Source organism: Candidatus Binatia bacterium (assembly GCA_023150935.1).
GTDB lineage: Bacteria > Desulfobacterota > Binatia > HRBIN30 > HRBIN30 > JAKLJW01.
Window position 1 is genome coordinate 173,015 of the sequence record JAKLJW010000001.1, and the last position, 93,552, is coordinate 266,566.

The 93,552-nt window shown below is 66.6% G+C and carries 78 protein-coding genes, 1 tRNA gene and 3 pseudogenes (1 of these 82 running past the window's edge); 44 read left to right on the forward strand and 38 right to left on the reverse strand.

The annotated features are described in order from the left end of the window. The 3 genes from L6Q96_00735 to L6Q96_00745 form a co-directional block, all read right to left on the reverse strand. Positions 1 to 363 carry the 5' portion of a universal stress protein gene (locus L6Q96_00735; protein ID MCK6553104.1) on the reverse strand. It extends 486 nt beyond the left edge of the window, so the window shows 363 of its 849 coding nt (coding positions 1–363); the start codon lies at positions 361 to 363; its stop codon lies beyond the left edge, outside the window. A gap of 112 nt (positions 364 to 475) precedes the next feature. Then, entirely contained in the window at positions 476 to 844 is a 369-nt protein-coding gene (locus L6Q96_00740) for a hypothetical protein (GenBank protein ID MCK6553105.1), read from the reverse strand. Continuing rightward, positions 841 to 1,944, reverse strand: coding sequence for an acyl-CoA dehydrogenase family protein (locus L6Q96_00745; GenBank protein MCK6553106.1), 1,104 nt, complete (start codon positions 1,942 to 1,944; stop codon positions 841 to 843). Before L6Q96_00745 ends, L6Q96_00740 begins: the two co-directional genes overlap by 4 nt. A 195-nt stretch (positions 1,945 to 2,139) precedes the next feature. Here L6Q96_00745 and L6Q96_00750 point away from each other — a divergent pair, with 195 nt between their 5' ends. The 4 genes from L6Q96_00750 (at position 2,140) to L6Q96_00765 (ending at position 5,307) form a co-directional block, all read left to right on the forward strand. After that, complete coding sequence (locus L6Q96_00750) at positions 2,140 to 3,024, forward strand: LysR family transcriptional regulator (GenBank protein ID MCK6553107.1); 885 nt, start codon at positions 2,140 to 2,142, stop codon at positions 3,022 to 3,024. Positions 3,025 to 3,253: 229 nt separating this feature from the next. After that, positions 3,254 to 3,805, forward strand: a complete 552-nt coding sequence (locus L6Q96_00755) for an FMN-binding protein (protein ID MCK6553108.1) — start codon at positions 3,254 to 3,256, stop codon at positions 3,803 to 3,805. Positions 3,806 to 3,808: 3 nt separating this feature from the next. Continuing rightward, positions 3,809 to 4,333, forward strand: a complete 525-nt coding sequence (locus L6Q96_00760; GenBank protein MCK6553109.1) for a hypothetical protein — start codon at positions 3,809 to 3,811, stop codon at positions 4,331 to 4,333. Positions 4,334 to 4,422: 89 nt separating this feature from the next. After that, a complete protein-coding gene (locus L6Q96_00765) occupies positions 4,423 to 5,307 on the forward strand; it encodes an FAD:protein FMN transferase (GenBank protein ID MCK6553110.1) in 885 nt (294 codons plus the stop codon). A gap of 6 nt (positions 5,308 to 5,313) precedes the next feature. Here L6Q96_00765 and L6Q96_00770 read toward each other — a convergent pair whose 3' ends face one another. Both L6Q96_00770 and L6Q96_00775 read right to left on the reverse strand, forming a co-directional pair. Then, the gene (locus L6Q96_00770) at positions 5,314 to 6,774 is read right to left on the reverse strand and encodes a hypothetical protein (GenBank protein ID MCK6553111.1); all 1,461 of its coding nucleotides are present in this window, start codon (positions 6,772 to 6,774) and stop codon (positions 5,314 to 5,316) included. Positions 6,775 to 6,962: 188 nt separating this feature from the next. Further along, the gene (locus L6Q96_00775; protein ID MCK6553112.1) at positions 6,963 to 7,937 is read right to left on the reverse strand and encodes a creatininase family protein; all 975 of its coding nucleotides are present in this window, start codon (positions 7,935 to 7,937) and stop codon (positions 6,963 to 6,965) included. 167 nt (positions 7,938 to 8,104) lie between these two features. On the opposite strand from L6Q96_00775, the gene mscL reads away from it, so the two are divergent. Further along, a complete protein-coding gene (mscL, locus tag L6Q96_00780; protein ID MCK6553113.1) occupies positions 8,105 to 8,509 on the forward strand; it encodes a large-conductance mechanosensitive channel protein MscL in 405 nt (134 codons plus the stop codon). A gap of 27 nt (positions 8,510 to 8,536) precedes the next feature. Here the strand turns inward: mscL and L6Q96_00785 are convergent, their stop codons facing one another. The 3 genes from L6Q96_00785 to L6Q96_00795 are packed head-to-tail and all read right to left on the reverse strand — an operon-like array spanning position 8,537 to position 11,698. Beyond that, the gene (locus L6Q96_00785) at positions 8,537 to 9,160 is read right to left on the reverse strand and encodes a hypothetical protein (GenBank protein MCK6553114.1); all 624 of its coding nucleotides are present in this window, start codon (positions 9,158 to 9,160) and stop codon (positions 8,537 to 8,539) included. Positions 9,161 to 9,218: 58 nt separating this feature from the next. Beyond that, positions 9,219 to 11,384: a ferrous iron transport protein B gene (gene feoB / locus L6Q96_00790; protein ID MCK6553115.1), complete on the reverse strand. Its 2,166-nt coding sequence runs from the start codon at positions 11,382 to 11,384 to the stop codon at positions 9,219 to 9,221. After that, entirely contained in the window at positions 11,381 to 11,698 is a 318-nt protein-coding gene (locus tag L6Q96_00795) for a ferrous iron transport protein A (protein MCK6553116.1), read from the reverse strand. Before L6Q96_00795 ends, feoB begins: the two co-directional genes overlap by 4 nt. 478 nt (positions 11,699 to 12,176) lie before the next feature. Here L6Q96_00795 and L6Q96_00800 point away from each other — a divergent pair, with 478 nt between their 5' ends. Further along, on the forward strand, positions 12,177 to 12,365 hold the full coding sequence (locus tag L6Q96_00800) for a (2Fe-2S)-binding protein (protein MCK6553117.1): 189 nt from the start codon (positions 12,177 to 12,179) through the stop codon (positions 12,363 to 12,365). An 85-nt stretch (positions 12,366 to 12,450) separates the two neighbouring features. After that, the gene (bfr, locus tag L6Q96_00805) at positions 12,451 to 12,921 is read left to right on the forward strand and encodes a bacterioferritin (protein ID MCK6553118.1); all 471 of its coding nucleotides are present in this window, start codon (positions 12,451 to 12,453) and stop codon (positions 12,919 to 12,921) included. A gap of 72 nt (positions 12,922 to 12,993) precedes the next feature. Here the strand turns inward: bfr and L6Q96_00810 are convergent, their stop codons facing one another. Then, positions 12,994 to 13,917: an ABC transporter permease gene (locus L6Q96_00810; protein ID MCK6553119.1), complete on the reverse strand. Its 924-nt coding sequence runs from the start codon at positions 13,915 to 13,917 to the stop codon at positions 12,994 to 12,996. An 87-nt stretch (positions 13,918 to 14,004) separates the two neighbouring features. Here L6Q96_00810 and L6Q96_00815 point away from each other — a divergent pair, with 87 nt between their 5' ends. Next, on the forward strand, positions 14,005 to 15,810 hold the full coding sequence (locus L6Q96_00815) for a DUF4838 domain-containing protein (GenBank protein MCK6553120.1): 1,806 nt from the start codon (positions 14,005 to 14,007) through the stop codon (positions 15,808 to 15,810). A gap of 51 nt (positions 15,811 to 15,861) precedes the next feature. Next, positions 15,862 to 17,568, forward strand: coding sequence for a signal peptide peptidase SppA (sppA, locus tag L6Q96_00820; GenBank protein ID MCK6553121.1), 1,707 nt, complete (start codon positions 15,862 to 15,864; stop codon positions 17,566 to 17,568). Between the two features lie 39 nt (positions 17,569 to 17,607). Here sppA and L6Q96_00825 read toward each other — a convergent pair whose 3' ends face one another. The 5 genes from L6Q96_00825 to thiS all read right to left on the reverse strand — a co-directional run bounded on the left by L6Q96_00825 (position 17,608) and on the right by thiS (position 22,127). Then, on the reverse strand, positions 17,608 to 18,444 hold the full coding sequence (locus tag L6Q96_00825) for an SDR family oxidoreductase (protein ID MCK6553122.1): 837 nt from the start codon (positions 18,442 to 18,444) through the stop codon (positions 17,608 to 17,610). Positions 18,445 to 18,502: 58 nt separating this feature from the next. Continuing rightward, entirely contained in the window at positions 18,503 to 20,317 is a 1,815-nt protein-coding gene (locus tag L6Q96_00830; protein ID MCK6553123.1) for a tetratricopeptide repeat protein, read from the reverse strand. 183 nt (positions 20,318 to 20,500) lie between these two features. Continuing rightward, complete coding sequence (thiE, locus tag L6Q96_00835) at positions 20,501 to 21,127, reverse strand: thiamine phosphate synthase (GenBank protein MCK6553124.1); 627 nt, start codon at positions 21,125 to 21,127, stop codon at positions 20,501 to 20,503. A gap of 21 nt (positions 21,128 to 21,148) precedes the next feature. Continuing rightward, a complete protein-coding gene (locus L6Q96_00840; protein MCK6553125.1) occupies positions 21,149 to 21,922 on the reverse strand; it encodes a thiazole synthase in 774 nt (257 codons plus the stop codon). A gap of 4 nt (positions 21,923 to 21,926) precedes the next feature. After that, on the reverse strand, positions 21,927 to 22,127 hold the full coding sequence (gene thiS / locus L6Q96_00845) for a sulfur carrier protein ThiS (GenBank protein MCK6553126.1): 201 nt from the start codon (positions 22,125 to 22,127) through the stop codon (positions 21,927 to 21,929). 202 nt (positions 22,128 to 22,329) lie between these two features. Here thiS and purH point away from each other — a divergent pair, with 202 nt between their 5' ends. The 7 genes from purH to L6Q96_00880 all read left to right on the forward strand — a co-directional run bounded on the left by purH (position 22,330) and on the right by L6Q96_00880 (position 31,719). Continuing rightward, positions 22,330 to 23,886: a bifunctional phosphoribosylaminoimidazolecarboxamide formyltransferase/IMP cyclohydrolase gene (gene purH / locus L6Q96_00850; GenBank protein MCK6553127.1), complete on the forward strand. Its 1,557-nt coding sequence runs from the start codon at positions 22,330 to 22,332 to the stop codon at positions 23,884 to 23,886. Between the two features lie 118 nt (positions 23,887 to 24,004). Continuing rightward, the gene (gene purD / locus L6Q96_00855; protein ID MCK6553128.1) at positions 24,005 to 25,282 is read left to right on the forward strand and encodes a phosphoribosylamine--glycine ligase; all 1,278 of its coding nucleotides are present in this window, start codon (positions 24,005 to 24,007) and stop codon (positions 25,280 to 25,282) included. After that, complete coding sequence (gene purE / locus L6Q96_00860) at positions 25,279 to 25,794, forward strand: 5-(carboxyamino)imidazole ribonucleotide mutase (GenBank protein ID MCK6553129.1); 516 nt, start codon at positions 25,279 to 25,281, stop codon at positions 25,792 to 25,794. Before purD ends, purE begins: the two co-directional genes overlap by 4 nt. Next, positions 25,760 to 26,446, forward strand: coding sequence for a threonylcarbamoyl-AMP synthase (locus L6Q96_00865; GenBank protein MCK6553130.1), 687 nt, complete (start codon positions 25,760 to 25,762; stop codon positions 26,444 to 26,446). The genes purE and L6Q96_00865 overlap by 35 nt, the downstream gene beginning before the upstream one ends. An 8-nt stretch (positions 26,447 to 26,454) precedes the next feature. Beyond that, positions 26,455 to 27,729 (forward strand): DUF1015 domain-containing protein, encoded by a 1,275-nt coding sequence (locus L6Q96_00870; GenBank protein ID MCK6553131.1) that lies wholly within the window; start codon positions 26,455 to 26,457, stop codon positions 27,727 to 27,729. 614 nt (positions 27,730 to 28,343) lie between these two features. Beyond that, positions 28,344 to 31,181, forward strand: a complete 2,838-nt coding sequence (locus tag L6Q96_00875; GenBank protein ID MCK6553132.1) for a Cys-Gln thioester bond-forming surface protein — start codon at positions 28,344 to 28,346, stop codon at positions 31,179 to 31,181. A 136-nt stretch (positions 31,182 to 31,317) separates the two neighbouring features. After that, positions 31,318 to 31,719, forward strand: a complete 402-nt coding sequence (locus tag L6Q96_00880; GenBank protein MCK6553133.1) for a hypothetical protein — start codon at positions 31,318 to 31,320, stop codon at positions 31,717 to 31,719. Here L6Q96_00880 and L6Q96_00885 read toward each other — a convergent pair. Both L6Q96_00885 and L6Q96_00890 read right to left on the reverse strand, forming a co-directional pair. Continuing rightward, on the reverse strand, positions 31,716 to 32,045 hold the full coding sequence (locus tag L6Q96_00885; protein ID MCK6553134.1) for a hypothetical protein: 330 nt from the start codon (positions 32,043 to 32,045) through the stop codon (positions 31,716 to 31,718). The genes L6Q96_00880 and L6Q96_00885 overlap by 4 nt on opposite strands. Before the next feature lie 10 nt (positions 32,046 to 32,055). Further along, entirely contained in the window at positions 32,056 to 33,249 is a 1,194-nt protein-coding gene (locus tag L6Q96_00890; GenBank protein ID MCK6553135.1) for an alpha/beta fold hydrolase, read from the reverse strand. 127 nt (positions 33,250 to 33,376) lie between these two features. Between L6Q96_00890 and L6Q96_00895 the strand changes: the two genes are divergently transcribed. Together L6Q96_00895 and L6Q96_00900 are read left to right on the forward strand one after the other, a co-directional pair. Beyond that, on the forward strand, positions 33,377 to 34,312 hold the full coding sequence (locus L6Q96_00895; GenBank protein ID MCK6553136.1) for an LLM class F420-dependent oxidoreductase: 936 nt from the start codon (positions 33,377 to 33,379) through the stop codon (positions 34,310 to 34,312). A 46-nt stretch (positions 34,313 to 34,358) separates the two neighbouring features. Next, the gene (locus L6Q96_00900) at positions 34,359 to 35,282 is read left to right on the forward strand and encodes a phosphatase PAP2 family protein (protein ID MCK6553137.1); all 924 of its coding nucleotides are present in this window, start codon (positions 34,359 to 34,361) and stop codon (positions 35,280 to 35,282) included. Positions 35,283 to 35,356: 74 nt separating this feature from the next. Here the strand turns inward: L6Q96_00900 and L6Q96_00905 are convergent, their stop codons facing one another. From L6Q96_00905 to L6Q96_00930, 6 genes and pseudogenes are all read right to left on the reverse strand, one after another. Next, positions 35,357 to 36,163, reverse strand: coding sequence for an N-acyl homoserine lactonase family protein (locus L6Q96_00905; protein ID MCK6553138.1), 807 nt, complete (start codon positions 36,161 to 36,163; stop codon positions 35,357 to 35,359). A 70-nt stretch (positions 36,164 to 36,233) separates the two neighbouring features. Beyond that, positions 36,234 to 36,318, reverse strand: a tRNA-Ser gene (locus tag L6Q96_00910). A gap of 85 nt (positions 36,319 to 36,403) precedes the next feature. Further along, a complete protein-coding gene (locus L6Q96_00915; protein ID MCK6553139.1) occupies positions 36,404 to 37,246 on the reverse strand; it encodes a FecR family protein in 843 nt (280 codons plus the stop codon). 4 nt (positions 37,247 to 37,250) lie between these two features. Then, positions 37,251 to 38,762: a tetratricopeptide repeat protein gene (locus L6Q96_00920; protein ID MCK6553140.1), complete on the reverse strand. Its 1,512-nt coding sequence runs from the start codon at positions 38,760 to 38,762 to the stop codon at positions 37,251 to 37,253. Positions 38,763 to 38,775: 13 nt separating this feature from the next. Next, positions 38,776 to 39,507: pseudogene (locus L6Q96_00925) on the reverse strand (hypothetical protein). A gap of 676 nt (positions 39,508 to 40,183) precedes the next feature. Beyond that, positions 40,184 to 40,840: a hypothetical protein gene (locus L6Q96_00930; GenBank protein MCK6553141.1), complete on the reverse strand. Its 657-nt coding sequence runs from the start codon at positions 40,838 to 40,840 to the stop codon at positions 40,184 to 40,186. 290 nt (positions 40,841 to 41,130) lie between these two features. Between L6Q96_00930 and L6Q96_00935 the strand changes: the two genes are divergently transcribed. Next, positions 41,131 to 42,816, forward strand: a complete 1,686-nt coding sequence (locus L6Q96_00935) for a beta-propeller fold lactonase family protein (protein MCK6553142.1) — start codon at positions 41,131 to 41,133, stop codon at positions 42,814 to 42,816. A gap of 9 nt (positions 42,817 to 42,825) precedes the next feature. After that, positions 42,826 to 45,681 carry a CHAT domain-containing protein gene (locus L6Q96_00940; protein ID MCK6553143.1) on the forward strand — a complete coding sequence of 952 codons (2,856 nt, stop codon included), beginning with the start codon at positions 42,826 to 42,828 and terminating at the stop codon, positions 45,679 to 45,681. A gap of 23 nt (positions 45,682 to 45,704) precedes the next feature. Here the strand turns inward: L6Q96_00940 and L6Q96_00945 are convergent, their stop codons facing one another. From L6Q96_00945 to tssK, 3 genes are all read right to left on the reverse strand, one after another. Further along, positions 45,705 to 49,097 (reverse strand): hypothetical protein, encoded by a 3,393-nt coding sequence (locus tag L6Q96_00945; protein ID MCK6553144.1) that lies wholly within the window; start codon positions 49,095 to 49,097, stop codon positions 45,705 to 45,707. 74 nt (positions 49,098 to 49,171) lie between these two features. Next, positions 49,172 to 50,515 carry a DotU/TssL family secretion system protein gene (locus L6Q96_00950; protein ID MCK6553145.1) on the reverse strand — a complete coding sequence of 448 codons (1,344 nt, stop codon included), beginning with the start codon at positions 50,513 to 50,515 and terminating at the stop codon, positions 49,172 to 49,174. A 9-nt stretch (positions 50,516 to 50,524) separates the two neighbouring features. Next, positions 50,525 to 51,952, reverse strand: a complete 1,428-nt coding sequence (gene tssK, locus L6Q96_00955) for a type VI secretion system baseplate subunit TssK (protein MCK6553146.1) — start codon at positions 51,950 to 51,952, stop codon at positions 50,525 to 50,527. Between the two features lie 218 nt (positions 51,953 to 52,170). On the opposite strand from tssK, the gene tssC reads away from it, so the two are divergent. The 5 genes and pseudogenes from tssC (at position 52,171) to L6Q96_00980 (ending at position 57,301) form a co-directional block, all read left to right on the forward strand. Continuing rightward, positions 52,171 to 54,045, forward strand: a complete 1,875-nt coding sequence (gene tssC, locus L6Q96_00960) for a type VI secretion system contractile sheath large subunit (GenBank protein MCK6553147.1) — start codon at positions 52,171 to 52,173, stop codon at positions 54,043 to 54,045. Between the two features lie 271 nt (positions 54,046 to 54,316). Beyond that, on the forward strand, positions 54,317 to 54,640 hold the full coding sequence (locus tag L6Q96_00965; GenBank protein ID MCK6553148.1) for a hypothetical protein: 324 nt from the start codon (positions 54,317 to 54,319) through the stop codon (positions 54,638 to 54,640). Continuing rightward, positions 54,630 to 55,412, forward strand: a pseudogene (gene istB, locus L6Q96_00970) (IS21-like element helper ATPase IstB). Before L6Q96_00965 ends, istB begins: the two are co-directional and overlap by 11 nt. A gap of 561 nt (positions 55,413 to 55,973) precedes the next feature. After that, positions 55,974 to 56,519 (forward strand): hypothetical protein, encoded by a 546-nt coding sequence (locus L6Q96_00975; protein ID MCK6553149.1) that lies wholly within the window; start codon positions 55,974 to 55,976, stop codon positions 56,517 to 56,519. A gap of 341 nt (positions 56,520 to 56,860) precedes the next feature. Further along, complete coding sequence (locus tag L6Q96_00980; GenBank protein MCK6553150.1) at positions 56,861 to 57,301, forward strand: PIN domain-containing protein; 441 nt, start codon at positions 56,861 to 56,863, stop codon at positions 57,299 to 57,301. 334 nt (positions 57,302 to 57,635) lie between these two features. On the opposite strand, the gene L6Q96_00985 is transcribed toward L6Q96_00980, so the two are convergent. Both L6Q96_00985 and L6Q96_00990 read right to left on the reverse strand, forming a co-directional pair. Next, entirely contained in the window at positions 57,636 to 58,070 is a 435-nt protein-coding gene (locus tag L6Q96_00985; GenBank protein ID MCK6553151.1) for a PIN domain-containing protein, read from the reverse strand. Next, positions 58,067 to 58,321, reverse strand: coding sequence for a hypothetical protein (locus tag L6Q96_00990; protein ID MCK6553152.1), 255 nt, complete (start codon positions 58,319 to 58,321; stop codon positions 58,067 to 58,069). Before L6Q96_00990 ends, L6Q96_00985 begins: the two co-directional genes overlap by 4 nt. A 912-nt stretch (positions 58,322 to 59,233) precedes the next feature. On the opposite strand from L6Q96_00990, the gene L6Q96_00995 reads away from it, so the two are divergent. Beyond that, the gene (locus tag L6Q96_00995; GenBank protein MCK6553153.1) at positions 59,234 to 59,797 is read left to right on the forward strand and encodes a nucleotidyltransferase family protein; all 564 of its coding nucleotides are present in this window, start codon (positions 59,234 to 59,236) and stop codon (positions 59,795 to 59,797) included. A gap of 578 nt (positions 59,798 to 60,375) precedes the next feature. Here L6Q96_00995 and L6Q96_01000 read toward each other — a convergent pair. The 5 genes and pseudogenes from L6Q96_01000 to L6Q96_01020 all read right to left on the reverse strand — a co-directional run bounded on the left by L6Q96_01000 (position 60,376) and on the right by L6Q96_01020 (position 64,070). Beyond that, on the reverse strand, positions 60,376 to 60,621 hold the full coding sequence (locus L6Q96_01000; GenBank protein MCK6553154.1) for a hypothetical protein: 246 nt from the start codon (positions 60,619 to 60,621) through the stop codon (positions 60,376 to 60,378). Then, a pseudogene (locus L6Q96_01005) lies at positions 60,613 to 60,786 on the reverse strand (FAD-dependent oxidoreductase). The gene L6Q96_01000 and the pseudogene L6Q96_01005 overlap by 9 nt, the downstream one beginning before the upstream one ends. 163 nt (positions 60,787 to 60,949) lie before the next feature. Beyond that, the gene (locus tag L6Q96_01010; protein MCK6553155.1) at positions 60,950 to 62,089 is read right to left on the reverse strand and encodes an ATP-binding protein; all 1,140 of its coding nucleotides are present in this window, start codon (positions 62,087 to 62,089) and stop codon (positions 60,950 to 60,952) included. Between the two features lie 320 nt (positions 62,090 to 62,409). Further along, a complete protein-coding gene (locus tag L6Q96_01015) occupies positions 62,410 to 62,988 on the reverse strand; it encodes a hypothetical protein (GenBank protein MCK6553156.1) in 579 nt (192 codons plus the stop codon). A gap of 17 nt (positions 62,989 to 63,005) precedes the next feature. Continuing rightward, positions 63,006 to 64,070 (reverse strand): hypothetical protein, encoded by a 1,065-nt coding sequence (locus tag L6Q96_01020; GenBank protein ID MCK6553157.1) that lies wholly within the window; start codon positions 64,068 to 64,070, stop codon positions 63,006 to 63,008. 143 nt (positions 64,071 to 64,213) lie between these two features. Between L6Q96_01020 and L6Q96_01025 the strand changes: the two genes are divergently transcribed. Genes L6Q96_01025 through L6Q96_01045 form a run of 5 tightly spaced genes read left to right on the forward strand, consistent with a single transcriptional unit; the run spans position 64,214 to position 67,905 of the window. Beyond that, positions 64,214 to 64,789: a DUF4123 domain-containing protein gene (locus L6Q96_01025; GenBank protein ID MCK6553158.1), complete on the forward strand. Its 576-nt coding sequence runs from the start codon at positions 64,214 to 64,216 to the stop codon at positions 64,787 to 64,789. Positions 64,790 to 64,818: 29 nt separating this feature from the next. Further along, a complete protein-coding gene (locus L6Q96_01030; protein MCK6553159.1) occupies positions 64,819 to 65,208 on the forward strand; it encodes a hypothetical protein in 390 nt (129 codons plus the stop codon). Between the two features lie 14 nt (positions 65,209 to 65,222). Beyond that, positions 65,223 to 67,043, forward strand: a complete 1,821-nt coding sequence (locus L6Q96_01035; protein MCK6553160.1) for a hypothetical protein — start codon at positions 65,223 to 65,225, stop codon at positions 67,041 to 67,043. Between the two features lie 31 nt (positions 67,044 to 67,074). Beyond that, positions 67,075 to 67,374, forward strand: coding sequence for a PAAR domain-containing protein (locus tag L6Q96_01040; protein ID MCK6553161.1), 300 nt, complete (start codon positions 67,075 to 67,077; stop codon positions 67,372 to 67,374). 12 nt (positions 67,375 to 67,386) lie between these two features. After that, positions 67,387 to 67,905 (forward strand): hypothetical protein, encoded by a 519-nt coding sequence (locus L6Q96_01045; GenBank protein ID MCK6553162.1) that lies wholly within the window; start codon positions 67,387 to 67,389, stop codon positions 67,903 to 67,905. 83 nt (positions 67,906 to 67,988) lie between these two features. On the opposite strand, the gene L6Q96_01050 is transcribed toward L6Q96_01045, so the two are convergent. From L6Q96_01050 to L6Q96_01060, 3 genes are all read right to left on the reverse strand, one after another. After that, entirely contained in the window at positions 67,989 to 68,621 is a 633-nt protein-coding gene (locus L6Q96_01050) for an OmpA family protein (protein ID MCK6553163.1), read from the reverse strand. Positions 68,622 to 68,777: 156 nt separating this feature from the next. Then, complete coding sequence (locus L6Q96_01055) at positions 68,778 to 70,433, reverse strand: lactonase family protein (GenBank protein ID MCK6553164.1); 1,656 nt, start codon at positions 70,431 to 70,433, stop codon at positions 68,778 to 68,780. Between the two features lie 318 nt (positions 70,434 to 70,751). Then, positions 70,752 to 71,963, reverse strand: a complete 1,212-nt coding sequence (locus L6Q96_01060) for a PEP-CTERM sorting domain-containing protein (protein ID MCK6553165.1) — start codon at positions 71,961 to 71,963, stop codon at positions 70,752 to 70,754. A 572-nt stretch (positions 71,964 to 72,535) separates the two neighbouring features. On the opposite strand from L6Q96_01060, the gene L6Q96_01065 reads away from it, so the two are divergent. The 6 genes from L6Q96_01065 to L6Q96_01090 all read left to right on the forward strand — a co-directional run bounded on the left by L6Q96_01065 (position 72,536) and on the right by L6Q96_01090 (position 79,315). After that, positions 72,536 to 73,543 (forward strand): hypothetical protein, encoded by a 1,008-nt coding sequence (locus L6Q96_01065; GenBank protein ID MCK6553166.1) that lies wholly within the window; start codon positions 72,536 to 72,538, stop codon positions 73,541 to 73,543. After that, on the forward strand, positions 73,540 to 74,574 hold the full coding sequence (locus L6Q96_01070; protein MCK6553167.1) for a methionine synthase: 1,035 nt from the start codon (positions 73,540 to 73,542) through the stop codon (positions 74,572 to 74,574). Before L6Q96_01065 ends, L6Q96_01070 begins: the two co-directional genes overlap by 4 nt. An 86-nt stretch (positions 74,575 to 74,660) precedes the next feature. After that, positions 74,661 to 76,070, forward strand: coding sequence for a GMC family oxidoreductase (locus L6Q96_01075; protein ID MCK6553168.1), 1,410 nt, complete (start codon positions 74,661 to 74,663; stop codon positions 76,068 to 76,070). Next, on the forward strand, positions 76,067 to 76,480 hold the full coding sequence (locus L6Q96_01080) for a hypothetical protein (protein MCK6553169.1): 414 nt from the start codon (positions 76,067 to 76,069) through the stop codon (positions 76,478 to 76,480). Before L6Q96_01075 ends, L6Q96_01080 begins: the two co-directional genes overlap by 4 nt. Position 76,481: 1 nt before the next feature. Beyond that, positions 76,482 to 78,017: an aldehyde dehydrogenase family protein gene (locus L6Q96_01085; protein MCK6553170.1), complete on the forward strand. Its 1,536-nt coding sequence runs from the start codon at positions 76,482 to 76,484 to the stop codon at positions 78,015 to 78,017. Positions 78,018 to 78,034: 17 nt separating this feature from the next. Beyond that, positions 78,035 to 79,315 (forward strand): 6-phosphofructokinase, encoded by a 1,281-nt coding sequence (locus L6Q96_01090; GenBank protein MCK6553171.1) that lies wholly within the window; start codon positions 78,035 to 78,037, stop codon positions 79,313 to 79,315. Between the two features lie 50 nt (positions 79,316 to 79,365). Here L6Q96_01090 and L6Q96_01095 read toward each other — a convergent pair whose 3' ends face one another. Genes L6Q96_01095 through L6Q96_01105 form a run of 3 tightly spaced genes read right to left on the reverse strand, consistent with a single transcriptional unit; the run spans position 79,366 to position 83,374 of the window. Beyond that, positions 79,366 to 80,841 carry a M20 family peptidase gene (locus tag L6Q96_01095; GenBank protein MCK6553172.1) on the reverse strand — a complete coding sequence of 492 codons (1,476 nt, stop codon included), beginning with the start codon at positions 80,839 to 80,841 and terminating at the stop codon, positions 79,366 to 79,368. 23 nt (positions 80,842 to 80,864) lie between these two features. Further along, positions 80,865 to 81,659 (reverse strand): orotidine-5'-phosphate decarboxylase, encoded by a 795-nt coding sequence (gene pyrF, locus L6Q96_01100; GenBank protein ID MCK6553173.1) that lies wholly within the window; start codon positions 81,657 to 81,659, stop codon positions 80,865 to 80,867. After that, the gene (locus tag L6Q96_01105) at positions 81,656 to 83,374 is read right to left on the reverse strand and encodes a proline--tRNA ligase (protein MCK6553174.1); all 1,719 of its coding nucleotides are present in this window, start codon (positions 83,372 to 83,374) and stop codon (positions 81,656 to 81,658) included. Before L6Q96_01105 ends, pyrF begins: the two co-directional genes overlap by 4 nt. Before the next feature lie 141 nt (positions 83,375 to 83,515). Here L6Q96_01105 and kdsB point away from each other — a divergent pair, with 141 nt between their 5' ends. From kdsB to L6Q96_01140, 7 genes are all read left to right on the forward strand, one after another. Next, the gene (kdsB, locus tag L6Q96_01110) at positions 83,516 to 84,247 is read left to right on the forward strand and encodes a 3-deoxy-manno-octulosonate cytidylyltransferase (protein MCK6553175.1); all 732 of its coding nucleotides are present in this window, start codon (positions 83,516 to 83,518) and stop codon (positions 84,245 to 84,247) included. Positions 84,248 to 84,264: 17 nt separating this feature from the next. Then, complete coding sequence (locus L6Q96_01115) at positions 84,265 to 85,917, forward strand: CTP synthase (protein MCK6553176.1); 1,653 nt, start codon at positions 84,265 to 84,267, stop codon at positions 85,915 to 85,917. A gap of 4 nt (positions 85,918 to 85,921) precedes the next feature. Next, positions 85,922 to 86,752, forward strand: a complete 831-nt coding sequence (gene kdsA, locus L6Q96_01120; protein ID MCK6553177.1) for a 3-deoxy-8-phosphooctulonate synthase — start codon at positions 85,922 to 85,924, stop codon at positions 86,750 to 86,752. Between the two features lie 13 nt (positions 86,753 to 86,765). Further along, a complete protein-coding gene (locus L6Q96_01125; protein MCK6553178.1) occupies positions 86,766 to 87,749 on the forward strand; it encodes a KpsF/GutQ family sugar-phosphate isomerase in 984 nt (327 codons plus the stop codon). Between the two features lie 4 nt (positions 87,750 to 87,753). Further along, complete coding sequence (locus tag L6Q96_01130; protein MCK6553179.1) at positions 87,754 to 88,731, forward strand: lipid A biosynthesis acyltransferase; 978 nt, start codon at positions 87,754 to 87,756, stop codon at positions 88,729 to 88,731. Positions 88,732 to 88,911: 180 nt separating this feature from the next. Then, on the forward strand, positions 88,912 to 89,901 hold the full coding sequence (locus L6Q96_01135) for a lysophospholipid acyltransferase family protein (protein ID MCK6553180.1): 990 nt from the start codon (positions 88,912 to 88,914) through the stop codon (positions 89,899 to 89,901). Positions 89,902 to 90,319: 418 nt separating this feature from the next. Further along, positions 90,320 to 93,445 carry a PAS domain S-box protein gene (locus tag L6Q96_01140; GenBank protein ID MCK6553181.1) on the forward strand — a complete coding sequence of 1,042 codons (3,126 nt, stop codon included), beginning with the start codon at positions 90,320 to 90,322 and terminating at the stop codon, positions 93,443 to 93,445. The last annotated feature ends 107 nt before the right edge of the window (positions 93,446 to 93,552 follow it).

Consider the following 93,552-nt stretch of genomic DNA (forward strand, 5'->3'; position numbering starts at 1 on the left):
CTCCTCGGTGCTCCACCCGTGACTGCCAAGGACGACGAGGTCGGCGGGAAGTTGTTCGGCGAGAAGCAGCAGGACCGGGGCAACCGAGCCACTGCTGATCTTGGCTTCTGCCTGGACGCTGGCCGGCAGGGTCGCGAGCACGCCTTCGAGGCGCTTGAAGGCGTCACCTTCGGAGGGGGCGTGCCCCTGGTGCACTTCGGACCATTCCCAGGCCTTGCTGAATCCGACCCCGGTGATCATGACGTTGTGGTGCAGGACGAGCTTCGATCCGAACGCTTCGCAAACCTGGACCGCGAGGTCGAGCTCGCGTGCGGCGAGATTCGAGAAATCGATTGGACACAGTACCTTCTTCAGCTCCAGCATGGCGATCCTCCCGCCCTATCGGGCGGACGTCTCTATACTCCTACCGCGCGCCGAGTGCTAATGGGGGGCGACATGCGGCCGGTACAGCGTCATCGGTCCGGCGGGGGAAGCTTCAGGCCGGTCTTCGAGGGGTAACTCGCGGACGCCGATCGGCGTTGCGCGCCGTCTCGACGAAGTTGCCGATGCGTTTCAAGCGGCGTTCGTAGTAACCGAGAGCCCGCAGAGAAAACGGTTCCGACTCGATCCGTTCCCACGGTCCGTCGCCGGTGGCGGTGGCGTAGCCCACCTCGACCCCGCCGTCGGCGGAGCGCCGAAACAACAGGCGTGCGCGGACACCCGGGGTCGCGCGCAGTTCGTACGCCGGGCCGACCAGGGCCCCGTCGGGTGCCCGTTGCAGAGCGGCGTCGACGCCGAGGCGGCGCAGAGCCTGCATGGCTTTGGCGGAGAGATCGCTGCGGTGGCGCACGGTGTCGAACTTCAACGGATGGCGTCCTCGCCGGTGATGTCGCGGCCGACGATCAGGGTGTGCATGTCGTAGGTGCCCTCGTAGGTGTTAACGGTTTCGAGATTCAGCATGTGCCGTATCACCGGGTAGTCGTTGACGATACCGTTTGCGCCGAGGATGTCACGGGCAAGACGTGCAATCTTGAGGGCTTCGCCGACGTTGTTGCGTTTAGCGAGGGAGATCTGTTGCGGCCGGACCTTGCCCTGATCCTTGAGTTGGCCGAGCCGGAGCGCAAGCAACTGCCCCTTGGTGATCTCGGTGAGCATGTACACGAGCTTCTGCTGCACGAGTTGGTAGCCGGCGAGGGGGCGGTCGAACTGGCGGCGGCTTCGCGCGTACTCGAGCGCCGTGGTGTAGCAGGTCATAGCCGCACCCAGAGCGCCCCAGACAATACCGTAGCGCGCCTGATTCAGGCACGAGAACGGGCCGCGCAAACCCTCTACGTGCGGGAGCATGGCGGTAGCCGGGACGCGCACGTCTTCGAGGATCAGCTCGGAGGTGACCGAGGCGCGTAACGAGAACTTGCCCTTGATGTCGCGCGTCGAGAATCCGGTAGTTCCTTTCTCGACGAGGAAGCCGCGAATGCCATCGGCGGTTCTGGCCCAGACGATGGCGACGTCGGCGAGGCTGCCGTTGGTGATCCACCGCTTGACGCCGGACAACACGTAGCCCGAGCCGTCGCGGACGGCGCGCGTTTCCATACTCCCGGGGTCCGAGCCGTGATCCGGTTCGGTCAGGCCGAAGCAGCCGATGGCGCGGCCCGCGGCCATGGGCGGTAGCCAGCGCTGCTTCTGTTCTTCGGAGCCGAAGGCGTGGATGGGGTGCATGCACAGCGATCCTTGCACGGACACCATCGAACGCAGGCCGCTGTCGCCCCGTTCCATCTCCTGGCAGATCAGTCCGTAGGCAATGTTGTTCAGGCCGGCGCACCCGTAGCCCTTTAGATTGGCGCCGAAAAGGCCGATCTCGCCGATTCGCGAGATAAGATGATGCGGGAAGCTCTCGCGGCTGTGGTGGTCTTCGATGATCGGGAGGGCTTCGCGGTCGACGAAGTCACGCACGGTCTTGCGGATCATGCGTTCCTCGTCGCTCAGGACGTCAATCGACACCGGCGAACGGGTTCATTGAAGTACCTCCTCGGACCGGTCGGATCGTATCGTGGGTGTTCGGCGAGCGGCAAGGGCGGCACCGTGGCCTCGATTAGGTCGCTTGGCGCTGAGTTGACACATCGATGAGACTGGCTAACTATTAGCCCGGTGCATATAGAAACGTTGAAAGTCTTCTGCGACGTGGTCGAGACCGGCAGTTTCTCGCTGGCGGCGTCGCAGAACTTCATCACCCAGTCGGCGGTCAGCCAGCAGTTGCGGACACTGGAGTCGAAGTACAGGTGCAAGCTGCTGGAGCGTGGGCGTTCCGGGGCCAAGCCGACCCCGGCGGGCGAGATCCTGTATCAGGCCAGTCGCGAGATATTGGACCGATATCGGGAGATCGAGACTCGCCTGCAGGAAACCGGAGACACGATCTGCGGAACACTGCGGGTGGCGATCGTTTACAGCGTCGGATTGCACGAGTTGCCGCCGTATCTGAAGGAGTATTTGCGCAACTTCCCGCAGGTTAACGTGCACGTGGAGTACGCGCGACCGAATCGGATCTACGACGACACGATCGGCGGGCGCATCGACCTGGGCATCGTAGCCTATCCGTCGAAGCACCCGCAGATCGCCATCGTACCTTTCCGGGAGGACCGTCTGGTGCTGGCGTGCCCGCCTTCTCATCCGCTCGCCGCGGCGCGCAAGGTGCCGCTGGCACGGCTCGACGGGGAGGCATTCGTGGCCTACGAGCGGGACATCCCGACGCGCAAGGCAACGGATCAGTTGTTCAGGGATCGTGGCATCATGGTGCGCCTTGCCGGCGAATACGACAACATCGAGACGATCAAGCGCGCCGTGGAGATTGGTCAGGGGGTGGCGATTGTGCCCGAGGCGGCGGTGCAACCGGAACTGGGGTACGGAACGCTGCGCGTGGTGCATTTGTCCGACGAGACGCTGCGGCGACCGCTCGGGATCATTCACAAGCGCGGTCGGCACCTGTCTCCCGCGGCCGTCAAGTTCATAGAGATCCTGCAGCGCGAAGACCTGCGCACGCTCCCGGCGTAGCGACCCGTTTGGCGACCGCTGCGAGTGCTGAGATGGGAGCCCGGTGCCCGGACGCCACGTGGGCTCCTGAAGCGCAGGAGCGGAGGTGGCCGCTCCGGATCGTAAGGCGGCCGCAGTTGACATAGACCGGCGACGGGTCTAGTTGAAAACGGTTTTCAAAATGATCCGTTGCGGCGACAGGAGAGGTGCAGTGGGCGGGATCGGCCGGCGCGGGGCCCACGTTGGACGTATGGTCGGCCGGTGGCTGCTGAGTAGCGCGCTGCTGCTCGGCTGGGTGGCGGTTTATGCCCCGATCGGCGTTCATGCGAAGGTTTTCCACGCGCGCGACGAGGCGCTCGCGCTGGCATTTCCGGGGGTCGATAGCGTCGAGCGGCGGAATTTCTTCCTGACCGGGGCGCAGCGCGAGCGCATCGAGCAATTGGCACGGGCGCCGCTCGAATCCGACATGGTGACGATCTATGTGGGCATGCGGGGCGGGGAAGTGGCCGGGTATGCGATTTTCGATACGCATCTGGTGCGCACGCTGCCGGAGACGTTTCTCGTCGTCTTGAGTCCCGATGGGGCGGTGGTCGGTACGCATCTCCTGGCCTTCTACGAGCCGCTCGATTACATGCCGGGTGACAGGTGGTTGCGGCAGTTCGACGGGCGTCGATTGGACGACGATCTGGCGATCGGTCGAGGCGTGGCGGCGATAACCGGGTCGACTCTCACCTCGCGGGCGGTTGCCGGCGGTGTGCGGCGAGCACTGGCGCTATACGCGGTGCTGCTGGGAGAGAAGTGACGCGTGCGTTTCGTGGTCAGCGGAGAGTGGACGCGCCATCGTCTGCTCAAGACGATCGTCTGGTGCTTCCTGCTGTACACGTTCATCCTCTGGGTGACGAATGCCGGCCTGTACTTCTCGAAGATGAGTCTGAGGCCGGCGTCGGTGGTGGAGTACTACCTTGGCAACCCGGACCGCTTCATGGAGCCGCGCTCGCTGCGGGGGTTGCTCGAAACGCTACACTTCCACAGCTTCGCGATGGGAATCCTGCTGCTCACGCTGACCCATCTGCTCTTGTTCGTGCCGATCTCGCTGCGGATGAAGGCATGGGGGATAGCGACGGCTTTCGGGGCGGGATTGGGCGGGGAACTCAGCGGCTGGGGGGTGCGTTTCGTCCACCCGGCGTTTGCGGTACTGAAGGTGGCCAGTTTCCTCGCCCTCGAAGGGGTGTTGCTCTGGCTGATGATTCTGGTGGCGCGCGCTCTCTTGTTGGAGCAGCCGAGCGCTTACACGCAGGGGGACGAGCGGCTGCGGGTTCCCGTTCCCTGACGCGGCGATTAGTCGGTCTGGCGGTTTGCGGCCTCTTCGGCTGCGCGCCGGCGCCGGCCGCCGAGACGGCGCGCGTCGGTCAGCCGGTAATGGGAACTATTCTCGATGTTACGGTGGTCGCTGCCCGAGCGGAGGATGCGCGTGCGCTTGCCAACGCCGCGGTTGACGAGGCGCGGCGGTGGGACGGTGTCCTGACGACCTGGAGGGCGGACGGCGAGCTGGCGCGGCTGAACGACCGTGCCGGCCAGGGCGCGGTGTCGGTGAGTTCGGAACTGGCCGGTGCGTTGCGAACGATGCTGGCGTTACGGGCGGCTACGGGTGGCGCGTTCGACCCGCTGCTGGGCTCGCGGGTGCGGGCCTGGCGGGCGCCGGGCGGGGATAAGGCTGCGGCTCTGCTGCTTCCGCCGGTGAGCGGCGAAGCCCTGCGGATTGGCGAACGATCGGCGACCCTGGCGCCGCAGATCGAGATCGATGCCGGGGGGATTGGAAAAGGAGTCGCACTGGACGCGATAGTGCGGCGACTGCGTGTTGGCGGGGCCGCGGCGGCATTCTTGAATTTCGGTGGTTCCAGTCAGACGGCCTTCGGAAATCCTCCGGACGAACCGCGCGGCTGGCCCGTCATGGTGGCAGCCGCGGCGGACGGGGTCGCGCACGGGATCGTCTGGCTCAAGGACGCTTCGCTGTCGACTTCCCGGGCGTCGGGTCCCGGAGACGAAGCCGGCCCAATCGTCGATCCCGTGCTGGGCCAACCGGTCCCGGGTCCGCGGGTGGCCACCGTACTGGCGCGGGATGCGACCAGTGCGGACGCCTGGTCGACGGCGCTCGTGGTGCTGGGGCGCAAAGGATTGGACCGTGCGCAGGCGCAGGGCATTGCCGCGCTCGTCGACGACGGCGCGGCGGTGGCGACGACTCCAGCTTTTCCGCTGGTGCCGGGGCCGAGCGCGGACGGCTCGGCCCCGCCTGCCATAAGGTGATTTCGATCAGAAGATGAAACCGCCGCCGAGACGCAGGACGTCCGGTGCGGTACCGCTGGCGCGGTCCTGAATGTGGTAGTCGGCCTTGAGGACGACTTCGGGGATGGGTTTGTATTGCAGTCCGAACTCGTAGAAGTCCTGGCGCTGCCGGAGATCGGGCGAGTAACCGGAGGGCACGTTGTTCTGGGTGTCGAGCCACGAGTAGCGGAACCAGGGAGCGAGGTAATGCGTGGTGTCGGGCAGAATCAGCGGCATAACGTCGTACGCAAGCTCGATGTAAGCGCCCAGCATGTCCTTGGCGATCGGCTCGCCGCCGGTGGCTTTGGAGATCTGGGCGTCCTGGCTGAGCCGGAGGGCATCGTCGATGTGCACGGCGGTGCCGAGGGCGCGCAGGTGAACGCCGTGCGACTGGAACTGGGCGTGAACCTCGTAGAGCTGCGTGAAGGCGCCGATGCCTTCGAACCCGATGGTGTCGTTGCCGAAGTCCTGGTCCTGGCCGGCGTTACCGAGGAACATCGATCCGCCGACGACGGTGCTGGGTATCGGATCGTAGTCGAGGCGCCCGACGAAGGCCCAGTCGTCGGCGAGGTCGCGGTTACCCTGCTGGCGGGCATTGCGGAGGCCGGTGTTCCGGTAACCCTTGGCGTTGAAACTGACGACGCCGTACATCTGGTAATCGAGGTCGGGCAGGATGTTGCCGTAGAGGCCGAAGCCGGGTTCCCGCCACGTGGTCGGGATGATGGCGATTTCGACGGGCGGTCGGGTGTTGCCGAAATAGAAGGGAGGTTCGTGAACGAGGTTGACGAAGCCGACCGGCATAAGGATCAAACCGCCGCGGGCGTTGGCGTGTTCGTGCAGCAGGAAATCGAGGGTTGCGAACTCGAGGGATACCGAGCCGCCGCCCGAGGAGACCGTTGAGCTGGTGGTGGCGTGTTCGAACTCGATTTCCGAGTTCAGAACGATCCAGTCATTGTACTTGTATCCGACGTACATCACGAAGCGGACGAAATCGAACTCGTTCTTCTCCCCGTCGCCGTCCTTGACGACCAGTTTGAAGTTCGTCTCGCCGTAGCCGCCGATGGAAAGCCCGCGCTTGATGCCGTAGACGCGCGAGGCCGCGGGGGCGAGACCGTAATACTGCTTCAGTTCTCCGGTTTCCGGCAGCACGAGAAGTTCGCGGAGCCGATCGACCTCAGAGGCGAGAATGCTCTGACGGCGCTCGACCTCCTCGACACGTTCGCCTTCCTGGGTCGGGGCCGGAGCGGCGGTGGGTTGCGATCCGTCGGGGGGGATGTCGAGTTGGCGGCGCAGTTGCTGCAGTTCCCGGTTGAACTGCTGCTGCTGTCGTTCGAGTTCCTCGACGCGCCTGCGTGCGGCATCGTTGTCGGCGACGGCTTGTCCGGCAGGGGTTGCGAGCAGAATCGCCGCGCACACGAGCGCCAGTGCGCGGTAACCGGTGACGTTCATATCGGGCCTCCGTTCCTAGATGAATATGATTCTCATTTTCATAGGCGATGAACGGAGTCAAGGGCGGCGGGCGAGTTGTCTGGCGCGGCGGCGCGCGTCGGGCGGTCCGGTGCGGCCCGCGCCGCGGCGTCGCGCCGGCCGGGTCGAGGGTGGTTGCAAGCGCTGCGCGGGGGGGGGGCGAAAGTCGCTCAGGCCACGCCGTCGGGGATGTGCAGCAATCGGTTGAACAACCGCACCATCAACCGGTTGGTGAACAGGAAGCGCCGCGGCCACAGCGGCGAGTGCCACCGGTCGGGCGGCAGCGTGCCGTCGAGGATTTCGGTCACGGCGCGCGCGGCCTCCGACGCGAGGCGGTCCAGGATCTGCTCGCCGATTTGCGGCGAGGCGGCAGCAGGGGCGCCGGCATAGGTCTCGGCGCGGAGAAAGCGCAGACCGCTGCGGAAGGCCCGGATCATTGCCAACAGGCCCGCCGGCCTGCCACGCTCGAGGGCCGGCGCAATTTCCCCCCGCTCGGCGAGCCAGATGTTGACCGTTCGCCGCGGCAGCTCGACATAGTCCTTTTCCACCCACTCCGGATGCAACGCGAGGAGCTGGGCCGTTTCCACGAGACCGGCGTGGGTGTCGCCGACCAGGTCCTCACGGCGAACGCCGGGGATATTGCCGAGAACGTCGTACAGCTCGGAACTACCGCCGGTCAGGCGGCTGACGAGGATCGAAAAGAGCGAAGCCATCTTGACGCCTCGCTCGCGAGTTACGCGGGCGCACGCTCTCTCCATAGCCAGGAAGTGGCGCGGACTGCCGTGAAAACTCGACACCAGGAGGTTGCCGAATCCCTGCGCTGCCAGCGACCTTCCCAGGTCGGTCAGCACCGCCATGGTAGTCGACGGTTGGAAGAATATGGACCCGGGATGCGGCAGCGTGTCGGTGGCGGCGTAGATGTAGGGCAAGAGCAAGAACGTCCGGTCCCGATGCTCGGCGGGGAGATAGCGGAGCATGCGGACCGCGAGGCCCTGGCCTTCGAGTGCGTCCGTACCCAGCGGGAGGTGCGGACCGTGCACTTCGAGCGGAGAACAGCTCACCAGCACCACGGCACGGCCGCGGTCGATTTGGTCGAAACGGCGCTTGGTGATCGCCTCCCAGCGCAGGAGGGTCGGTTCCGTCATCGCGTTGCCTTCCACTTCAGGTTGGTCGCGCCGCTGCATGTATCGGGGCGGCGGCCGGAAGGCAACCGCAGGCCGCCGGCGAGTTGTAGACTGGCGCGCGCCGTCGTATACGTCATGCGTCAACGACAAACCGAGGGCGCCGCGGGCAGCGTCGAACAGGAGGCGCAATGAGTTCGTTGCTCAAGGAGTTCCGAGACTTCGCCATGCGCGGCAATGCGGTCGACATGGCGATCGGCATCGTTATCGGAGCGGCGTTCGGCAAGATCGTCGACGCCCTCGTAAACCAGATCCTGATGCCCCCGATCGGTCTGCTGATCGGCGGGATGGACTTTTCCGAGCTGGCCATTCAGCTCAAGGCGAAGACCGACGCCGAACCGGCCGTCGTCCTCGGATATGGGGTGTTCATCAACACGGTCATAAACTTCGTCATCATCGCCTGGGCGTTGTTTATGGTCATGAAGGCGATGAACGCGGCGCTCCGGAAGCAGGCAGCGGCGCCGCCTCCGCCGCCGGCGCCGAGCAAGACCGAGGTCTTGCTGACGGAAATTCGCGATGCGCTGAAGGCCCGGTGACCGCTGCCGTCCGAGTGGTTGCACGGGTCAGGGCCGGCGCGGCCGCTCGGCGGACCGCCGTGCCCTGGCGGCGGCCCGAGAGCGCTTCAGTCTCGTGAGTTGCTGCTCGATGCAGCGGTCCGCCTGCGCGAGCAGCGAGCGGCTGTCGGTGTACTTCTCTATCATGTAGCTCAGGTCGCCGAGATCGTGGATGAGAAGCTGGACCGCACGTTCCCGCTCGCGTTCGCCCCGCACCGCACTGAGCAGGTCCAGCACCAGATCCTCGAGTTCGGAACCCTCGACCATGAGCGCGATCTGAAAAGCTCGCGCCAGGCTGATTCCGCTGTGCGCTTCGGCCTCGGCGTCGGACAGGAGTTTGCGGGACTGGCGTACGTGCTCCGTGGTTACCGCCCGCAGCGGCGGCAGCAATCTCGGTGGCGTGCTATCGAGCAGACCCGCCACCAGGGCGAGGGCGCCGAAATGGCGGGATTCGTGCTGTGCCATATCGAACCAGAACGCCCGAACTTCTTCCGGTTCCGGAAAGAGGCTTTCGAGCCGGCAGTAAAGCACCATGGTGCGTCTTTCGAGCTCCATGGCCACGTCGACGAGACGCCGCAGGCGCGCCGGGGCGGGTGGGGTTCTATGCCTCCGGGGATTTCGTGCCTTGGTCATGGACGCTTGTTAGCACGGTTGCGCCGACCCCTGCCACGGCGCGGCCGTCCGGGGTCGGTTAGAGACCGAGCAGCCGCCCTCCCTGGTAGACGACAAAGCTGCTGACCCAGGCGAGGGCCGTCATGTAGGCGAACATGAAGACCGGCCACCTCCAGCTTCTGGTTTCGCGGCGGGTGACCGCCAGCGTGCTCATGCACTGGCAGGCGAGGGCGAAAAACACCATGAGCGAAAGGCCGACCAGCGGTGTGTACACCGGCGTACCGTCGGCCCGGCGCTCGGCGCGAATCCGCTCCCGCAGCGGCGTGGGATCGTCGTCGGAATCGCCGACGCCGTAAATAATACCCATGGTGGAGACGAAGACCTCCCGCGCCGCAAACGCCCCGACGAGGCCGACTCCGATCTTCCAGTCGAAGCCGAGCGGTGCGAGCGCCGGCTCCAGGGCGTGGCCCAACCTCCCGCCCCAGCTGTTCGCCAGCCGTGCCTGTTCCGGAGCCATCCCGGCGGCTCCATCGCTCGTTGCCGGCGGAGTCGAACGCGGAAACGTCAACAGGCCCCAGAGCACGACCGTGCAGACGAGGATGACCGTGCCGGCTTCGCGCAGAAAGATCCCGGCACGTCCCACCATGGCCCGCAAAATGGTGCGCATGGCCGGCAGACGGTACGGGGGCAGTTCTAGTATGAGCGGCGTCCGCGAACCCGAGACCACGGTGCGGCTCAAGACGGCCGCGGCGGCCAGCGTCGTGGCGATCGAGAAGACGTACATGCCCACCATCAACGTGCCCTGCACCGGCCAGCGTGCGTCATCTTGCGGGAATAACGCGGCGATGATCAGGGTGTAGACGGGTAGGCGGGCCGAACACGTCATCAGCGGGATAACGAGCATGGTCAGCAGGCGATCGCGATGACGTTCCATTGTGCGGGTCGCCAAAATCGCGGGGACGGCACAGGCGAGGCCCGAGAGCATGGGGACAAACGCCCGGCCGTGCAGACCGAGGGCGCGCATGATGCGATCGATCAAGAAGGCGACCCGCGCCATGTATCCGGAATCCTCCAGGAGGCCGATGAAAAAGAACAGGAGGAGGATTTGGGGGAGGAAGACGACGACGTTGCCGACGCCGCCGATGATGCCGTCGGTCAGCAGATCGGTGACGACGCCCGCTGGAAGGCCGGCGGCCAGCCAGCCTCTCGCCTGGCCGGTTGCTTCCTCGATCAGCCCGATGGCGGGATCCGCCCAGGAAAAGAGGGCCTGAAAGACGACGAACATGAGGGCGATTAACGCCGCAAAGCCATACGCGGGATGCAGCAGGATGCGATCCACGCGCTCCGAAAGCGGGTGCTTCGGGGGGTGTTCGTCGGCCCGATCGAGCAGGCCCGGCACGTGCCGATCGAGGAAAGCGTAGCGCGTCGCAATCACTTCCTGATCGATGTCGCGGTCGCCGGCAGCGCGGTGCACGGCGAGGCAGCGCTCCCGCAAGTTGGCGTCAATGCCTCGCAACTCGTCCCGCCGCTCGATGCTCGTGAGCGCCCAGAGGGCGAGGGCGCGGTCACGTCGCGGCGACGAGCGCCAGGCTGATGGCAGCGCCGCGACGATCTGTTCGGCATCGGCGAGCAGCGCGGGCGGGTAGGGGAGGTCGAGTTCGGGGTCCGGCGGCGCGTCGAGCGCCCCGGCGATGGTCGCCTTCAGTGCGGTCACGCCGATGCCCTTACGGGCGTTGGTTGCCACCACCGGTACGTCGAAGAGATGAGATAGTCCGGCCGGAGACGGGGGATTATCCTCGACCTCGTCGATCATGTTGAGCACGACAATCATCGGCACTTCGAGCTCGGCGAGCTGCAAGACGAGGTAAAGGTTGCGAGTCAGTTGTCCGGCGTCGACGACGACCACCACGAGCGCCGGCCGCGGGTTGTTGCCAAGACCGAGGACGGCGTTGATGGCGATCTGTTCTTCCGCCGATCTCGCCGTCAGGGAGTATGCCCCGGGGACGTCGACGACTTCGATTGTCCGAGGCGCGTGGGTGGGGCTGGTCGGCGGGAGTTCGACGAAACCCGGAAGGCGCTCGACGGTGACGCCCGGATAGTTACCGACCCGGGCGTTCTGGCCGGTAAGACGGTTGAACAGGGTCGTCTTTCCGGTGTTCGGATTGCCGACCAGGACGACGAGCGGCCGCGCCCCTCCGGCTTGCGGTTGAGGCCGGCGGCGACCGGTATCGGCAGTCGTCGTCACGCGGAACCGGGGGTGGCGCAGGCGTCGCCGTGGGCGCAACTCGCCGGACATGCCCGCGCGGGCGCGGCATTCGAGCGAGCGGTCGCCGGGGCGCCCGGGACGACGGTTACGCACAGCGCCTCGCCCCGGCGGATTGAGAGGCTGCACCCGCGAACGAGCAGTTCGATCGGATCGCCCAGGGGTGCCCGCCCGACGACTTCGACACGCGTTCCGGGCACGAGTCCCAACTCCATGAGTCGTCGGCGAAACGCGCGGTCCCCGCCCACGTATTGTACGATGACGAGAAAGCCGCGGCTCACGTGTGCGAGGGTCATAAAGAGAACTCCTGCTCCAGATTGGCAGAGGTGAAAATGATTTTCAACTTCAGGCTGCGAAAAACTCTCCACCGGTCGGTCCGGGGGGCGCGAGGCCGCCGCGTCGCCGGCGCAAGCTCCCTCCCCACGTCCCCCAATGCCGGACGGTCGGGGAAATCCGCGCCACGCACGCGACTCGTCCATGGGCGTGCGGCCAAGCCCGGTGGCTGCCGAGACAAGCAAGCAGCAGAACGCTCTTGATAATGATTCTCAACCTCAGTATATCCGGAGTGTGGCGGCGAGGCAGGAGGCTGCAGACAAACCAGCGGACGGATGACGGGGCGGCCTGCGAAAGGGCCAGAGGTTTCGGCCCGAAAGGGCTGCGGCCGGGAATCGCAGCCAGTTTGCGCCGGTTGTGCGCGGCCGCCCTCCGGATCGCGGTTTCTGATGGGTCGTCCCCCAAACCTCTTGCCGCCAGAGATTGCTGAGGGTGCGCGACATGATCGTTTGCCATTGCACGGGCGTGACGGATTGCACGATTCGGATGCTGATCGACAGTGGTGCCTCGACCGTCGAGCAGATAACCAACCTTTGCGGGGCGGGGGCCTGCTGCGAACCGTGCCGCGAAGAGATCACCGCCCTGCTTTACTCGGCAGCGCGGCCGACGCATACTCCGATCGAACGTTAGTCTCTAACTGCAGACGGTCGAGAGGGGTGCAGTCCACCGCACGAGGGGACGACTGCCCGCTCGGCACTGCCGGAGGTCGGGCCGCATGAAGGGTAACCCAAAAGTCGTCGAGATTTTGAACGAGGTGCTCACTGCCGAGCTGACCGGCATAAACCAGTACTTTGTGCACGCGAAGATGTGCCAGAATTGGGGATATAGACGCCTTGCCGCGATGGTAAAGCAGGAATCGATCGGCGAAATGAAGCATGCCGACGAGGTGATCGAACGTATCCTGTTTCTTGAGGGGGTTCCAAACATGCAGCGCCTTGGCAAGGTGCGCGTCGGCGAGACGGTCGCCGAACAGTTCCGGCTCGACTACGGCCTCGAGATAGACGCGATTGGCCGCCTCAACGCCGGTGTCGCGGTAGCAAGGGAAGTTGGCGACAACGGCACCAGGGAACTCCTGGAGAAAATCCTGGTGTCAGAAGAAGAGCATGCCGACTGGCTCGAGGCGCAGCTCGAATTGATCAAGCAGGTGGGGGAGCAGAACTACCTCGCGCAGCAGATCAACGACTGAGTCGATCTTGAACCGCGGCACTGACGGCGTGCCGCCGCAGCGCTCCGGCAGTCTCCCAGTTCCCGGGCAAGCTCAACCTTCGTCGCCGCCGGCGCCCAGGGCGGCGGGACCCCGGGCCGCAGCGCCCCCGGCCGCCAGGGCTAGCAACGTCAGCACGTAGGGGAGGGCCAGTAGGGCCTGATACGGGATCGGAAGGCCGAGCGCTTGGACGTGGAACTGCAAAGCAGTGGCAAAGCCGAACAAGAGCGACGCGAGCAGGATCCCGGAGGCGGACCAGCGCCCAAAGATCACGATGGCCAGAGCGATAAAGCCGCGGCCCGCTGACATGCCTTCGACAAACGTATGCGCGTACGCCACGGAAAGGTACGCCCCCCCGATTGCGGCTAACGCGCCGCAGCCGAGGATGGCAAGGAACCGCACGCGGCCCACTTGCACTCCCTGGGCGGCTGCGGCCACGGGGTCTTCTCCCACCATGCGCAGTCGCACCCCGGTAACGGTCCGGTACATCCCCCACGCCAGCAACGGCACGATGGCGAACGCGACGTACCCGATCCAGGTTTGGGCGAAAAACGCCGGTCCGATTACAGGGAGCCCCGATAGGCCGGGCAGCGGCCACCTCGCCACGGGGGCCACGGTGAGCGCTGCACCCGTCACACCGAAGAGGGCTCGGTAGGCGACGCCGGTGAGACCCAGCGCCAGGAGATTGAGTGCGATGCCGGCCACCACCTGGTTCGCTCCCGCAACCGCGACCGCCCAGGCGAAGCCGCCGGCCAGTAGCATCCCGGTAACCAGGGCGGCGCTTACACCGGCGAGCGGCGATGCCGTCGCGTATGTAACCGCCATGGCCGCGAACGCCCCGACGAGCAGCATCCCTTCCAGCCCGACGTTGATGACGCCGGCTCTCTCCACGAGCAACTCCCCTTCGGCCGCCAACAATAAGGGTACCGCCATTGCCACGGTGGATTCCAGAATGCCGCTGGCGAGACTCGCATCCATATCCACCCACAAGCTATGTGAAGAACCTCACGGTGGGCAAGATGCGGTGGCGTGCCATGCATTGGATGCCCGCGGCGGTGGTAGGGCATGACGATCAGGCAATCCGCGCGGGCTGGTGAACTCGATCTGACCGTCCACGTACCCGAGAACGCTCGGCCGGTCGTGGCGTTCGCCGGCTCCGAACTGGCGGGCTACATATCCCGCATCTCCGGAGCGCGAACGGTGGTGCGCTCGGCGGCGGCACTGTCCGGCCTCGATGCGCTGGTGCTCGGCTCCGTCACCGGTGCGCCCGTGCAGAACCTGGGGGGAGAGAAGGCCGGTTTTCGCGTCCGGTCCGATCGTCGCTGCGTCGTCCTGAGCGGCGCCAACCCACGGGCCGTGCTCGACGCGGTCTACGCGCTGCTGGCCTCGTGGGGATGCCGATGGTCGCCCCACGGTGCCGGTGAAGAGCAGTTGCCGCACCTTTCGACTTTCCCACCGCCGGCCGTATCGATTTCGGCGAGGCCGCGTTTCGCGGCGACGGGCTACGCGGCCGACCTGATGACGTGGCATGCTTCGGAGCCGGCGCTGTACCGCGAGCGCCTCGTGGAGGACGCAGCGCTGATCGATTGGATGGGAAAGACGGGGGCAAGCCGCTTCCTCTACATAAGACACCCCGCCGACGAACTACTCACCGTTCCCGAACTGCAGGACGATCTGAATCGGCGCGGCATCGCGGTGGAGTTGGGCGGACACGTAATTCCCGCTCTGGTGCCGCGCGACCTGTTTGCCGTCCATCCCGAGTACTTCCCCTGCGGCCCCGACGGTGTGCGCAACAGCAATGGCAACATCTGTACGGCTCAACCGGCGGCACTCGATACGGCGCGGCGGAATGCCGTGGACTGGGCCCGCGCACATCCGGGCGTTGCGGGCTTCCACATCTGGGGCGCCGATCTCTGGCAGGGAGGGTGGTGTCTGTGCGCCGAATGCAGTGGGGTGAGCGTCCAGGATCAGAGCCTGGCTCTCTGCAATGCCGTGGCTCGCGGTCTGAGGGATGCGGGTATCGCCTGCCCGGTGTACTATCTTGCCTATCACGACACGATCGAGCCGATCGGTAAGCTGGTACCGGATTCGACCGTGTGGGTCGAGTTTGCGCCGCGCGAGCGTTGCTACGGACACCGACTCGACGACCCGCAGTGTCGGACCAACCGCCGGTACGCGATGGCTCTCGAGGAATATGCCAAGCGATTCGACGGGCGGGTACGGGTATTCGAGTACTACGCCGATGCCATCTTGTTCTGTGGGTGCGCGGTGCCCCTGACCGCCGTCATCGAAGGAGACCTCGCGTATTACGCGCGTTTGGGCGTGCCGGAAATAACCATGCTGCAGTTCGGCGCTGTTAGTCGCCTGGCGTACCCGACCAACTTCGTTGCCTTTGCGGCTGCGGCCGCGGCCGGGGGCGAAACCGGGGCGGCAATGACCGGCTATTGCCGGCGGTTCGGCGCCGCGGCGCCGGCTCTCGGGACGGCGCTTGCGGAGGTGGAGGCGGCTATGGGGCAGGTGGTGCGCTACGGCGACGTCCGGCGTCCGCCGCGAGCGCCGGACGCGGCGGAGCGCGTGCGCAGTCGTGCCGCAGCCGCCGTCGCTGTCATGGATCGTATTGTGACGAGGCTCGCGACGGCGGGCGGAAGCCCGGCCGACGAGGTGAGAGAGATCCTTCGCTACACCCGCGAAGTGCTGGCCGGCGTGGAGGCCCGGTGCGACGGTCCCGACGGTGCGGCCCGGGCAAACGCCCACTACCTCAAGGCGGCGGAACGGGCCCGGCGGTGGAGCCGCGATGCGGCCGGTGTGTGGGGCACGGTCGACCTGCCGCGATTGCACGAGTTCTATGAGGTCGTCTTTCCGCAACTCTGACTTCCGGCGGCCGAGTCGCTTCGTGCCGGCGGTTGAACACGGAGGAAAGCCATGCGCAGAAGGACCCGATATCTACTCCTTGTTGCCTTGCTGATCGCCATAACTGCGGTCGCCATCCGTGTGCGGTTTCGCGGGCCGGCGGTGGCGGACGGCAGTTACCTGGTACTCGACTTCGGCGGAGAATACGCCGAGGGACCACCGCAGGATCTCCTCGGCACCCTGCTGTACCGGCGCGAGCCGACCATGGTCGATGTCCTGACTCTGATTCGCGGAGCTCAGGTGGACAGCCGGATCAAGGGAATCATCGCTCGCATTACGAACCTCGACGTCGGCTGGGCCAAGGTGCAGGACTTCCGCGATGCGCTGATCGCTTTTCGGGAGTCCGGTAAGACGCTGGTGGCGCTGCTCGAACAGGAGGTGCGTAGCGCTAACCGCGAGTATTATCTGGCGACTGCGGCGAATCGCATCTACGTGTCTCCCAACGGTACCGCGCCTTTGAACGGTCTTGCCGCCCAGTTCCTCTTCCTCGGCGGCGTGTGGGAAAAACTAGACGTGGAAATGACCGTGGAAAAGATCGGCGAGTACAAGAGCATGGGGGACATGCTGGCCAATCGCCGCATGACCGCCGCCCACAGGGAGATGGCGAACGCGCTGCTGGACAGCGTTTCCGGGCAGCTCGTTGCCGGCATCGCTGCCGGCCGGGACTTGCAGCCGGAACGCGTTCGCGCACTTATCGATTCGTGTCCCGTATCGGCGGCAGAGTTCGCTGCGGCAGGGTTGGCCGACGGGAGCAAGTACCTCGACGAGATTCGGGTCGATCTCGGAGGACCCGACGCTCCGCTGGTGACGATGGAGGATTACGCGCGGGTGCCGGCGACGGCGCTCGGGCTCGGCAAGGGTCCCCAGATCGGGGTGGTCTTCGGTGTCGGCATGGTCGCCATGGGGGAAAGCGGCACCGGCGTCAATGGGCAGGTGCTCGGCGCCGCAACGGTAAGTAAAGCCATTGCGGAGGCGGCCGCCGACGACGGGATTCGCGCCATCCTGCTTCGTATCGATAGCCCCGGCGGATCGGCCCTCGCCTCGGACCTGATCTGGCGTGCCACGCAGGATGCGCGACAGAAAAAGCCGATCGTCGTGTCGATGTCGGACATCGCCGGTTCGGGGGGATACTACATCGCTGCCGGGGCGAATCGCATCGTGGCGCAGCCGGCAACCCTGACGGGTTCGATCGGCGTGGTCGTGGCGCGGCCGAATATCGAGGGGCTCCTCGGTCGGTTGGGGATCAATACGGAGACCATTTCGCGCGGCCGGGTCGCCGACCTCGATATCCTCACGACACCGCTCAGTGTCGCGGGCCGGGCGAGGTTGGTCGAGGAAACGCGGGTCGTGTACGACGTGTTCGTCGACCGCGTGGCGAGCGGTCGCAATCTGTCCAGGGAGCGGGTCGACGAGATCGGACGCGGGCGTGTCTGGACCGGAGCGCAGGCGAAGGAGGTCGGCCTGGTGGACGAACTGGGCGGATTGCATGCGGCGATCGAGGCGACGCGGACGGCGGCCGGTATCGACAGCCTGCAGGAAGTAGAGCTCGTCTACTACCCGCGACGAAAGAGCGTTGTCGAGCGCCTCGGTGACCTGGTCAGCGCGCACACCGCCGGCCGGCTGCCGCAGGAGATTAGACTCGCACTCGGTACCCTCGCGGTGCCCTTCGCCGACGGCACTTTGCTTGCCGTGATGCCTGCGGGCATCGACATCAGGTGACCGGAGCCCGCCGGCGCCGACCGCGGGCAGAGGGTGGCACTACAGTCCGGCGGGCATCCCGCCCGCGATCGGCAAGGCGACGCCGGTCAGGTACCCGGCCGCCGGCGTGCAGAGGAACAGCACGACGTCGGCAACCTCTTCGGGGCGACACTGCCGCCGCAGCGCGATTTTCTCGGCCGCCCGCCGGCGCGCTTCCTCGACGGTGATCTCTTCCATCATAGAGATGAACTCGTACTCGTCCTTACCCATGTCGGTGTCGACCATGCCGGGACATATGGCGTTGCAGCGTATCCCCAGCGGGCCGAACTCGGCGGCGATCGACTTCGTGAACCCGACCACCGCGAACTTCGAGGTGTTGTACCCGGCCATCAACGGGCCCGCTCCGAGTCCAGCGGTCGATGCGGTGTTGACAATGACGCCGCCACCGCGATCGATCATGGCGGGAACCGCCAGTTGGCAGAAGTGAAACATGCCGGTCACGTTGACGGCCAGGCTGAGCTCCCATTGCTGTGCGGTCATGTTGAGGAGTGGGCCCACGCCCACTGCCGTGCCGGCGTTGTTGAACAGGATGTCCACGCCGCCGAAGACGCGCAGTGTGTCGGCTACGCACTTCTCGATGTCGGGGCGCCGAGTAACGTCGACCTGACAGGCGTGACCGCGTGCGCCGAGCGCTTCGATCTCGCCGACCAGCTCGTCGAGTTGCGCACGATCGTCGCCCACGCCGTAGAACGCGAGGTCCCCTTCGTAGCGGCGACAGATGTCGGTCACCACGACGTTGCAGCCGGCCGCGGCTAGCCGCAGAGCCGAGGCGCGTCCGATGCCGTGCGGGCGCCCGGCGCCGGTGACGATGGCAACTTTCCCTGCCAGTGACTTCATGAGGTAGGTTCCTTTCTTTCCGGTGCCCGCGTCTCTGTCCCCGGAGCGGCCGGTACGGTTACGGGGAAAGGCGCTGCAGGTATTCGCGGGTCGTCTGTGCGATGGGTCCTGTCGGTTCGAGCCGGAGCGCTGCCTCCAGCTCGCGGCGAGCGCCGTCACGGTCCCCCAGTGCGAGCAACACCTGCCCGAGCAGGCTGTGCGTCTTGGCCATGCTCCAGTCGGCGTAACGTTCCGTCGCTCCCGGCAACCTTGCGAAGCTCAACGCGCGTTCGAAAGCCGCCCGTGCACCGTTGACGCTGGCGGCGGCGCGCACCGAATCGCCCTGACGGCTGGCCACCTCCGCGCGTTGCATGAGGGTCATGCCGAGGTTGTGGTAAGTCGTCGGGTGGGGGGCGATCGCCAGGGCCGCCTCGAATGACTCGATAGCTTCATCGTATCGTTTCATCCGGCGGTAGACGTTGCCGAGGTTGTTGTGGGTCATGACTCGACCCTCGGGGTCGGACTTGCCGGTCAGGGCGAGCCGCAGTTCCTTCTCGGCACCCGGAACGTCGCCGCGGTCCAGCAGGGCCGCCGCCAATTCGCGATGCGGCATGCCATGTCCCGGAGCGGATTCTGCGGCGACGCTCCAGAACGCGTAGTTGTCGCGCCATACCCGTCCGTACGCCACGGTCTGGGCGCCAAAGGCTATACCCAGCGCCCCGATCGCCACCGCCCCTGCCCAGGGCGGCGCCGCGCGCCAGCGGCGCATCAGTACGACGACTCCCCAGGCGATCAACACGCACGAGGCAACGCTTGGAACGTACAGATAACGGTCGGCGATGGCAGCGGAGGCGCTGCGGCGGACGATCACCGTCAGCGACGGTGCCAGCATGATAAAGAACCACGCCACGAGAAATGTGACGCCCCACTGACGCCGCCGCCATGCCGTAACGGCCAGAGCTACGCTACCGAGCACCGCGAGCGCGGCGATCGCCCCGTACACCGGCTCGCCGGGGACCTCGGGGACGTAAGGGGAAAGGTCGAGTGGGAGTAGACTGCGCTCGACATACACACCCAGGGCTTGCAACAGGGAGGCGGCGATTTCCATCGCTCCGGCACCCGACGCGCTGCCGCCCACCGGTGTGCCGATCGCGTGGTTTCGCATTGCTATGTAAATCGCGGTGGCGAGGCCGAGAGGGACGTACTGAATCCAACGCAGGCGGTGCTGTTCCAGGAGGTCAATGATCGGCACGAGGACCAGGACGGCTACCGCCAGCTCCTTGGAGAGCAGGGCCAGGAAATACGTTCCCGCGCCGAGCCACGGAGCCCGGGTGTGCCGGCGATCGAGAAAGAGCAGGATCGTGAGGAGGATGAAGGTGCAAGCGACGACGTCTGACCGGCCGGCCATCCAGGCGACGGATTCGACATGGGTCGGGAACACGGCGAACAACAGCGCGCCGCAACTGGCGACGAGATCGTCGCGATCGAACAGGCGCCGGGCAACCAGGAATACCAGGAAGGTGTTTAGGGCGTGGGCGCCGACCACGGAAGCGTGAAACCAGAACGGCGACTCCCCGGCGAACGAGCGGTCGATCAGGTAAGTGATGAAGATCACCGGACGATAGTAGAATTTCGGAATACTCGGCGGCAGCGCGATCAGGTCGGCGACCGAATCGATGTCGCGCAGTTGTGCGAGCACGAGCGGATCGTCCCACACGAAGCCGTTGCGCAAGGTGGGCGCATAGACGGCGATCGCAACGGCTACGGGCAGTAAGGCGGCGGCCAGAAGTGGCAGCCGGACCCGCGCCGAAGGCGCGGCGTTGGTGCCTGCCGGCTGCGGCGGCGGTAGCGGCGACGGGCGGCCCGGCCCGCGCGGCGCGCGGCGGTGTTGCATGGCATCACGCACTGGCTCGCCCGTCGGCCCGCGTCACTGTGGGCCTGCCGCTTGTAGAACAGCAAGGCTCGTTTGTCGCGGCCATCGTGAGGGATGCTGACGACATGACGATTGTAACCCTTCACCCCACCCTGCGACCGTTTCCGCGCGACGCCGGACTGTATGCGAGCCCTGTTCGCAGTGTCAAGGTGAGGCGATCCGCAGTGCCTGCGCGAACGCGCGCACCGCGTTGGCGGGGTCTGCTTCGCCGAGCACCGCGGCAATTGCGGCGACGCCGTACGCCCCCGTCCCACGCACACCGGCAACGCGCTCCGGGGTCATACCGCCGATTGCGTACACGGGCACGCCCACGGCCTCCACCACCGCACGCAAGCAGTGGAGTCCCAACGGCGGCCCGTAGCGGCGCTTCGACGGCGTGTCGAAGACGGGACCGAACACGACGAAGTCGACCCCGGCGGCGGCTGCCGCGCGCGCTTCGTCAAGCGAATGCGCGGAGACACCTATCAGCCGCTGCGTTCCGAGCAGGCGCCGTGCATCGGCCGGGGAGAAAGATGCGGTGGGAAGGTGGACGCCGGCGGCGTCGACCGCGAGTGCGATGTCGACGCGATCATTGATCAGCACGGGTGACCCGGCAGCCGAACAGACGCTCCGGATCTCCCGGGCCAACGCATACAGGGTCCGGACAGGGAGGTCCTTTTCTCGCAATTGAACGAGACACTCGCCGGCTGCGGTGGCAGCCGCAATCGCGCTGCAAAGATCGTGGCCCCTGGTCCGGGTGCGATCGCTGACGACGTACAGACGCGGCAACATCGAGCCAGCCGGCCGGGTTCCTCAGCTCAAGAGACCCTCGATGGGGCTGGAGGCGCTGGCGTAGAGTTTCCTCGGTATCCGGCCCGCCAGAAACGCTTTGCGGCCGGCCTCCACTCCGAGCCGCATGGCTTCGGCCATCAGCAGCGGGTCGTCCGCACCGGCGATGGCCGTGTTCATCAACACGGCGTCGCAGCCGAGTTCCATGGCTAACGCGGCATCGGAGGCGGTACCAACCCCGGCGTCGACGATTACGGGAACCCGCGCTTGCTCGAGGATAATCTTGATGTTGTAGGGGTTTCTGATGCCGAGCCCGGAACCGATGGGCGCCGCCAGCGGCATCACGGCCACGCAGCCGATTTCCTGAAGCACACGGGCCGCGATCGGATCGTCGTTGACGTACGGCAGCACCGCGAATTCTTCGCGCACGAGCACGCGGGCCGCCTCTATTGTGGCCGGAACGTCGGGGAAAAGGGTTTGCTGATCGCCGATTACTTCCAGTTTGACGAGGTCGCCGACGCCTGCAGCGCGCGCCAGCCGGGCCGTTCGCACGGCGTCGTCCGCCGTGTAACATCCGGCGGTGTTCGGAAGAATCGTGATGCGGCGCAGATCGAGGTAGTCGAGCAGATTCTCAGTGCTCGTATCGGTGATGTTGACGCGCCGCACCGCGACCGTGACGATCTCCGCCCCCGCAGCCTCAACCGCCGCGCGCGTCTGCGCGAAATCGCGGTACTTACCGGTGCCAACAATGAGTCGGGATCGGTAGTCCTTACCAGCCAACGTTAACAGATCGCTCATGTCCTCACCCGCCGCCGACGAAGTGCACGATCTCGACCTCGTCCCCGGCCACGAGCCGGTGCGCTCCGTACTGGTCGCGGCGTAGAATCACACGGTTAACTTCGACGACGATGCGGCGCTCCTGCAGACCCAGTTCGGCGACGAGATGCGCCACACTGAGGCCTTCGGGGAATTCTCCGGGCTCGCCGTTCACGGTCAAGCGCACCGGCGGAACATAGTGGCGCGCCCCAACCTTTACAACCACCAGGCCTTTTGGTAACTCCCGCGCACTCACCGGTCCGACGCCGCCGATACATCCAGAACACCTGGCGACGATGGGTAGCGGGACCATCCGGTGTGGCGCGTTGCCGACGCCGGAAGTCGCCTGCGGGACGGTTGCGTTATGCCCGACCGGTGGGGGAGACGGCATGGCCAGAATTACACGCGCCCTCGTCAGCGTTAGCGACAAGACCGGTCTCGTCGAGTTCGCTCGTGGACTCCGCGAGTTCGGCGTCGAAATCCTCTCGACCGGCGGTACTGCCCGGCTGCTCGGCGATGCGGGCATCCCGGTGGTTCCGGTCAGCGCTTATACCGGGTCGCCCGAGATCCTCGACGGACGCGTGAAGACCCTGCATCCCAGGATCCACGGTGGACTGCTGGGGCGCCGAGACGATCCCACCCATCGGGAGCAGATGGCCGCCAACGCTATCGCGCCCATCGACATGGTGGTGGTCAATCTGTACCCGTTCGAGTCCACCGTGGCGCGCCCGGATTGCTCGCTTGCCGACGCCATCGAGAACATCGATATCGGCGGACCGTCCATGTTGCGCTCGGCGGCCAAGAATCACCGGGACGTCAGCGTGCTGGCCGATCCCGCGGACTACACTGCGGTCCTCGAAGAGATGCGCGGCAGCGGTGGCGGGGTGTCAACGGAGACGAACGCCCGCCTGGCGCGCAAGGCCTTCCAGATGACCGCCCGGTACGACGGAGCGATTGCCGACTACCTCGGGAGCCTCCAGGCAGGGGAGCGGATCGAGTTCGGCGAAACCATCCACATCGGCCTGCGCAAGGCGCAGGACCTGCGTTACGGCGAGAACCCGCACCAGGCGGCGGCGCTGTACGGCGACTTCTTCGCCGGCGTCGAGCAGCTCCACGGCAAGGAGCTGTCGTACAACAACATCGTCGACATCAACGCGGCCATCTTCCTCATGCTCGAGTTCGCCGCCGACCGCGATGCGACAGTCGCCATCCTGAAGCACAATACGCCATGTGGGGTCGGCAGCGGTCCCACCGTGGTCGAAGCATATCGGCGCGCGTATCGGACCGATCCGGAGTCGCCCTTCGGCGGTATCGTCATCAGTAGCCGGGTGTGGGATCGCGAGCTGGCGCGTGAGGTGGACGAGATATTCACCGAGGTGTTGGTTGCGCCGGCGTTTACCGCTGACGCTCTGGAGGTGCTTCGCGAGAAGAAGAACCGGAGACTGATGCGCTGGAACCCCGAAGTCGTCGCGGACCGGTACAGACGCGAGCTGCGCGGGGTGTTTGGCGGTGTGCTGGTGCAGGATGCCGACCGGGGGACCGAAGATCCCAGCGGCGCGCGGGTGGTGACTCGACGGTCGCCCACGGCGCGGGAAGTGGCGGCAATGGCCTTCGGGCTCAAGGTGGTGAAGCACGTCAAGTCGAACGCCATCGCCTTCGTAGCCAATGACCGCACTCTGGCGCTCGGCGGCGGAGCGACTTCGCGCGTCGATCCGGTTCACGCGGCCCGTGACAAGGCCGCCCGAGTCGGTGTCTCGCTTGCCGGGTCAGTGCTCGCCAGTGACGCTTTCTTCCCCTTCCCGGACGGTGTCGAGGTGGCCGCGGAGGCCGGTGCGGTGGCTATCGTTCAGCCCGGGGGCAGCGTGCGCGACGTCGAGGTGATCGCCGCGGCCGACCGCCTCGGCCTGGCGATGGTGTTTACCGGGGTTCGGCATTTTCGGCATTAAGTTCGCGCGGCCGGACGAACGGTATACGCAGACGAGACGAGCGGCCGTGGACGAACAACGAACGACTACGAACTGACGCCGTGCGGCCAACCCCCAACCATCGATCATCAGGCTCAGTATGAACATTCTTGTCATCGGAAGCGGTGGGCGGGAACACGCACTGGCGTGGCGGATCCGTCAATCGCCGCGGGTTCAGCGCGTTTACGCGGCACCCGGCAATGCGGGCATAGCCGAGGTCGCCGACCTGGTGCCGCTGGCTGTCGACGATATCGCCGGGCTGGTGCGCTTCGCGTTCGACGCCCGCATCGACCTGACCGTGGTCGGGCCCGAACTGCCGTTGACCCTGGGCATCGTCGACGAATTCGAGCGCCATGGTCTGCGCATCTTCGGGCCGCGGCGCGCTGCCGCTCAGCTGGAAGGGAGTAAGGCGTTCACCAAGGAGTTACTGCGCCGGCACGGCGTCCCCACCGGTTATTTCGGTGTCTTCGACGATCCGGACGACGCCGTGCGGTATATCCGCGAGGTCGGTGCGCCGATTGTCGTCAAGGCGGACGGGCTCGCCGCCGGCAAGGGTGTGCTGCTCTGCCAGACGTTGGGGGAGGCCGAAGAGGCGATTAACGAGCTGATGCGGACCAGGCTGTTCGGTGACGCGGGCAAGCGGGTTGTTGTCGAGGAACTCCTCGAGGGCGAGGAGGTGTCCTTCATGGCTGTGACCGACGGCAGTACGGTACTGCCACTGGCAACGTCGCAGGACCACAAGCGGGCTTACGACGGCGACACCGGACCGAATACAGGCGGCATGGGCGCGTATTCCCCGGCGCCGATCGTCACGCCGGAACTGCAGGCGCGCATCCTGCGCGAAATCATGGAGCCGGTGGTCCACGCCCTGCGAGCCGGCGGGGTCGAGTACAAGGGTGTGCTCTACGCCGGTTTGATGATTGGTGCCGCGGGGCCCAAAGTCCTGGAATTCAATGTGCGGCTCGGGGATCCGGAGTGCCAGCCCTTGATGCTGCGCCTGCGGAGCGATCTGGTGGATCTGATGGAAGCCTGCATCGACGGGCGTCTTGCCGGTCACGAGGTCGATTGGGATCCCCGCGCCGCCGTATGCGTGGTGCTCGCTGCCGGAGGGTACCCGGGGACGATCGACCGGGGGCGGGTAATTCACGGGCTGGAGGCCGCGGGTGCCTGGCGCAACGGGGTGGTTTTTCACAGCGGCACGGCGCGCTACGACGGGGAGGTGGTCACCAGCGGTGGTCGTGTGCTGGGCGTGACTGCCCTCGGAGATACGGTCAAAGCGGCGGTTGACGAGGCTTATGCCATGGTAAGTCGAATCCGCTGGGACGGCATGCACTATCGGCGCGATATCGCGCACCGGGCACTGGAGGCGGAAGGATGACGGACGGCGCCGCAATAGTTGGCATCTTGATGGGCAGCGACAGCGACTGGGCGGTAATGTCCGCGGCCGCGGAGCGGTTGCGGGCACTCGATGTCCCGCACGAGGTCATGGTGCTGTCGGCGCATCGTTCGCCCCAGCGCACCGCCGAGTACGCAACCGGCGCCCGGGCGCGTGGTCTACGGGTGATCATTGCCGGCGCCGGCATGGCCGCACACCTTGCGGGCGTGGTTGCAGCGCATACGACGCTGCCGGTCATCGGCGTGCCGCTTGACGCCGGCAGCCTCGCGGGGCTCGACGCATTACTGGCGACCGTGCAGATGCCTCCCGGTATTCCCGTCGCGACGGTTGCAATCGGAAAAGCCGGCGCGGACAACGCCGCTATTCTGGCCGCGCAGATCCTCGCGCTCTCGGATGCGGCTCTGGCGGCGCGTCTCGAGGCGCTCAAACTCACTCTGGCGCAACAGGTGGAAGAGAAGGATGCGCGCCTGCAGCAAGAGCGTGCGGGCCGCTGACGGGGACGGTGTCAGGACCGCGGTGCGCGTACTGGCGGAGGGCGGGCTGGTCGTGTACCCCACGGAAACCCTGTACGGATTGGGCGTCGACGCGACCAATGCCAACGCCGTCGACCGCCTGGTCGCGCTGAAGGGGCGCGAAACGGGCAAGCCGATCGCCTTGCTGGTGGCGGACCGTCCGATGGCCGAATCGGTGGTGCGCGCGATAACGCCGATCGCGGATGTGCTGATGCGGAGATTCTGGCCGGGCCCCCTGACGATCGTCCTCGATGCCGATCCGGCGCTGCCCCGGCCGCTAAGTGCGGGGACGGGAACGATCGGCTTGCGGGTGTCGAGCCACCCGACGGCAACTGCCCTCGTACGGGAGCTGGCACGGCCCGTCACCGCATCGAGCGCCAACCCCGCCGGCTGCGGTCCGCCAACTTGTGTCTCGGAGGCCATGGGATATTTTGCGGAAGCCGTGGAACTGTACCTCGACGGCGGGCGGGTGCCCGGACAGCCGCCGTCGACGGTCGTCGATGTCCGCGGGGACACGTTACGTATCTTGCGTCCGGGCGCGGTGTCTGCGGACGCACTCCACGCCGCGGTCGGTGCGCGTTCGGCGGTGCTGCCGGCGCCGAGAAACCGGAGACGGATGTCCCCGAGAAAGTAGATGTGGTCGTGGCAATCCTTCGCCCCTTTCGTCCCTTGCGTTACAACCCGGCGCTCGTGCCCAATCTGGCCGCGGTGGTGGCGCCGCCCTACGACGTCATCACCCCGACGCAGCGCGACGCTCTGTACGAACGCGACCCTCACAACGTTGTGCGGCTCATCCTGAATCGCAGCGACGATCCGTACGCGGCGGCGGCGGCCAACCTCGAAGACTGGCGCCGCGAGAAGATCCTGATCCAGGACGACGAGCCGGCCATCGGCTACCATGTCGAGCACTTCACCCTGCCCGATGGCGAACGGCGCACCCGCACGGGCATTCTCGCTGCGGTTCGGCTGGAGGACTTCGATAGCGGCGTCGTCCGGCCGCACGAGCGCACATTCGCCAGACCGAAGGAAGACCGGCTGCGACTGATCAGGGCGTGCCGAACCAATCTGAGCGCCGTCTTCGGCATGGTTGGCGGCAACGCCGATGCCCTCGAACCGCTGCGCGGCGAGGCGATGCGTCGCCACCCCGATGTCGAGGTGCACGACGACCTTGGTGTCGGACACCGGCTATGGTTCGTCCGCCAGACCGACGCGATCGCGGCGGTGACGACCGCTCTGGCGGAAGCGACAGTGTTTATCGCCGACGGCCATCATCGCTACGAGACGGCTCTCGCGTACCGCGACCTGCGCCGCGCCGAAGGGGTGACCGGCCCGGGAGCGCCGAGCAACTTCGTGCTCATGTACCTCGCCTGTACGGCCGATCCGGGACTGGTAATCCTGCCAACTCATCGGGTGTTGGGCGGGCCGGCGGCGCCGCCGGCGGCGGTCATACTCGAACGCCTGCAGGCGCATTTCTCGCTCGAGCGGGTCCCGCAAGCGGCCATGAGCCAGCGACTGGCCGAAGGGGCGCGGGGGAAGCAATTCGGGGTTGTGCTGGCCGAGCAGGGCGACGGCCTGGTGGCGTCCGTTCGCGACGAAGCGCGCGTGAGCCGATACCTGGACGATCTTCATTCCTCGGTGCGGTCGCTCGACGTGGCCATTCTCGATAGCGCGGTCTTGCGCGGACTGCTCGGCATCGACTGCGCGGCCGCGGCGCAGCAGGGGTGGCTGACCTACACCCACGACGCCGGGGCGGCCATCGCGGCGGTCGCCGGCGGCGCGACGGCGGCGTTCCTGATGAGTGCGCCCCGGGTAGAGGACGTGGTTACGGTGTGTATGGCCGGGCAGACCATGCCGCAGAAGTCGACTTACTTCCACCCAAAGCTCCTCACCGGGCTGATGTTCCACGTCCTCGATTGAATCCGTCAGGTCGGTTGCGGCTCGGAGAAACACGTTGGCAGTCGGCCGAGGCACAGGCCGAACGATCAGGTGTGCCTCCCAGCCTGTTGGCGGCGGGCGAGTTCTTTCATTGACAAAGGGAGTCCAGCGAGGGTACACAGTCCTGCAAAAGGGAGTAGGGGTGCAACGGCGGCCGGAAGCGACTGCGTGGGACAGGGGGAAAGGGCCGTGTTCCGACGCGGGATCGGAGTGGCGCAAAGGTTACGGTTGGAGGCTTTGCGACGATTGAAGGAAGTTCAGGGGAATCTGACTTCGGGAGCGGACACGAGGGGGGGACATGACTGGACGAATTGGGCGTGGAGAGAAGCCGAGCGGCCGCGGCTGTATCGCAGCGGGTGTCGTGCTGTATGTGGCTTTGCTGTTGTTTGGGGGCCAATCGGCGTCGGCCGTGGTCAATCCGACACCGACGCCGGCAGTGCGACCGCGGGTGGAAACCGAACGACTCGCACCGGCAAAGGGCGCGTCTCGATTTTCCGCATCCCTTGCAGATGCTTCGCCGGCGTTGGGACGGCGAGGGGACGATAACTCATTAAACGCTGGGGGCGTCGCTGCCCGGAGTCGCTGAGGAGGAATCGATGACGCAAGTTGTTCGAACTGCTCTCGTTGCTGCTGGCGTCACCATCTCGCTCGCCGTCATGTCCGGGCGGACGATGGCGACATGTTCAGGGGGCGCGACCGGCGAGTTGACCGGCACAGGTCGCGGCGAAGGCGTGAGCGGTACCCTTAACGGAAGCCCACACTCCGCCGGCTTTGCGGGGGTCATTCGAGCTACGATCAATGGAGTTCCGAACGTACCGACTTTCTGCATCAACCTGCTGAATCCGATTTCCGTCGGCGACTGCTTCAACGCTGGAGGACCGACGTCGCCGCATGTCACCTGGCTGCTGAATCACGGGTATGGACCGGACGATAACGTGCCGGGCACCACGGCGGAGAAGAACGCCGAGAACGCCGCGCGGCAAGCCGCCGTGTGGTACTTCTCCGACGGGTTCATCACCACCGACTCGCACCAGACACGGGTGCAGGCGATCATCAACGGCGTGCCGGCAAACCCCGATCCACAGGCGGACGTGCCGCAGATGAATCTCGGCCCGGCGTCGTCCGTCCTCGCCCTCCCGGACGACACCGTACAGGCTCTCATCGTTAACGTCACACTCGGAGGCCAGCCGCTGGTGGGCCAGGTCGTCAATCTGAGCGCGACCTTCGGTACGTTGAGTTCGGGTACCGTGACCACTGACGGGTCAGGTGCCGCGAGCTTCACGCTTACAAATACGGCCGGCACGCCCGGCACGGCTACCGTTACGGCCACCTTTACCGGCGCGTTGCCGGCGGGAACCATCTTCGAGCCGGTTGTGTCGGGTAAGCAGCGATTGGTGCTCGCCACGTCGGCGAACGCGGTCGTGGTCGCGGATGCGACGGTTCAGTGGGTTAACGGCGGCACGATCGTTGCCCACAAATTCCTGGACGCTGACGCCGATGGCACGCAGGATCCCGACGAGCCGAACCTCGCCAGCTGGACCATGCGCCTGTATGCCTGCGACCCGGCCTGCGACGGGTTGGGTTGCAGTCTGCTCACCTCCTTGACAACCGACTCCAACGGCAACGCCAACTTCGGTAGCCGTCCGGCCGGTTGTTACCGGGTGGACGAGGTCTTCCCTGCACCTGCACCGGGACACCACAACTGGCGCAACGTAACCGATGCGTCACAGCTCTTCACGTTGGCGAGCAATCAGGGCGTGCAGGTCGTTTTCGGCAACATCATCGATTCGGTGATCGTGGTGCAGAAGTTCAACGACCTCGACGGCGACGGAATGCAGGATGGCAACGAGCTGTTCCACAACGGCTGGCTCATGATGCTGCACCGTCTGGTGAACGGTAGCTGGATTCCGCTGCGCCAGGGTTTGACGGTCGACGGTCAGGTTGTATTCTCGGATCTCCCGGGGGGACACTACCGGATCGAGGAGGAGCAGCGTTCCGGGTGGTGGAACACCACGCCGGGTAATCCGTACGAGCTGGACCTTGCCCCGGATAGCATCGTGACAGTTACGTTCGGCAATATGCCAGACTGCGACGACAACAACGCTTGCACGGATGACAGCTACGATCAGGGCGTGCAGGCTTGTGTGCACACGCCGCTTTCCGGGCCGGCGTGCGACGACGGCACTGCCTGCACCCAGACCGACACCTGTCAGAACGGCACCTGTGTCGGTAGCAATCCTGTTGTCTGCACGGCCCTCGATCAGTGCCATGTCGCCGGTACGTGCGCTCCGAACACCGGGCTGTGCAGCAATCCGACTGCACCCGAAAACACCCCCTGCAACGATGGCAGCCCGGTCACCGAGCAGGATCGATGCGTGAGTGGTGTCTGTGTGGGAACGCCACCCTGCGACGATAATAACGCCTGCAATGGCATCGAGACCCCGAACGGACTGGGCGGCTGCCTGCCCGGCGTACCGCTCCTCTGCGATGACGGCGATGCCTGCAACGGCGTCGAGACCTGCAACCCCTCCAGCGGGTGTCAGGCAGGGACGCCGCCAACGTGCGACGACGGCGACGTGTGCAACGGCACCGAAACCTGCGACGCGCAGCTCGGCTGCCGGAACGGTGCGCCGCTCGTGTGCTCCGACGGTATAGCGTGCAACGGCATCGAGACCTGCGACGCCACTGCAGGCTGCCTCCCGGGGACGCCGGTGGATTGCTCCGCGTTTGTCGATACGTGCCACGATGCCGCCTGTGGCGAGCCGGATGGTGCGTGCGTGGTGACCCAGAAGATAGACGGGTTCGCTTGTGACGACGACGACGTCTGCACGTTGAACGATCGCTGCATTGCCGGCGTGTGCACGGGTGCGACCACCGGCGATACCGACGGTGACGGTTATTGCGACCTGCAGGAACAACAGGCGCAGTGCAACATCACCGATCCGCGAGAGATCCCTCCGCAACCGACGACTTACGCGGGAGGACGGGTGGCCGGCCCCGGCGAGATTCTGCTTACCTTCCACGCGCCGCTTGACCGTGACGTCCCGGTGGCTACGGACCCCAGTTGCGCGACCGTCGGGGTCTGCAACGCAACGAGCGGGTTCTGTACGGCGGGACGCATCTCCGATCCTTGCGATGTCGACGCCGACTGCAACTTGCCGAGTGGGACCTGCCGGGTGGTGGTCAACTACGCCTCGACACCCAGCCCGGTTCCCGATCTGGCGCTTATCGACGTCCAGCTCGTCGGTCGAGTGAGGTTGCCGAAAGAGTCGATCCTCGCTCTGTTCCAGCCGGTAACTCCCGGTTGCACACGCAAGGTCGACGTTCCCGTAGGCGCGCCCGGCTTCAAGAAGACGGGAGTTCTGTTCAAGGCACAGGGCACAACCGGCGGCAAGCTACGCAAGGACAGGGACCTGATACGCTATAAGGAATAGCGACGGGTCCACCCGTCGCGGGCCGAATCGGATGGGTGTCGGTGGAACCGTCGTCGGCAATCGCGGGGGGGGGGGCGGTGGGATGACCGATGCGGTGGGAGAATGTAACGCTTGCGGGGCGTGCTGTCGGGTCTTGATGCTCCAACGCTCCCCGGACGAGATCCGCGCGATGGCGGCGGTGACGTCTGTCCTCGGCATCCCCTCCGATATGACTTTCGCGGCCGCGCACTGGCGCCTGCTCAGCCGCGAGGAGGCAGAGCACCGTAATCCGTTCTACGTGAACCGCCTGCCAGCCGAGGTGTTCTTCTATTCCTGCGACCGGGTGGGCGCCGATGGCAAATGTCAGGCATACGAGGATCGCCCACTCGTCTGCCGCGGTTACCCGTGGTACGACCAGCCGGTGCGTAACCTGCCCCTCCCGCATCCGGAGTGCGGCTACCAGATCGACATCCAGGCCGCGTGCGGTGGTTGCGCGACCGGGAGAAAGAATCTCCCGCCCGCGGGTGACCCGGAGGCTGGGGCCGATCGCGCGGGTTAGCGTCGCCCGGGGCGGTGCCGGCGGCGCGGTCCCTGGCGCGATCGCTGCGGGTCGTGCCCGAGCGCGGCAATGCTCGAGACGACGTCGCTCGCCGCGTGTATCGATACCCGCATGGTCGGCCCGTAGTGCAACACAAAGGCGTTGAGCGCTTCCACGCTGTCCGCCTCGATGACTGCGATACCGCGAAACGGTGGATCGCGGTCTTGCCAGACGTACTCTCCGACCAGCCGGAAACCCTCGGGCTGCGCGGTGTCCCATTCGATGCGCCTGGCGATGACAGGCTCGAGGTTCTCCCAGGTGAAGTCGTACTCGGCGATGAACAGCATGTGGACTCCTTCACGCCACCGAGGCGGCAACGTGTCGCGGCCCGACGGTGTCGACCCCACGCGGAGCGCGCCGCGCTCGCCGGGGAGTTTCGGCAAGACGCTCCCCGGCGGCCGACTGTCGGTCGGCGTGCGAACGCACGGCCAGCCAGCGTGCCGCCGGACCCCAGACGTGCCGCGGTGCGGTCGCGCCTGCGAACACACCCATGTGACCGCCCGGCGCCAACCGAAACGTCTTGTCGCGCGAGCCGACGGCGTCCATAACCGCCTGCACCGCCGGCACCGGCGCCACCTCGTCGGTGCGCCCGGCGAAGGCCAGCAGCGAGGCTTCCACCGTCCACAGGTTCGCCGACTTGCGGCCGAACTTGAGATCGCCGGTAACCAGTTTGTTCTCGCGCACCACCTCGTGGAAGAACTGGACGAAGGCCGCCTGCGGGTACTCGATGAACTGCGACACCCACTGATTCATGGCGTCGAAGCCGTTGACGTACTCCTTGTCCCACAGGTTCATTACCAGATCGGCGTAACGCGTGACGTTCTTGACCGGCGTCAACATCCGGAACACCGTGCTCGAAAGGCCGCCGGGAACGTTGCCGATACGCCGTGCGATGAACTCCAACTGATCGCCCCCGTACTTCACTATCCAGGCAAAGAGCCCCGTCTTCGCCGTATCTATCGGGGCTCCGATACTTACGATGTTGCGCACCGAGCGGTCGCGGTTGGCCGCCGCGTGCATCAAGGCGAAGATCCCGCCCATGCAGTAGCCGAGCATCGATAGCTCGGAACTGCCGGCGTCGCGCCTGGTCGCGCGGGCCGCCGCCGGCATCCAGTCGAGCACGTAGTCGTCGATCCGCACATAGGAGTCCGTATGGTCCGGCTCGCCGAAGTCCACGAGGTACACGCGAAAACCCTGCCGCAACAGGAATGCAACCAGGCTCCGGTTGGCATAGAGATCGAAGATGAACGGCTTCACCATCAATGGCGGGACGAGCAGGACGGGGAGATCGTGGCGCGGCGCGACGCCGTCCAGACGGTAGCGTCGGACCTGGAGCTTGTCGCGGCGATAAACGATGTCGTACGGTGTCCGCCCGACAACGATCATCGGATCGCGCACCAACCAGTCGATGCCGTTAACGAAACGCAGCGCCGTCCGATGCGCCTCGATGCGCGCCAGACGCTCGGCCTGCTGCAAGACGTTCTCGAACATGAGCCCCACCGTAAAGGACGGAGGGGAGCCTTTCAATCGGAGCCGGGTGGCTTGCGTAACCGGTGACGGGTGGCGCACTGTAGCGAACGACCGGGAAGGAACGAGGACAGGAAAGGCCGGAGGGACCATGCGCATAGGATTGATGTTGGGCGACAATACGGCACCGCGCGATAGCCTCGAACGGCACATCGCGCGGGTGCAGGAGGCGGAGCGGGACGGGTTTGCGACGGCCTGGTTCGCACAAACGTTCGGTATGGATGCCATGACGTTCGCCGCGGTGGTCGGCCGCGTCACGACGCGCATCGAGCTTGGGACCGCGGTCGTGCCGACGTACCCGCGCCACCCGGTCGCGATGGCGCAGCAGGCCCTGACGGCGCAGATCATGACCGGCGGTCGTTTCGCGCTCGGTATCGGGCTGTCCCATCAGGTGGTCATCGAGACGATGTACGGCCTGTCGTTCGCGAAGCCGTACTCGCACATGAAGGAGTACCTCGCCGTGCTGGCGCCGCTGATTCGCAGCGGCAGCGTTTCGTTTGCCGGCCGCGAGTACACTGTGAATGCACCGCTCACGATTACCGGGGCGACGCCGTGTCCGATTCTTCTGGCGGCACTTGCGCCCAGGATGCTCGCGCTTGCGGGATCGATCGGCGACGGAACCATTACGTGGATGACCGGTTTCAGGACCCTGCGCGAGCACACGATCCCGCGCTTGACCGCCGCGGCGACCGAGGCCGGGCGGCCGGCGCCGCGCGTGGTCGTAGGGCTGCCAGTCGCGGTGACGAACGACGTCAAAGGGGCGCGGGAAAGCGCGACCAAGGCTTTCCAGGTTTACGGGTCGCTGCCGTCGTACCGTGCGATGCTGGATCGCGAGGGTGCAGAGGGGCCGGCGGATGTGGCGATCGTTGGCGACGAGGCGGAGGTTGGTGCGCGTCTGGAGGAGCTGGCGGCGCTCGGTGTAACCGATTTCCTGGGTGGGCTCTTTGGCATGCGCGCGGAGCCGGACGCGATGGTCGAGCGCACGTGGGCTTTCCTTGCCGAGCGCGCACGCCGCGCAGCGGCCTGACGGCCGGGCCTTGCGACACGCCGCCACGGAGGCTCCAACCGGGCCGATGACCTCAGTCTGGCACGATCTCCACTGGGTACTGCCGCTGCGCTCCGAGGCGATGACGGCGGTGATGAATGGCTTCACGGCGCTCGGTTACGTTCCGTTCTTCCTCGCCTGCCTGCCGCTCGGGTACTGGCTCTGGGACAAGGGCCTGTTTACGCGTCTCGCGGTACTCGTCGTCATGACCGCCTTGCTCAATGCGTTCCTCAAGGACGCCTTCCATGACCCCCGCCCCGATCCGGCCTTCGCTCTCGACGCTCGCGTGGGCGACTCCTACGGAATGCCCAGCGGGCATGCGCAGGTGGCGGCCGCCATGTGGCTCTGGCTCGCCTACGAACTGCGTCGCGCATGGGTGTGGGTCGCGGCGCTCGCGATCGTGGCCGGAGTCTCATTCAGCCGCCTCTATCTGGGCGTGCACGACGTCGAGGACGTGGTCATCGGTCTCGCCGCGGGCTTCGCCAGTCTGGCGATCTTCCGCTTACTGCTCTCGGACCGTTTTCGGCATTGGCACGATCTGCATCCCCTGGCGCAGCTTGCGTTGCTGGTCGCCGTGCAACCGATCGTCTGGTTGGCGTGGCCTGGGCCGGACGGCCCGGGCGGAGCGAGCGCCATCCTTGCCTTTCTGCTCGGCTGGTGGGCCGGCGTGCTCTACGACCGCCATCGAATCGGTTTTCGCCGCCACCAGAGCTGGACGGTGGCGCTGGTGGCGGCCACGCTCGGGATCGCCTTCCTCTTCGCTTTTCTCGACCCACTGCAGCGGGGGCTGGTCGCCGCCGGTATCGGGAAAACAGCGGCCATCTGGATTCAGATGCTGCTGGTTGCCCTCTACGTCACCGTTATTGCCCCCGCCTTGTTCCGTGCCGCCGGTGCCGTCCTTCCCGAGCCGATGAGTCGGGATACATTCCCCTCCGAGCGGAGAGGTCTGTGAGCGTCCGCCTGCCGCCGACGCAGTGCGTGGTCGTCTCGCCGCGGCGGCCGGGTTAGCCTACCCGTACGCGGCGGTCATGTCTCGGTCGGTCCCGATATCCCGGTCGAGAGTAGGGGCGCGGGCGCGTGGGCTATCGATCGCCACATTTCCGGATCGTGTCCGGTGACGATGAAAGCTCCTCGGTCGCGAAGTGCGCGTAAACGTCGGAGCGCGGCTACCATTTGTTCGCGATCGAAGACGGCCGTGGGGAGATGGAGGTTGTCGAGCGTGCGCCGCAGGTAACAGGCGTCTGCCGCGAGTACCAGGTCGTCTCCGCCGACGCGTATCCGGAGAGATTGGTGCCCCGGCGTGTGCCCGTGGGTCGGCAGGCATACCACCGATCCGTCTCCGAAGACGTCGTGCTCGCCGTCGATCAGGCGCAAACGATGGCCGTGATCGTAGTCCTGCGGGTCGTAGTACACCCGCTCGACGAGATCGGCGTCGTGGGCGGCCTCCCATTCCCGTCGTTGCACAAGCAGGGTGGCGTTCGGGAGTTGCGCGTTGCCGCCGCAGTGATCGAAGTGCAGGTGGGAGTTGATGACGAGATCGACCCGCTCCGGCGCGCAGTCGACCTGCGCAAGGCGGGTGCCGATTTCCTCGCCGGGGTCGAAATGCACGGTGTGGAACGGCGCGAGCCGACCCAGCCGGGTGTTGGCATCGGTCTGGGCATCGACGTGAAGCCCGGTATCGAAGAGGGCGCGGCCCTTAGGATGATCGATCAGGAAGGCGGGGACGGGGACGGTGAGGTGGCCGGATTCGCCATCGAGCAGCAGGGCGGTGGGTACCGTAAGCGAACCGCAGGTGAAGGCGTACACGCGCAGTGACGGTGCATCGGTCGGCATTCTGGGACTCCTCGACATGGAACGTGGAGAGTACGGTTGGGTGCAGCGCGGTACGGTACGGGAGTCACAGCGGAGGGGGAGGGATTCGAACCCCCGAGCCCTTGCGGGCTGCCGGTTTTCAAGACCGGTGGTTTCAACCACTCACCCACCCCTCCGCAGGCGACCTCTGACGTAGCGGAAGTCGGGGGTGGGGTCTATGGCGGGGGGGACTTGAGGGTCTGAGGGCGTGGGGGCGCGGGGTTAGAAGCGGACGTTGAGGCTGCCGCGCTGAATGGCGTCTGGGGGTTGCATCGGCGGGTCGGCGGGCACCCAGCAGGTTCCCCCCCAGCACGTCTTGACGTCTGGCTTTTGAGGCTGGCTGACCCCGGGGGGACCCTTGAATGCGCCCGCTCGGTCAGCTTGCGGGACGGTGCCCGCGGTGCCCATACGTGCCGCGGCCATTGCAGGTAGGGTGCTGGGGACAATCTCCAGGTCTTCAATGTACTGCCGGAAGCTGGCATCGGCGATGCGCGTCGGCCGCGATGGGGCCGCGCCGCGCCTGATCGTACTGACCTCTTGCGCGGTGACCGCCACCCCGCGCCGCGTCGGCCAGCGATTGCTATGCACCTGCACAGTCCCTGCGACACCGACGACGTCGCTGACCTCGGCTACGGGGTCGTACGTCATGACGAACTCCGTCCCGGTCACCGCGGCAATCGCCACCGGTGTGACGACCTCGAACCGCGACCGCGCTGCTCGCTGGTCACTGACAACGGTGCGCAGCGAACCGCGCTCCAGCTTCACCTTCGACGTCGATTCTGCCACGTCGGCAGGTGCCAGACGTTCGAGGAGGACCTCAGAGTCCTCCCCAATGTTTAAGGCTTCGTCGCCCAGGCTCAGCAACACCCGCCCTGATGGACCCGTGCGCAGAGCGTCGCCGGCGTGGACCTCGGCTCCGAGGGCCGCCGGTGTCCATGCTCCCTCGCGGCCTACCTCGGCGGTGCCGTCGAGCGCCGCAATCGTCCCCACGGTTTGCGCTGTCGCCGTCACGGGCGCCAGCAGGAACGCAACCGACAGGGCGAATCTGTGGAACCTGGACCACATGACTTCAGTACCTGGCCGTGACCGCGAGCGAAACGATGTTGCGGTCATACGTATAGACTCCCTGATTGGAATCGTTGAACAAGCCGAAGTAGGCGAGCGTGAGATCGAGATAACTGGTCAATGACTTGTTCGCCGAGCAGAGTATCCGGTACTGGTTATCTTTACGGCCGTCGCTGGCCGGATCGTAATCCTCGTAACGGTAGTCGAACTCCAGCTGTGCGCCGATGCCCAGCGGGAATCCCCACCCACCGCCTACCTGCACCTCGTTGCCGTTATAGCCGAACTCGTCTCCGGAGGTCCTGGTCGGGACCTGAGTGTCGAAGCGGTAACCGAGAAAGGCGTAACGGTCCGGCGCGCCAAAGTAGCCGTACTGGCGTACACCCGGCGAGTAGTTGTTGCCGTCGAGCACCTCGACGTCCGGTTCGAGGAAATCCCAGTACCTGTACCTGAAGTAGATCTCCGTGCGGCCGAAGTCGCCCTCCGGTACCGACAGCCACGGCAGGGCCGTGGCCTGGGACAAGTAGCTGCTCGTCTGCCGCACGTAGTAGTCGTACTGACCGAGCAATCCCAAGCGGACCGGCCCGGCATCGTAGATGAACTGCACTGCGGGCCGATTGTCCATGAGGTTGTTACTGTTGAGGCTGAAATGCAGTGTTTGCGAGAAGTCGTAGCCGAGCGTTAAGGTGGCACGATCGGTCAGCCGTGCGGCATAGACGCCGCCGGCTAGCAATACCACGCGTCCATCTGCCTGCCTGCCGAATCCGTACTGATTCTGCAGCGGCTCGTCCGACGGGGCGAGAACTACGTTGCTGTCGTACTGCAATCCGAGCGAGGCATACAGCGTGTACGGTCGTGCCAGGGGTGCCGCGCCCTCCGTCAACTTGTCCAGAAAGGCCTGCGACTCCTTCGCCATCGCGGAGTCGGGATTGGTGGCGATGACACTGTCGAAGTACGTCTGAGCGGCGGCCCAGTCCTGAGCCTGATAAGAAGTGACGCCAAGGTAGTACTTGCTCGGAACATCCAGTTTCGCGTCGCTTGTGCCGGCGCGTGCGAAGTTGGTCCGCGCTCCGGCAAGGTCGCCCGTGCGCAGTTGCGCGAGGCCGAGGGAGAACGACGCATCGGCAGCCAGCGCCGGCACGCCCTGCGCCTTTTCGAGCCACGGGATGGCGTCGTCGTACTGCCCGGTCTGCACCAGAGCGTCGCCGAGCTCGAGCCAGCCCTGTTGCAGATCCGGCTTGGCCGCGAGGGCAGCCTTGAGGTCGTCCACGGCCGCGGCGTTGTTACCGAGGCGCGCCTGCGTGATGCCGCGATAGTACCGCGCGAAGGTGTCGGCCGGATCGGCGGCGACCGCCTCGTCGAACTTCTGCAACGCTGCCTGATACTTTCCGGCATGAAAGTCCACGAGGCCGCGGGAGTAAAGAAGTTCCGAGCGCTCGGACGCTAACGCCGTGGCGGACAGGAACAGACACAGCGCAGCGACCTGTGCCCACGTCCTTCCCTGCGGCCGCACCCGCACCGTTGGCCGCTCCCTATCTGATCTCAATGAAGCCATCGGTGCATTCCGGGGTCCGTTGCGTCGGTACCCCATCGACCAGGGTGGTGTACTCGGCATCTCCGCGCGGGCATTCGAGAGGCGCCCGACCGCTCGCCGTAGGACTTACGGTCACCGCGCAGGTGTACAGGATTGCCGACGGGATCTGAATCGGCTCCGGCACAAAGGGATCGCCGACGATCGCCCGGACCGCATTGCAATCCAACCCGGGCTCGCACCCCAACGGCAGGAACGCGGTTGTCAGTGGGACCCCGAGGGCGCCGTTCACACTGCAGTCCGGTACGGGCGTGCCCCCCGGTGTTTGCGTCGGTTGCGGGTTGATCTGAATCAGCGCCGGATCGAACGATACGTGGTTCTGGGTCGCGATCACCAGTTGATCGGAAGCGTCAATGCTGACCGCGAAGGACGTGGTCCCACCCGGGGCAGCGCTACCCGAGCCGACGCGAATGACGACCACGCTGGCCGTCGGCGTTGGTGTCGGCGTCGGGGTGTCTGTCGGCGTTGTCGTTGCCGTGTCGGTGGGTGTCGGCGTCGCCGTGGGGGTGTGCGTGTCCGTGCTCGTGGGGGTCGGCGTCGGGGTGTTCGTCGGCGTGTTCGTGAAGATCGGGGTCGACGTGTGCGTCGGCGAGGATGTCGGTGTCGATGTCGCGGTTGCCGTCGAGGTTGCCGTCGACGTCGGTGTCGCGGTCGGTGTCTGTGTCGGCGTTGGCGTGAGCGTACCCAGCCGCTTGACACAGACCACCCCCGAATCGGTTTGCGGCTCGATCTTCCTGCCGACGTCTCCGCTGTCGTAGTTCGGTCCAACCGCTTGATCGGGAGCGGCGCAGTCGACACCGAGATTCGCCGGGTCGGTCGGGCAGCGCCCGGATATACCGGCGGGAGCGGGTACGACGTCCGACGGGAAACCGGCGATCGAAAATATCGCCTCTCCCCGCCGCAGATCTACGATCTTGAGTTGCCGGGCGCGGAAGGTCGGATCGCCGCGCGGGATCGCCGTACAGCAACTAGCAGTGCCTTCGCCGCTTACTTCGTTCGAGCTGAACACGATCCGAATGGCTTCGACGTCACGCGGTATCTCGGTTTCGGCGCTGAAACCGTCGCACTCGTCGCCGGCCTGGCTTCCCGCCCGCGGCCAGGCGGCGCGGAACGCGAGCGAACCGGAACCGCCTTCCGACGACGTTCCGGCATCGCAACCAGCCAGGGCCACGAGCAGCAACGCCGCGCCCGTCAAGGCTGAGATCGACCGCTGTGAGAAGCCTGACGACAAACCACTTCCCCCTCTGCCCCCCCTGGGGCCCGCAACACAAGATGTACGGCCCCGATACCGCGACTGCCTCGCCCTTGTCAACCCGAAAACCGGGGATTGTCGCAACTTGACGGCTGCCTCACGGTGTCACCGTCACCGCGCCGCCGCGGCAGATAGCGGCGAGGCCTCTTGGAATGCCTTCGACGATGACCCCGACGGTTGTGGTCTCGGCACAACTCACGGGGAGTCGGCCTGGCTGGGTGCCCGCTGCGACACGCACCGCGCACACATACAACGGTTGGCCGGCAGGGATCGGGGAGGCGCGGCCGCCCCGGCTCACGATCATCGCACGCACGCATTCGGAGGTCGGGCACTCGGGGCCGCTGAATTTCGTGAAGACCCCGGCGAGATCGCCGGTGGCCGGACGGCACTCGCCTGCGAGCTCGAGTTCGGGCGGAATTGCCAGGGAGTTCTGCGTTCCGTAAACCGACTGCGAGAATGCGGCGTCGAGGCTGACCGGCAAGTCTCCCACGGCACCGGCCGCCACGCTTACCGTCCCAACGGTTATGCCCGGGGCAGCGTCGCAACCTTGCAGGGCATCGCCGACCGCCGCCACGATGGTGTCGATCTCGACCGTCTCGCCGATGCCCGGACAGGCCTGCACCGGGGCGTTGCCGATGGCGATGTTAACCAGGAGGACTATCTCGTCGACGGTTATCGTCCCGTCGCCGTCGCAGTCGCCGATGCAAGATCGGGCCGCCGCCACTCCGGGCGCGGTCCAGGCGAACAGTGCCAACAGACCCGCGAACACGAGTCGGAGAGGGAGATTTGCGCTGGGCCGCCTTCTTGACCCGGTTGCGCCTCGCCCCCCGCGATCTGGGGTGGCGCCGGAGAAACCGCAACAGAAAACGGTCTTTACATCCATGCCGGTGCCGTGCTTATGGAATGACTACAGCACCGGTAGCGCCTGCGTGTTCGGTTTGTCAACAACGAGGCGGCCAGGTGGGGCTTGTCCGGGGGCGGGCGCGACAGTGCTGTGGTCCGGGTTGCCGGTTGGTCGGTTTTGAGCACTGGGGGCGCAATCATATGAGCTACCGGGGTGGAATCCGATGGGCTCGCGGCGCACTGCGCGGCGCGGGCTTCACGCTGGCGCTGGGGGCGGCGCTGGCTTTAGGCGAGGTGTTGACGGGGCCGCCCGCCGCCAACGCGGCCCCCTGTGTGGGCGATTGCAACTGGGATCCTCGGCAGGCGCCGGAGCCGGAGTTCCCGGTCGGGGTAAGCGAAGGTTTTCTTTGCGTGAAGATGGCAAACCGTGTCGAGCCCCGTGTGCCGGCCAGCATGTGTGTCGCGTGCGACATGAACGGCGACGGCCAGGTGGTTTTCGAAGAGGGATTGACGGCGTGGTTCAACGTGCTTTCGGATAGCAGGTCCTGCATCAGGATGCCGACTCATACGCCGACCGCGACGCCCAGCGCGACGCCCACCTTCACCCCGACGGCCGTCGCCACGCCGACGGCGACCGATACGGCGACGCGGACGCTTACCTCAACCCCTACACACACACCCACAAACACGGCCACGGCGACGCCCACGCATAGCGCAACCGGTACGGCTACGGCGACGGCGACGCTGTCGGTCACTCCCATCCCGACGCATACGCCGACTAATTCGGCAACGGCTACTCCGACGCACACGGCAACCTCGGGCCCGACGCTGTCGGCGACGATCACGCCTACGGCGACGCAGACACCGAGACGCTTCTTCGCCTACGTCGCCAACTCGCTGGACAACACCGTGTCGGTCATCGACACGGCGCTGCGGCGGGTCATTGCGACCGTCCCGGTCGGCACCCAGCCGGAGAACGTCGTCGCCAGCCCGGAGGGTGACGTCGTCTACGTTGCCAGCTTCGGTCAGACCGGTTTGTCGGGGTCTGTTTCGGTCATATCCGTTGCGAGCAACCGGGTGGTGCCGCCCACGATCGTTCCGGTCGATACGGGAAAGGGGACGCGCGGCGTCGCCTTCGTGGTTCCAGTCACGGGCCCCATTCGGGATGTCCTCGTGACCCAGGCCGGGACCAGTAACGCTCTCTTCCGCATCGACAAGGCGACCCAGCGGACCTCCGCAAGCATTTCGGGCGGGAGTTTCGCCGACCCGTACGACATCGTGATCGACAACGAACGCGACACCGCGTTCGTCAGCAATAGCGCCACCGTGGGGCGCGTCGGCGAGGTGAACTCGGTGACGATCCTGCGGATATCCGACCTGACGCCGCTCAGAAAACTCTCGGTGGGTACCAACCCGCGAGGCATGGCCTTCTCCCGGGCGCTCGGTGTCGTGTTGGTCGCCAATTTCGAGAGTGACAACATGTCGATCGTTGCCTCGCGCGAAGGCAGCGCGCCGCCCGACGTCACCCGGATTCTGGCGACCGTAAGCGTGGGTGACGGTCCCCAGGACATCGATCTTACCCCCGACGAGCAGTACGCTCTGGTTGCCAACGTCAACGGGCGGAGTGTTTCGATCGTCGATGTGGAGCAGGCACTGACGTTGCCCACTTCGGCGGTTGTGGCCACGGTTCCGATCGGCGAGTTGGTCCGCGGCGTTGCCGTTACGCCCGACGGACGCTTCGCTTACGTAACGGATGGTCCCGGGGGCGAGGTTACGGTCTTCGATATCGGGGTCGCCCTGGTCGACCCACCCGGATCGATCGTGGCGCGGATCCCGGTCGGTCGTGCCCCGCGCGGGATCGACATGGTCCCGCCGGCCGACGACTGAGGGGAAGGCGTGGAAGGCTTTCGGACGGACCCGGTGGCCTTCGAAACGACGCGAGACCGGGGCGGCGGTACCGCGGCCGGAGTCGAACGGTGGGCCCGGCGCTGGCCGCTGGTCGCCGTCGTGGCTCTTGTGACGATTGCCTCGGCCCTGTGCCGGCAGGCGGTTGCAGACGAATCTGCAGGTCAGTTGCGGGCGCGCGCGAGGGATGAAATTCGCGCGGAGAAGTTCGACGCCGCGCTGCAAACTGCCCAGCATGCCGTCGAGCTGGACGAACGGCTCCACGGACCTGACGATCCGGAAACCGCCGCCTCCCTGAACGTGCTCTCGGCAGCTTACCTCGGCCTCGGCCAGTACGTGCGCGCGCAGGAAACGGCCGAGCGCGCCCTCGCCATCCGCGAGACGACGCGCGGCCCGGACGACCCGGAAACCGCCGAATCGTTGAACGACCTCGGTGTCGTCTTCCTCTACCTGAAACAACCCGAACGCGCCGCCGCTCCCATTCGACGCGCGCTCGCGATCCGGAAAAAAAGGTTGCCCGCCGCCGATCCTCTGATCGCGGAATCCGAAGGCAACCTGGCCGCCGTTCTCGCCGGCCGCGGCACGACCTTGGACGCAAAAGGCGACCGGCAGGAGGCTGCAGCAGCTCTGACCGAGGCCGCCGAAGGCTTCGAACGCGCCCTCAAGATCAAGGAAACCGCACTCGGCGCCGGCCACCCTTCCACCTGCGCAACCCGCTCCAACCTGGCGGCAACGTATTTGCGATTGTCCAAACTCGGGTCCGGCGCCGATCAAACCCGCCTGCACGCTCGGGCGCAGGAACTGTCGGCGCAGGCTAAGTCGTGCACGGCCGCCGCCGAACCCGGACTGGCGGCGGCCGCCGCACAGATCAACCAGGGCTGGGCCCTCTGGCGCCAGAACGTCGCCGCCAACGCCCGCAGCGTCGTCGTGCTCGATCAGATGCGCGATCTCTTCAAGCAGGCCGCGACCGCGCGCGAACAGGTGCTCGGCGCCGATCACCCCGAGACCGCAAACGCGCTCGTCATGCTGGCAACGACCGCGCAGGCCGTCGGCAATTATCGGCAGGCCCTCGAACTGTTCCGCCGGGCCCTGGCCGCCGAGGATCGCATCCTTGCCGACTTCGTCGCCGCGGGCGACGAGCAACAGCGGCTCAATCTCCTGCGGCAGGCGCAGGGACACTACTGGGCGGCGCTCTCGATGATTCAGCGGCGGCTGCCGAAGGATCCGGACGCGGTCCGCCTCGGGCTGGAGCTGGTGCTGCGGCGCAAGGGCATGATCCTCGACGTGCAGACCCGCGTGCGTGACGCGCTATCGCGGCGCCTCGACGGTGCGGCGGCCGCCGCCTGGCAGCGCCTCGGCGAGCGCCGGGCAGAGCTGTCCGCTCTGTTGGTGAAGGGCCCCGACCCCGCCGACCCGACGAGCTACCGCAATCGCATCGATACATTGCGCCGCGAGATCGAACAGGACGAGCGAACCCTCGGCAAACAGAGTGCCATCGTCGCCGAGGAGTTGGCGCAACGCGACGTCACCGCCGCCGCGGTCGCGGCGCGTCTGCCGAAGGACTCCGTGCTCGTCGAGTACGTTCGCATCCGCGATTGGGACGACCAGAGGCTGGAGTGGATGCCGGCGCAGCGATACCTGGCGTTTGTGCTGACCCCGGACAGCACGGTGCGGCTCGTCGATCTGGGCGATGCCACGGCAATCGACAAGGCGCTGCGGGCCGGCTTCGCGGCCATCGAGGATCCGAAGGCGTTTACGGACCCGGTCGCCAACCAGAAGAAGACCGATGCCGCCCTGAGCGCCGTGTACCGCGCCATTGTCGAACCTCTGGGCGAGGAAGCGCGCGGCCGCCGCGTGTGGATCGTCAGTCCCGACGGCGAGATCAACAAGGCGCCGTTCCCGGCACTGCGGAGTGAGGCGGGTACGTACATGGTGGAAGACCGGCTGGTGACCCTGGTGAGCAGCGGTCGCGATCTGCTTCGGACCCAGCCTGGTGACCAGCCTCCGCTCGCCATGCTGATGGTGGCGAACCCGAAATTCGACAGCGCCGACACAACCGTGACCACCGACACCCGGCGGCGCCGTCGCCGCCGCGAGGCAGCGCCGGCGGCCGAGCAGAGTCGCGGCCAGTTCCGCTACCAGTTCGGCGCACTGCCCGGCACTGCCGCCGAGGCCGCGGCGATCCGGCCGCTCGTGCGCGGCCGCGCCGAGTTCCTCGAGGACGCCGATGCCACCGAGCCGGCGGTCTGGGACGTCATCCTCGACCGCCCGCCGCGGATCCTCCACTTCGCGACGCACGGGTTGTTCGAAGCGTCTGCTCCGAACGAGCCGCCCGATCCCACGGGGCGGATGGGTGGCGGTGCGGGGGCCGGCCGGCCCGACGACGTTCTGTTGCGATCGTTCCTGGCCCTGGCCGGGGTCAACCGGGTGCGCGACGTGCTCCCCAACGCCGACGACGGGGTCCTGTATGCCGCCGAAGTCGCCGACATGGACCTGCACGGCACCGAACTGGTCGTGCTGTCCGCCTGTCAGACCGCTCTAGGCGACGTGCAGACCGGGGAAGGAGTGTATGGGCTGCGACGGGCCTTTGTGCTCGCCGGCGCGCGCAATCTGGTGATGAGTCTGTGGCCGGTCGACGACGAGGAGACGCGCAACCTGATGGAGCAGTTCTATCGCGCGTATGGGGAGGGGATGTCGGCACCCGAGGCACTGCGCCAGGCCCAGCTCGTGACCTTGCGCCGGCTTCGCGACGCCAACCAGCGCGGCGAGGCGGCGCAGCCGGTTGCGCCGGTCGCCCTGTGGGCGCCGTTCGTCATCCAGCAAAGCGGTGCAGCGCCGGCGCAGTAGGGAGGGCTCCCGGTGCGGCACCGCTATGGCTCCACGATGTCGGTGGGAAGCGGGGCCTCGCGGAGCGCGGCGAGAACCTTGCCGAGTGCCGGCGGGGCGTCGACCTGGTACGCGACGGTGACCGACTGCACGCCGCTGCGCAGCGATTCCGGATCGCCGGACAACTCGTCGAGGGCGAATCGATGTGTGCCCGAGGCGAAGTCATCGAGGAAGGCGAGGAAGCCGACGCCCGGATCGTATGACTTCGACAGTTCGAGTCGCCTGGTCGTCACCTTCTCTTCGTCGCTAATCGGGCCGAGGCCGGGATAGAAATAGATCGTTATTGTTGCCGGCCCGCAGGTCTGCACCGACCACGGGACGACAGTGGTGGCTTCGGCCGGATCGTCGGGTCGATTGGTGATGCGGTAGGCCTTGTTGGCGCAGGTCATCGAGAACACTGTCTGCTCGCCGCGAAAGGCGCGGTGCGCCTCGAAGCGCGTCGGGCCCGCCTCGACGGTCACCGGATACGGTCCACCCGATCCGTCGAGCACCGGCCCTAATTCGGCTCGCCGCGCCCGCAGGGTCTCGAAACCCGGCGCCAGCGGTAGACGCTTGCCGGCCTGCGCCAGTTCCGCGGGGTCTTTGCCGCCCAGAGCGGGTTTGACCTCGGCCTCGATAAACGCGTCGAGTTTGCCGCCCGGTGCATAGAGCTGCACGAGCTGCGCCGACGGGGACAGCGGACGCAGTGGATCGACGACCTGCTCGGTCCAGTGTTTCTGCAGTTCGGTGCCCACATCGTGCAGGGCGACATCCCACACCAGGGCGAGTGGGTTAACCAGCAGGGGTGTCAGCACTGCCGCCGCGGCGGGATCTTTTTCCGTCTGTTGCGCGCTCCAAACGGCCTGATTGAATGGTGCCGTGGATTCCGCCGACGGTTCGCCTTCGGCGAATACGCTTTGCGTCAGTTCCGCGCAGCTCTCTCCGGAGCGGCACTTATCGAGCTGCGCTTTGACCTTGATCGACGCTGCGGCGTAGGCGCGGCGGTCCTCCGACCCGGCCCATTGCTGCAAGGCGGCTGTCCACTGCGGTCCCGAAGCCGGGTCGGCCCGGGCGGGAAGCCACGGTGGGAGGTTGGCGACGGCGTCGTCGATCACCCGATGGAATGGGGAGTCGGGCGTGAGTAGCTGCCCAGCCAGCGTGGCCTCCTGACCGGCGCCGCGCCAGCGCGCCATGCCCTCGGGGAAGGCCGACAGGAACGCCTGCCACTCGCTGAGGCAGGTCCGCCGATAGTCCTCGCGGAAGGCCTGCAGCGCGGGAGCGACGCTCGGCACGGCATCCTGAAGTTGTTGCAAGAAGGGTGCGACGACCTCGTCCCAGGTGGCTTTCGTGCACGCGGCATTCACCCTGGGCTCGTCGTGCGTGATCGGTGCGGGAAGCTTCCAGTAGGCTTCGAGCGTCAGCGGCGGCGCCTGTCGGTTAACCAGCGGGAGGAGGGTATCGAGGCTGAAATTTCGGGTGGAGAGCCATTGCTGCAGCCGCTTCTCGTCGCCAGCCAGGGTGCCCCGCAAAACCTCGCGCGGGGGCGCCTGCCAGAGGACGTAGGCTGCGTACGTCCGCGCCAGGGTCGTCTCGGCGTCCGGCGGCGCGCGACGATCCGCAGCCAGGCCGAGCAGGGTGCGGTGGTCGCTGTCGACGGCGGCCAGCTGGCGGTCCGTGCAGCCGGAGACCGACACGCAGCGGCGATGGAGCTGCACCCGACGGGCAACCAGCAGCATCAGCGGAAGCGGATCCTTTTGCTCGGCGAAAGCGCGTTCGAGAGCGGCATTCAGCGGTTCGACAACGTCGCTGTTAAAGCGACTGACGTAACGGGTTCGCAGGGCGGCCTCGAGGTCGGCGCCGCGGGCGAACCACTGCTTACCCCATGCGGAGCGCGCGGCGTTCTGGCCGGCAAGCTCTTCGATCGCCTGGCGGCAGCGCTCGACCCGGGTCAGGTCGGGCGGGGAGGCGGTCGCCGGGCCGCCGTCCTCGGGGCAGGCACCGGCGTCCACCGACGCCACGATTTGCCGGTCGATCAGGTACTCGCGACCGACAACGCCCGCGACCGCGAGGCAGATGCCGGCCGCAATGACCACGCTCATCCCGCGCACGAGGCCCCGGCGGCGATGCGCTTCGGGCGTTACCGCGACCAGATTGCGGTCGCGCGGGAGGGTGTGTGCGAACAGATCGGTGAGGAAGTGCGGCTTGCGAGCCTCGACGCCACGGTGCGGTGTCGGATCCGCGCCGAGGTGGCGGCGCAGCAGCGACACGCGCTCGGGGCTTTGCAAGGCACTGGCGAAGAAGATCCCGCGGAAAAGCGGCGTGTGATACTTAACGGCCTCGTTGAGCAGCGGCTCGGCGAAGGCAACCACGGCAGGCGCCAGCGCCCGAAACTCCTCGGGGAAGCAGAAGATCGGCGGGCGCAGAGCCTCGGGCACGTTGCTGTCCAGCAACGCCGCCCGTGCCGTGTGCAGGCGGCGGTAGATCGCGTCCATCGCGTCGCGCAGGCGTTGCAAGGCGGGACCGCCGCGCCCCTTGTCGTGCGGGGTGGTCGCACCTTGCTCGTCGACGTAGCCGACACACTGGTCGGCCATCGCCGGCGGTAGCTTGGCGAGGAACTCGCCGAAACCCTCGATCAGGTCGCACCGGGTGACCAGCACGTATACCGGGAAGTCGGCACCGAGCTTCTGAATGGCTTCTTCGATGCGGTCGCGCACGGTGCTGGCCGCGGCGCGGACGGCGTCTTCGGGTTGCGTGGCCAGCCAGTCGGCGCCGACGGCGACGACCAGGCCGGTAATCGGCTGGCGGTCGCGATACTGGCGCAGCAGCATCAACAGGCGGTACCACTCGGCACGGTCCTGCTCGACATTGCTCTGCGTGGTGTAACGCCCGGCGGTGTCCAGCACGAGTGCAGTCTTGGCCACCCACCAGTCGTAGTTGACCGTGGGGGTGGCTTCCGCGGCAGGGGTGAACAGCGGCGTGAACAGGCCCGAGCCGCGCACCGCAGCGGTCTTGCCGCTGCCGCCGTGGCCGATCAAGAGGTACCAGGGCAGGGCGTAGACGGGGTCGCCCCGGCCTTTCATTTGAGGAAGGGCGGCGAGCGCCTGCACCGCGCCGGTGAAACGGGCACGAAATTCCTCCGGCCGTTCGCCGCTGCCGATGACCTGTGTGGCGCCTTCCTGCTGCAGAAACCGCCGTTCGCGAAGCCGGGGCAGACCCCAGTAAATGCCCGCGAAGACGCCGATCGCCACCGCAAACGTCAGAATCGCGAGCAGCCACGGCACGCTCAGCCAGCCGAGCCACCACGACGCCCCGAGCGCGCCGACCGCCGCGATGCCGGCTGCCACCCACACGGCCGCCGCCGAGCGCACCATGGCCTTGACGTCGTCGAGCACCGCCACGGATTACCTCCACCGCCCCCGCATTCGCGTCCCGGTCGTCCGTAGCCTGCGCAGCCTGCCACGCAACCCGGTCATCAGTCCTTGCCTTCCGTCGAGATGAAGCAGTAGGCGGCGCCGACCTCCGTGCTCGTGCCGTCGCTGGGCAGCACCGCGCGCAGGGAATCGAGGTACACGCCGGCCCGTTCGGTCGGCGGCCGGGTCCCGAGGATGGGTTTCGGACTGCTGATCGCCGTCACGAGCTCGGTGCCGAAAGGCGGCTCGACCTGCCATTTCGTCGCGCTGTCCGGACCGCCGACGGTCAATGTCGTGCCCGTCAGCCCCGCCTCCCCTTCGCCCGCACCGGGATAGAGATGCCCCACGGTTTCGCGGTCGGCGACGTAGTAGTCGAGATACACGTATTGCAGCGGGCGCTTCGCGCTGACCTCGAACACCAGACTGTCGCCGAGGCGATAGACGGTGTTGCAGCCCTTCGGAAGGGTGACGGCCAATGCCGTGCCGGCCTGTTGCGCACGCACCCGTAACGGCTCGAGCAGTTCGACGACCTCGCAGAACGGGCGCGGCATCAGCGACAAGTTATCGCGCACATTGCGCACCTCGGGAACCGCTCGCGCGGTTGCCGTGACCTGCGCTCGCTGCGTCTCGCTTTCGACCCGGCCGGCCAACGTCGCTGTCGCGGTGGCATCGTCGAAGCCCGCCGTTATCGCACTGCACTCGAAGCCGCGCACTCGCGTCTGGAGATCCGCGAGAATTTCCGGCGGTGTCCTGGGGGCCGGTCCGCGGGGTAGCAGGAAAAACACCAGCGCCGCGAGCGCGGCAGAGGCCAGAGTCGCCCAGACCAGCGCGAGCGAGCGTGCCGGGCGGCGCGGTGGGGGCTCGGGGACCTCGTAGGGTTGCGGTGTCAGGCGGAGGCCGCTGCGCTCCAATTCCAGCAGATCGGGGATCGGATCGGGCAGGTGCTGCGCCAGCTCGCGGCGAACCTGGATGAGCTTGTGCTCCTGCGATTCGTCGTAATAACGGCCGCGGAAACCGAGACACAGACAGAGATGATAGATCTCGCGCACCGCGTGGTCCGTGACCGGCACCTCCGCGAGCCGCTCGAAGAACTCCTCGCCGGCGTTGGTGGTCCCGTAAAACCGCTTCTGCAGCGGTGCGCGCTTCCAGTTCTGCGCCAGGTCGCGGTTGATGTCATGAGCATGTCCGACAATGGCTTCGTCGGCCCAGGCCACGACGGCGAATCGCGCGCGGTCGTAATCGGCGGCCGGTATCTCGTGCCGTTTGACCAGCCGTTCCTGTTCGGCAAACAACCGGTCCAAGTCCTCCTGCAGCCTGGCGAACGACCGGTCGGTGCCGGTCGAGCGCGTGAAGAGCAACACGTAGGAAATGACCGGCGTGAAGAGATCGCGCAGGCTGGTGCTCATATTGCCCGCCTACTTGCCGTACACGATCACCAGTCGGATCTCGGTGTCGGTGGGCAACTCCGGACAGTAGACCGCCATGGTCCGGCGTTCTTGAATCTTGCCCCAATGCTCGTTGCGCCGGTCGATGAGGAAGTACCGGTAGTGGGCGCGCATCAGCAGCTCTTCCGGGGGCGACTCCAGCACTTCGAGCCGCAGCCCGGTCAGGTACGACTTCTCGAGCTTCGGCATGTCTTCGAGGGCCGTGATCTTCCCCTTGTCCTGAAGCAGGTCCAGCAGAGCGTTCGGCGCGAGATCGCTGCGGATCGCAAGGTAGTAGCGGTTGTCGCCGGCGAAGAGCTGCTCGTCGATGGCCGCCGCGGAAAAGTACTCGCCGTCGTAGCGGAGCTGGACGTCGGTTACCGGTCCGGTCGTCATCTCGGTGAGCAGCATGCCGATACGTCGTGACGCGAGATCGAAACACGGGAAAAGCTGGTCGTGCCGGTACGGCGGTAGCGCGTCCTCCTGACCGGTGGCGCCGAGGACCGAGACGCTCCCCGAGTAAGTCGAGAGCTCGCCGACGAGCTGGCGCAGCCGCGCGTAGACCACGTGCGGCGGGGTATCGCCCACTTCCAGGTCGTGGTGCAGGACTGGAATGTAGCGGTTCACGGTCTGCATCATCAGCAGGAAACCCACGTCGCGCGAACCGAGCTCCACGATCTCGCCCCCGCGGCGGCGGCGATACTCGGCGAGTTCGCGGCCCTTTGCCGTGAGCAGATCGCGAATCTCGCGCACGATCCCTTCGAGTACCGGCGAGGAGCGCACGGTGATCGCCGGCGGAATGTAGCGCTTCGAGAGCACTCCGCCGCGGCCGTCGGCGGCGCGCAGTACTTCGGCGATCTTCACCAGCTCGTAGTCCTGGGAGCGGGCGACCGGGACATCGTAGAGCAAGTGTACGTCGTAGCCCAGGTAGTGTACCTCGCACGTCTGGTCTTGAGCGGCGCCGAGATCGGCCACCGAGCCGCTCTCGAGGAAGTAACGCCGGTGACTGGGTCCCTCCCGAGTCGGGCGGCCTGCGGGGGCCGCACCCGTGGCCTGCTCGACGTTGCTGCCTTCGGGTTGGAGCCGGCGGATGGCGAGGTATACCGATAGCGGCTTGCCGCCGGCGTCGAGGTCGCCTTCGAAAGAGCGCGGCTCGACCCGCGCATTGCTGGGTGCGGCGTCGCCGCGAAACCGCAGCAGCGTCCCATCCCAGGTTACGACCTCGCAATGCTCGATCTGGAAAACGAAGTTCTGCAGGGCAAGCTCGGTGACCGCCAGCGAGCGCACCCCCCAGCAGAACGGGACGAAGAGGCGGAAGTAGCGGTGCAGGCAGGCCTCGTGGTACCAGTCCTGTTGCTGGAAATGCTGCGGTTCCAAGAACATCCCCTGTCCCCAGAAGACAGGGCGTAACGGCTCCATCGTGGACCTCCGGGCGCTCTCGAATACCGGGCAGGCCGGCGGCGAGCGCCGTCCGTCTCACTCCCCTAACCTGATGACGGCAGTTGTATCCACGATTGCAACCGGGTGCGCAAGAGCCGTTGCCGGCAGAGAGTCGGGCGGCGCGGGTACGGTCGGCGCGCGGGTTGTGATAGGGGCAACGCCGGCGCCTCTGGCGCAAAGGTCGCGGAGGGATTGATATGGCGCAAGAGGTCGGTCAGCGGCGCGGCGGACGCGGCCGGGTCCCGCGGGTACAAATCGCTTACGATCTGCGCATCGGCGGGGAAGATCGGCGCAAGGAGTTGCCGTTCGTGGTCGGGGTGCTGGGCGACTTCGCGGGTAACCCGGACCCACCGTTGCCGCGGTTGCGCGAGCGGATGTTTGTGGACATCGGTCGCGGCAACCTGAACGCCGTGCTCGACGGGCTACGGCCGCGGCTGACTTTCTCGGTCCCCAACCGGTTGGCCCCGGGGGACAGCAAGCTCGCGGTCACGATCCGCTTTGGGACACTCGAGGATTTCGGCCCGGAAGCGGTGTCCCGGCAGGTCATGCCGCTACGGGCGCTCGTGAGCCTGCGGCGCCAACTGGTCGCCCTGCGCGAGGCCGGACGCCGCGACGGCTCGCTCGAGTCGCAGGTGAAGAAGGACGGCGATGCGCGGGCGTTGGCGGCGGCGCTGCAACGGTGCGGCGAGGTCCCACCGCCGGCCGGACCGGCGTTCTCCGACGCCCTGCAAGACCTGGCCAGCGCCGCGTGTGGGGGGGCCGACCTCGATGCGGTCCTCAGTGTGCGAATCGCCGATATCGACGTTCTCGTGTCGGCGCAGGTTAACGAGATCCTGCACGCTCCCGCCTTCCAGCGCCTGGAAGCGGCATGGCGCGGGGTGGCTTATCTCGTGGCGCAGACCGAGACCAGTCCGGCCCTCAAGGTGCGCCTCCTGCAAGTGTCCAGGGCGGATCTGGTGCGCGATCTGGAGGGCGCCAGCGAGTTCGACCAGAGCGCGCTCTTCAGGAAAGTCTACGAGGAGGAATACGGAATTCTCGGTGGCGAACCGTTCGGCGTGCTCGTGGGCGACTACGAGTTCGGGCGTCATCCGCAGGACTTCGCGCTCCTCGATCGCGTGGCCGGAGTGGCCGCGGCCGCGCATGCGCCGTTTCTCGCCGCCGCCGGCCCGGCGCTGTTCGGCTGGGAGAGCTTTGCGCAGCTCGGTCTGCCTACCGACCTCCCGCGCCTGTTCGGCAGCACCGAGTACGTCAAGTGGCGGGCGTTCCGCGACATGGAGGATGCCCGCTACGTCGGACTCACCCTGCCGCGTATCCTGCTGCGCGAGCCGTACGACAGCGAGACCGTCGAGGTCGGTTCTTTCGTCTTCCGGGAGGACGTCGAGGGGCCGGACGCCGCGAAGTACCTGTGGGGCAACGCCGCGTTTGCGCTCGGCGCGCGGATTGCCGAGGCGTTTGCCCGCACAGGCTGGAGCGCCGCGATCCGGGGTGTCGAGGGCGGGGGGCTGGTGCGCGGGTTGCCGAGTCCGTCGGTGGAGACAGACGCGGGCCACGTCGTCGTCAAGGGTCCGCTCGAGCACGCCGTAACCGAGGAACGGGAGAAGGCGCTGGCCGACTGCGGCTTCGTGCCGCTGGCTCAATGCAAGGGCACCGACTTCGCCGTGTTCTACAGTGTGCAGTCGTGCCAACGCCCGCGGCCGTACGACACCGACGAGGCCAATGCCAATGCCCGCCTGTCCACGCAGCTTCAGTACATCCTCGCAACTTCCCGGTTCGCGCACTACCTCAAGGCGATGATGCGCGATAAGACCGGCACGGTCACCGACCAGCGCCAGGCGGAGGACTATCTCAACCGCTGGCTCATGGACTACTGCCTCGGAAACCCCGAGAGCGCCGACCTCGAGGCGCGCGCCCGTAAGCCGCTGAAGGACGGACGCGTAACGGTACGCGAGGCTCGCGGTAAACCCGGTAGTTACGAAGCGGTGATTCACTTGCAGCCCCACTTCCAGCTCGATGAGCTAACGGTGGCGCTGCGGTTGATCACCGAACTACCGCCGCCGGTGGACCGGCGCTGAGTTACGCCGAGTAATGTGACAGCACCCTCCAGTGCCGGCCGGGTTCCACGTCGTCTGGTAGCGATCGAGACCCGGGCACATTGCCTTGTCGAAAGGTCATCGAGACCGAGCTTACGGGAGGGCGAGGCTCCCGCCAAGCCGCGACGGTCCGAGGACGGCTCGGCGGGAGCAATCTTTCGTTGACACGCGCTTTGTCCGCGCTGCATACGGGCTGTGAAGGGGCGATCGTAAAGAGGAGGGGGATGGCGGGCAACGTCCGAGACTCGATCTTATGTCAAACAGGGCGTTTGTACCGGCTATCCGCTCGCTGATCTTTCGCCGGGCCTATGACGCACTGACGGCGCGGCGCGATGCGTGGAAGGCGGACCTGGAATACTTGCGCATCCTGCACCTGGCCGCGTCGACGATGGAGCACGACGTCGAGCAGGCTCTGGGGCAGGTACTGGAGGCAGGCCAGTGTCCCGAGGTCGAGACCCTCAAGCGGCTGGTGGCGCCCGAGACCATCGCCGTGCCGGTGGTGGAGATCCCGGCGGTGGATTTGACCAGCTACGACCACCTGCTCACGGCTGAGCTGGGAGCGGCCCATGAAGCGTAGCGATCTCACACAGAGCCTGGGGTTGCTGCTTGGTGGGCTCAAGTTACCCGCGTTCGTCGCGTCCCACGAAGCGTTCGCCCAGCAAGCCGAGCGCGAGGGGTGGACCCACGCGGGGTACCTGCGGCGCCTGGTCGAGCTGGAAATCACCGAGCGCCGCCAACGCCGCATCGAGCGCCTGCGCAAGGGCTCGGGCTTGCCCACCGACAAGACCTTGGGCGCGCTCAAAACCGAGAAGCTCCCGGCGAAGGTCCGTCGACAGGTGCCGGCGCTCTGCGAGGGCGGGTTCATCCAGCGGGCCGAGAACGTCTTGGCGTTCGGGTTACCGGGCCGCGGCAAGACGCATCTGCTCGCGGCCATCGGTCATGAGCTGGTGCAGCGCGGCTATGCGGTGCTCTTCGCGCCGGCATATCGGCTGGTGCAACGGCTGCTCGCGGCCAAGCGCGATCTGCTGCTCGACCGTGAACTCAAACGGCTCGACGCCTACGACGCCTTCATCCTCGACGATCTCGGCTACGTTCAGTAGGACCGCGAGGAGATGGATGTGCTCTTCACGTTTCTCTCCGAGCGGTACGAGCGCCGCAGCGTGATGATCGCCAGCAATCTGGTCTTCTCGCAGTGGGATCAGATCTTCAAGAACCCGATGACCACGATGGCCGCCATTGACCGCCTGGTGCATCACGCCATCATCTTGGAGATGACCGGGTCGAGCATCCGCGAGGAAGAGGCCAAGGCGGGTCGGCGCGGGGCATCGGGCAGCGAGGGGGCGCCGTGACGCCCGTGGAGCGAAATCTCGTGGCACATGCCTTCGGGAACCCCTCGGGGCCAAAAACGACCCGCCCAGAGCGCGCTGGATCGACGATCGCGGGGTGCCGCGGGGTCAGCTATCCCCCCGAAATCACCCATCGCCGCCGCGCGGCCCGACGCTGGGGAGGCACTCCAGTCGCACTCCGGTCGCCCTGCGGGCTCCCTCCGTGCTCCTTCCGTGCCCCCCCAGCGTCGTCGGAAAGGAGGACACCTACCGAAGAGATAATCAGCCAACCGGAAGATTCGTAACGTTGGACCTATTGGCGATGGGGAAGTCTAATTGTCGCCGGTGGGGAAAGGTAATTGACGTTCGCCAATTGCCATCGCCGTTCCCCTTCGAATAGAAGCTCCAGAGGAAGCAACGAGGGTGCAGCGCGGACCAGTTCAACAGGGTTCTCCCGTCATCCGGCCGGCGCCCGTTTTTCTCGTCGCACGCGCACGAGAGGCCGGATGGCGGAAAACCCCTCGTCGTTAGGGGGCGCAGCTGGAGTTCTCCACGTCCATCCCGATCGTCGATCGAATCTACGGCGTGGCGGCGTCGCGTGCGACGGCGCGCAACCTGGCCGTCGCCGCCGTCATCTGGGCTGCTTCGGCCCTCGGGGTCGTGGCGCTGCAGTCACACGTAACCGCTCATAGCGGCGGTCGGGCCGTTCCCGACGTCATTCCGTTCTACACGCCCCATCAGCTCTTCGATCTCCTGGAAGAGTACGGCGAGCCGGGGCGCCGGGCCTTCCTCTACTTCACATTCTATGACCTCTACTATCCCCTTGTCGCCTACGGCACGGTCTTGATGTTGCTGTGCGCCTTGCTCCGCCCTTTTGTCTCGCGCCGGCCCGCGTGGCGCACCGCGGTGCTTCTTCCCATCGTTGGGCTTGCCGTAGAGCTTTTTGAACAGTTCGGTTTCCTGCTCGCCCTGGGCACCTTCCCCAGCCGTTGGTTTTCGCTTGGTGTCGCGCTCTCCGCTCTCAGTGCTGCCAAGTTCATTCTACTTGGGGCATTGCTGGTCCTTCTCGGCTCCCTTGTCGGGGCCCGGGCAGTTCTGCGCGTGCACCGCCCATCAAGCCGCTGCAGCTGATTTGCGCCGGCACAGCCGTCCCGAGCAACGCCGCCCGCCGCTCCGAGCCTCGAAGGGCGATCTCAACCGGACACGTGCACCCGGGCGTCGAGCCGGTTCCTGCTGGGATGAGGCTTGCCGTGGGTGGTCCCTTCATGTACATGTGTACATGTGAAGGCGTATAGCGTCTCCGAATTGCGCGAGCAGCTGGCTGCGGCCCTCGACCGTGCCGAGCGCGGTGAGGCCGTCGTCGTCGCGCGGCGCGGGCGCCGTTTCCGGATCGTGGCTGAGGCGAAGGTCCGAAAGGCCGGACGCGAGTCGGCATTCTTCGAGCTGACGGATCCGAACCTGCTGGAGAGAGGTTGGAGCTGGGAGTGGGCGGCACCGGCAGCGTCGATGCGCCTGGGCAGCCGCCGGCCACCGACACGGCGATGATCCTGCTCGACACGAACGCGGTCCTGTTCCTCCTCGCTGCCCACCCTCGAGCGGCGCCGTTGCGGGCGCACGCGGGCAGATTGCGCTTCAGCCCCGTGGTCCTGATGGAGATGCAGTTTCTGCAGGAGATCGGACGCGGGAAGTTTACCACCGACAATCCGGTGGACGCCGTCGCCCGCGACGCGCGGTGGGAGGTCGACGATCCACCCCTCGCTGCGGTGGTTCGCCACACGCTCGACCTGCGTTGGACTCGTGACCCCTTCGACCGGCTGGTTGCCGCCCACGCGCTCTTCCGCAACTGGCGCCTGGCGACCTCTGATCGCTCGCTTCTTGACAACCTCCCAACGCACCTGACGCTACCGCTCTGAGCGACGGGTCGCGTTGACATACGGCATGCGGGACGCTGGCACTCTCGGAACGATTCCTTCAGTTTTCACGCAGCTTCGTACGGAACTTGTCCGCGCTGCATGCGGGCTGTGAAGGGGCGATCGTAAAGAGGAGGGGGATGGCGGGCAACGTCCGAGACTCGATCTTATGTCAAACAGGGCGTTTGTAGCGGCTATCCGCGCGCGGCTAATGTCGATAGGTGGCCTTATCGGAACTCCCGGCTTACGAACCAGATAGTCGCTTTAGGCGGACTGGACTATGCGCGACATCCGTCGCTACATATGGCTGCGCTCGGCACCACTGGGCAGCGGCGACTCAGCCAGCGCTCGGCGGCACAGACTGTCCGTGCCAGTTTTCGACCGCCAGGCCGGGAACTCTCTTGAACTCCCGAGTGTTGCCGGTCACCACCACGGCGTCGGTCGCCAGCGCGTGCGCGGCCAGCAGCATGTCCATCGCACCGATCGCCTGGCCACTTCGTTCCAGGTGCGTACGGAGGCGCCCGTAATGCAATGCGGCTTCTCCCGGTAGCAGTTCCAGTGGAACAATCCGCTGGAGTTTCGCCACCCGGTCGGCGGGCCGCTTCTCGCGCCTTGAAAGCGCTTTCTCGGCGCCGTAGCGGAGCTCGAGGAGCACGACCAGCGACAGTCGCAATTCACCCTCCTCGATGGCGCGCGCCATCCGTACCGAGAGCGCAGGATCCCGCCCTCGGAGATGGAACGAAAACGCGTTGGTGTCCGGAAAGTAGATCACACCAACGGCTCGCGTGGACGGTCGGCGGGAGGGGCGTTGACTTCGGGAAACTCCGGACAGCTTCCCTCGAGCTTCGCGAATTCCCGGGCGCGACGCCGGTTGTCCTCGACGGGCTCGACGAGGATCCCGCGGGCCGTCTTCGAGAGCTTGGCCGTCGTCCCCGGCAAACGAAAGTCCTTAGGAAGCCGCAACGCCTGCGAACCGCCGTGCTGAAACAGCTTCGCCGTCGTGGTCTTCATGTATCTACGCATAGCTACTTAACTTTTGGCAGTCAATTCGGCATGCATCGGCCGTCGAGTACAGGTCTGCCCACGATCGGAGGAATGAGAAGCCGATCCCGCTTTGCTGACCAAAACGATGCGAGAGATTGTCGGGTCGGACCGTAAACATTCGGAGGCTGACGAGACACCCACGCCCGATTACGTTCGCACGTTCGCAACCGGCAATCGGGTGCGCCGGCGGCGGTCTGATGCGGCGGTTGTCCGAAACGTTTTCGCATCACCCGGAGTTCCCGACATCGACGTGTTCGCCGTGACGACAAAGCCGCGGGGTTAGTCGGTGCCGGGGTGTTCGGGCTGCCGGCGCTGTCCTCGGGGTGATCGCACAAGTCCGAGGGGGCCCGCTTGCCGCAGGGGCTCGCCGGTACAGGTCCGGGCGGCGCGGTCGCCAGTCAGGCGACCCGTGACTGGACGTGGTGGGTGTCCAACACCACCCGTTGGGGGGCAAGCGCTTCCCGTGCGACTTCATGTTTGAGCAGAGCCGTACCGAGGCGGGGCACTTGAGGTCGGAAATTGCGACCTCAAGTGTCTGGGTGGATGACGCACGCCGCGGCATGCGTTCGCCGAGCATGAAACGGTCATGCTGGCGAGTGATCCACTGCGCCGATGCGACCCTTGGGCTCGACTGCGTCGCTGGGGCAGCGTATCATCGCGGCATGAGTCATCGTGCTCCGCCCTGGCTTCCTCACTCACATGATGACCCGGAGCGTGCACGCTACGCCGCGATGTCGGTGGACGATCGTCTGGCTTGCTTCGTCGAAGTCTGCAACCTGGCACAGACCATCATCGATGCACGCCCGGATCGAAGCCAAGTCCTGCGCGGCGTCGACCCGATGACCCCAGTGGCGGAGAAGACCTGGCGGGATCTGATCCGCAGAGCACGTGATGCCGGGTACTCCTGGTAGCCTTGTCGACGCGGTTGCCGAGCTGATCGATCATCTCGAAACTTCCGGCCTCGACTATGCTCTTGGTGGAGCGATTGCCTACAGCGCGTGGGCCGAGCCGCGTGCCACCCGCGATATCGATCTGAATCTGTGGGTATCGCGCCCTGAACTTGACCACACGTTCGATGTGCTTTCCGCCGCAGGCGTCTCGATAGACCGGGATGCCGCACGCCAAGCCGCCGACGAACGCGGAATGTTCGTCGGCTATCACGGCGAATATCGAGTCGATGTGTTCGTTCCGAGCGTCCCCTTCTACGCCGAGGCGTTACAGCGTCGTGTTCGCGCCGGCGTAGCCGGCCGGCACACCTGGGTGCTCTCGCCCGAGACCCTGGCGGTGTTCAAGATGCTCTTCTTTCGACCAAGGGACGTTGCCGACGTCCAGAGGCTGCTCGCAATCCAGCACGGAAAGATCGCCACGGCTTTCGTGCGCGAGTGGCTCGTCAAGATGGTTGGCGACGGGGATGAGCGGGTTCGCGAATGGGATCGCTTGGTGGCGGTGCGATGAGAAGAACGCGCGACAGACGTGGAGTGCGGATAGCCGGTGCAAACGCCCATTTACCATAATCCCGATACTCAGACGTTCCCACCCCTTCGACCGGCCGCGCGAAAATCCCAGACGGACCACTGATACGGGGCACACAACGGGCCAGTCAAGCGGCAGCCGGCGGCCGCCGGCCGGGGCGGCCGATCGTCGCCGTAGGCCCCCCCGGACGAGGGCGGGTCGCAGGGGAGTGCCCGCACGGTCCACGTTCACGAGCGTCATGCGCTGAGTGGTCAGGGTGACGGCGACGACGCGGTCCGGGGAGCCGCCGGCCGCGAGCACTTCCCGGCAGGTCTGGCACAGCGTCCGCCAGTAGAGATCCGGCTGCTGCTCGGCCCACCCCGGACGCGCGGAGAAGTAGGGCTCGATCGGTTGTTTGACCAGGTGGCGCAACTCGCCGGCCAGGTCTACCAGCGCGGCGCGCACTGACTGGGTCCCGACGTCGATCGCCAGGATCAGCTCAGCGGATGGGGCGGTAGAATCGACCATGGGATCGCACGAGTCGTGCCGGAGGGGTGACCGCGGAAAGGGCCTGTCACGCCTCAACGGGTGTGTCTCGCGTCATCCGAGTCCGTCGGCGCCTTGTCGTCCAACCCCAGCACCCCGCCGGGGTTCATGATGTTGTGGGGATCGAAGTGGCGCTTGAGTGCCCGCAACACCTCCATCCGCGCCGCGCCGAGGAACTTCTCCATCCAGGGAGCGAACATCCTGCCAATGCCGTGGTGATGGCTGACCGAGCCGCCGTGCGCGACAATCTGGCTGACGACGTCCGCGAGTGTCTGCGCCATCTCTTCCCGCGCCAGACCGAACTCGTAATTCGCCAGGTACCGGGAGCCCCCGTGAATGAGCTTCGAGGTTGCGGCCGACGTCGCACAGCCGAAGTCCCGCTTCTCGACCGGGGCGACCGCCAACCCGCGGGAGGCCGCGTCGTACGCCACCGCCGCGCCCATGATCTTCCTCGCTTTCGGGGCGTCGCCACGTTCGATCGCCGCGTAGATGTCGACGAGAGGGCCCGCTACAAATAGCGACAAAGGGGACGATGGTACTTTCGGCACGGTACGCGAAGGGGGATTCAGCGTCGCCATAATTGCGAACGGCAGTACCTGGTGCTCCACGTCAAGGCAGCCCCAGCTCACAGCAAAAGCTCCGAAACGGGAGCACCGTCGCTCTTTCGGTCGCGAAGTGCCGGTCGCCGAGGTGGACCTGGAAGAAGCGCGGAATCGGGGTCCGCTCGGCAAAGTAGCGGATTGCCGGGTTCAGGCCGCGCTCGCCGCTCTTGCACTCCACTGCAAAGAGAGGTTTCCGATCCCGCAGAACGACGAAATCGACCTCGCGCTTGTCGGTGTCGCGCAGGAAGCGCAGCTCCATTACATATCCTTCGGTGTCTTCCACGAAGTGACAGTATTTCAGAAGCTGGCTGGCGACGAGGTTTTCGAACCTGGGCCCGGGCTCGGGTACCGCCGACCAATCCCAAAGGTAGAGCTTGCGCTCCTTCTTGACGGCGCGAACCTTCGCGGGCCCGAATGGCGAGATACGGAAACAGACGTATAGATTCTCCAGGATGGCGAGCCAGCGCTCCACCGTCTTGTGATCCACCTCGAGGTCCTCACGCAGACTCTTGATCGAAAGCGGGGAACCAACGCGGGCGGGCAGGAGATCGACGAGCTGCTCTACCAGAGAGATCTCTCGAACCTGCTCCAGATCGCGTAAGTCCTCGCGAACCACTCGGGCGATCCGATCGCGCTGCCAGATGCGGTGCTCGCGCTCGTCCTGACGCAGCAGGGGCTCGGGAAAGCCGCCGAATCGCAGGAGCGCGTCGACGTCGCTGCTCGCCGGCGCCGGGTTGAGCTCGCGCAGCGAAAAAGGATGCAGCCGAAAGTATCGGTAGCGACCGGCGAGAGAATCGCCCCCCTTGCGGTAGAAGTCGAGGCGGGCCGAGCCGGTAACGATGATCCGCCGTCTGGACTTCTCCGTGTCGTAGATCCCCTTCACCAGGTTCCGCCAGCGCGCGTACTTGTGGATCTCATCCAGGACGAGCCACGGCTCACCGGGAGGAAGCTCGAGGCGGCGCAGGCGGGCCGCAGCGCGCGGGTCGTCCCAGTTGAAGTAGGCTGGGTGCGTTTCATCGGCCCCTTCCCCAACGAGCGACAGGGCCAGCGTTGTCTTGCCGACCTGCCGCGGTCCGCCGATGAACACCATCTTGCGGCCGAGGGCGGCGATGACGGCGGGCTCCAGGTAGCGACGGAGTGTGTCCATGATGTGGACATTACTCCATTTTACTCATGAGCAAAATGGACCACGATCCCAATCCTTCTTGTCCGCCAAGGGCGGCGCCGACGACAACACCGGATGCGAAGGCCTGCAAATAGGGTTCGGCGCGACGGCGTTCGATTGCATCGCTCGCGGAAACCGCTGGCAGGCCGTCCGAGAAGGCTCTCAAGTAAGTCCGAAAGGGCGAGAAAACGATCGGAAGTCTTCGCGCCTGCCTCGAACTCGACGAGCATGTCCACGTCGCTGTCGGCGTTTGCTTCGTCGCTCCGCCGGGGTGACGGAAATCGGCCTTTTTCAACGGACCGTTAGTCCGGCGCCGCCGGAGTCGCACTCGCCGGGGGCGTCGCTCCGCCTCCTACCAACTCCACCGCACAGGTACACAGCCGGTCGAAGTCCTCGTAGCGCACCCAGACCGCGCTTTCGTCGTAGGCGACCTTGCCGCAGTCGCGCATGACTTCGAACGCACCGCTGTAACGGGCGTCGTCGTACCCGACGGCGACCAGCGTGTCGCCGCACGGGTCGGCGGCCGCCGCGTCACCGCCGCCCGTCGAAGAGTCGTTGGCGGGGACCCAGAGGTCGCCCACGATCTGCCCCGCTTTCCGGTCGCCCAACAAGAACGCCACCGGGCGCTGGCGCTCGGCAATTACCTGCTTTACTCGCATCGTCTTTTCGGTCGTCTCGACGCCCACGATCCGCCGCACACCGTCGACCGGAACCGGCTGGGCATCGCGCTGCGACGGCAGCCCGGCCGCGGGCAGGCGCCGGGGCGGCGCGAGCGGCAACGCGTCGCACACCGCGGCCGTAAGCAGCGGCGCTCGCGGCTCGGCGGCGGCCACGGGCGCGACGAAAAGTACGAGGGCAAACAGGATCGGTCGTAGCGACACTCTGAGGTCCCCGCGCCCTACGGGCTCGAAGCGTCGAGCGAGCCCTGCCACTCGCCGTCGACGTAGACGTAGTAGTCGCCATTCTTCGTTGTCCAGTCGCCGACGAACACCGTCGTGCCCTCCGGCGCCCGTCCGCTCAGACTCTCCAACTCCGCCCGCGCTTCCACGTGCGTCGGGATCGACGCGCCGCCGCGGGTGAAACGCACGTGCCCGCCGGCGGCGCCGCGGCGCTGCCGGACCGCGGCGAGGTTGCCGCCTTCCTCGCGGAACCACGCGACGTACGCGTTGTAAGCCGCGACGAACCGGTCGATGTGGTTGCCGGTCGAGCGCATCCGCCAGGGGTTGCGCGGGTCGAAATACACCCCGCCGGCATTGTAGGCCGCCGCTACCTTCGGCGGATTCAGGCTGGTGATCTGTACCTGACGCGGTTGGGTGATGTACGCGGCCGCGAGGTCGACCGAGAACCCGGGGTCGTTCGCCATCTTGATCATGCAATCGTTCTTCGAGAGCGCCTCGCGACCCAGGGAGCGCAACAGGCTCTGACAGGTCGTGCCCGTTACCTGCATGATTCCGGTGCTCAGCCCGTCGACGCTGCCCATACCCTTTTCTTCCGAACACCCCGACTCCGTGATCGCCGTCGCCACGAGATGGGCCACGCCGAGGCCGCGGCCATACCCGCTTGCCGAACGGGTGAAGTCGTCGGCAAACCGCAGGTAACAACTACGTGCGAACAGGCGCGAGCCGAGCGGGCGCTGTCCGTCGCCGAGAACCACCATGCCGTCCGGATCGACACTCCACTTGATGCCGTCGCGGTGCTGCTGCCAACCGGTCGAGGTTACCCCGACGCCCGGCGCCCTCGCCCCGAACGGCGACACCGACTTCGACTCCTCGGCAGGGGGCGGCTCGGGTGGCAGGGGACGGCCGAGCGCCGGGCCGAGGGTTTCGAACCATCCCGCCCGATCGCGCGAAGGGAGATCGCGAAAGGTGCCCCCTTCGGCCTCGGCCCGGCGTTGCGGAACTACGGTAAGCAGTGCGATGAGGCCGGCTGCCAGCGCGTATATCGGTCGCGTGCCGCGAATCATGCGTCGGTCACCCCGGCGACCTGCAGGCGGAAATATCCCCGTTTCGGTGCATACGAGATTCTGCGGCGCGGATCAATGCGCGCAGCGATTGACTTCGGGTGCGTTCGGTGGTCAGAGCGTGCTTGTCGCCGGGACCGACGTAGATGCCGTACAACCACCCGGATAGCGTGAAGGATGTCTTGTGGCGGCCGTCGCCGCGGGCCGAACCGCCACAGGTGTTTGCTATTCTCGACGGTGCGCGCGACGACCGCATCTACCCCGCCATAGAAGCGCTCGTGGAAGACGAAGAACAGGGCGTGTGTTTGCTGCGCGGCGAACTCGATTCCGATCTTGCTGCCGCGGCCCCTTATCTGCTGCGTCTCGACCGCGACGCCGAGATCGTTACCTGGCTGCTGACGCAGGGATACGGCGGTAGCTGGGGGATCTTCCTGCACGCCGAGGTTGAACTCGGCGAGCTCCGCCGGCACCTGCGTCGCTTCCTGATGGTGTACGATCACGCCGGTAAGCCGATGTATTTCCGGTATTACGATCCGCGGGTGCTGCGCGCGTACCTGCCGACCTGTCAGGCGGCCGAGTTGGAGGCGTTCTTCGGGCCGGTGCGTTGTTACTTCGTCGAGGACGAGGAGCCGGACAGGCTGCTCGAGTTTGCGTCCCGTGCCGGGGAGACCGTGCGGGTGGCGCACGGGTTGGCGGGGGCGCCGAGCCAACCGCCGATCTGAGGCGCGCCGAGCTTCGCGAGAGTACGTGCATGATCATCCGCAAAGACCAGTCCGATGCCTTCCGGGAACAGATGACGAAGAACTTCGAGGATCGTATGGCTGCGCACCTGCGTGAGGCGTTTGCGGTCCGCGTGCAGGCGCTCGACGATGCGGCCCTGCGCGGAGAAATCAGGTACGGGATATCCCGCGCGCGGCAGTACGGCATCGAGACGGAGCGCGACGTCGCCCGGTTTATCGATCTCATGTGGATGCTGCGCCGTGACTTCGACACCAATGCGGAGACGGCGTGGGCCCGTCCGATCCTTTCCGACCATGCCAGTAGCGCCGAGAATCGTGTGCGGCGCCTGTACGCGAAAGCCCGGGCGCTGCGCTCCCCGCCCCGTCGTGGTGGGCCGGCGTTCGTCTCGGAGCAGTCCTGAACGGAAGCCAGGCGATGGGCCTCTTCGATCGTCTTCTGGGCAGTGCGACGACGCGGGCGGAGGAAGCCGCGGGCACCGCGGTGTCGCAGGCGACGGCCGCAGCGGAGCAGGCGGCCCAGGGCGCCGCCGGGAATGCGCGGGCTGCGGCTAGCGAAGCCCTGTCCCAGGCCCAGGCTGCCGCACAGCAAGCCGCGAGTGCCGCGACGCAGGCGGCCGATCGGGCTCAGGCGGCCGCCGCCAGCGCCGCGCAGAGCGCCGGCCAGGCGCTGCAGGCGTATGCGAGTCAGGGGCAAGAGACGGCGCAACAGGCCGTAGGTCAGGCCCAGGAGTCGGCGCAAGCGGCGGTGAGTCAGGCGCAGCAGGCGGCGCAAGCTGCGCAAGACCGACTTCAGCAAGGCGTGGCCCAGGGCCAACAGATCGCGCAGGACGTCGAAGGCCGGGCTCGTCAGGCGGTCGGGCAGGCGCAGGCGATGGCGGAGCAGGGTGCCGCGCAGGCGCAGGCCCAGGCCCAGCAAATTCAGGCGCAAGCTGAGGCGGCCGCGGGCGCGGCGCAACAGGCGGCGGAGCAGGCGCAGCAGGCGGGCATGGCGGCGCTCGAACAGGGACAGGCGGCAGTGCAGGCCGCTGCCGGGGCGGGCGAGGAGGCGTTGAACGCGGCGGCGGGGGCCGCGAATCAGGCGGCGCAAACCGCCGGCCTCGCCGCGCAGCAAGCTGCCGGCGCGGCGCGCGAAGCAGCCACCCGGGCCGAGGAAGCAGCGGCCGGGGCGGCCGAAGTTCTGCAGAGCCAGCCCGGTGACCTGACCGACAGGATCCAATCCGCCTTCGGTGATGCTCCGGTGGGCAGCCCGGTGTCGCCGTGTCCGCTCATGGCGGCGGCTCAGCGGGCGGCGGCTAGTGCCGGCGGCGACCTCCAGACTTTGACGCAGAACACGTTGCAGGCCGCGCGTGCCACGCAGGTACCCCTCGGGCAGGCGGCGAACGCGGCGGGGCAGGCGGTGAACCGGGCCCAGCAGGCGGCTCAGCAGGCCGCAACGGTAGTGCAGCAGGCCAGGGACGAGGCGACGCGAACGGCGGCGCAGGTGCAGCAACAGGCCGCGCAAGCGCTGCAAGGTGCCGCGCAACGGGTGCAGCAGGCGGTCGAACAGGGAAAACAGGCGGCGGCCGGCTTCGTCGAAAGCGCACAGGCGGCGGCGCAACAGGCGCAAGAGCAGGTGACCGCCGCGGTCCAGCAGGCTACCGAGGCGGCCCGCGGCGCCGCGGCGCAGGCGCAGCAGGCGGCCGCCGGTGCGATGGCCACCGCCCAGGAGGGCGTCGCGCAAGCGCGGGGGCAGGCGGAGGAGATGGCGAGCGGCGCTCGGGAAACCGCGACGGCGGCCGTCGGCGAAGCCCAGTCCATGGCGCAGGAAGCCGTGGCTCAGGCACAGCAGACGGCGCAGGGGGCCGTGCAACAAGCGCAGGAGCAGGGCCGTCAGGTAGCGCAAGACGCGCAACAGCAGGCGTTGCAAGCCGCGGCGCAAGCACAACAGGAAGCTGCCTCAGCGCTGGCCGAGGCGCGCACTGCTGCCGGCGAGGCGATCGGCGCCGTTAACCAGGGCGCGCAGCAGGCGCAGGCCGCCGCGCAACAGGCGGCGGCCGAAGCGCAGACGGCGGGGCAGTCGGCACTAGATGGGGCACGAGAACGAGCCCTCGGTGCGGCTCAGGACGCCGCGACCCAGGCGCATGCGGCGGCGCAGCGCGCCACCGAGGCGGCGGGGACAGCGCAACAGGCGGCAAGCGCCGCCCGCGAGGCACTCGGCTCGGCGCTCGGTGGCCGGCCCGGAGGGTTGCCGTTTTGATCGGCATGCAGCCCGGACAGGAGAGACGGCCATGATGCCCGCCGCTCGTATCGGCGATATGCACGTCTGCCCGATGGTGACGCCGGGCGTACCGCCGATTCCTCACGTCGGTGGTCCGGTGCTGCCGCCCGGCTGCCCGACAGTGCTCATCGGCGGCCTGCCCGCCGCTCGTGTCACCGATATGTGCCTGTGCGTCGGTCCTCCCGACGTAATCGTCAAGGGCTCGACCACTGTTCTCATCGGCGGCCTCCCGGCGGCGCGGCTCGGCGACATGACCGCCCACGGCGGTGTCATAGTCGTCGGCTGCCCCACGGTGCTGATCGGCGGCTGAGGAGGGGCTCGTATGTGCCGCTATTTCAGGACCGGACCGAGTCGTGCAGCGTCGATCGCCGTTCTGGTTGCGGCGGCGCTTGCGGCGGCAGCCGCGGTGCGTGCGGAGCCCGCCCCGCGGCTCACGCTGTTCTCTCCCGCCGAGGCGGAGCGGCTGCGGATTGATGACGCCGAGTGGCGGCCGCCACGTCGTTTGCGCGGAGTGCCCCCGGGGCCGCGGATCGACGTCAAGGCGCCGCAGGTTCGCACCGACACGGACGGGGCTTTGATCGAGACCAGGACCCCGGCCAGCCTCGTGATACGGTTCGAGCCCAATCCGGCCCCCGTGAACATGGGTTCGCTGGAGGTTACGGCGCGCAAGGGGATCTTCTCGAAGTCGCTAACCGATTTGCTGAAGCCCTATGTGAAGGGTACGTCGCTGGCTGTCGACGCTGTGGAGATCCCGGCCGGTAAGTTCATCGTCGAGATCGCCGTTGCCGACGAGAACGGCGCGCAGACCGTCGAGACCTTTCGGCTACGCGTGGACGAGTGACCCGCTCGACGGCCCTTGACGATCGGGTGGGCGTCGAGCGCGGATGGGGAAGGGTGGCGGATCGGAGCAGCCGTCCGGGTGCACTAAGCCCCGAGGTTGGCGACCTGTACGCGGCGGTTCTTCTGACGACCTTCGTCCGTATCGTTGGAAGCGATCGGGTTCGTCTTGCCCACACCGACGGCCTGCAGCCGTTCGGGATCGATCTTGTGGGTCCCGGTCAGATAGTTCACTACGCTTTCAGCGCGACGCTGGGACAGTTTCAGGTTGTAGGCAGCGCTGCCAACGCCGTCGGTGTGCCCTTCGACGACGAAGCAGTATCCCTTGAGCTGGTCGGAGGAGAGCGCCTTGCCCAGTTCGTCCAACGTCTGTGTTGCCGCCGGGGTCAGGGCCGCGGAGTTGGTGGCGAACTCGACCTTCAATGCCGCCGCATTCGAGACTGGCTTGGCGGCGGCCCCGATCCCGCGGCTCCCTCCGGCCGCGGCGCGATACGGTTTGCACTGCGGTTTGCCGGCCGGTGCATTGGGGACCGCACCGATACCGCGCGTGCGGCGCCCGCCTTCCGTGCCGGCGGCATCGCCGGTCGGTTTCAGAACGTCGATCAGTTCCGCACTGGTCGGTTGATGGCCGGTCAGATCGCGCACTTCCTGAGCGGCGACTCCCAACGGGGCGACGCAGGCCAGCGAGACGAACGCCGCCAGAGACAGGATCGGTTTCATGCAGGGCCCTCCCGTTGCCGCAGCCGGACCCGGGGTGGGTCGGGCTGATTGCCGAAACGTGACCGCACGATCTCTACATAAACCAATTCACCGGCGGGCGACAATGGAGGGCGTGGGGGCTGGCCCGATTTGCGCCGCGCCCCCGCGCCTTGCCGTTTACGGCGCTTTTGCGCTGAACTTGTCTGCCTGGTTCTTTCTGATTCCAGCGCCGGTGTACGTGCTGGTGAAGCAGACGCCCGAATCGCTGTTGATGAATTGTGCGGTGATGCCGCCCGTGATGTTCAGGGGCATTGTCGGGTCGGGAGTGTTCGCACCCTTTGCCCTCACGGTGATCCGCGACTTGCTCGTCGTGCTGCCCTTACCGGTGATACGAGTTACCCCGTAGCTCGCCCCGGTCTTGTCCTTGAACCTGATACCGGTGGTTTGAGCGAGACTCCAGCAGGGCACGCCGCTGCAGAGCTGATCGCCGGCGACCGAGGCGGCGACGGCGAGACCGTCGCCGTCGTAGACGCACAGGGCGTAGGTTCGCGTCATGAAAGGAATGCCCAGCTCGGCCTGGGTCGTGGCCTGCCCGTTCGTCCACCGCCAGGTGATCGTGTCTTTGGTGTTATCGGTACTGTTCTTGATGTGCAGGGCCGACCGGAAAGCCGTGCGGCAGCCGGTGAACGGCGTTGCCGGGCAGATGCCCACCACGGCAATGGCCGACGGCGATCCGGAGGCCACCCCGGTCGAGAACGGCGAACCGGCGACGGCACTGAGGGAGCCGTCGGGCGCGATGTCGAACACGCTCACCGAGCGGCCCGGGGAGCCGTGGGTGCCGCCGTTGGCGGCGAACAGGCGGTTAGTCCCCGGATCGATGGCGAGACCGGCGGTGCCGTTGCCGCCGGCGGCGAAGGGCGAACCCGCCAGCGGCGTCAGCGCGCCGGTGCCGGCGTTAATACTGTACGCGGAGATATCGCTCGTCAGGTCGTTGGCCACGTAGAGAACGCTCAGCGTAGGGTGAACGAGGGCGTCGGTAGGGCTATCCCCCGCGGCAAAAGGCGAGCCGGCGATTCCGCTGAGAGTGCCGCCACCGCCGACCGTGTAGCCGCTGACCGTGTCGTCGGAGCCGTTGGCAACGTAAACGCGCGCGCCGTCCGCGGTCAGCGCGAGGCCGCGTACACCCGTGCCGGCGGCGAACGGAGAACCGGCCACCGGCGTCAGTGAACCGTCGAGGGCGATGCTGTACACGCCGACGCTGCCCGTGTGGGTCAGGAACAGGCGCGACGCGACCGAATCGATGGCGGCATCGAGAGGGGCCGTTGCGACCGAGAAGGGTGCCATGAGAACCATCGAGAGCGCGCCGTTGCTGGCGATGTCGTACACGGAAACGTTGTTGGTGATCAGATCGGCCACGAACAGCCGGGTGCCGTCGGCACTGGCGGCGATGCCGTTAGGGCGCGTGCCTACCGTCGAAAAGGGCGAACCGGGCACCGTGCTCAAACTGCCGTCGGCGTTGATGTCGAACGCGGCGATGCTGTTGGTTATCGAGTTGGTGGCATAGAGGCGCTGCCCGGCAGAAACCACCGATGCGCCGCCGACGCTCGGACTGAAGCTCCCGCCGCCCCCGGTCAGAAACGGCGAGCCGGTAACGGCGGTGAGAGTCCCACCGGTCCCTACCACGAACGCGCTAACCGAGTTGTCCGGCGAAGGCCGGTTATTATTGACGTAAACGAACTGCGCCGCGGCCATTGCGGGCACGACCAGGATCGACAACAGGCCGACGACGGTACCGACTGCCACCGCTTGCACGTTCAGTCTTTGTTTGGTCATACGTCCTCCCCCTGTGCGCCATGGCGCGTTCGAGCGCGTTTGGGAAACGAGTTCAGCATTCTCACGAGCCTGTTATTCCCATCTTCGAGTCGAGTGTCAAATCAATATCGTGGCAGAGGCCATGGCGGAGGCCCGGGTCATGAGGCTTCAAGCTACGGTCTCTCGTTCCGCGAATCGCTTCGGCGACCGACCCTGAAGGTGTCTTCGCAATTCGCGGGTGTCTTATCGGCCGGCTCCAGGGGGCGTGAGTTCGAGTCCCTCGCTCGCCTGTCTCCCGGTCACTGGTCGGGGCGTCGCGACCAGACGCGACCCTCCCTTCTAACGACGTTGCGCCCCCCCGTTCTGTGGGCATCCTTCCAGCGCGTTGTTTACGGCGGCGATAACGAATGCGATGTCGACCGGCTCACCGGCCGGAACGCCCTGTTCGCAGGCGGACAGGTCGAGTTCGCCGAGGACTATGTTCACCAGAGTGAGCAGATCGTCGACGGTCACGCTGTCGTCGCCGTTGCAGTTGCCGGCGCAGGGGGTGGCGAGGTCGATGTCCGCAGCCGCGTTCTGTGCGCCGACAAACTCGCCAAGATCGCTGCACCCGCCCACCGGCGCGCTGGCGGGAACTGCCCGGTCGTCGTCGATGCACGGCCGAGCTTCGTTGTTCTCCGGGTCTCGCGGCCCGGTGTAGCGATAGAACTCGTAGCGCCGGATGACCGAGTGCTTGCCCTGGTCGAGTGGGTCCTCGTTGACCTCGGCGTCTTCCTGTTCGCCTTCGGCGTTGCCCGGCTTGGACTGAATGAGCTTCCACTCCGTTTCGATTTCGGTCTGGTCCGGCACGATGCCGCCGGCGGCACCGAGCAGCAGCCTTACGAGGTCCTGAGGTTGGAGATCGAGTTCGCTTTCGATCTTGAAGACCTTCATCCACTGCGGCTCGCCATACTGGGCGTGATTCTCTTCTTCGATGGGTTCGACTTCGGCACGCACATTGACGCCACCGGCGCCGGGGATCACGTTCCAGACGGGCACGGGAAGATTCACGGTTCGGGGGACAACGTCGAAAAGCGACTGCGGATCGCCGGGATCCGCGGCGACGAGCCAGCGGTAGGTAGTGCGCGTCGGTGTGGCCCGCAGGCTCACGCCGTAGTGTTCGCAACCGCTGCTCTGGTAGTTTCCCACCGGTCCGTTCGCGTAGCAGTCGTGCCCGTTCGGCGAGATGTTGGCCGGGGCGACTGGCGTCGCTTCCCACTGGCTGCCGTTCCAGCGCCGGTAGCGGACGACGACGCGCGGGTGGGCCGGGTCGTCGGCGATGTCGATCACCTCCGGGCTACCGTACCGTATGTAGGAACCGCCGAATGTGTAGGACACATCGCTGCTGTCGATGTCCTCCAGTTCGATCTCGAACCCGTGGCACGGGGTGGGGGTGTCGTTGACGACGTCGAAGTTGCTCAGCGTGCCGAACGCGGTCGCGGAGCTGTCGCCCGGAAGGGCGGGGAGCGACGCGGCACAGACGAGGAGAACCGCTGCCGATAGTCGTATCATGAGATGTCTCCTTGGAGCGAAATACGCTGCCATGCCGGCTCCCCGGGCGCAAGCGCATCCGAGTCAGCCCCGGGCTAAGTACTCGTCGGCATAAGTATGTCGACGTATCCGCAGCCGCTCACACTTCGACAAGCTCACCCCTCGACAGGCCTGGCGCGGGCTGACGCCCGCAACCCAAAGCGAACAACCAGCCCGTTCGCCCCGAGTAGGAGCCCTTCCCCTGGGCTCCGTATCGAGGGGCGCGCCCGTGCCGAGCCTGTCCCTCGATACGCTGCCTGAGAAGACGGCGGCTACTCGGGACGAACGGCGGGGCACTGCCGTTCCATGGCCTGAAGATTTCTTCGCGCCGTGCGCGCAAACACGGAATTCGTGAAACAGGGTGAGCGGGTCGCATCATATAGAATACGTTGGCGAATTCATGAACCAGAGTACCGAGGCTCGCGGTCAACGTGGTGCCATGGAATTCGAAACAACCCCGTACGAGCGGGACTCGCGACCACAGTTGTACTCCCGACCGGCACGCCGGTCCCCCGCCGGGGAGACCAAACTTGCCGCTCCGTAACGTGCGGAGTATGCTCCGTCGACTCGGACCGATGGAGTTCATCGTTCACAATCACGGCAGCTATCCGCGCGTCGGCGACAAGCCCGGACAGCAGCGCCTGCGCCGCGCCGTTGCCGCGCACGAACGCGGCGAGCTCGACGATGCCGGCCTCGCCGCGGTGGAACGCGCCTGTATCGACGAAGTCCTGCATGAACAAGAGGCGGCCGGCGTCGATGTCGTTACGGACGGCCAGCTTCGCTGGGCCGATCCGGTATCGCACTTCATGGGGACGTTGGAGGGTGTGCGCCTCGACGGTCTGCTGCGGTTCTTCGATACCAATTGCTACTTCCGGCAACCGGTGGTCGTCGGGCCGGTGCGCGCGCGTGGCGCCGTGCTCGCCGGCGACTTCGTGCGGGCGCGCATGGCCGCGGCGCGGACGGTTAAGCCGGTACTTACCGGGCCTTACACCCTGGCACGGTTGGCCGTGCGCGAGGGCAGCGTGTACGCCAGCGTCGGCGCGCTGGCGCTGGCCCTGAGCGAAGCCCTGGTAACGGAGGTGGCCGCCCTGGCTGCCGCCGGCGCGACCGTTATCCAGATCGACGAGCCGGCCATCCTCGCGCACCCGGAGGACATCCGTCTCCTGCGCGAAGTGTGCGAGCCGCTGTGGGCCGCGCGCGGGGCGGCCGAGTTGGTGCTGGCAACCTATTTCGGCGACGCCGAGCCGCTGTATGCGCAGTTGAATTCCATCCCGGCCGACATCCTGGCGCTCGATCTTGCGTACGCGCCGGGCCTCGTCGAGGTCATTGCCGCCACCGGTGCGAGCAAGGAGATCGCGGCCGGGCTCGTCGACGCTCGCAGCACGCGCCTCGAGGACGCCGCCGCGGTGGCGGAGCGGGCGGCTCGTCTCCTGCGCCGCTATGTGCTCGACCGGCTGTACCTCATACCGTCTTGCGGTCTCGAGTACCTGCCCCGGGCGTACGCGCGGGCTAAGCTGGCGACCCTGGCTGACGCACGGGCGCAGCTTGCGAGGTCCGTGTGAATCGAGCGGTACTGGCCGATCTCGGCGTGCAGTTGCCGTTGTTGCCGGTGAGCCTGGTTGGCAGTCTGCCCAGGCCGCCCGAGCTTATCGCGGCGCGGGCGCGGTTCGCACGCGGCAATCTCTCCCAACGGGAGGTCGACGACCTGGCGGAGGAGGCGATCGTCTGGTGGCTGCGGCGTCAGGAGGAGGCGGGGCTCGATGTGCTCGTCGACGGCGAGGTTTACCGTGGCGACATGGTCGCCTACTTCGCCGACGCGCTCGACGGCATGGAGCTCGCCGGTCTGGTGCGTTCTTACGGCAACCGCTACTACCGCAAGCCGGTCATCCGCGGCCCGGTCCGCTGGGAGCAGCCGATTACGGTGGGGTGGTGGCGGTTCGCGCAGGGCCGTACGCGGCGGCCGGTCAAGGCGATCGTCACCGGACCGTACACGATGATGGACTGGTCTTTCGACGAGCACTACCCCGACCGCCGCTCGGCGTGCTTTGCCCTGGCCCAGGAGCTGCACAAGGAAGTCGAAGCGCTGGCCGCCGCCGGCGCGCGCATCGTTCAGATCGACGAACCGGCGCTCTCCGTGCGGCCGTCCGAGCTGCCGTGGATCGTCGAGGCACTGCACCGGTTGACCGATGGCATCCGCGCGTACTGGATCCTGCACGCCTGCTACGGCGCCTTCGAGACGGTCTACCCCGGCATGCTCGACCTTCCGGTGCACAATCTCGATCTGGCCATATCGCAGAGCGCCACCGATTGGATTGACATCTTTCGCCGGGATCGATTTACGAAGGACCTTTCGGTCGGAGTGGTGGACGTGCACTCGCGGGTGGCGGAAGCGGCGGACGTGGTGAGCCGGCGTCTCGATCGCGCCCTCGATCTGGTGCCCGCCGAGGCGCTGTGGGTGACGCCGGATTGCGGGCTGAAGACGCGGTTGGCCGACGAAGCCGTCGCGAAGATCGCGAGCATGGTGGCCGGTGCGCGGCAGGTGCGCGAGAAGCTGACCGGCTCGGGTGCGGCTTCCGGGGCGAGAGCGGGGTAATCCGCGATGGAGTTGTCGGGTCGCCACTGGCGTCCGGCTTGCGGAGGGCAGGCGCCGCCGGATGACGGCGGCGGTGCGGGAGGATCATGGGGAACGAAGCGAAGACGTACGACGCGATAATCGTCGGGGCCGGAACCTCGGGCTCCTGCGTGGCGAGCGCGTTGAGCGCGGCCGGGTTGCGCTGCCTCATCCTCGAGGCCGGCAAGCGATTTGCGCGGGACACCTATCCGCGCGCCGAACTCGACGCCAACTCGCAGCTCTACTGGGGCGGCGGGATCGAACTCAACACGGACGCGGACATCGGTTTTTTGCGTGCCCGTGTCGTCGGCGGCGGGTCGATCGTAAACCAGGCGCTGATGGATCGTTTCGACGACGTTGCCCTGGATTCGTGGCGGCAGCGCTCCGGCGTGCCGTTCTTTACCGGCGAGGCGATGGCTCCGTGGTACGACAAGGCCGAGAGCGAACTCTGCCTGCAGTACATCCCGACCGAGTACCGCAACCGCAACGCCCAGATTTTCGCCGAAGGTTTTGCCGCCAATGGGTACGTCTGCGCACCGCTGCGGCGGGCGCAGCGCGACTGCCGTTTTCAAGACGGCAACGACTGCATCGTGTGCCTCTCCGGATGCCCGATCGACAGCAAGCAGAGCATGCCGGTGACCGTGCTGCGCCGGGCGCTCGAGGCGGGCGCGGAGTTGCGCGCCGAGACCGAGGTGCTGCAGGTCGCCGAGGTCGACGGCGGCGTGACGGTCACGGCGCGTTCCGCCGGCAACGGCGAGGAGACCTATCGAGCCGGTGCCCTGGTGCTTGCCGGGGGTGCCATCGGGACTTCGAGCCTGTTGCTGCGATCGGGCTTTGCGGCGCGTTTGCCGCTGCTCGGCCGGAACTTCTACTCGCATCCCCAGTATATGCACCTGGCCGTCTACGACGATCCGGTGGACGCGCACAAAGGTCCGATGCAGTCGCTCAAGTCGGCGGACCCGAATTTCCGCCGTTACGGGTTCAAGCTCGAGAATGTCTACGCCCCGCCGGTCGCCATCGCCATGCTGTTGCCCGGATTCGGACACGCGCACCTCGAGCGGATGCGCCGGTTGCGGCAGTTCGCGTGCATAGAAGTCTCGGTGCGCGATCAGAATCCGGGCCAGGTCCGCGTCGACGGGCGCGGACAGACTGTTCTGGAGAAGCAACTCGACGGCGAAGACCGGGCCAGGCGCGACCGCGGCTTTGCCGCGGTACGCAACATCTTCCTGGCCACCGGGGCGCGCGAGATCGTCGAGGGCAGCTTCGGGATCAGTTTGCACCTGATGGGCGGGTGCAACATGGGGACCGACCCGGGGACCTCGGTGGTGTCCCCCGAGTTCAAGCTGCATGGCTGCAAGCGCATCTACGCCACCGACGGGAGCATTTTTCCGGACGCCCCGGGTATCAACCCGGCGCTGACGATCATGGCTCTGTCGTGGCGGGCGGGCGAACAGATCGTAAAGGACTTGCGTGCATGACGACGTCAAGGTGGCTGAGTGCGGGTCAGTTGCGCGGGCTGCGCAAGGTGGGGGACATCGTCATGCCCGGCAACGACGAGTTCCCTTCGTTTTCGCAAAGTGGCGCCATCGCTCACGTCGATCGCATGCTCGACTACGTGAAGGACTCCGATCGCGACGGTTTGCGACTGGTGTTCGGACTGTTTCGGGTACTGCCGGGACCGGCGGTACGGTCGATCCTGGCGCTGTCGGAGCGGCACCGCTGGCTGCCGGGCCCGTTGGGAGCGGCGGCCCGACAGATAAACCTCGGTGTCAAAGGGGTCGTGTTCACACTCTACTATTCTGACGTCGGGAGCGGACGGTCGATCCACGAGTTGATCGGCTACGATGCGAAGGTGATCGCCCCCGCGGTCCCGTCAGGTGAGGTCTGAGATGAGCTACGGATCTGCGGCTGTAGCCGAACAAGACGCTGCCGGCACGACTGGCGCGGTCGAGGTCTTCGAACGGGCGCGTGCGGGTGCCCGTTCGTTGAGGCGCTTGAGCGTGGCGGAGCGTGTCCGTCACATTGCGGCCCTGCGTGACGTTGTCCTGCGGCGCCGCGAGGAGATCGTCGACCGGATCCAGCAGGATACCGGGAAGACACGCTCGGACGCCCTGATCTCCGAGGTGTTCGGGGTTCTCGACAATCTCGCGTGGCTCGAGACGGCCGCCGTCAAGGCGCTGCGCGACCGCAAAGTGCACACGCCTCCGGCGTTGATGGGGAAGACGTCGTGGATCTGGTACGAGCCCCTCGGCACGATCCTGATCGTCTCGCCATGGAACTACCCCTTTTACCAGGCCCTGGTGCCGATTGCCGTGGCCGTCGTTACCGGCAACACGGTGGTGTACAAGCCGTCGGAATGGACGCCGTTGCGGGGGCTGGTCGAGGACCTGCTCGCCGAGGCGCAGTTCGCACCCAACTGGGTGCAGATTGCCTACGGTGACGGCCGGGTGGGTGCGGAACTGATCGACCAGCGGCCCGACAAGATCATGTTCACGGGGAGCACGCGCACGGGCCGCAAGATCCTCGCGCAGGCGGCCAACCACCTCGTCCCGGTCGAGCTCGAACTCGGCGGCAAGGACGCCATGGTGGTGTTTGCCGACGCCAACCTCGAGCGGGCCGCGGCGGGTGCGGCGTGGGGCGCTCTGACGAACACCGGGCAGTCGTGTACGTCGGTGGAGAGAATCTACGTGCAGGATGCCGTGTACCCGGCCTTCCGCGACGCGCTGGTCCGCGCCGTGCAACGCGTGAAGCAGGAGGTGGATCGGGACGGCGACGCGGACATCGGCGCAATGACGACTGATTTTCAGGTGCGCGTCGTGCGCGAGCAGGTCGAGGACGCCCGCCGCAAAGGGGCGCGATTTCTCACCGGCGAGTCCTGGGACGGAACCTCGCGATTGATTCCGCCCATGGTGGTCGACAACGTGAGCAGCGACATGCTGCTGATTCGCGAGGAGACGTTCGGGCCTTTGCTGCCGCTGGTGCCTTTCTCCGACGAGGCCGAGGCGATCCGTCTGGCGGAGGGTTCCGAGTACGGGCTTACCGCCAGTGTCTGGTCGAAGGATCTCGCACGGGCACGTCGCGTGGCGCGCGCCCTGCGTACCGGGGGGGTCTCGATCAACAACGTCATGGTCACCGAAGGCAACCCGGCGTTGCCGTTCGGCGGCGTCAAACAGAGCGGCTTCGGGCGGTACAAGGGCGAGGCCGGGTTGCACGCCTTCTGCAATCTGAAGTCGGTGATCGTCGACAAGGACAGCGGCAAGATCGAGGCCAACTGGTATCCGTACACGAGCGAGAAGTATCGGTTGTTCTCCGCGCTCACGGTCAGCCTGTTTGGGCGTGACCGGCTGTCCTTGCTCAAGTTCGCGCTGGCCGGCCTGCGTCTGGAGCGGTACTCGAAGACGGCGACGCGACGGGGCCGGGAGTAGCCCGAGAGGAGGGCGCGATGAGCAAGGAGAAGGCGGCGATCCTCGTTGGCGGCGGGCCGGCACCGGGCATCAACAGCGTGATCGGCGCGGCCACGATCCGCTACCTCGTCGAGGGCGTTGAGGTGGTCGGGCTCCGCGACGGGTTCGAATGGATCATGCAGGGCGACACGGGTCACGTGGTCCCGCTGTCGATCGAGCTCGTCAGCCGTATCCACTTCCGCGGCGGATCGTTCATCGGAATCTCGCGCGCCAACCCGACCAAGAACCCGGCGGACCTGGAGACCGCCGTCGCCACCTTGCAGAAACTCGGCGTAACGCAGCTGATCACCATCGGCGGCGACGACACGGCGTTTTCGGCGATGAAGCTGGCGGAGAAGTCGGCCGGGCGGTTGCGCGTCGTTCACGTTCCGAAGACCATCGACAACGACCTCGACCTGCCACCCGATATCGACACGTTCGGATTCCAGACCGCCCGCCATGTCGGCGTCGAACTGGTCAAGAACCTCATGGTCGACGCGCACACGACGACGCGCTGGTACATCGTCATTTCCATGGGCCGCAAGGCGGGGCATCTGGCGCTCGGCATCGGCAAGGCCGCCGGCGCCACGCTGACGCTGATCGGCGAGGAGTTCGGCCAGAAGGTCAGTTTGAAGACGATCGTCGACACGCTGGCGTGTGCGATCGTCAAGCGCCGGGCCGAGGGCCGCCGCGACGGTGTGGCCATCGTCGCCGAGGGGCTGGTGCTGGACATCGACCCCTCCGAGCTGTCGGATCTCAAGGACGTCGAGCGCGACGCGCACGGCAACATCCGCCTCGCCGAAATCGACATCGGGGAGATGCTCAAGAAGGCGGTTGTCGCTCGCCTCAAAGGGCTCAATATCAAGGCAACCGTGGTGTCCAAGAACATCGGCTACGAATTGCGCTGCGCCGATCCGATTCCGTACGACATGGAGTACACGCGCGACCTGGGCTACTGCGCCGCCAAGTACCTCCTCGACGGCGGCGACGCGGTGATGGTGTCGCTGCAGGGCGGGCACTTCGTGCCCATACCGTTCAAGCAGTTGTTGGACCCGAACACCGGACGCGCGAAGATCCGGCTCGTCGACATCCGATCGACACGCTACGCGATCGCGCGCCGCTACATGATCCGCCTGCGGCGCGATGACTTCGAAAGTCCGGACGGCCTGGAGAAAATTGCCCGAGCCACCGGACTCTCGGTCGAGGAGTTCACGCGCCAGTTCGGCTACCTCGTCGAGTCGGAGCCGCCGCCGCTCGTGTTGCAGCGGCCGGCGGGGTGAGAGGGGAGGAGCGCGCCCCTCGGGGCGGGCGAGTTCCGGCCGCCGCCTCGCTACCTCGCCCCGTCCCTTTTCCCGGCGGCATTCTGGATCAGCCGGGTCGTAAATGCGATCGCGCGAGCGTAGGCGTCGACGCCGATGCGTTCGTCGGTGCCGTGGACCCGCGCCCGGTCGGCATCGCCGGCCACTATCGGGAGGAACCGGTAGAGGTTGGGCGTGACGGCCGAATAGCTGCGCACATCGGTGCCGCCCACGGTCAGGTGGGGCGCGAACAACGCTTCGGGAAAGACCTCTGCTACGGTGCGTTGCAGTTGCGCGAAGGGAGGCGCGTCGACGGGCGACTCCGCCGTTGGCTCGCGGGCGCCGGGCAGGGTGGCGATCTCGATGCGCTCGTCGGCGACCACATGGCGGGTATGATCGATCACGTCCTGCACCGTGTCGCCCGGGAGGATGCGGAAGTTGACCACGGCCCGTGCTGCCGAGGGCAGGACGTTCTCCTTGACGCCGGCGTCGAGCATGGTCGGCGCCGTCGTCGTTCGCAGCATCGCGTTGGTGGCCGGGTTGGCGCTGAGTGCCCATTCGACGAGCGGGGCGAACAGCCACAGGTTGGCGAACGCGGCGCGTTGCGGCAGTGGCATTTCGGGTCCCAGGTAAGCGAACAGATCGTCGGTGACGCCGCGGAAATGGCGTGGCATCTGGCGATTCACGAGCCGCGTGATCGCCGCCGCAAGTACGCTCACGGCGGTATCGTCCGGCGGCACCGAGGAGTGCCCGCCGTGCGTTCTTGCGGTCAGCGCCAGCGTTACCGACCCCTTCTCGGCCGTTCCGACCACGGCCACCGGCCGGGGTAGATCGAGGCCGTCACCCAGAATCAGTCCGCCCTCATCGAGAGCGAACTCCGCTTGTACTCCGCGCGCCTCGAGCAGCTCGGCGATCTTCATGGCGCCGTCGTCGCCGCCGACCTCTTCGTCGTGTCCGAAGGCGAGGTAGACGGTGGCGTCGGGTTGGAACCCCTGCGCGAGCAGGAATTCGACCGCTTCGAGCGTACCGAGCAGCGACGCCTTGTCGTCGAGTGCCCCGCGGCCCCAGACGAACCCGTCGGCGATGACGCCCCCGAATGGGGGATGTGTCCAGTCCTTTTCGGTGCCCGGCTCCACGGGCACGACGTCCAGATGCGCAAGGAGCAGGATCGGCTGTCGCGCAGGGTCCTTGCCTGCCCAGCGGTACAGAAGCGAAAAGTCGCTCACCGTTTCGCGCGTGAGGTTGGCGTGAACCCGCGGGAAGCGTTCGGCCAGGTAGGTGTGGAGGGCCTTGAAAGCGGCCGGATCGAGCTGGGCCGGGTCCTGGTTCGAGACGGTCTTGAACTTCAGGGCGTCGGCGAGGCGTCGGGCGGCGGCATCCCGATCGATGTTCAACGGCGGTGCCGGTGAGACGGCGATCTGCCGGGAAGGAAACACCAGGGTGCGCACGGCTATCGCGGCCACGAGTGCGGCGATGCCCAGACACAGCAAGACGATAATGCGTCGCATGAGTACCCCCTGCCCGGTTCCGACTACCGGTTGCTCTCCTGGGTGCGAGGGCGGCGATCCGGGAGCCGCACGCCCCGTTCCATCGCGGCAACGATGTCGCGCGCGGCGGCCACGGGATCCGCGGCTTCGCGAATCGGCTGGCCGACGACGATATAATCGGCTCCCGCTTGCATGGCGGCCTCGGGCGTGTTGGCCCGTTTCTGATCGTCGAGGTCGTCGCCCTCCGTGCGGATGCCCGGAGTGACGATCAGGAATCCGCCGCCGCACGCCTTGCGGATCGGGCCGATCTCGAGCGGCGAGGCGACCACACCGTCCATGCTCGCCTCGCGGGCGAGGGTGGCGAGACGAACGACCTGGCTCTCGACCCCGCGCACTACCCCGACCCGCTTCAGATCGTCCCGATTCAGGCTGGTCAGAACGGTTACCGCGAGCACCTTGGGCCGGCGGATTCCCTCGGCGCGGCAGACCTTATTCACCTCCGACACCGTCCGTCGCATCATTTCGAGGCTGCCCGAGGCGTGGACGTCGAACATCCTGACGCCCATGCGGGTCGCCTCCGCGGCGGCCTTGGCGACGGTGCGCGGGATGTCGTGGAACTTGAGGTCGAGGAATACTTCGCCGCCGCGATCGCGGATCGCCCGCACGACCTGCGGCCCGGCGTGCAGGAAGAGCTGTTTGCCGACCTTGAACAGGCCGACCTCGCCGACCAGGGCGTTGACGAGGTGCATGGCCTCCTTAACCGAGGCGACGTCGAGAGCGAGGATCAGGCGGTTGCGCATGGCGCCGCGGCGCAACCCGAAGGGCCAGCGCAGGCTCATGGGTTCCGCTCGGCGCGCACGATCTCGGCGAGGCGGTCGACAGCGTCGGCGAGCGGCAGGTCGTGAGCCGCCGTCTCCGTCCGTCGCTTCAGTTCGACGCAGCCGCGTTGCAGGCTCTTCTGTCCGACCGTGACGCGCAGGGGCAGTCCGAGCAGGTCGGCGTCCTTGAACTTGATTCCCGGCCGTTCCTCGCGGTCGTCGAAAAGGACCTCGACCCCGGCCGCGCTCAGTCCCCGGTAGAGGTTTTCCGCGGCTTCCCGCAGCGGCGCTTCGCCGATGTTGACCGGCAGGAGATGGACGTGCGCGGGAGCGAGGGGCATGGGCCAGACGATGCCGTTGTCGTCGTGGTACTGCTCGACGGCGGCGGCCGCGGTGCGCGTGATGCCGATGCCGTAACAGCCCATTTCGAGCGGTCGTTCCTGACCCTGAGCATCGAGGAAGGTTGCCTTCATGGCGGCGGAGTACTTGGTGCCGAGGTAGAAGATGTTGCCGACTTCGATGCCGCGGTGGCCCGCGAACGTGCCCGCGGGGCAGCGCGGACAGGGGTCGCCGGCGCGCGCCAGACGCAGGTCGGCGAACTCGAGCGAGCCGAGGTCGCGGTCGACGTCGACGTCGACGAAGTGGTGGTCTTCCTCGTTGGCGCCGATCACGGCGCCGGTTAGACCGCGCACCCCCGTATCGGCCACGATGCGGCAGCGCAGGCCCAACGGTCCGGCAAAGCCCACCGCGGAACCGGTCGCCTGCTCGACCGTCGCGGCATCGGCAAGGGCAATCCAGGACGCCCCGAGGAAACTCTTGAGCTTGACGTCGCTGACCTCGTGGTCGCCGCGGCAGAGTACGGCGAGGGTCGCCCCGTCGCTGGTCACGTAGACCAGCGTCTTCACGAACCTTTCCGGCGGCATGGCCAGAAATCCAGCCACCTCGTCGATGGTCCGCTTCTCCGGGGTGCGCACCTTCTTCATTCCCGCGGTGGTCACCCGATGCGGCGGCGGTGCGTCGCCGACCTCGGCCTTCTCGACATTGGCGGCGTAGTCGCACCCGGTACAACTGACAATGGCGTCCTCGCCGGAGTCGGCCAGCACCTGGAACTCGTGGGCCTGGCGGCCGCCGATCGCGCCGGTGTCCGACTCGACCTGCCGCGTGGTCAGCCCACAGCGCTCGAAGATACGCCGGTACGTCGCCGCCATGTGCTGGTACTCGCGCCGGCAGTCCTCGATATCGGGGTGGAAGGAGTAGGCGTCCTTCATGATGAACTCGCGCCCGCGCATGAGGCCGAAGCGCGGTCTCACCTCGTCGCGGAACTTGACCTGGATCTGGTAGAGGTTGAGCGGCAGGTCGCGGTAGGAGCGGATTTCCCGTCGGACAATGTCGGTAACGATCTCCTCGTGCGTGGGGCCGAAGCAGAAGTCGCGGTCGTAGCGGTCTTTCATGCGCAGCAGCTCTTTGCCGTACTGATCCCAGCGACCGCTTTCGATCCAGAGTTCGGCGGGGCAGATCGCCGGCATCAGGATCTCCTGCGCGCCGGCACGGTTCATTTCGGCCCGCACGATGTCCTCGACCTTGCGCACGACCCGCAGGCCGAGCGGGAGGAAGTCGTAGATGCCGCGCGCGACCTGGCGGATCATGCCGGCGCGCACCATGAGCTTGTGACTCACGACTTCGGCGTCGGCGGGGTCTTCCTTGAGGGTCGGAATGAGTGTCTGTCGGTAGCGCACGCGTCGATTCCGGCGAATGGTGCGCGGACCTTAGTTGCCGGTTCTATTGAGGTCAAGCAGGGCGGTCGGAGGCGCGGTTGCTTTGGCAGAGTGCTCTGATATACAGCGGTAAGCTCTTCTTGGCTTGCCGTTTCCTCGCATATGGGCTCGAGTGTGGTTGCCATTGTACCGGCGCGCTTTGAGTCCACCCGTCTCCCCGGAAAGCCATTGGCCGTGATCGCCGGAAAGCCGATGGTACAACATGTCTACGAGCGCACCTGTGCGGTGCGCGGTGTCGACCGGACGCTGGTGGCGACCGACGACGAACGGGTCGCGGCGGCGGTGCGCGCCTTCGGGGGCGAGGTGGTCATGACCCGGGCCTCGCATCCGTCCGGCACGGATCGCATCGCGGAGGTGGCCGAAGCGTTGTCGGCCGAGGTGGTCGTGAACGTGCAGGGCGACCTGCCGTTCCTCGATCCCGCCATGGTCGACGCGGCGATCGCTCCGGTGGTGACGGACGATACGCTGCCGATGGCGACGGTAAAGACCGCCATTCGTTCGCGAGCCGAGATGGACAATCCGAACGTCGTCAAGGTGGTTACCGCCCGCAACGGCGACGCCCTGTACTTCTCGCGCAGCCCGTTGCCATACTGGCGCGCGGCGGCCGGCGCGGAACTTGGCTTCCGCCACATCGGCCTGTACGTCTATCGGCGGGCTTTCCTGCTCCGCTTCGCTCGACTCGCGCCGACGCCGCTGGAGCAGGCTGAGAAACTCGAACAACTGCGGGCTTTAGAGTGGGGTTATCGGATTCGGGTCGAGGAGACGGGTTGGGACGGCATCGAAGTGGACACGCCCGAGGACCTCGAACGGGCCCGGGCGCTGACGGCGGCATAGAGCCGGGGAGGGCGGGGATGGCGAACGATCAGAATCGCACCAAGTTCATTTTCGTTACGGGCGGCGTCGTGTCGTCGATCGGCAAGGGGCTTGCCTCGGCCTCGATCGGCGCCCTGCTGGAAAGCCGCGGTTTGAAGGTCACCATCGTCAAGATGGACCCGTACATCAACGTCGACCCCGGCACGATGAGCCCCTTCCAGCACGGCGAGGTATTCGTCACCGACGATGGCGCCGAAACCGACCTCGACCTCGGTCATTACGAGCGTTTCCTGACTTCGCGCATGAGTCAGAAGAACAATTTCACCACCGGCCAGGTCTACGACCGCGTCATCGCCATGGAGCGCCGCGGCGAGTATCTGGGTGGGACCGTGCAGGTCATTCCGCACATTACCGACGAGATCAAACGGCGCATCATGGAGGCCGCCGAAGGGTACGACATCTGTATCGGCGAGGTCGGCGGCACCGTCGGCGACATCGAAGGGTTGCCGTTCCTCGAAGCGATCCGGCAGGTGCGCGGCGATCGCGGCCGCGAAAACGTGCTCTACGTCCACATTACGCTCCTGCCGTACATCAGCGCCGCCGGCGAGGTGAAAACCAAACCCACCCAGCACTCGGTCAAGGAACTCACCGGACTCGGAATCCAGCCGTCCATCCTGTTGTGCCGGACCGACCGTCCGCTCGACGCCAAGATCAAGTCGAAGATTGCCCATTTCTGCAACGTCGACGAGAACTGCGTCATCACGGCGCGCGACGTCGACTGCATCTACGAGGTGCCCGGCCTTTTCCACGACGAGGGACTCGACGATCGCGTCGTCGAGAAGCTCAACATCTGGACCGGGGCGCCGAACCTCGGCAAGTGGGCCAAGGTAGTGCAAACCGTCAAGCACCCGCGCGAGACGGTGCGGATCGCCGTCGTAGGCAAGTACGTGAACCTGGCCGATTCGTACAAGAGCCTTTACGAGGCCCTCGTGCATGGCGGTATCGCCAACGAGTGCAAGGTGGAGGTCGAGTACGTCGATTCCGAGAAGATCGATCCCGACGACCTGCCCGACGGCCTCGAGCGGGCCGACGGGGTGCTGGTGCCGATGGGATTCGGCCCGCGCGGCACGGAGGGCAAGATCGCCTCGGTGCGGCTGGCGCGCGAGGCTCGCATCCCGTTTCTCGGTATCTGCTTCGGCATGCAGATGGCGGTCATCGAATTCGCACGCCACGTCTGCGGCCTGACCGGGGCCAACTCCTCCGAAGTCGACGAGCAGACGCCGCACCCCGTCATTCACCTCATGTCCGGCCAGCGCGCCGTCACCAGAAAGGGCGGCACGATGCGCCTCGGCGCCTATGCGTGCGTGCTGCGGGAGGATTCGCTGGCGTTTCGGGTCTACGGGAAACGCAAGATCTCCGAACGCCATCGCCATCGCTACGAAGTGAACAACGACTACCGCGAGACGCTGTCGCGCCACGGCCTGGTGCTGAGCGGCCTGTCGCCGGACGAAGAACTGGTCGAGGTGGTCGAGCTGCCCGATCATCCGTTCTTCCTCGCCAGTCAGTTCCATCCGGAGTTCAAGTCCCGACCCCTCGACTGCCACCCGATGTTTCGGGGTTTCGTCAAGGCGGCCCTGCAACACAAGGCGGACACGGCGCGCGCGCCGCTGCTGAGCGCGGTGTCGCGGTAGGCGCATGCCGCGCACGCGCGAGGTGTCCATCGGCGGCGTGCACGTCGGCGGCGGCAGGCCGCTGGCGTTCATCGGCGGTCCGTGCGTGATCGAGAGCCGCGACCACGCCCTGCGGCACGCGGCGGCGCTGACCGCCATGGCCCGCCGTTTGGGCGTGCCGTTCGTCTACAAGTCGTCGTTCGACAAGGCGAACCGCACCTCGAGTGCGTCGTATCGCGGTCCCGGCCTCGACGCCGGCCTCGATATTCTCGCGGCCGTGAAACGCGAGACCGGCACGCCGGTGCTGACCGATGTACACGAGCGCGGGCAGGCGCGGGTCGCCGCGGCGGTGGTTGACGTGCTGCAGATTCCCGCCTTCCTGTGCCGGCAGACCGATTTCCTCGAGGATGTGGCGCGGGCGGGAAAACCCGTGAACGTCAAGAAAGCGCAGTTCCTGGCGCCCTGGGACATGGGCAACGTTATCGAGAAGCTGGCGGCAACCGGGAACGAGCAACTGCTGGTCAGCGAGCGCGGCGCCACCTTCGGGTATAACAACCTCGTTGCCGATATGCGTTCGCTGGTGGCGCTGCGCGAGTTTGGCTACCCGGTCGTGTTCGACGCCGGCCACAGCGTGCAGCTTCCGGGGGGACTGGGCACGGCCTCGGGGGGGCAGCGACAGTACATTGCGCCGCTGGCGCGCGCGGCGGTTGCGGTCGGCGTCGATGCACTGTTCCTCGAAGTCCACGAGGACCCCGAGCGCGCGCTCAGCGATGGGCCGAACTCTTACCGGCTCGACGAGGTCGAGACCCTGCTGCGGGAGCTGATCCGCATCGATGCGGCGGTCAGGAAAAGCTGAGCGTCCGCCGGCGGTGACGCGTCGAGGGCGCGCGAGTGCCGCCGTGCAGGGGGCGCGCCGCGTACTCGCCATCGAGGCGGCGGCAATAGCGGCCGTGGCCCGTCGGCTCGATGTCCGATTCGACCGTGCCATCGATACTCTGGCGGCGTGCCGGGGCAAGGTCATCGTCACCGGCCTCGGCAAGACGGGCATCGTCGGGCGCAAGCTGGCGGCGACCCTGGCGAGCACGGGCACGCCGTCGATCTTCTTGCACGCCGCGGAGGCGGTGCACGGCGATTCGGGAGTGTTTACGCGCGGCGACGCGGTGATCGCGGTGTCGTCGAGCGGCGCCTCGGACGAGATCGTCCGCATACTGCCATTGCTGAAACGCCTCGATCTGCCGCTGGTGGCGATAACGGGAAACGTCGGATCGCCGCTGGCGACGGCGGCGACGGTTGTGCTCGACGTGTCGGTGGCGGAAGAGGCGTGCCCGCTGGGCCTGGCGCCGACGGCGAGCACGACCGCGATGCTCGCCCTCGGCGATGCGCTGGCCATTGCGCTCCTCGAACGCAAAGGCTTCGGGGCGCGCGACTTTGCGGTGTTGCACCCGGCCGGCGCGCTCGGTCGTCGCTTTCTGAGCGTTGCCGACTTGATGCACACGGGCGCTGCGGTTCCCGCGGTCGGCGCGGGCGCGACATTTCAGGAAACGCTGATGGAGATTACCGGCAAACGGCTCGGGGTTACCGCGGTCGTCGATGCCGGCGGGGCGCTGCTCGGGGTGATTACCGACGGCGATTTGCGCCGCGCCCTCGAACGGTTGCCGGACGTGCGGGCGGCGCGCGCCGGCGAGGTCATGACCCGCAATCCCAAGACCATTGCGGGGAGCGCCCTGGCGGCCGAGGCGGTCGCCGTGATGGAACGGCACAGCATTACGTCGCTGTTCGTGCTCGACGAGCGGAGCCGGACGCCGCTCGGCGTGATTCATCTACACGACTTGCTGAAGGCACGCGTGGTCTGATTCCGTGTCGGGTCGTTGGCGTCGCTTCTACAAGGGTTCGCCGCGACTGCGGCGGCTGTCGCGTCGCGCCAAGGATGCGGCGTTGCTGGCGGCGGTGCGCTGCGGACTCTGGGCCGGCCGCCAACTGGGACTCGAACGCGCGTTGGCCGCCGCCGACCTTGTCGGCGGATTACTGTATCGGTTTCTCGGGCCGCCGCGGCGTCTGGCGCTGGCGCACATCGAGCTGGTTTATGGCGATACCCTGTCGGCATCTGCGCGGGAGGCGCTGGCGCGAGCCGCCTTCGTGAATGTCGCCCGCTGTTTCATGGAGATCGTCAAGATCGACGAGATCCGCCGCCGGGCGGCCGAGTATGTCGAGATCGAGGGCCTCGAGGTTCTGCAGGAAATGGTGGCCAGCGGACAGGGCGGCCTGATCGTCACCGGACATATCGGCAACTGGGAGTTGCTGGCGGCCTACTGCTCCTGGCGTGGCATTCCCGTTGCGGCGGTAGCGCGGCGGATTTACGTGGGCGGACTCAACGATCTACTGGTCGAATATCGTGCCCGGCAGGGGGTCGAGACGATCCTGCGAGAGAGCCCGCAGGCCGCCCGGCAATTGCTGCGAACGATCAAGCGCGGAGCGGTCCTCGCCATGCTGATCGATCAGGACACGAACGTGCCGTCGGTGTCGGTGCCGTTTCTGGGGCGGAGCGCAAGAACCCCCGCCGGGGCGGCGACGTTTGCGCTGCGGCGACGCGAGTTGCGCGTGGCTGCCGCGTTCATCGAGCGACGGCCGCGGGGTGGGCATCGGATTACCATCCGGCCACCGTTCGAGAAGCCGCACAGCGGCGACCGGACCGAGGACATTCGGTCTCTGACGCGGGTGTTCAATGCCGCCCTCGAAGAGCAGATTCTGCGCCATCCGACGGAGTGGGTTTGGTGGCACCGGCGCTGGCGTAATCGGCCGCGGCCCCGGATTGATCTGGATGCCGAGGTCGCTTAGTGGTGATCGGTGCAATTACGATGATGTATTTAGTCCGACGGTTTCCGTTCGCCTCGAGTAGCCCCGTTTTTTTCAGGGGCGTATCGAGGGGCCAGCCTGGCGAGTGGCTTTGCGGCCGCACCCCTCGATACGCCGCCGGAGAGATGGCGTTGCTCGGGGCGAACGGAATAGGTTGCCGGATTGAACGTACCCGTGTCGACTCCGGCGGTTAACGGCGGCGCGGCCGAGGCGGCGATATCGCGCGACCCGGTGCGCCCGCAGCACTTCAGGCACGTCGTCGAGTACACCGTGTTTCGGGCCGCGGTCGCGTTGTTCGCCGCCCTGCCGCGAACCTGGGCGCTGCGCCTCGGTGCCTGTCTCGGAGATGTGTTCTACGTCCTCGACCGGCGTGACCGCCGCGTCGCCCTGGAAAACCTCAGGCTCGCATTCCCGGAGAAGTGCGCCGCCGAGCATCGGCGCATCCTGCGCGTCAGTTGCCGCAATCTCGGTCGCGTCGGCGCCGAGTTCTGTCACCTGCCGTCGCTCGACGCCGCCGCGCTCCGGAGGGTGGTCGAGCTGGACGACGCCGACCGTGCGACTGCGGAACGGGTCTTCAATAGCGGCCGTGGCGCGGTGATCGTCAGCGGCCACGTCGGCAACTGGGAGCTGCTCGCCTACGCCTTCGCCCTGCTCGGGTACCCGGTCACCCTGGTGCACCGGCCCATGCACAACGCCCGTGTCGACGCCTTCGTTTCCGCGCTGCGGACCCGGCCGGGTACGCGCAACATACCCAAGAAGTCGGCGGCCAAGGAGGTCATCAGAACGCTGAAACGCGGCGGGATAGTGGTGATCCCGTCGGATCAGAACCAGACCCGCAGCTTCGGCGTGTTCGTGAACTTCTTCGGCAAGGCCGCGTGTACGTCACCCGGGGCGGCGCGGCTGGCGATGCTGACGGGCGCCCCGGTGTACCCGGTGTTCCTGGTGCGCGACGGCGAGACCGGCCGCCACCACGTCGAGGTGCTGCCCGAAGTGCCGATGGTAGACACCGGAGACCGCGAGGCCGATATCGTCGCCAACACGCAGCGTTGCAGCGATGCGATCGAAGCCATGATCCGCCGCTACCCGGAGCAGTGGATCTGGTTTCACAAGCGCTGGAAGACCCGCCCCGCGGGAGAGACGCGACGAGCGTGAGCAACGACGTCGCCGGGGCAACGTCATATGTAGGGGCACGTTGCAACGTGCCCGTCGGGATGTGCTGCGCGCTGTCCGGGCGGTAGGGGCACGTTGCAACGTGCCCCTACATGACGACATGACGTTGCAACGAGATAGGGGGCACGTTGCAACGTGCCCCTACGCGATGGACCCGCAGGTGGCGGCGGGCACGGGGGTCGGGCCCTACCCGGGATGTCGCCGTCGCCCCCCTGTTATTGGACTGACGGTTCGCGTGTTTCGTCATCCAACGAACGCGGGGGGGCGGCGGGCTATATACGCCTGAATGCCTGGTGTGCTGGCACGCCACTTGCGTTGCGATTTGTCCGTGCCAGACAAGGGGTGCCGAGCGAGCCCAATGATTTCGCAAACTACTCCACGATCGGAGACCTCCACATCTGTGCGTCCTCCGCCCGGTCTGTTCGGGGCCATCCTGGCGATCGTGTTCGTTGCCGAACTGGTTGTCATGGCGGGTCTGGCGGCCGTCCAGCCGGCGCTCGATCCATGGTTGGAGGCCGTGGCCGATGCGAGCTTGTTGGCGGTTGCGAGCGCACCGCTGGTCTGGTGGGTCATCGTCCGTCCGATTCGGCTGGGCAGTGTCGCGGATCGCGTCACCTACTCGGCCATCCTCAATGGTACCACCGACGGGATCGTCTTCGTTGACGAGCGCGGTATTATCGAGGTGTTTAACCCCGCGGCCGAGCGACTGTTCGGGTATCCGGCGAGCGAGGCGGTCGGGAAGAAGGTGAACGTCTTGATGCCGTCGCCGCACCGGGAGGCCCATGACGGCTACATCGCCAACTACTGGCTAACCGGCGAGAGCGACGTCATTGGCGGATGCCGCGAGGTGGTCGGACAGAGGAAAGACGGCACGGTGGTCCCGGTCGAGTTGAGCGTGAGCCTCCACCGGGTCAACGGCCGGCGGTTTTTCACTGCGGTCGTACGTGACGTTACGGAACGTAAGCGGGTCGAGGATGCCCTGCGGGAGAGCGAGGCGCGCTTCCGTGGGGCCTTCGATGCGGCCGCAATTGGAATGGCGCTGGTGTCGCTCGAGGGCCGGTGGCTTCAAGTCAATGCGGCGCTGTGCCGAATCGTCGGCTACTCGGCGAACGAACTGCTGGCCACGAACTTCCAGTCGATCACCCACCCGGGCGACCTGGAGACCGACCTCGACGCTCTACGCCGCCTCTCGGCCGGGGAGATCGACACGCACGGAACCGAGAAACGGTATATTCACAAGTCCGGGCGCGCCGTCACGGTACGTCTGAGCGTGTCGCTGGTCCGCGGTTTCGCCGGACGACCCCTCTACTTCGTTACGCAGATCGAGGACGTGACCGAACGCAAACGGGCCGAAGACGAATCCCGTCTCCTCCAGGCGATCATGCTGGGCATCGACGAGGTCGACGGCGTTAAGTCCGCGTTCGACGCCGTGCTCCGCCATATCTGCCAGGATACGGAATGGGTGTGTGGAGAAGCCTGGGTTCCGACCTCCGACGGAACAGTCCTCGAACGTGCGGCCGCATGGTACCGCACGATCGCCGATCTGGATGGCTTCTTCGTAGCAGGCAAGTCGTTTACATTCGCGCGCGGGGTGGGTCTGCCCGGTCGGGTGTGGCTGTCGAAAGGGGCGGTATGGATTCGCGACGTGACGTCGGACCCGAACTTCCCGCGGGCCGCACATGCGTTGCGGGCGGGCCTGCGGTGTGCCGTCGGCATTCCCGTCCTTACCGGTGGGCAGGTCGTTGCGGTGCTGACGTTTCATATGCGCGAGGCCCGGGAGGAAGACGAGCGTCAGGCGCGGCTTATCGCCGCGGTTGCCGCCCAACTCGGCGGTACCATTCGGCGCAAGCAAGCGGACGCGGCGCTGCGTGCGAGCGAAGAGCGCACCCGTTCGATCATCGACAACGCGCTCGACGCGTTCATCGGCATCGAGGACGACGGTCGGATCAGTGGCTGGAACCGCCAGGCCGAAAGCGTTTTCGGCTGGCAGCGTGACGAGATAATCGGGCGCACCCTCGAAGAAACCGTCATCCCGCCGCAATACCGGCAGGCGCACAGGAGCGGATTACAGCGTTTCGCGGCGACCGGCGAGGGCGAGGTGCTGAATCGGCGGATCGAGATCGCCGCATTGCACCGCGACGGGCACGAATTTCCCGTCGAGCTGTCCATGTGGCCGGTACGACTCGGAGAGACGTTGACGTGCAGCGCCTTTCTCCGCGACATCACCGAGCGAAAACGCGCCGAAGCGGAGTTGCAGCAGGCCAAGCAGGCCGCCGAAGTCGCCGATCGAGCCAAGAGCGAGTTCCTGGCCAACATGAGTCACGAAATCCGCACGCCGATGAACGGTATCGTCGGGGCAACCGAGCTGGTGCTCGATACGCCGCTTGCCGCGGAGCAACGCGAGTACCTCGACATCGTGAGATGCTCGGCCGATTCGCTCCTTACGGTTATCAACGACATTCTGGACTTCTCCAAGATCGAAGCCGGAAAGCTCGAGTTCGAGCAGATCGATTTCGGTCTGCGCGACTGCCTCGAGGAGACGATCCGGGTGGCGGCGGTTTTCGCACGTCAGAAGAGCCTTGCCCTTGGAGTCGACGTAAGCCCGCAGGTGGGGGATGCTCTGGTGGGCGATCCGGGCCGTCTGCGGCAGGTCCTTACCAACCTCGTGGGCAATGCCATCAAGTTCACCGAGCGGGGCGAGGTGGCCGTGAGCGTCGACGTTGCCGCTCGCGCGGCGGCATCTGCGGACCGGGGCGATGAAGAGGGATGCCGAGCCGAATCGGATTGCGAACCCGGCATCGAGCTGCATTTCGCGGTTCGCGACAGCGGGATCGGGATCGCTCCCGACCGGCAACAGGCGGTGTTCAACGCTTTCGAACAGGGGGACGGTTCGACCGCGCGGAGGTACGGCGGGACGGGTCTGGGGCTGGCGATCTCCGCAAAGCTGGTGCGCATGATGGGTGGCCGTATGTGGGTGGAGAGCGACGTCGGCCGCGGCAGCACGTTCCATTTCACCGCGCGCTTCGGCGTGCAGCCCGCGGAGCGCGCGGCAATTGCGCGCGGACGTCCGTCGAAGTCCGGACTCCGCGGTCCGTGGGGTCCGCTCAAGATCCTGCTTGCCGAGGACAACGCGGTGAACCAGAAGTTGGTGACGCGCTTGCTGGAGAGAGGGGGGCACACGGTGAACGTGGCCGGCAATGGCCACGAGGTTCTGGCGGCGTTGCAGAAGGAGCGATTCGACGTGGTTCTAATGGACGTCCAGATGCCGGAAATGGACGGCTTCCAAACGACCGCAGAAATTCGGCGGCGCGAGCTCGAGCCGGGCGGCGGGGCGCACTCGGGACTGGCTGGCATGCACATGCCGATCGTCGCCATGACCGCCCATGCGATGAAAGGCGACCGCGAGCGTTGCCTCGAGGCGGGAATGGACGGTTATGTCGCCAAACCGGTTCGGGCGGCGGAGTTGTTCGCGGCGATCGACGACCTGCTCTCGGCGCGGCGCGCCGCCGCTGCGCCGGCCGCCTGATGCGGTGGCGCTTCACGTCCCGAGTTCTTCTCAGCGCGGGCTTCGCCAGCAACCCAAAGCGAACAACCAGCCCGTTCGCCCCGAGTAGGAGCCCTTCCCCTGGGCTC

Excerpts from the sequence above, each read along its gene's own strand:
- L6Q96_00745 (MCK6553106.1), bottom strand. The coding sequence starts at position 1,944 with ATGATCCGCAAGACCGTGCGTGACTTCGTCGACCGCGAAGCCCTCCCG.
- L6Q96_00755 (MCK6553108.1), top strand. The coding sequence starts at position 3,254 with ATGGTCGGCCGGTGGCTGCTGAGTAGCGCGCTGCTGCTCGGCTGGGTG.
- L6Q96_00765 (MCK6553110.1), top strand. The coding sequence starts at position 4,423 with ATGGGAACTATTCTCGATGTTACGGTGGTCGCTGCCCGAGCGGAGGAT.
- L6Q96_00770 (MCK6553111.1), bottom strand. The coding sequence starts at position 6,774 with ATGAACGTCACCGGTTACCGCGCACTGGCGCTCGTGTGCGCGGCGATT.
- L6Q96_00775 (MCK6553112.1), bottom strand. The coding sequence starts at position 7,937 with ATGACGGAACCGACCCTCCTGCGCTGGGAGGCGATCACCAAGCGCCGT.
- mscL (MCK6553113.1), top strand. The coding sequence starts at position 8,105 with ATGAGTTCGTTGCTCAAGGAGTTCCGAGACTTCGCCATGCGCGGCAAT.
- L6Q96_00785 (MCK6553114.1), bottom strand. The coding sequence starts at position 9,160 with ATGACCAAGGCACGAAATCCCCGGAGGCATAGAACCCCACCCGCCCCG.
- L6Q96_00795 (MCK6553116.1), bottom strand. The coding sequence starts at position 11,698 with ATGACCCTCGCACACGTGAGCCGCGGCTTTCTCGTCATCGTACAATAC.
- L6Q96_00800 (MCK6553117.1), top strand. The coding sequence starts at position 12,177 with ATGATCGTTTGCCATTGCACGGGCGTGACGGATTGCACGATTCGGATG.
- bfr (MCK6553118.1), top strand. The coding sequence starts at position 12,451 with ATGAAGGGTAACCCAAAAGTCGTCGAGATTTTGAACGAGGTGCTCACT.
- L6Q96_00810 (MCK6553119.1), bottom strand. The coding sequence starts at position 13,917 with ATGGATGCGAGTCTCGCCAGCGGCATTCTGGAATCCACCGTGGCAATG.
- L6Q96_00815 (MCK6553120.1), top strand. The coding sequence starts at position 14,005 with ATGACGATCAGGCAATCCGCGCGGGCTGGTGAACTCGATCTGACCGTC.
- sppA (MCK6553121.1), top strand. The coding sequence starts at position 15,862 with ATGCGCAGAAGGACCCGATATCTACTCCTTGTTGCCTTGCTGATCGCC.
- L6Q96_00825 (MCK6553122.1), bottom strand. The coding sequence starts at position 18,444 with ATGAAGTCACTGGCAGGGAAAGTTGCCATCGTCACCGGCGCCGGGCGC.
- L6Q96_00830 (MCK6553123.1), bottom strand. The coding sequence starts at position 20,317 with ATGCAACACCGCCGCGCGCCGCGCGGGCCGGGCCGCCCGTCGCCGCTA.
- thiE (MCK6553124.1), bottom strand. The coding sequence starts at position 21,127 with ATGTTGCCGCGTCTGTACGTCGTCAGCGATCGCACCCGGACCAGGGGC.
- L6Q96_00840 (MCK6553125.1), bottom strand. The coding sequence starts at position 21,922 with ATGAGCGATCTGTTAACGTTGGCTGGTAAGGACTACCGATCCCGACTC.
- purH (MCK6553127.1), top strand. The coding sequence starts at position 22,330 with ATGGCCAGAATTACACGCGCCCTCGTCAGCGTTAGCGACAAGACCGGT.
- purD (MCK6553128.1), top strand. The coding sequence starts at position 24,005 with ATGAACATTCTTGTCATCGGAAGCGGTGGGCGGGAACACGCACTGGCG.
- purE (MCK6553129.1), top strand. The coding sequence starts at position 25,279 with ATGACGGACGGCGCCGCAATAGTTGGCATCTTGATGGGCAGCGACAGC.
- L6Q96_00865 (MCK6553130.1), top strand. The coding sequence starts at position 25,760 with ATGCGCGCCTGCAGCAAGAGCGTGCGGGCCGCTGACGGGGACGGTGTC.
- L6Q96_00875 (MCK6553132.1), top strand. The coding sequence starts at position 28,344 with ATGACGCAAGTTGTTCGAACTGCTCTCGTTGCTGCTGGCGTCACCATC.
- L6Q96_00880 (MCK6553133.1), top strand. The coding sequence starts at position 31,318 with ATGCTCCAACGCTCCCCGGACGAGATCCGCGCGATGGCGGCGGTGACG.
- L6Q96_00885 (MCK6553134.1), bottom strand. The coding sequence starts at position 32,045 with ATGCTGTTCATCGCCGAGTACGACTTCACCTGGGAGAACCTCGAGCCT.
- L6Q96_00890 (MCK6553135.1), bottom strand. The coding sequence starts at position 33,249 with ATGTTCGAGAACGTCTTGCAGCAGGCCGAGCGTCTGGCGCGCATCGAG.
- L6Q96_00895 (MCK6553136.1), top strand. The coding sequence starts at position 33,377 with ATGCGCATAGGATTGATGTTGGGCGACAATACGGCACCGCGCGATAGC.
- L6Q96_00900 (MCK6553137.1), top strand. The coding sequence starts at position 34,359 with ATGACCTCAGTCTGGCACGATCTCCACTGGGTACTGCCGCTGCGCTCC.
- L6Q96_00905 (MCK6553138.1), bottom strand. The coding sequence starts at position 36,163 with ATGCCGACCGATGCACCGTCACTGCGCGTGTACGCCTTCACCTGCGGT.
- L6Q96_00915 (MCK6553139.1), bottom strand. The coding sequence starts at position 37,246 with ATGTGGTCCAGGTTCCACAGATTCGCCCTGTCGGTTGCGTTCCTGCTG.
- L6Q96_00935 (MCK6553142.1), top strand. The coding sequence starts at position 41,131 with ATGAGCTACCGGGGTGGAATCCGATGGGCTCGCGGCGCACTGCGCGGC.
- L6Q96_00950 (MCK6553145.1), bottom strand. The coding sequence starts at position 50,515 with ATGAGCACCAGCCTGCGCGATCTCTTCACGCCGGTCATTTCCTACGTG.
- tssK (MCK6553146.1), bottom strand. The coding sequence starts at position 51,952 with ATGGAGCCGTTACGCCCTGTCTTCTGGGGACAGGGGATGTTCTTGGAA.
- tssC (MCK6553147.1), top strand. The coding sequence starts at position 52,171 with ATGGCGCAAGAGGTCGGTCAGCGGCGCGGCGGACGCGGCCGGGTCCCG.
- L6Q96_00965 (MCK6553148.1), top strand. The coding sequence starts at position 54,317 with ATGTCAAACAGGGCGTTTGTACCGGCTATCCGCTCGCTGATCTTTCGC.
- L6Q96_00990 (MCK6553152.1), bottom strand. The coding sequence starts at position 58,321 with ATGCGTAGATACATGAAGACCACGACGGCGAAGCTGTTTCAGCACGGC.
- L6Q96_00995 (MCK6553153.1), top strand. The coding sequence starts at position 59,234 with ATGCCGGGTACTCCTGGTAGCCTTGTCGACGCGGTTGCCGAGCTGATC.
- L6Q96_01000 (MCK6553154.1), bottom strand. The coding sequence starts at position 60,621 with ATGGCGCAGACACTCGCGGACGTCGTCAGCCAGATTGTCGCGCACGGC.
- L6Q96_01010 (MCK6553155.1), bottom strand. The coding sequence starts at position 62,089 with ATGGACACACTCCGTCGCTACCTGGAGCCCGCCGTCATCGCCGCCCTC.
- L6Q96_01020 (MCK6553157.1), bottom strand. The coding sequence starts at position 64,070 with ATGATTCGCGGCACGCGACCGATATACGCGCTGGCAGCCGGCCTCATC.
- L6Q96_01025 (MCK6553158.1), top strand. The coding sequence starts at position 64,214 with ATGCCGTACAACCACCCGGATAGCGTGAAGGATGTCTTGTGGCGGCCG.
- L6Q96_01030 (MCK6553159.1), top strand. The coding sequence starts at position 64,819 with ATGATCATCCGCAAAGACCAGTCCGATGCCTTCCGGGAACAGATGACG.
- L6Q96_01035 (MCK6553160.1), top strand. The coding sequence starts at position 65,223 with ATGGGCCTCTTCGATCGTCTTCTGGGCAGTGCGACGACGCGGGCGGAG.
- L6Q96_01040 (MCK6553161.1), top strand. The coding sequence starts at position 67,075 with ATGATGCCCGCCGCTCGTATCGGCGATATGCACGTCTGCCCGATGGTG.
- L6Q96_01045 (MCK6553162.1), top strand. The coding sequence starts at position 67,387 with ATGTGCCGCTATTTCAGGACCGGACCGAGTCGTGCAGCGTCGATCGCC.
- L6Q96_01050 (MCK6553163.1), bottom strand. The coding sequence starts at position 68,621 with ATGAAACCGATCCTGTCTCTGGCGGCGTTCGTCTCGCTGGCCTGCGTC.
- L6Q96_01055 (MCK6553164.1), bottom strand. The coding sequence starts at position 70,433 with ATGACCAAACAAAGACTGAACGTGCAAGCGGTGGCAGTCGGTACCGTC.
- L6Q96_01060 (MCK6553165.1), bottom strand. The coding sequence starts at position 71,963 with ATGATACGACTATCGGCAGCGGTTCTCCTCGTCTGTGCCGCGTCGCTC.
- L6Q96_01065 (MCK6553166.1), top strand. The coding sequence starts at position 72,536 with ATGCTCCGTCGACTCGGACCGATGGAGTTCATCGTTCACAATCACGGC.
- L6Q96_01075 (MCK6553168.1), top strand. The coding sequence starts at position 74,661 with ATGGGGAACGAAGCGAAGACGTACGACGCGATAATCGTCGGGGCCGGA.
- L6Q96_01080 (MCK6553169.1), top strand. The coding sequence starts at position 76,067 with ATGACGACGTCAAGGTGGCTGAGTGCGGGTCAGTTGCGCGGGCTGCGC.
- L6Q96_01085 (MCK6553170.1), top strand. The coding sequence starts at position 76,482 with ATGAGCTACGGATCTGCGGCTGTAGCCGAACAAGACGCTGCCGGCACG.
- L6Q96_01090 (MCK6553171.1), top strand. The coding sequence starts at position 78,035 with ATGAGCAAGGAGAAGGCGGCGATCCTCGTTGGCGGCGGGCCGGCACCG.
- L6Q96_01095 (MCK6553172.1), bottom strand. The coding sequence starts at position 80,841 with ATGCGACGCATTATCGTCTTGCTGTGTCTGGGCATCGCCGCACTCGTG.
- pyrF (MCK6553173.1), bottom strand. The coding sequence starts at position 81,659 with ATGAGCCTGCGCTGGCCCTTCGGGTTGCGCCGCGGCGCCATGCGCAAC.
- kdsB (MCK6553175.1), top strand. The coding sequence starts at position 83,516 with ATGGGCTCGAGTGTGGTTGCCATTGTACCGGCGCGCTTTGAGTCCACC.
- L6Q96_01115 (MCK6553176.1), top strand. The coding sequence starts at position 84,265 with ATGGCGAACGATCAGAATCGCACCAAGTTCATTTTCGTTACGGGCGGC.
- kdsA (MCK6553177.1), top strand. The coding sequence starts at position 85,922 with ATGCCGCGCACGCGCGAGGTGTCCATCGGCGGCGTGCACGTCGGCGGC.